Source organism: Hymenobacter sp. BT491 (assembly GCF_014349165.1).
Taxonomy (GTDB): Bacteria; Bacteroidota; Bacteroidia; order Cytophagales; family Hymenobacteraceae; genus Hymenobacter; species Hymenobacter jejuensis.
In genome coordinates, this window is record NZ_JACSJJ010000004.1 from 633,173 (window position 1) to 723,023 (window position 89,851).

The 89,851-nt window shown below is 55.8% G+C and carries 88 protein-coding genes and 1 tRNA gene; 40 read left to right on the plus strand and 49 right to left on the minus strand.

What is annotated here, in order from left to right; translation table 11 throughout:
• The first annotated feature begins 183 nt into the window (after positions 1 to 183).
• Complete coding sequence (locus H9I52_RS19400) at positions 184 to 624, plus strand: hypothetical protein (RefSeq protein WP_187455211.1); 441 nt, start codon at positions 184 to 186, stop codon at positions 622 to 624.
• Positions 625 to 689: 65 nt separating this feature from the next.
• Here H9I52_RS19400 and H9I52_RS19405 read toward each other — a convergent pair whose 3' ends face one another.
• Both H9I52_RS19405 and gpmI read right to left on the minus strand, forming a co-directional pair.
• Entirely contained in the window at positions 690 to 1,259 is a 570-nt protein-coding gene (locus H9I52_RS19405) for a hypothetical protein (RefSeq protein ID WP_187455212.1), read from the minus strand.
• Positions 1,252 to 2,814 carry a 2,3-bisphosphoglycerate-independent phosphoglycerate mutase gene (gene gpmI, locus H9I52_RS19410; RefSeq protein WP_187455213.1) on the minus strand — a complete coding sequence of 521 codons (1,563 nt, stop codon included), beginning with the start codon at positions 2,812 to 2,814 and terminating at the stop codon, positions 1,252 to 1,254. Before gpmI ends, H9I52_RS19405 begins: the two co-directional genes overlap by 8 nt.
• Before the next feature lie 140 nt (positions 2,815 to 2,954).
• Here gpmI and H9I52_RS19415 point away from each other — a divergent pair, with 140 nt between their 5' ends.
• From H9I52_RS19415 to H9I52_RS19440, 6 genes are all read left to right on the plus strand, one after another.
• Positions 2,955 to 3,353, plus strand: a complete 399-nt coding sequence (locus H9I52_RS19415; protein WP_139515361.1) for a DUF4783 domain-containing protein — start codon at positions 2,955 to 2,957, stop codon at positions 3,351 to 3,353.
• A 69-nt stretch (positions 3,354 to 3,422) separates the two neighbouring features.
• Positions 3,423 to 4,283, plus strand: coding sequence for a carboxylating nicotinate-nucleotide diphosphorylase (gene nadC / locus H9I52_RS19420; RefSeq protein ID WP_187455214.1), 861 nt, complete (start codon positions 3,423 to 3,425; stop codon positions 4,281 to 4,283).
• A 99-nt stretch (positions 4,284 to 4,382) separates the two neighbouring features.
• Positions 4,383 to 5,006, plus strand: coding sequence for a hypothetical protein (locus tag H9I52_RS19425; RefSeq protein WP_139515363.1), 624 nt, complete (start codon positions 4,383 to 4,385; stop codon positions 5,004 to 5,006).
• A gap of 57 nt (positions 5,007 to 5,063) precedes the next feature.
• Complete coding sequence (locus tag H9I52_RS19430; protein ID WP_187455215.1) at positions 5,064 to 5,405, plus strand: hypothetical protein; 342 nt, start codon at positions 5,064 to 5,066, stop codon at positions 5,403 to 5,405.
• 18 nt (positions 5,406 to 5,423) lie between these two features.
• On the plus strand, positions 5,424 to 5,702 hold the full coding sequence (locus tag H9I52_RS19435; protein ID WP_187455216.1) for a heavy metal-binding domain-containing protein: 279 nt from the start codon (positions 5,424 to 5,426) through the stop codon (positions 5,700 to 5,702).
• Between the two features lie 160 nt (positions 5,703 to 5,862).
• Positions 5,863 to 6,600 (plus strand): ZIP family metal transporter, encoded by a 738-nt coding sequence (locus H9I52_RS19440; protein WP_139515366.1) that lies wholly within the window; start codon positions 5,863 to 5,865, stop codon positions 6,598 to 6,600.
• 22 nt (positions 6,601 to 6,622) lie between these two features.
• On the opposite strand, the gene H9I52_RS19445 is transcribed toward H9I52_RS19440, so the two are convergent.
• The 3 genes from H9I52_RS19445 to H9I52_RS19455 all read right to left on the minus strand — a co-directional run bounded on the left by H9I52_RS19445 (position 6,623) and on the right by H9I52_RS19455 (position 8,404).
• Positions 6,623 to 6,955, minus strand: a complete 333-nt coding sequence (locus tag H9I52_RS19445; RefSeq protein ID WP_187455217.1) for a chaperone modulator CbpM — start codon at positions 6,953 to 6,955, stop codon at positions 6,623 to 6,625.
• Between the two features lie 52 nt (positions 6,956 to 7,007).
• Complete coding sequence (locus H9I52_RS19450) at positions 7,008 to 7,961, minus strand: DnaJ C-terminal domain-containing protein (RefSeq protein WP_187455218.1); 954 nt, start codon at positions 7,959 to 7,961, stop codon at positions 7,008 to 7,010.
• Positions 7,962 to 8,050: 89 nt separating this feature from the next.
• On the minus strand, positions 8,051 to 8,404 hold the full coding sequence (locus H9I52_RS19455; RefSeq protein ID WP_187455219.1) for a DUF3140 domain-containing protein: 354 nt from the start codon (positions 8,402 to 8,404) through the stop codon (positions 8,051 to 8,053).
• Positions 8,405 to 8,579: 175 nt separating this feature from the next.
• Here H9I52_RS19455 and H9I52_RS19460 point away from each other — a divergent pair, with 175 nt between their 5' ends.
• Entirely contained in the window at positions 8,580 to 8,996 is a 417-nt protein-coding gene (locus H9I52_RS19460; RefSeq protein WP_139515370.1) for a DUF6799 domain-containing protein, read from the plus strand.
• A gap of 107 nt (positions 8,997 to 9,103) precedes the next feature.
• Here the strand turns inward: H9I52_RS19460 and H9I52_RS19465 are convergent, their stop codons facing one another.
• From H9I52_RS19465 to H9I52_RS19475, 3 genes are all read right to left on the minus strand, one after another.
• On the minus strand, positions 9,104 to 9,298 hold the full coding sequence (locus tag H9I52_RS19465; protein ID WP_187455220.1) for a hypothetical protein: 195 nt from the start codon (positions 9,296 to 9,298) through the stop codon (positions 9,104 to 9,106).
• Between the two features lie 41 nt (positions 9,299 to 9,339).
• The gene (locus H9I52_RS19470; RefSeq protein WP_139515372.1) at positions 9,340 to 9,723 is read right to left on the minus strand and encodes a septal ring lytic transglycosylase RlpA family protein; all 384 of its coding nucleotides are present in this window, start codon (positions 9,721 to 9,723) and stop codon (positions 9,340 to 9,342) included.
• A gap of 85 nt (positions 9,724 to 9,808) precedes the next feature.
• Positions 9,809 to 10,654 carry a glycoside hydrolase family 25 protein gene (locus H9I52_RS19475; protein WP_165699347.1) on the minus strand — a complete coding sequence of 282 codons (846 nt, stop codon included), beginning with the start codon at positions 10,652 to 10,654 and terminating at the stop codon, positions 9,809 to 9,811.
• Between the two features lie 145 nt (positions 10,655 to 10,799).
• Between H9I52_RS19475 and H9I52_RS19480 the strand changes: the two genes are divergently transcribed.
• Together H9I52_RS19480 and H9I52_RS19485 are read left to right on the plus strand one after the other, a co-directional pair.
• On the plus strand, positions 10,800 to 11,072 hold the full coding sequence (locus H9I52_RS19480) for a VF530 family DNA-binding protein (RefSeq protein ID WP_139515374.1): 273 nt from the start codon (positions 10,800 to 10,802) through the stop codon (positions 11,070 to 11,072).
• Between the two features lie 86 nt (positions 11,073 to 11,158).
• Positions 11,159 to 11,482 carry a hypothetical protein gene (locus tag H9I52_RS19485; RefSeq protein ID WP_139515375.1) on the plus strand — a complete coding sequence of 108 codons (324 nt, stop codon included), beginning with the start codon at positions 11,159 to 11,161 and terminating at the stop codon, positions 11,480 to 11,482.
• Positions 11,483 to 11,607: 125 nt separating this feature from the next.
• Here H9I52_RS19485 and H9I52_RS19490 read toward each other — a convergent pair whose 3' ends face one another.
• Positions 11,608 to 12,852 carry a S8 family serine peptidase gene (locus H9I52_RS19490; protein ID WP_187455221.1) on the minus strand — a complete coding sequence of 415 codons (1,245 nt, stop codon included), beginning with the start codon at positions 12,850 to 12,852 and terminating at the stop codon, positions 11,608 to 11,610.
• Between the two features lie 443 nt (positions 12,853 to 13,295).
• Positions 13,296 to 13,679 carry an Hsp20/alpha crystallin family protein gene (locus H9I52_RS19495; protein ID WP_139515377.1) on the minus strand — a complete coding sequence of 128 codons (384 nt, stop codon included), beginning with the start codon at positions 13,677 to 13,679 and terminating at the stop codon, positions 13,296 to 13,298.
• A gap of 254 nt (positions 13,680 to 13,933) precedes the next feature.
• On the opposite strand from H9I52_RS19495, the gene H9I52_RS19500 reads away from it, so the two are divergent.
• On the plus strand, positions 13,934 to 14,620 hold the full coding sequence (locus H9I52_RS19500) for an alpha/beta hydrolase (protein WP_187455222.1): 687 nt from the start codon (positions 13,934 to 13,936) through the stop codon (positions 14,618 to 14,620).
• Positions 14,621 to 14,674: 54 nt separating this feature from the next.
• On the opposite strand, the gene H9I52_RS19505 is transcribed toward H9I52_RS19500, so the two are convergent.
• The 3 genes from H9I52_RS19505 to H9I52_RS19515 form a co-directional block, all read right to left on the minus strand.
• The gene (locus tag H9I52_RS19505) at positions 14,675 to 15,322 is read right to left on the minus strand and encodes an Hsp20/alpha crystallin family protein (protein WP_187455223.1); all 648 of its coding nucleotides are present in this window, start codon (positions 15,320 to 15,322) and stop codon (positions 14,675 to 14,677) included.
• Between the two features lie 104 nt (positions 15,323 to 15,426).
• On the minus strand, positions 15,427 to 16,551 hold the full coding sequence (locus tag H9I52_RS19510) for an acyltransferase family protein (protein ID WP_222940563.1): 1,125 nt from the start codon (positions 16,549 to 16,551) through the stop codon (positions 15,427 to 15,429).
• A gap of 72 nt (positions 16,552 to 16,623) precedes the next feature.
• Positions 16,624 to 17,028: an STAS/SEC14 domain-containing protein gene (locus H9I52_RS19515; protein WP_139515381.1), complete on the minus strand. Its 405-nt coding sequence runs from the start codon at positions 17,026 to 17,028 to the stop codon at positions 16,624 to 16,626.
• 395 nt (positions 17,029 to 17,423) lie between these two features.
• Here H9I52_RS19515 and H9I52_RS19520 point away from each other — a divergent pair, with 395 nt between their 5' ends.
• From H9I52_RS19520 to H9I52_RS19560, 9 genes are all read left to right on the plus strand, one after another.
• Positions 17,424 to 19,304, plus strand: a complete 1,881-nt coding sequence (locus H9I52_RS19520) for a chloride channel protein (protein WP_139515382.1) — start codon at positions 17,424 to 17,426, stop codon at positions 19,302 to 19,304.
• A 59-nt stretch (positions 19,305 to 19,363) separates the two neighbouring features.
• Positions 19,364 to 21,832 carry a bifunctional YncE family protein/alkaline phosphatase family protein gene (locus tag H9I52_RS19525; protein ID WP_187455225.1) on the plus strand — a complete coding sequence of 823 codons (2,469 nt, stop codon included), beginning with the start codon at positions 19,364 to 19,366 and terminating at the stop codon, positions 21,830 to 21,832.
• 602 nt (positions 21,833 to 22,434) lie between these two features.
• On the plus strand, positions 22,435 to 25,746 hold the full coding sequence (locus tag H9I52_RS19530; protein WP_187455226.1) for a SusC/RagA family TonB-linked outer membrane protein: 3,312 nt from the start codon (positions 22,435 to 22,437) through the stop codon (positions 25,744 to 25,746).
• A 9-nt stretch (positions 25,747 to 25,755) separates the two neighbouring features.
• A complete protein-coding gene (locus H9I52_RS19535) occupies positions 25,756 to 27,315 on the plus strand; it encodes a RagB/SusD family nutrient uptake outer membrane protein (protein WP_187455227.1) in 1,560 nt (519 codons plus the stop codon).
• 227 nt (positions 27,316 to 27,542) lie between these two features.
• Positions 27,543 to 28,904, plus strand: coding sequence for a glucoamylase family protein (locus H9I52_RS19540; protein ID WP_139515386.1), 1,362 nt, complete (start codon positions 27,543 to 27,545; stop codon positions 28,902 to 28,904).
• 153 nt (positions 28,905 to 29,057) lie between these two features.
• Positions 29,058 to 30,827, plus strand: a complete 1,770-nt coding sequence (locus H9I52_RS19545; RefSeq protein WP_187455228.1) for a family 43 glycosylhydrolase — start codon at positions 29,058 to 29,060, stop codon at positions 30,825 to 30,827.
• A 101-nt stretch (positions 30,828 to 30,928) separates the two neighbouring features.
• A complete protein-coding gene (gene bglX, locus H9I52_RS19550) occupies positions 30,929 to 33,235 on the plus strand; it encodes a beta-glucosidase BglX (RefSeq protein ID WP_187455229.1) in 2,307 nt (768 codons plus the stop codon).
• Between the two features lie 241 nt (positions 33,236 to 33,476).
• Positions 33,477 to 33,791 (plus strand): hypothetical protein, encoded by a 315-nt coding sequence (locus H9I52_RS19555; protein WP_187455230.1) that lies wholly within the window; start codon positions 33,477 to 33,479, stop codon positions 33,789 to 33,791.
• A 16-nt stretch (positions 33,792 to 33,807) separates the two neighbouring features.
• Entirely contained in the window at positions 33,808 to 35,178 is a 1,371-nt protein-coding gene (locus tag H9I52_RS19560) for a DUF389 domain-containing protein (protein ID WP_139515390.1), read from the plus strand.
• A gap of 76 nt (positions 35,179 to 35,254) precedes the next feature.
• Here H9I52_RS19560 and H9I52_RS19565 read toward each other — a convergent pair whose 3' ends face one another.
• Positions 35,255 to 36,661, minus strand: a complete 1,407-nt coding sequence (locus H9I52_RS19565; RefSeq protein WP_187455231.1) for a chloride channel protein — start codon at positions 36,659 to 36,661, stop codon at positions 35,255 to 35,257.
• A 250-nt stretch (positions 36,662 to 36,911) separates the two neighbouring features.
• On the opposite strand from H9I52_RS19565, the gene H9I52_RS19570 reads away from it, so the two are divergent.
• Positions 36,912 to 37,682 carry a PPK2 family polyphosphate kinase gene (locus H9I52_RS19570; protein ID WP_139515392.1) on the plus strand — a complete coding sequence of 257 codons (771 nt, stop codon included), beginning with the start codon at positions 36,912 to 36,914 and terminating at the stop codon, positions 37,680 to 37,682.
• Between the two features lie 49 nt (positions 37,683 to 37,731).
• Here the strand turns inward: H9I52_RS19570 and H9I52_RS19575 are convergent, their stop codons facing one another.
• On the minus strand, positions 37,732 to 38,817 hold the full coding sequence (locus tag H9I52_RS19575; protein ID WP_187455232.1) for a LacI family DNA-binding transcriptional regulator: 1,086 nt from the start codon (positions 38,815 to 38,817) through the stop codon (positions 37,732 to 37,734).
• Between the two features lie 426 nt (positions 38,818 to 39,243).
• Between H9I52_RS19575 and H9I52_RS19580 the strand changes: the two genes are divergently transcribed.
• Both H9I52_RS19580 and H9I52_RS19585 read left to right on the plus strand, forming a co-directional pair.
• Positions 39,244 to 39,753, plus strand: coding sequence for a GNAT family N-acetyltransferase (locus tag H9I52_RS19580; RefSeq protein ID WP_187455233.1), 510 nt, complete (start codon positions 39,244 to 39,246; stop codon positions 39,751 to 39,753).
• 120 nt (positions 39,754 to 39,873) lie between these two features.
• Positions 39,874 to 40,320 (plus strand): hypothetical protein, encoded by a 447-nt coding sequence (locus tag H9I52_RS19585; RefSeq protein WP_187455234.1) that lies wholly within the window; start codon positions 39,874 to 39,876, stop codon positions 40,318 to 40,320.
• A gap of 19 nt (positions 40,321 to 40,339) precedes the next feature.
• On the opposite strand, the gene H9I52_RS19590 is transcribed toward H9I52_RS19585, so the two are convergent.
• The 8 genes from H9I52_RS19590 to H9I52_RS19625 all read right to left on the minus strand — a co-directional run bounded on the left by H9I52_RS19590 (position 40,340) and on the right by H9I52_RS19625 (position 47,505).
• The gene (locus tag H9I52_RS19590) at positions 40,340 to 42,109 is read right to left on the minus strand and encodes a serine hydrolase domain-containing protein (RefSeq protein WP_316248058.1); all 1,770 of its coding nucleotides are present in this window, start codon (positions 42,107 to 42,109) and stop codon (positions 40,340 to 40,342) included.
• 370 nt (positions 42,110 to 42,479) lie between these two features.
• Entirely contained in the window at positions 42,480 to 42,926 is a 447-nt protein-coding gene (locus H9I52_RS19595) for an SUKH-3 domain-containing protein (RefSeq protein WP_187455236.1), read from the minus strand.
• Between the two features lie 331 nt (positions 42,927 to 43,257).
• Complete coding sequence (locus H9I52_RS19600; RefSeq protein ID WP_187455295.1) at positions 43,258 to 44,112, minus strand: pirin family protein; 855 nt, start codon at positions 44,110 to 44,112, stop codon at positions 43,258 to 43,260.
• A 255-nt stretch (positions 44,113 to 44,367) separates the two neighbouring features.
• Positions 44,368 to 44,826, minus strand: a complete 459-nt coding sequence (locus H9I52_RS19605; RefSeq protein ID WP_139515406.1) for a hypothetical protein — start codon at positions 44,824 to 44,826, stop codon at positions 44,368 to 44,370.
• 179 nt (positions 44,827 to 45,005) lie between these two features.
• The gene (locus H9I52_RS19610; protein ID WP_187455237.1) at positions 45,006 to 45,407 is read right to left on the minus strand and encodes an NUDIX hydrolase; all 402 of its coding nucleotides are present in this window, start codon (positions 45,405 to 45,407) and stop codon (positions 45,006 to 45,008) included.
• A gap of 33 nt (positions 45,408 to 45,440) precedes the next feature.
• On the minus strand, positions 45,441 to 46,262 hold the full coding sequence (locus H9I52_RS19615; protein WP_187455238.1) for a TonB family protein: 822 nt from the start codon (positions 46,260 to 46,262) through the stop codon (positions 45,441 to 45,443).
• Positions 46,263 to 46,393: 131 nt separating this feature from the next.
• Positions 46,394 to 46,999: an efflux RND transporter periplasmic adaptor subunit gene (locus H9I52_RS19620; RefSeq protein WP_187455239.1), complete on the minus strand. Its 606-nt coding sequence runs from the start codon at positions 46,997 to 46,999 to the stop codon at positions 46,394 to 46,396.
• A 50-nt stretch (positions 47,000 to 47,049) separates the two neighbouring features.
• Complete coding sequence (locus tag H9I52_RS19625) at positions 47,050 to 47,505, minus strand: Rrf2 family transcriptional regulator (RefSeq protein ID WP_187455240.1); 456 nt, start codon at positions 47,503 to 47,505, stop codon at positions 47,050 to 47,052.
• Between the two features lie 253 nt (positions 47,506 to 47,758).
• Here H9I52_RS19625 and H9I52_RS19630 point away from each other — a divergent pair, with 253 nt between their 5' ends.
• On the plus strand, positions 47,759 to 48,160 hold the full coding sequence (locus H9I52_RS19630; protein ID WP_187455241.1) for a nuclear transport factor 2 family protein: 402 nt from the start codon (positions 47,759 to 47,761) through the stop codon (positions 48,158 to 48,160).
• 54 nt (positions 48,161 to 48,214) lie between these two features.
• On the opposite strand, the gene H9I52_RS19635 is transcribed toward H9I52_RS19630, so the two are convergent.
• Both H9I52_RS19635 and H9I52_RS19640 read right to left on the minus strand, forming a co-directional pair.
• Positions 48,215 to 48,757, minus strand: coding sequence for a DUF4136 domain-containing protein (locus tag H9I52_RS19635; protein ID WP_187455242.1), 543 nt, complete (start codon positions 48,755 to 48,757; stop codon positions 48,215 to 48,217).
• 109 nt (positions 48,758 to 48,866) lie between these two features.
• Positions 48,867 to 49,097, minus strand: a complete 231-nt coding sequence (locus H9I52_RS19640) for a hypothetical protein (protein WP_139515413.1) — start codon at positions 49,095 to 49,097, stop codon at positions 48,867 to 48,869.
• Between the two features lie 279 nt (positions 49,098 to 49,376).
• Between H9I52_RS19640 and H9I52_RS19645 the strand changes: the two genes are divergently transcribed.
• The 3 genes from H9I52_RS19645 (at position 49,377) to H9I52_RS19655 (ending at position 52,224) form a co-directional block, all read left to right on the plus strand.
• Positions 49,377 to 49,667 carry a hypothetical protein gene (locus H9I52_RS19645; RefSeq protein WP_139515414.1) on the plus strand — a complete coding sequence of 97 codons (291 nt, stop codon included), beginning with the start codon at positions 49,377 to 49,379 and terminating at the stop codon, positions 49,665 to 49,667.
• 160 nt (positions 49,668 to 49,827) lie between these two features.
• Positions 49,828 to 51,486, plus strand: a complete 1,659-nt coding sequence (locus H9I52_RS19650; protein WP_187455243.1) for an MFS transporter — start codon at positions 49,828 to 49,830, stop codon at positions 51,484 to 51,486.
• 177 nt (positions 51,487 to 51,663) lie between these two features.
• Positions 51,664 to 52,224: a YhcH/YjgK/YiaL family protein gene (locus H9I52_RS19655; RefSeq protein ID WP_187455244.1), complete on the plus strand. Its 561-nt coding sequence runs from the start codon at positions 51,664 to 51,666 to the stop codon at positions 52,222 to 52,224.
• A gap of 85 nt (positions 52,225 to 52,309) precedes the next feature.
• On the opposite strand, the gene H9I52_RS19660 is transcribed toward H9I52_RS19655, so the two are convergent.
• Positions 52,310 to 53,626, minus strand: coding sequence for a TPM domain-containing protein (locus tag H9I52_RS19660; protein ID WP_187455245.1), 1,317 nt, complete (start codon positions 53,624 to 53,626; stop codon positions 52,310 to 52,312).
• Positions 53,627 to 54,331: 705 nt separating this feature from the next.
• On the opposite strand from H9I52_RS19660, the gene H9I52_RS19665 reads away from it, so the two are divergent.
• Together H9I52_RS19665 and H9I52_RS19670 are read left to right on the plus strand one after the other, a co-directional pair.
• Positions 54,332 to 54,793, plus strand: a complete 462-nt coding sequence (locus H9I52_RS19665; protein ID WP_187455246.1) for a CHRD domain-containing protein — start codon at positions 54,332 to 54,334, stop codon at positions 54,791 to 54,793.
• Positions 54,794 to 54,996: 203 nt separating this feature from the next.
• Positions 54,997 to 55,410, plus strand: a complete 414-nt coding sequence (locus H9I52_RS19670; RefSeq protein WP_222940564.1) for a hypothetical protein — start codon at positions 54,997 to 54,999, stop codon at positions 55,408 to 55,410.
• A gap of 34 nt (positions 55,411 to 55,444) precedes the next feature.
• Here the strand turns inward: H9I52_RS19670 and H9I52_RS19675 are convergent, their stop codons facing one another.
• Positions 55,445 to 56,002, minus strand: a complete 558-nt coding sequence (locus tag H9I52_RS19675; protein WP_187455248.1) for a hypothetical protein — start codon at positions 56,000 to 56,002, stop codon at positions 55,445 to 55,447.
• A gap of 267 nt (positions 56,003 to 56,269) precedes the next feature.
• Here H9I52_RS19675 and H9I52_RS19680 point away from each other — a divergent pair, with 267 nt between their 5' ends.
• A complete protein-coding gene (locus tag H9I52_RS19680) occupies positions 56,270 to 56,671 on the plus strand; it encodes a nuclear transport factor 2 family protein (protein WP_187455249.1) in 402 nt (133 codons plus the stop codon).
• A 74-nt stretch (positions 56,672 to 56,745) separates the two neighbouring features.
• Positions 56,746 to 57,183: a hypothetical protein gene (locus tag H9I52_RS19685; protein ID WP_187455250.1), complete on the plus strand. Its 438-nt coding sequence runs from the start codon at positions 56,746 to 56,748 to the stop codon at positions 57,181 to 57,183.
• Between the two features lie 56 nt (positions 57,184 to 57,239).
• Here the strand turns inward: H9I52_RS19685 and H9I52_RS19690 are convergent, their stop codons facing one another.
• Positions 57,240 to 57,923: a RibD family protein gene (locus H9I52_RS19690; RefSeq protein ID WP_187455251.1), complete on the minus strand. Its 684-nt coding sequence runs from the start codon at positions 57,921 to 57,923 to the stop codon at positions 57,240 to 57,242.
• Positions 57,924 to 58,148: 225 nt separating this feature from the next.
• Here H9I52_RS19690 and H9I52_RS19695 point away from each other — a divergent pair, with 225 nt between their 5' ends.
• A complete protein-coding gene (locus H9I52_RS19695) occupies positions 58,149 to 58,430 on the plus strand; it encodes a hypothetical protein (protein ID WP_187455252.1) in 282 nt (93 codons plus the stop codon).
• Between the two features lie 83 nt (positions 58,431 to 58,513).
• Here H9I52_RS19695 and H9I52_RS19700 read toward each other — a convergent pair whose 3' ends face one another.
• From H9I52_RS19700 to H9I52_RS19720, 5 genes are all read right to left on the minus strand, one after another.
• Positions 58,514 to 59,113, minus strand: a complete 600-nt coding sequence (locus H9I52_RS19700) for a hypothetical protein (protein ID WP_187455253.1) — start codon at positions 59,111 to 59,113, stop codon at positions 58,514 to 58,516.
• 375 nt (positions 59,114 to 59,488) lie between these two features.
• Positions 59,489 to 60,199, minus strand: a complete 711-nt coding sequence (locus H9I52_RS19705) for a hypothetical protein (protein WP_187455254.1) — start codon at positions 60,197 to 60,199, stop codon at positions 59,489 to 59,491.
• A gap of 48 nt (positions 60,200 to 60,247) precedes the next feature.
• Entirely contained in the window at positions 60,248 to 61,537 is a 1,290-nt protein-coding gene (locus tag H9I52_RS19710) for a hypothetical protein (RefSeq protein ID WP_187455255.1), read from the minus strand.
• A 206-nt stretch (positions 61,538 to 61,743) separates the two neighbouring features.
• Positions 61,744 to 64,122, minus strand: coding sequence for a ribonucleoside-diphosphate reductase subunit alpha (locus tag H9I52_RS19715; RefSeq protein ID WP_187455256.1), 2,379 nt, complete (start codon positions 64,120 to 64,122; stop codon positions 61,744 to 61,746).
• Positions 64,123 to 64,597: 475 nt separating this feature from the next.
• Positions 64,598 to 65,557, minus strand: coding sequence for a ribonucleoside-diphosphate reductase small subunit (locus H9I52_RS19720; protein ID WP_139515428.1), 960 nt, complete (start codon positions 65,555 to 65,557; stop codon positions 64,598 to 64,600).
• A gap of 483 nt (positions 65,558 to 66,040) precedes the next feature.
• Between H9I52_RS19720 and rplU the strand changes: the two genes are divergently transcribed.
• Positions 66,041 to 66,346: a 50S ribosomal protein L21 gene (gene rplU, locus H9I52_RS19725; protein ID WP_139515429.1), complete on the plus strand. Its 306-nt coding sequence runs from the start codon at positions 66,041 to 66,043 to the stop codon at positions 66,344 to 66,346.
• Between the two features lie 77 nt (positions 66,347 to 66,423).
• Positions 66,424 to 66,720, plus strand: a complete 297-nt coding sequence (rpmA, locus tag H9I52_RS19730; RefSeq protein ID WP_139515430.1) for a 50S ribosomal protein L27 — start codon at positions 66,424 to 66,426, stop codon at positions 66,718 to 66,720.
• A 102-nt stretch (positions 66,721 to 66,822) separates the two neighbouring features.
• Here rpmA and H9I52_RS19735 read toward each other — a convergent pair whose 3' ends face one another.
• Genes H9I52_RS19735 through hemW form a run of 4 tightly spaced genes read right to left on the minus strand, consistent with a single transcriptional unit; the run spans position 66,823 to position 69,934 of the window.
• Positions 66,823 to 67,593, minus strand: a complete 771-nt coding sequence (locus H9I52_RS19735) for a cyclase family protein (RefSeq protein ID WP_187455257.1) — start codon at positions 67,591 to 67,593, stop codon at positions 66,823 to 66,825.
• A gap of 34 nt (positions 67,594 to 67,627) precedes the next feature.
• Complete coding sequence (locus H9I52_RS19740; RefSeq protein WP_187455258.1) at positions 67,628 to 68,311, minus strand: alpha/beta fold hydrolase; 684 nt, start codon at positions 68,309 to 68,311, stop codon at positions 67,628 to 67,630.
• 15 nt (positions 68,312 to 68,326) lie between these two features.
• Complete coding sequence (locus H9I52_RS19745) at positions 68,327 to 68,746, minus strand: hypothetical protein (RefSeq protein WP_139515433.1); 420 nt, start codon at positions 68,744 to 68,746, stop codon at positions 68,327 to 68,329.
• A gap of 51 nt (positions 68,747 to 68,797) precedes the next feature.
• Positions 68,798 to 69,934 (minus strand): radical SAM family heme chaperone HemW, encoded by a 1,137-nt coding sequence (gene hemW, locus H9I52_RS19750; RefSeq protein ID WP_187455259.1) that lies wholly within the window; start codon positions 69,932 to 69,934, stop codon positions 68,798 to 68,800.
• Between the two features lie 158 nt (positions 69,935 to 70,092).
• Here hemW and H9I52_RS19755 point away from each other — a divergent pair, with 158 nt between their 5' ends.
• Positions 70,093 to 71,955 (plus strand): BamA/TamA family outer membrane protein, encoded by a 1,863-nt coding sequence (locus H9I52_RS19755; protein ID WP_187455260.1) that lies wholly within the window; start codon positions 70,093 to 70,095, stop codon positions 71,953 to 71,955.
• A gap of 55 nt (positions 71,956 to 72,010) precedes the next feature.
• Here H9I52_RS19755 and H9I52_RS19760 read toward each other — a convergent pair whose 3' ends face one another.
• The gene (locus H9I52_RS19760) at positions 72,011 to 73,192 is read right to left on the minus strand and encodes an alpha/beta hydrolase (protein ID WP_187455261.1); all 1,182 of its coding nucleotides are present in this window, start codon (positions 73,190 to 73,192) and stop codon (positions 72,011 to 72,013) included.
• Positions 73,193 to 73,422: 230 nt separating this feature from the next.
• Between H9I52_RS19760 and H9I52_RS19765 the strand changes: the two genes are divergently transcribed.
• Positions 73,423 to 73,495 (plus strand) — tRNA-Met (locus H9I52_RS19765).
• A 131-nt stretch (positions 73,496 to 73,626) separates the two neighbouring features.
• Here H9I52_RS19765 and H9I52_RS23325 read toward each other — a convergent pair.
• The 11 genes from H9I52_RS23325 to galB all read right to left on the minus strand — a co-directional run bounded on the left by H9I52_RS23325 (position 73,627) and on the right by galB (position 86,243).
• The gene (locus H9I52_RS23325; RefSeq protein ID WP_187455262.1) at positions 73,627 to 73,941 is read right to left on the minus strand and encodes a superinfection immunity protein; all 315 of its coding nucleotides are present in this window, start codon (positions 73,939 to 73,941) and stop codon (positions 73,627 to 73,629) included.
• Positions 73,942 to 74,325: 384 nt separating this feature from the next.
• A complete protein-coding gene (locus tag H9I52_RS19775; RefSeq protein ID WP_187455263.1) occupies positions 74,326 to 74,880 on the minus strand; it encodes a hypothetical protein in 555 nt (184 codons plus the stop codon).
• A 71-nt stretch (positions 74,881 to 74,951) separates the two neighbouring features.
• Entirely contained in the window at positions 74,952 to 75,467 is a 516-nt protein-coding gene (locus H9I52_RS19780) for a hypothetical protein (RefSeq protein WP_187455264.1), read from the minus strand.
• A 232-nt stretch (positions 75,468 to 75,699) separates the two neighbouring features.
• Positions 75,700 to 76,050 (minus strand): hypothetical protein, encoded by a 351-nt coding sequence (locus H9I52_RS19785; protein WP_187455265.1) that lies wholly within the window; start codon positions 76,048 to 76,050, stop codon positions 75,700 to 75,702.
• A 50-nt stretch (positions 76,051 to 76,100) separates the two neighbouring features.
• Positions 76,101 to 76,970, minus strand: a complete 870-nt coding sequence (locus H9I52_RS19790; protein WP_187455266.1) for a hypothetical protein — start codon at positions 76,968 to 76,970, stop codon at positions 76,101 to 76,103.
• A 69-nt stretch (positions 76,971 to 77,039) separates the two neighbouring features.
• Positions 77,040 to 78,776 carry a DUF3987 domain-containing protein gene (locus tag H9I52_RS19795; protein WP_187455267.1) on the minus strand — a complete coding sequence of 579 codons (1,737 nt, stop codon included), beginning with the start codon at positions 78,774 to 78,776 and terminating at the stop codon, positions 77,040 to 77,042.
• A gap of 48 nt (positions 78,777 to 78,824) precedes the next feature.
• On the minus strand, positions 78,825 to 79,814 hold the full coding sequence (locus H9I52_RS19800) for a BT4734/BF3469 family protein (protein WP_187455268.1): 990 nt from the start codon (positions 79,812 to 79,814) through the stop codon (positions 78,825 to 78,827).
• 189 nt (positions 79,815 to 80,003) lie between these two features.
• Positions 80,004 to 80,327 carry a helix-turn-helix domain-containing protein gene (locus H9I52_RS19810; RefSeq protein WP_187455270.1) on the minus strand — a complete coding sequence of 108 codons (324 nt, stop codon included), beginning with the start codon at positions 80,325 to 80,327 and terminating at the stop codon, positions 80,004 to 80,006.
• 111 nt (positions 80,328 to 80,438) lie between these two features.
• Positions 80,439 to 82,196, minus strand: a complete 1,758-nt coding sequence (locus tag H9I52_RS19815; protein ID WP_187455271.1) for a hypothetical protein — start codon at positions 82,194 to 82,196, stop codon at positions 80,439 to 80,441.
• A 33-nt stretch (positions 82,197 to 82,229) separates the two neighbouring features.
• A complete protein-coding gene (locus tag H9I52_RS19820; protein ID WP_187455272.1) occupies positions 82,230 to 83,504 on the minus strand; it encodes a tyrosine-type recombinase/integrase in 1,275 nt (424 codons plus the stop codon).
• Between the two features lie 279 nt (positions 83,505 to 83,783).
• Entirely contained in the window at positions 83,784 to 86,243 is a 2,460-nt protein-coding gene (galB, locus tag H9I52_RS19825; protein WP_187455273.1) for a beta-galactosidase GalB, read from the minus strand.
• A 250-nt stretch (positions 86,244 to 86,493) separates the two neighbouring features.
• Between galB and H9I52_RS19830 the strand changes: the two genes are divergently transcribed.
• From H9I52_RS19830 to H9I52_RS19845, 4 genes are read left to right on the plus strand one after another with little or no spacing between them, the layout of a single operon-like run.
• Positions 86,494 to 87,066: an RNA polymerase sigma factor gene (locus tag H9I52_RS19830; RefSeq protein WP_316248059.1), complete on the plus strand. Its 573-nt coding sequence runs from the start codon at positions 86,494 to 86,496 to the stop codon at positions 87,064 to 87,066.
• Complete coding sequence (locus H9I52_RS19835; RefSeq protein WP_187455274.1) at positions 87,056 to 87,976, plus strand: HEAT repeat domain-containing protein; 921 nt, start codon at positions 87,056 to 87,058, stop codon at positions 87,974 to 87,976. The genes H9I52_RS19830 and H9I52_RS19835 overlap by 11 nt, the downstream gene beginning before the upstream one ends.
• Entirely contained in the window at positions 87,924 to 88,799 is an 876-nt protein-coding gene (locus tag H9I52_RS19840) for a hypothetical protein (RefSeq protein ID WP_187455275.1), read from the plus strand. Before H9I52_RS19835 ends, H9I52_RS19840 begins: the two co-directional genes overlap by 53 nt.
• Entirely contained in the window at positions 88,799 to 89,659 is an 861-nt protein-coding gene (locus tag H9I52_RS19845) for a DUF4097 family beta strand repeat-containing protein (protein ID WP_187455276.1), read from the plus strand. Before H9I52_RS19840 ends, H9I52_RS19845 begins: the two co-directional genes overlap by 1 nt.
• Positions 89,660 to 89,851 lie beyond the last annotated feature (192 nt).

An 89,851-nucleotide genomic window follows, 5' to 3' on the forward strand; every position in this document is an offset into this window, starting at 1 on the left:
AATTTACCGTAAGAGGCAGAAAATACTCTCGTTGAGAGTCTCCCTATGTTAGCCTTTGTTCTCTTTTCGTCTTCCAAGTTGACCACGGCGGCTGCATTGTGTGCAGGGTTGATGGCCGCGGTGAGTTCCGACGAAAAGCCGGCTCACAGTACAAAACCAAGCCCGAGGTCAATCCAGCATCACTTGGCACCCGCCGTGACGGTGCCGCTGGCCAACCGAAGCATCTGTGTGATTACCGACGACTCGTTGGCCGGACAGCCTTTCGGCGCCGAGCCGACGATTGACGAGTTGCTGCAAGCGGGCGCTATCATTGTGGTGCGCAAGCCGTTTGCCAACGTGCACGAGCGGGGCCAGGTCGACACCATTATTGTGCTGCGGCACCAAGGCAACCGGTTTGAGTATTACCGGGCCCCCGACAAGGATCTGTTACGCCACGCCTTCATTACCAACTTTCAGCCGACCTACGGCCGGCACTTGCAGAGCGGGATTACAGTAGTATCGCGCAGAAAGTCAACGAGTTGCCAAAACCTGCGCATCGGCGATACCGAACGCACCAACTACATCTCCGTGACCTACAGTGGCAGCAAAATCAGCACGGTAAAGGTGGAGCCTTACGTAGACTAGGCTCTAAAAGGTACTGGTCTATCAGAAATATAAGATCATCAAGTAACTATTTGACAATAAAATAGTTACTTGATGATGTGCATCGCAGCTGAGTAGCGGAGCGTATCGAACATTACCAGCTTTTGTAAGCCTTCGACGCGGTAGTCGCTGAGGACGCCGTTGATGGTGTGCAAATACAGCTTCTTCTCCGAATAGAACAGTGGGTTGTTTTGAACAAGCCGCGCTGTGAGCACGCGTACTTGATCGCCATCGGCGGTAACTGTCAGATTTTCAACGGTATTCTCAATCCCCGGCTTGCGGACGTAAGCGCGTTGGCCAGTCGTGGGGGTTGATTCGATGGCGTACGCACCGCGCAGAGCCGGCTTGTTGATGTCGGCCTGGTAGAAGATTTGCAACTCCTTAGTCCAGTCTACGTGGGGCACGCGAGTGGTTTCCAGCTTCCCATCGCGTAGAGTTACCTTCTTCTCCACAGCCGGATTTTGCCGGTTCAGCAGCTGCGCTTGGGCATCAAGAAAGCCTTTGACGTCGAAATATTGCGCGCTGTGCGCCGCGGTTTGCTGAGGTTGCGCTTGCTCATCGGAACCGCACGCGGTGATTAGCAGCCCCCAGCCTGCTACCAGCCAAAAGCTACGCATTCGCAACGGGACTCGGAACAGCTTGCTCGCTGGGCTGCAACAGCGAATTTCCCGTCATATCGGCCGGTTGCGGAATGCCCATGAGCGCCAACACGGTCGGGGCAATGTCGCCCAGCTTTCCATCCGACAACGTGCCGTGGTAGTTGTTGTCAGCTAAAATGCAGGGAACCAAGTTAGTAGTGTGTGCTGTGTTGGGCGTGCCATCCGGGTTGATCATCATGTCGGCGTTGCCGTGGTCGGCGATGACGATGCAGGCATAATCGCTGGCTAGGGCGGCCTCTACTACATCTTTGGCGCAAGCGTCCACGGTTTCCACAGCCTTCACAACGGCCTCGAATACACCGGTATGGCCTACCATATCCGGGTTGGCAAAGTTGAGCACGACGAAGTCGGCCGACTTGGCTTGCAACTCCGGCACGAGCGCGTCGCGGAGGTCTTTCGCGCTCATTTCGGGCTGCAAATCGTAAGTCGCCACCTTAGGCGAAGGTCGCATGATGCGGGTTTCACCGTCAAACTCCACTTCACGGCCACCGGAGAAGAAGAACGTAACGTGTGGGTACTTCTCGGTTTCGGCGATGCGGATCTGTTTTTTGTGGTTGGCCTCCAGTATCTGCCCCAGCGTGTTGTCGAGGTTATCCTTGTCGAAAATCGGGGTGACGCCCGTAAAGGTGGCGTCGTAATTCGTCATGGTGAGGTAGTGCAGGTTCAGCCGGTGCATGTTGAAGGCGTGAAAATCCTGCTGCGTGAGGGCCTGCGTAATTTCGCGGCCGCGGTCAGTGCGGAAATTGAAGCAGATCACCACGTCGCCCTCCTGAATAGTCGCCAAAGGCTGTCCGTCGGCACCCACTTTCACGATGGGCTTCAGGAATTCGTCCGTTACGCCCTCCTTGTACGAGTCGAGCATCGACTGAATCAGGTTTTGCGAGGGCGTGCCTTTGCCATTCACCAGTAGGTCGTAGGCGATTTTCACCCGTTCCCAGCGGTTGTCGCGGTCCATGGCGTAATAACGGCCCACAATGGAAGCGATTTTGCCCCCAGCGCGCTCCAGGTGCTGCTCCAGGTCGTTGACGTAGTTGACACCGGCCTTGGGATCGGTATCGCGACCGTCGGTGAAGGCATGAATAAACACCTTGTGCACGTCGGCATCGTGCGCCAAGGTGCACAGGGCTTTCAGGTGTTCGATGTGCGAATGCACGCCGCCATCCGACAGTAGCCCTATGAAATGCAGGTTTTTAGCGTTTGTGCGGGCGTATTCGAAGGCATTGGCCAAGGCGGGAATGCCGCCTAGTTTGCGCTCGCGAATGGCTTTGTTGATGCGCACCAAATCCTGGTACACCACGCGGCCGGCCCCAATGTTCATGTGGCCAACCTCAGAATTGCCCATCTGGCCTTCCGGCAACCCCACGGCTTCGCCCGAGGCTTGCAACTTGCTGTGCGGGAAGCGCTGAAACAGCGAGTTAACGAAGGGGGTTTGGGCTTTGTCAATGGCGGAGACCTCTTTGTTCTGCGCCAAGCCCCATCCGTCCAGAATCACTAACAATACCTGTTTATTCATACCACAAAGATAAGGGCAGGGCGCGTAACGTGTCTATTTTCTTATCTTGGTCTGATCAGGGCCAACGCAGGAGATATTTTATACGTAGTGCCCTGTTGGCATAGTTTTAGCGTATTGCATGATGCATTCTTTACTCTAGTATGAAACGCAACTTATATCGGGCCTTGGTCATTACCTGTCTGGCGCTGCTCTCCATCGCTGGCTACGCGCAGGGTGAGGCCTTCGGACCCGTTCGCGACGCTATTCGCACCGGCTCTTCGCATGAGCTGGCCCAATTCTTCAGCGCCACCGTGGAGCTGGGCTTTGATGGTGACAAGCAAAGCTATAGTCCTACGCAGGCCGAGTTCGTGATGAAGGATTTCTTCGCCAAGAACGCTCCCAACGGGTTTGAATACATCCACCAAGGGGCCAGCAACGGGGGCATCCCCTACGCCATCGGAAAGTATAACGGCAAGAGCGGTTCTTACCGCGTGTTCGTCAAGATGAAATCGGAAAGCGGCACCTTCAAGATCGACAACATCGAGTTTACCAAGGAGTGACCCGCCACTTCGTTAGCGAATACTAAAAAGGCCCCGGCGCATGTCGGGGCCTTTTTCTATTTTTGTACCGTGCAAAACGCCCCTTACCTCACTCCGGAAGCTCTTTCAACGTTTATCCGCACGGCGCTGACCGAAGATGTGGGCGACGGCGACCATTCTTCGCTGGCTGCCATCCCGGCCAACGCCCGAAATCGCGCCAAATTATTGGTCAAAGGCGAGGGTATTCTGGCCGGTGTGCAGTTGGCTCGCCTCATCTTTCGGGAAGTGGATCCGGCGTTGCGTATGGAGCTGCTGCTGACCGATGGTGCTCCCGTCAAACACGGCGACGTAGCTTTCACTGTGGAAGGACCTGCCCGCAGCATTCTGACCGCCGAGCGCTTGGTACTCAACTGCATGCAACGGATGAGCGGCATTGCCACTTATACTGCCTATCTGACAACTTTGCTGGCCGGTACCAAAGCCAAACTGCTCGACACCCGCAAAACGACGCCCAATTTTCGATTGTGCGAAAAGTGGGCCGTGGTGATCGGCGGCGGCGTCAACCATCGCTACGGGCTCTTCGACATGATCATGCTCAAAGACAACCATGTGGATTATGCCGGCGGCATTCGGCAGGCCATTGAAGCCACGCATGCGTACCTGAAGCGCACCGGCCGCGATCTGCCCATTGAGGTAGAAACCCGCTCGCTGGCCGAAGTGCAGCAAGTGCTGGAAACCGGCGGCGTGTACCGCATCATGCTCGACAACATGCGGCCCGCTCAAATGCGGGAAGCAGTCAGGCTCATCGGTGGCCGCTACCAAACCGAGGCTTCCGGCGGAATTACGGAGCAGACCATCGCCGAAGTAGCCGCTACCGGCGTAGACTTCATTTCCGTAGGCGCCCTCACGCACTCCGCCACTATTCTGGACATCAGCCTTAAAGCATATTAACTCGTTGAATGCGAATGTAATCGATTGATTATCAAGTATTTGAAAAATATTCTGAGATATTAGCTACTTCGTCATTTGAGCATTTGACACTACCGCAATATGAACCAACCCAACCAACGTGGTTTCCGTCAGGCGCAAGGGGCTTCGCCACTTGCCATCCGGACCAAAAAAAGCCAGCTCGACACCAACACCTACACCAAGTTGGCTATGGCCCAGGTGTGGCGCAAGGAATGGTGGTACGCTCTGATTCCGTTTGCCATCGGGCTGTTGCCCGCCGTAATTTGGCATTCGTGGTGGTGGCTGGCCTTAGCGGCCCTGCTGACGCTGCTTTACGTGCTGTTGCGCTCGGCCCAGATCACGGGCGTGACGCAGATGGAGCAAAGCAAGGCGCTGTTTGAGCGCTTTAGCTATGAGATTGATGCTAAGCAAATTGTGATGCGCCTCAACGAGCGCGAAGGCCGTGCCCTGCCCTGGAACATGATCGGGAAAGCCAAGCGCGACGCCGAAGGCTACCTGCTGTGGCTGCAAGCCCCCGAAATGCCGGCTGAGCTCAAGGGCTGGCGTTTGTGGGTGGCGCGTACCTTTGAGACGCCGATGTTTTTGCAGCTGCCCCTCAAGATCTTCAATTCGCCCAACGACATCAAGCTGTTCGACTCCATGCTGCGGCGCAAAAACCTGCTGCCCGCCGCAACTGGGCTCGGTAACGGCCCCGCTTCGGCGTAACCCTTGGTCGGCCGAACCGGTATTCATTTACTCCTGCTTCTTTTTTCTTCGCTTTATATGAATAAAAATCTTTTGTTCTCTGCGCTGGCGGTAGCCGCCCTTGCGCTGAATGCATGCAGCGCTGAACCTTCGGATTGGCGTCCGGAAAACAAAGTATCCGTAGATCTGGTAGCGCCGGGTACGCGTTCGAGCGACAACTTCGACCAGCACACCGAAGCCGCCCCCAATCAAGCCAAGGGCGGTGCCATTGCCGAGCCCATCAGCTCCCACGCAACCCTCGAAAAGCAGGCCTTACCCACAGCCGATCAGGCCCGTACTGCTAACGAGCAGGAGGCCAGCAAGAACGCTAAGCCAAGCCAGGAGGACACCACCGCCAGCGGCCACGAAGTTCAGCGTTAAGCACCTCGCGCAGCCGTGATGTTGGCAAATTGTAAACCGGCCGTCGCGGGCGTATTGCTGGCGGCGGCTACTGCTTTGGCGGGGTGCAACAACCAACCGCTTGCCGAGAAGACCAGCGTTTCGTCTGCTGCCAAGCAGGAGGCGAGCCAGCCCGTCGCGAAGCCCGTGTTGGCTTATGTGTGCCCCATGGGGTGCGAGGGCAGCGAAAGCAACAAGCCCGGCAAGTGCCCTGTCTGTGAGATGGAACTCGTACGCAACCCTGCTTACAAGCCAAGTACCTCCCCCGACTCGCTCTGAAGGTGGCGAGAAGGTAACCATAAAGTCGCAGGTAACGCTTTGACTATCAAGGTTTAACAGCAAAGGGCGCTCACAGCGCCCTTTGCTGTTGTAGAGGTATGTGGCTTATAATCAATTATTTACAAGTGGGGTATCTGCCTGCTTAATATATACAATTCCTATGTGGCTTTCTGTGCTGATGCTGTTTTCCACGGTGCTGGGTGCGGGCTGGCTGACCCGGCTTGTGCCCACAGCGCGCACTACTTGGATGAAGCCGCTGCTGGCGTTTAGCGGAGCGTATCTTTTCACGCTAACCATCACGCATTTGCTGCCCGAGGCCCTTACCCTTACGCCACACAACACGCACCGGGTGGGCTATTTTGTGTTGGCGGGCTTCTTCGGGCAGCTGCTGCTGGAGGTGTTCTCCCAAGGAGTTGAGCACGGCCACATTCACCACCAAACCCACCACGCTGGCCGCGTGCCCTACCTGCTGCTGTCGGCGCTCGTGATTCACTCTTTTTTTGAGGGCAGCATCTTGGTGCGCAACCCCGAAACGGAAGGCGTTGGGCAGAATTTCTACGCCATCACGGCCGGTATAGCGCTGCACCACATCCCGGCTGCTTTTGCGCTTATGGCCGCGTTGCTGATGCGGCTCAACAGCTTCTGGCGGGCCTTGCCGTATTTGGTGCTGTTTGCGCTGGCGGCGCCCGCTGGCATTATAGTGAGCAACTACGTAGTGCTGGACGAGCTGCTCAGCAACGGTTGGTACGCGGCGTTGCTGGGTTTGGTAGCCGGCAACTTCCTGCACGTTTCCACCACCATTCTCTTCGAAACCAGCCCCGACCATCACCTCAACGTGCGCAAGCTAGTGGCCACTCTCATCGGTGCCCTGCTGGCCCTGGCTGTAGATTGGGTGTAATGTTCAATAAATCAACTAGTTGCTAAAGCCACTCGTCGGCATCGAAGATTGGCCCCATGCCTCGAAGCACACGCTCTAGTTGCAGCGCGCGGGCGCGTTGCCGCATCAATTCTTCCTGCAAGTCCAGTAGGCGCTGGCGCATCGACAGAATCACGTCAATGCCTTCTTTATTGATGCTTAGGTCCTGATGCAAGCGTACCAGCCGGGCTAGGTGTTCGGGCTCAACTTGCAGTGTATCAGGCGCTTCGGCTTGGTGTAGCAATCCGAGCTCTACAAACTCGCGCAAGTCGTGCTCACTCAGGCCGTAGGTGGCGGCACAATCGCGGAAGGAAATGGTGAGGATGTGCGTTTCCATAGCGGTAGAAAAATAACAGCAGACACAAAAGCAGTCAGTTTTATATAACTATTTAAGAATCAAGTGTTTCGCCACGAAGCTTGGCTAGTTGCCGAAACAGCTCTTTCTCCTGGTCGGTGAGGTGTTGCGGCAGCGTCGGAACCAGGCGCAGGTATAGATCGCCGAACTGCCCCGCCTGCCGATACAGCGGAAACCCTTTGCCGCGCAGCCGCAGCCGGGTGCCGTTTTGGGTTTCGGGCTTGATCTTGATTTTGACCGACCCCGACAGCGTTTCCACCACCTGTTCGCCGCCCAAAAGGGCTTTGTAAATGCTGATGGGCACTTCCATAGTCAGGTCGTTGCCGGTGCGGGTGTAGCGCGGATCGGGCAGCACCCGAAACGTAAGGTACAGCGACCCATTAGGGCCGCCGTTGCGGCCCGGGGCACCCTGGTCGCGCAGCCGAATGACCTGCCCGTCTTCTACGCCGGGCTGAATGGTGATGCGCAGACTCTTGCCGTTGACGTTGATTGTGCGCGGCCCGCCGCGGTAGGCGTCTTCCAGCGAAAGCTCCATCTCGGCTTGGTAGTCGTGGCCCGCGCCGGGCCGCGGGCTGCCCCCTTGCCGGCCGCCCATGCCGCCAAAAATAGAGCTGAAAAAGTCGGAGAAATCGGCGCCGCCAAACGGGTCTTCGGGTCCACTGCCGCCTCCAAATCCGCCAAAACCACCGCCTTGCCCTTGGGTATACTGCGACCAATCGAAGCCACCGCCACCGCTGCCACGGCCCGCCCCCGCCTGCTGATAGCGCTGCCAATCGGCACCAAGCTGGTCGTACTTGCGGCGTTTTTCTTCGTCGCTTAGCACTTCGTTGGCCTCGTTCAGCTCCTTGAACTTGCGCTCGGCTTCGGGGTCGTTTGGGTTTACGTCGGGGTGGTGCTGCCGCGCCAGCTTGCGGTATGCCTTCTTTATCTGGTCGGTAGTCGCGTTTTTCTCAACGCCCAGAATCTTATAATAATCTTTGTAGTCCACGGCTAGTCAGGAATGAAGGATTGGGAACGAAAAATGAGAAATAAAGCACGAGAAAAGCAGGTCCTGCTTCTTTCTTCATTCCTCGTCTTTTATTCCTTCTTATTTTTCAGGGGATCGTGGCCCCAGTTCATGAGCGAGTAGCGCCACCGCGAATTCTCGATATCTTCTTGATGGTGAGGGCCTTGCTTGAGGTGGCGGCTGATGTACGAATGTACTTTGTGCATGTGCGCTTTGTCGGCGGCGGTAAGCTCCGCTTTCTTTTTGCGCAAAATCTCGATGATGTGCTCGCCGGACTTATGCCCAATGCTTTCGCCGTCGCCGCTGTCTTGGCCCACCGATTTCGACTCGTCGGTTTTTAGCCATTTCTCAATTTCGCCGGCCGTCATATTGACCTGCTGTTTAAAATCGGTGTAGATGTCTTCGGAATCCTTCGAATCGGGCATGGTGAATGGGTGGTTGGGGTGAAACAAAAGCGTTCGGTTAGGGGGCGTGGCCGCCTTTTCCAAACGCACCGGCTCCGGCGCGGGTTGCCTGCTCGACGCTAAGATTTTGGCCGGTAATTTGTATTTTAGGAGTTCTCTTTACTTCTACATCTTTCACTTACTTCTCATCCCACCCATGAAGATTCGTGTTTTCCTGCCCATTGCTTTGCTGGTGAGCCTGAGTGCTTTAGCAGCGCAAGCCCAAACCAAGTTACCACCCCGCAAGCCCGTAGCACCCCGCGGCCGTGTCGCGCCGACGGGCATTACACTAAAGGACGGCGCCATGATGAAAGAAGGCAAAGTCATGATGACGCAGAACGGCCACACCGACCCGCTGAGCCAAGACGTAACCCTGGTCAACGGTACCAAAATTGCGGTCAACGGGACTGTCACGGCGCCGGATGGCACCACAACCATGCTCAAGGAAGGCGACTACGTTTCGCTGACCGGCCGTGTCACGTCCGCGTCGATGAAAGCCCAACAAGACAGCCTCATGATGGCGGCCAAAGACGGGGGCAAGGACAAAACCAAAATGAAGCGCAAAAATAAGTAGCTTATAGTCAGGTTTTTATCTTGCAATTAAAAGCGAAGCGGGCCGACTGGAAGTACTTCCAGTCGGCCCGCTTCTGTCTGGGTAAAGGCGAGTCGCATTCGCCCGAACTATGCTTGGGTGTAGTCCTGAAAAATAAGGGCTGCTTCGGCTTCGTCTTTCGCGCTCACGATCTCGTCCATCACGTACTGAATTTCCGCCTCGGTCCAGCCTTGGGCTTCTGCCGCCTTCACGAAAGCTCCTAGTGCCACAAACCGATCGGCCCGGCCGGCGATGTCCCATTTGACTTTCTTGCGAATATTCATTCAAAAAATGGTGTAAGTATTTGCTTGATAAGCAGATAGATCTAGCGGGCGGCGTGCACCACTTTGAGCTTCACCGGCGCGACGCCCTGGCCCATGATGCCGATTTTGCGGGCCGCCTTCCGCGACAAGTCGATGATGCGGCCTTTGGCGTGCGGCCCGCGGTCCGTGACGGTCACTTTCACCGAGCGATTGTTGCGCGGGTTGGTCACCCGCACGACCGTGCCGAAGGGCAAGGTGTTGTGTGCGGCCGTCAGGCGGCCGGGGCGGTACACGGTGCCGCTGGCCGTTTCGCGGCCGTTGAACTTATCGGCGTAGTACGACGCCTGGCCGCTTTGGGTGAAGGTACTGCTGCTCGCGCAGGCACCCAAGAACCAGGGCAGCACTAAAAGCAGCAGCGAAGCAAAACGAAGGCGAAAGTCAGGCATTGGCAAAAACAGAAAGTGAAGCCGGCAAGTAAGCGTTACGAAACAGGCGATGCTTGTGTTGAATATGAATATAGTATGTTGATTATCAATCGGTCGACTTTGATAATGAATCGTTGGCTTCTTTAGATGGCGTCGGAATACGCAGCGAAAGCAGGCTGTTGAAGCTGCCTTGGTAAACGTTGAAATCGACGGTGCCCCGGATGCCGGGCACGTACGCTTCGTCGGAATGTTGCCAGATAATCCACTTTTCGCGGGGCAGCGACGGGCTATCGACTTCGTAGTGCGCCAGCCACAGCGGGTACTTGTCGAAGTGGCCGGCAAGGTGGCGTTTGTAGAAGCTGTAGTTGGAATACAGAATGGGACGAACGCCGTAATGGCGCTCTACCAAACGCAACCAAGTATCTATGTTTCTGCGCATTATGGAAACATCGTGAAACTCGGGGGCTTCCACGTCCAGCACCGGCGGTAGGTCGCCGGGCGCGAGCGGCACAGTGCGCACGAAGAGATTGGCCTGCCGGGCGCCGTCGTAGTTGGGCTGGAAAAAATGGTAGGCTCCGCGATAGATGCCGGCCGCCCGGGCGCCCCGCCAGTTACCCGCAAAACGCGGGTCGCGCAGCGTCACGCCCTCCGTGGCTTTGATGAACGCAAACCGCACATCGTGGCTCGCGACCAGCTTCCAATCGATGCGGCCCTGATACGCCGAAACGTCGATGCCATGCACCGAATAGCCTGATAGTAAGGGGGTTCGCTCCAGCCCCGTTAGATTTTTACTGATAAACGTAGCGTAGGTGCGGCGGGCGTAGCGATTGATTGGTCGCCGGTAATGCACGTAAAAAGCCAGCAGCCCGACCAGCAGTGCCAGAGCGGCCCAGCCCAAGTACCGGCGCGACGCAGCGGCGCGGGAAGAAGCAGGTCGTCGGGGTCGATTCATTAGCGTTGCCATCTCAAAGGTAACGTATCAGGATATAGGGCTGGTACCCGGCCCGCGCAAAAATGCCGATACCGCCGTAGATTTGCACACAAGCCAGCGGTGCTGGACCCCTATCGCCTACTTTCGCTAGCAGAAGAACAACGCAATGGCCACTTCCGATTTCTCCGACGCCCGCGACGAAGCCGGTCACCTCATCCGGGAGTTGCACGGCGTGACGCTGGCCCAGATTCTGGAGTATCTGGTGGCGCGTTACGGTTGGCCCGAGCTCGACCGCCGCATTCGCATCAATTGCTTTGCCGTCAATCCGAGCATCAAGTCCAGCCTTACGTTTTTGCGCCGTACGCCTTGGGCCCGGGCTAAGGTCGAGGAGCTCTACATCCGAACCCGCTCAGAAGAAATTCTGAAGTCTAAAGGATAAAAGCCGAACTTATTTGTATAAGTTATTGATTGTCAATAATTTATATTAATATTCGATATTCAGTATCTGAAATTCAACATTCCCTCATGGCCGATGTTTCCCAAAAATCTGGTCCGCTGGCGCTGCTGGGAGGCTTCGTGTGCTTTGTCGGGTTTGAAGCGCTCGCGTATTATGCCTTGCGCTTTGCCACCTCCGGTCTGGGCATGAGCAACCAGATGCAGCCCGAAAACACGATCGTGAGCAATTGGGTGAAAACGGTGGTGTTTCTGCTGCTGCACCTGGCCTTGGTGGTAGTGGCCGTGCTGCTGCTCAGCAACCGGCTGCCGCGCCGCTACCGCGGGCAGGTGATGGGCTGGTTTTACCTGTCGCTGTTCACCGGCTTCCTGCTGCTGATTCCGTTGTTTGCGTAAAAGAATAACTGCTTCGCCGGCATCTTCAGGGTTAAAAATAGGGCTCAGCCGGCCCGCGAGATAAAGCCAAACAGGGCCGCCAACTTTGGCGGCCCTGTTTGCTTAAGTATGCGATATAGAATTGCTTACAAATGCCCAATTGGGTCGGCTTTGCCGTCGGGATCTCCTTTCACGTAGCCGCTGATCGTGAATGACTTGCCCTTCACAAGCAGCACGCCCGCCATGTGCGGCGTGGCCATGGAAGTACCGCTGATTGTGTTGTAGCCGCCGTTCAGCCACGTCGATTTGATGCTCACGCCGGGCATGCAATAGTCCACGGGTGGGTTGCCGAAGTTGGAGAAATACGCCCACGTGTCGGTGTTGTCCATGGCCGAAACCGTGTAGATGTTCGGGCCATTGACGCGGGCCGGCGAGTGGTTGGTTGCGCTGTCGGATTCGTTGCCGGCGGCCAGTGCAAACAGCACGCCGCCCGCAGAGGCGTTCAGCACCGCATTGTCGAGGGTCGTGGATACGCTGCCGCCTAGGCTCATGTTGGCCACATCACCGGCTTTGCCCTTCGAGCCCACATAATCGACTCCTGCTATAACGCCGGAGGTAGAGCCGCTGCCGCGGGCGTCGAGTACCCGGACTGCTACCACCGTCGCCCCCGACGCTACTCCCACCACGCCAATGGAGTTGTCGATAGCTGCGATGGTGCCCGATACGTGGGTGCCGTGGCCGTTGCCATCGTCGGGCGAAGCGTAGTTGGCGCCGCTGGTCAGAAACGACTTGCTGCGTGCGACGTCAACATGCAAATCGGGGTGATCGAGGTCGATGCCGGTATCGATGATCCAAGCCGTTTTGCCGGTTACGGTGGTATGGCCCACACGTGCAATGCCGTAGGGTATCGTTTGAGCCGGTTGGGTGGTACCGCCGCCGGAGGTAGGCTTGCCCAACGTGATCACCCTGTCTTGCTCAATGTAAGCCACGCGGTCGTCTTGTCGGAGTTGCGCCACCTCGCCGGGCGTCAGGCTGGCTGAGAACCCCTTGAGCACGTGGCCATACGCATGACCAACTGCTTCTGCCCGCAGACCTTTGCCTTTCAAAAGTCCTTGCGCTGAGGCTTTTACCTTCGCCACTTTCTCCTCATAAGGGGCCGAAGGGCTTACGTCGACAGAACCGTCTTTGAACACGACGATGTACTGCCCGGGAATGAGGTCGCCTGCATTCTGGCCGTTATTCCCTTGCGCATCGTTGCTGGTGGCGGCCGCAGTTGGGTCGGTAGGCTCCACGCCCCCGTCCGAACACCCCACAAACGTGGCCGTTGCCACAAGTAATGAAGCTCCCAATAACCAAGGTGTAAACCGGATATTTAGTTGTTGTTTCTGCATGCTGTTGGCAAGTGAAGGGTGGAACAAAAAAGGCTTCAGCGGGCCGCTTAGCGCCGTGCTTAGGCAGCGCGGGTACCTATCGCCATGTGCAGAAGCCAAATGTATATTAAGCTCTTAGGCGCTCATTAACAAGTGCTTGAGCTGCTATCTGCTTCGCTAAACTCGTGCTGCAACGGCTAGTGAGGCTAAAAAAGCTGTTTTCAGACTGATGAAGCTGGTTTTGCTCGGAACGCAAAAAAACTATGATATTATAAATAATGAATATTATTTTATTTAGTCCTCTAAAATACCAGACTGTTGTGCGTGTTATTGTTTAAACTATTGATAATCAAATCTTTGTGAAATAATCACAAAATAAAAAAGCCACTGCGGAAGCAGTGGCTCAACAATGGAACAAATGCCGGTCGGTCCCGACGTTATAAAAGGAGCAGCAAGAGCAGATCTTAGCGCTGCTTGATTTCGATTTCGCGCTGGCGGGCTGCCGGGTCCTGGAACGGAATGCGAACGCGCAACTCGTTCTCTTCGTGCACCGCATCAATGCGGCTCAGGTCGAGGTTGGCGGGCAGGTCCAGGGTTTGGGCAAACAGCGGAGCGGCAAGCTTATCGTCGGGCTGGTGGCGGTATTCGCAGTACACCGTAAGCTTGTTGTTGTTGAGTAATACGTGGAAGTTTTCGGGGCTTACCGTAGGGGCCGCCACCCGAATCACCACGCCTTTGTCGCGCTTATCTACGCGCATCACGGCTTGCGCAGTGCCGCCGCCCAACGTATTGAGCAGGTCCAGTTGCGGAGCGATGTTGCGGATAAATTCTTTGCTGATCAGGTTCATGGTTTGGTTTTCCTCTCTTAGTACGGGCTCCTTAAATCAAATCTTGTACCAGCCAAGAAGAATGGTTTTTGTTACGCTTTCTGCGTCATCTTGGCGGGCTGAAAAGGCTCGCTGTTAGCTGTTTGTGGTCATAATGGCAGGATAAGTGACACCGATTTTCTTGCAAAAAGCCAAGGGTAGGGGCTCTTCTCGCCTCTGGGCCCATCTTGCGTATACAGCGGTAAAACGTTCTTACGATACTCAGCCCCTTGCCTATGCAGCCTACTACTTTTGCCACCACGCGCACCGCCCGCTATTATAGCCTCGGCCCGGCCGGCCCCGATGTGCGCCACATTTGGTTTTGCCTGCACGGCGAAGGCCAGCCCGTTGCCGAACTAGCCGCGCAGCTGGAGAAACTCGATACGCCCGAACGCCTGCTGATTTTGCCCGAGGCCCTGTCGCGCTACGCCCTGCCACCCGACGAAGACGGCCAGCGCCGCGTGGGGGCTGCGTGGTTTGCAGCCGGCGATCTGCTCCCCGACTTCACCGACCTCACCACGTACCTCGATGCCTTGGCCGACGAAGTGCTGGCTACGTGTCCGCCCGATACGCCCGTAACGGTGCTTGGCTATGGGCACGGGGCCGCCGCCGCCTGCCGCTGGCTGGCCGGCAATCGCCTCACCTACGAGCGCCTGATTCTGTACGCAGCCGTGTTTCCGCCCGAAATTGATCGGCGTGCGACGCTCGTTGGCCTGCCCGAACGCCCGGTGACGGTGGTAGCCACTACAGCCGATGCGTATACGCCCGAAGCGGCAGGCGAGGGGCTGGTGCAGGATTTGTTGGAAGCGGGCCTCAGCGCGCAGCTCCTCATCGTTGATGAAGGCCCCCTGACGTTGGCTGCGCTGGGCGCGGGCGGCGAAACCGTGGTAGAACCGACTCCCGATCCCAATCCCACCGAATGAAAAAGGCGCCTCCTGCGAGGCGCCTTTTTGGTTTGTGTTAGTACTGTCTGATTATCAAGAGCCTACGCCCCGGCGGTCCAGGTCGTTGTTGGCCCCTTGGCCGTTACCGACTTCTTGGCCTTGTTTGCTGCTTGAGGGACTGCTCTTGTCTTTAGAGGAACGGCCTTTGGACTGGTCGCCCGACTCACTGCTTTGCACCGGAATATCGGTGGCTTGCTGGCCCATGCGCTCCGACATCTGGCCGCTGCCCGAAGCGCTCTGGCCGCCCTTGACTTGGATCTGATGGCGCATGGTTTTCTGTTCGTCTTTGGGCACGTGCACCCGCAGCACGCCGTCTTCAAACGAGGCTTCTATCTGGCCAGGGTTCACGGTATCAGGGAGTTGGAAGGAACGTTGGAACGACCCGTAAGAGCTTTCCACAATGTGGTAGCGGCGGTCGTTCTGCTCGTTCTTAAACTGCCGCTCGCCCGAGATCGTGAGCCGGCCCTGATGAAAGTCGACTTTAATGTCTTCGCGCTTCAGGCCGGGCAGCGAAGCTTCGATTTCGTAGCCCTTCTCGGTTTCAAAAGCGTCTACCTGCGGCGAGAAGTTGGAAACACGTCCGCGCGAGGCCATCGAGTCGTTGAAGAAGCGGTCGAGCATGGACGAAAAGTTCGTCGGCATCATGTCCGAAAATGAGTCTTGATACTTCTGAATAGCCATGGTAGTAAGTCTTTAAAGAGTGAATTACTAGTCTTGACGACGCGTATTTTACGTAGGCTAATTTCGGCTAGGTTTCACCAAATGGCAGAAAATTTTCGCTGTTTTTATCGTGTTGAGGCTGGTTTTTGGTTCTTAGCAGGGTATTGCCACCTACGGCCCAGCTCCCGAATTGGCCGCTCCACAAAGCGCCACGAAAAGGCAGCTACTGCCACCAAAATTGCCAGCATCGGGAGCACCTGCCACCCCGACTTGCCCCAGTCCATGAGGGCTTGATAATAAGCACCACCGGCGAGGCTCATGCCCCCGCGGTGCAACACCCGGTACAGCAGCACAGGCAACATAAGATGATAGAGATACACCCCGTAGCTGATACGCCCCAAAAACACAAAAGCCGGCCATGTAAGCAGCCGGCGTGCCCGCGGGGCCGTGGTGCTGAGTGCGGCCGCCAGTAGCCCCGCCGCTGCCCCGGCTTGCAGTGTTGGCCCCAAGATAAGCCGTCCCGCGCCACCCAATTTTTCCAGAAAAAGATAGGCCACCAGCAACGCCACGCCCACGCCCGTCCACCGCACCGCCGGCCAGCTAACGTGCTCAAGCACAAGGCCCAGCAGCCCGCCTATAGCAAACAAATCGAGGCAGGCCGGAGGCAGAATCAGGGCGAAAGAGGTGCCTGTAGCGTACAGCAACGCCCAGCGTACCAGCGGCCCCAGCACGGCCAACAGCCCCAACAACGTACGAAAATGCGGCACCGGTACCAGCAATACCAGCAAGGGCCAGACAAGGTAGAACTGTTCCTCTACGGCCAGCGACCACAAATGGCCCGTACCTTCACCCCAAGACAACTGCATGAAAAACAGAAAGTTAGCGCCGTGCAGCGCAAACCACGGCAGATGCTCGCGTACGAAGCTCAGCCGCAATACCCACGAAATCCCGACGACTAAGTAATAAGCTGGCAAAATGCGCAACGCCCGGCGCACATAGAAGGGACTTAGCACTTGCCAGCGCCCCGCGCCCGCAGCGGACCGCGCCCGGCGCAGAATTCCGGTAATGAGTAGGCCGCTCAGCACGAAAAAGCCCGTAACCCCCAGCCCACCCGTATCGAAGGGCACCCAACTGCTTGGCAGCCAATGCTCCCAGATGACCAGCAATACTGCCGCCGCCCGAAACGTATCGAGTTCGGGCCGGTGAGTAGCAGTGGAAGTTACAGGGCGCGCAGGCAAAGCCAAGGACATGCAAAGAAGCCCGGCCGACGGCCGGGCAAAAGTTGGGAGCCTGAAGTAAACGGTTTTGCGCCGACCGACGGCTTACGAACTGTGAATCTCTTCGGTATGCACGTCTGGGGCTTTTTCGGCGCCCAAGGCCCAGTCAATTGCTTCCTCCTTGTGCTCCAGCGGAAAATGCCGGATCTCGGCCGAGCTGACCAACGTACCGAGCGCGGCAGCGGCTTTGAGCAGGTTACTGTCGTCGCTGGTGATGGCTACGCGATGAAAGTCGTTCCAGTGCTTGACGTCCTGTTTGATGTCTTCCCAAAGGGCGCTGGCAGTGATATAATCGAAGCTTCGCACGTCCAGGTACAGATTGAGCTTGCCCCACTGTTCTATTTTCTGATCAATCAGGGGCACAAAACTATCGTAGTCTGCTTTGCTGAGTGTGCCCGAAATGGTCAGGGCCAGTAGGTTGCGGTTGGGGTAATCGACGACGTCAAACATAACGGGAGCAGTAGGCAACAGGTAAGAATGTTGCTCCTTAATACGACGCCCAGCCAAGAGGGTTAAGCCGCCCCTCTGAAAAGAAGCCAAGCAACAGCGAAGCAATTTTATTGTTGCATAAAAAATTGACTATCAATATGTTGTACATATTTGCGCTCATCTCCGATCGGTGCTTCATGCACAGCACAGGTCTCCGTGGCAATTTGTGGCGGTCCATGAATATGGCTGTCTTACAGCACCTTACGGGGGCCAGCCGCGTTATTCTTTCTTCCGGCGCGTCCACTTTTCGTCAACGGCGTTTAAGTAGGTAGCCAGCAATACGCAGCAAATGCCATAGCCCTGAGCTATGTGTTTGATAATGAACATTTATAATTTAAATAAGTCGTTCGGCAAAAATGATTGTACCTGATTCCAGAATCCCCATTGCTACTTCCTTAGTGCCTGCTTTGGAAGCCGAAAACATCCATCCCAAACGCGTTCGTGACAAGCAGCGCTTGCTTCGAATATCGGCGTTGGCCGTCGCGATTGCCTTCGTGATCAGCTTTGTCGCCAAGGGATTGGTGTATTTAATCAACTGGGTCTCGAATCTGGCGTTTTACGGCGAGTCGTCGGTGCAATACCATAGCCCGGCCGGCAATCATTTGGGCGCTTTCGTGATTGTGTTGCCCGCTATCGGGGGCATCATTGTGGGCCTGATGGCGCTGTACGGGTCCAAGGCGATTCGGGGGCACGGCATCCCGGAAGCAATGGAGCAAGTCCTGACCAACAAGAGCCGCATCAAGCCTATCGTGATGTTTCTGAAGCCGTTATCAGCGGCCATTTCTATCGGCACGGGTGGCCCGTTTGGTGCCGAAGGACCCATTATTGCCACGGGCGGCGCCTTTGGCTCCTCCATTGGGCAAGCCCTAAAAATTACGCACACCGAACGCAAAATTCTGCTGGCGGCGGGCGCTACGGCGGGCATGTCGGCCATTTTCGGGACGCCCATCGCCGCGATTTTCCTAGCCATTGAGCTGCTGCTGTTTGAGTTTTCGCCCCGGTCTATTTTGCCGGTGGCGCTGGCCTGTATAACCGGCGCGGCGGGCCATCACCTGCTGTTTGAGTCCGGCCCGGCATTCGGGATGCCCTTGCTCGACACCCCGAGTAATATTGCTTTGGCTACTTACAGCTTTATTGGCTTAGTCGTCGGCTTGGCTTCGGTAGCGGTTACCAAGTTGGTGTATTTCATTGAGGATCAGTTCGAACACCTGCCTATCCATTGGATGTGGTGGCCGGCACTGGGCGGCCTGGCCGTGGGAGTGGTCGGCTATTTTGCCCCCCGCACCTTGGGCGTGGGCTACGAAAACATCACCGACCTGCTCTCCGGCAACCTCACGCTGCAAGTGGTGCTGTCGTTGTGTTTCCTGAAGTTTGTGTCGTGGGCCATTTCCTTGGGCAGCGGCACGTCGGGTGGCACGCTGGCGCCGCTGCTGACCATTGGCGGTGCTACCGGTGCCTTGCTGGGCGGCGTGATTCTACGCTTTTTCCCCGGCTCCGAAATTGTGGTGCCGATGGCCGCGCTGGTGGGCATGGCCGCCATGTTTGCGGGGGCCTCGCGGGCTTTGCTTACGTCGATCGTGTTTGCCGTGGAAGCTACTGGCCAGTCGCACGCGCTGCTGCCGCTGCTGGGCGCTTGCACGGGCTCATATTTCGTGTCATTCTTCCTGATGGACAACACCATCATGACTGAAAAAATTGCTCGCCGCGGCGTCAAAACGCCCGATTCGTATGAGCCCGACATGCTCGAAAAAATCCGGGTAGGGCAAGTGTTGCGCGAAGGCAGCCTGACAATTAGCGCCGACAATACAATAGAGGAAGTGTGCCAGTGGCTCGAGCAAGAGCCAACCCGCGCCGACAATTACTTTGTGATCGTCGACAACGAAGGCGAGTTCAAAGGCATTGTCAGTTTCGCCGATCTCTACGGGAAAGTGCAGGACCGGCAAGCACCCATCCACACGCTGATTAGCCACAAGCCGACTTCGGTGCTCGATACCGATTCGCTGCGGACGGCCGTGGCCACCATGGCCCGCGCCAACGTGGATGTGCTGCCGGTGGTAGTGGCCGAAAACCGGAAAAAGGTAGCGGGCGTGCTGTCCTACAAAGACATCATTGCCTCCTACAAATACCGCCTCGACGAAGACGAGTTGGCGCAGGCCGATATTTCTGTTAAGCGCCGCAGTATCAAGATTTTACTGCGCGGCCAGAAATTACTGAAAGTAACGAAAGGGCGCAGCTAACAGGCTGTGGCACAGATGCTTTAGCGACGTATCTTGCCAAAGACTTAAGCCTTCTGCGTATGCGTTTGCATAAAACATTGGTGGTAAGTACGTTAGCTTTGGCTGGGTGCTTATCAGCGTCGCGCCTTGGTACGCCTGCTACTCACGTCGGAAAAGCTGTGCTACCGGGCCCGGTGGCCGGCACTGCGCAAACGCTGCTGCCCAACGGCTGGAAGCTTTCGCCGGCCGGCACCCAAACGCCGCTCGGCGACTTGCCGCTCAACTTGGTTGTGGCGCCCAGTGGCAAGCTGGCGGCCGTCACCAACAACGGCTACGGTCCCAACTCTATTCAGCTGCTGGAAACGCCGTCGGGGAAAGTGCTCGATCAGAAGGTCGTGTCCGCCGCCTGGTTGGGCTTGGCCTTTGGGCCGCAGGAAAAGACCTTATACGCCTCGGGTGGCGAGCAGAACCTGATTCACTGCTTTCGGATTGAAAACAACAGGTTGCTGCCCGACAGCGCCATCGTACTCGGGCCTCCGTGGCGAGACCGGCCGCAGCCCGGCAAGCCCAACATCGGCATTACGGGCCTCGCCGTCGATGCGCGCCGGCAATTGCTCTACGCCGTCACCCGCGAGGATAGTGCCCTCTACACCATCGACTTGCGCACCCGCGCTGTGGCCGGACGCACCAAGCTGGGCAGCGAGGCCTACACGGTAGTGCTCGCGCCGCGCGGCGAAGAACTGTACATCTCGCAATGGGGCGGCAGCAGCGTTACAGTGTATAGTGCTGAACAAAAGCGCATTACAGCTACTATCCCGGTGGAAAGTCACCCCAATGATATGGTGCTGAGCCGTGATGGGCGGCGGCTGTTTGTGGCCAATGCCAACAGCAATTCCGTGTCGGTAATCGATACCCGTACCCAGCGCGTAACCGAAACCCTTTCGGCGGCACTTTTCCCCAATGCCCCCACCGGCAGCACCACCAACAGCGTGGCGCTTTCGGCCGACGAAGAGCGGCTGTTCATTGCCAACGCGGATAACAACTGCGTGGCCGTATTTGACGTGGAAATGCTCGGCGCGAGCCGGTCTCTGGGCTTCATCCCGACAGGCTGGTACCCGACGGCCGTGCGAACCGTCGGCAAAACGCTGCTCGTCACCAACGGCAAAGGCACGGCTTCCCTGCCCAATAATCAAGACGGCCCTGATCCCATGCACCAGATTGGCGAAGGCAAGGCCCCGCAATACATTGGCGGATTGCTAAAAGGCTCATTATCAGTAATACCCATTCCTGATGAAGCAGCTCTGACGCGCTATTCGGCGCAGGTGTACGCCAACACGCCCTACACCAAAGCCCGCGAACAGCAGCCCGATGTACCCGCCGGCAACCCGGTGCCGCGCCGGGTGGGAGAGCCTTCGCCCATCAAATATGTGTTCTACATCATCAAGGAAAACCGCACCTACGACCAAGTGCTCGGCGATATGCCCGAGGGCAACGGCGACAAGCGGCTGTGCCTGTTTGGCGAAGATGTGACGCCCAACCACCACGCGTTGGCCCGCGAGTTTGTGCTGCTCGATAACTTCTACGCCGACGCCGAAGTGAGCGCCGACGGCCACAACTGGAGCATGGCCGCCTATGCCACCGACTACGTGGAAAAAACCTGGCCCAGCAACTACAGCGACCGCGGCGGCAACTACGATTACGAGGGTGGCCGTGGGGCGGTAGCCGAACCCAAAGACGGGTTTTTGTGGAATTACTGCGAGCGGGCCGGCGTGAGCTTCCGTAGCTACGGCGAGTTTGTGTTTGGCGGCAAAGCCAGCAAGTCACTGCGCGGGCGCTATGCACCTGAGTATCCGGGGTTTGATATGAAAATCCGGGATGTGGATCGGGAGAAGGTGTGGGAGCGGGAGTTCGACCAGTTTGTGGCGGCCGGTACGGTGCCGCGCCTCCAGATTCTGCGTCTGCCCAGCGACCATACCGCCGGGGCCAAGCCGGGCGCCTGGACACCCCTTGCTTACGCCGCCGACAATGATTTGGCCTTAGGTCGTATCATCGAGCACTTGGCGAAGAGTCCGATCTGGAAAGAATCGGTGGTGATGGTGCTGGAAGACGACGCCCAAAATGGCCCCGACCACGTCGATGCCCACCGCTCGACTGCTTATCTGGCCGGGCCTTTTGTGAAGCGCAACGCCGTGATTCACACTATGTTCTCGACCTCGGGGATGTTGCGCACGCTAGAGCTGATTTTGGGGCTGCCGCCCATGAGTCAGTATGATGCAGCCGCCACGCCCCTCTGGGAATGCTTTACAACCACTCCCGACGCCCGCCCTTACGTGCTCAAGCCCGCCCGCATCGATCTCGACTCCCGCAACACTGCCTTCAACAAAAGCTCGCGCGAGGCACAGAAATACGACTTCTCCCGGGAAGACGCTGTCCCGGATGTGCCCTTCAACGAAAACATCTGGCACGCCGTGCGCGGCGAGGACAGCCCCATGCCAGTGCCGCGCCACAGCGCTTTCGTGCGCAGCACGCCCGAAAAGGACGATAAGTAGCAAAGCCCGCGCAGCCGTGCAGGGCAATTGCAACTTTTTAAGTCAAAACTGCTCCAAAATCGGTTCGGCACGTATATAACAAACGCCACAGGAAGGTGGAAATACTTCCAAAAAATCTGTCATTTGTTATAGAATACTACCCGCCGCTAATGTCGTTGACATCCGAAGCAAGCTTTACGCCCCGCAAGCTGTACGCGACTTGGGCAAAGGTGCTACAGGCGCTTGAATGCGCTTATGGCGGGGCTAATGTGTACGATGAAGCCGCGTTTGCCAACTGCACCGTAAACCCCGTACTCAACCATGACGTGTTGTACGAGAAGCCGGCCGTGCTCTGCAAAGTGCTGGGGGCTGTTAGCAACGGAACTGATAATCAAATACTTGTGCAGGTGCGCAGGCTAGCAGACGCAATAAGGATTTTGCTTGTCAGCCTGCGCACCTGTCCTACATTCCTTTTGCCTATGAATAGATGAACCTGCAAACGTTTCCGGCCCAACCCCAATTCATGCTTGTCGCTCGGCATAATGCCTCTCTTCCGGTGCAGTTGGCACGCAAACGGAATCTTACCGCTGTAGTGAATGCTCACTAAAAATCCCCTAATCCGTATGACCTCGTTTCTACAACACCCACGTTTCTTGCTGTGCCTCAGACGACTAGCGTTGTTGCAGGTGCTGTGCCTTGCCCTTTTTACGGGCGTGGCCGCCGCGCATCCCTCCCTTCCCGACCAGCGCGTGCTGAAGCTGCCTATTACGCTGCAAGCCAAGGAAGAGAAAGTGAAAGCCGTTCTCGAAAGAATTGAGAGCCAGGCCAATATCCATTTTCAATACAGCCCCCAGCTACTTAGCGCTAGCCGCCGGGTTTCGGTAAATGCCGTGGCTCAACCGCTGGCCGTGGTGCTGCGCGACATGCTCACGCCGCTGCAAATCAACTACGAGCTGTTCAACGACGGCATCATCCTTAAGCCAGCCGATGCAACTGCCGACGCAACGGTGACCGGCCGCGTGGTTGATGAAAAAGGCGCGGGCCTGCCCGGCGTAAACGTGGTGGTGAAAGGCACTTCCAACGGCGCTCAAACCGACCCTGATGGCAAATACACGCTCACGGTGCCCGAAGGCGCCACCCTGGTATTTTCCTTCATTGGGTATACTACCCAGGAGGTGCCCGTGGGCGGTCGCACTACCATAGATGTCGCGCTAGCCCCTGATACTAAGACCCTTAACGAAGTGGTGGTCGTTGGCTACGGTACGCAGGCCAAGCGCGACCTGACCGGCGCCGTGGCACGGGTAGAAGGCTCCGAAATAGTGAACCAGCCCGTGCAGACGCCCACCCAAGCCCTGCAAGGCAAAATCGCGGGCGTGCAGATCACCAACAATGGCACGCCCAACTCGCAGCCCGTGGTGCGGATTCGGGGTACGGGTACGCTGCTGGCCGGCGCTAACCCGCTGTACGTGGTAGATGGGGTGCAAACTACCGACATCCGCAACCTGAGCAACGCCGACATTGCCTCCATTGACGTGCTCAAAGATGCCTCAGCAGCAGCCATTTACGGGGTGCGCGGCGCCAACGGCGTAATCATTATCACCACGAAGCAAGGCAAGCTGGGCAAGCCGGTGCTGAGCTACAGCGGAACCGGCGGCTTCAAGCAGGCGGCCCACCTCGTAGACATGGCCAGCGCCGACCAGTATGCCAGCTACATCAAAGACACCTCGCCTTCGACCGTGCTCCCAACATATAAGGGCACGACCAACTGGTACAAAGAGATCCTGCGCCGCAGCACCTATCAGAACCACAACTTGGCAGTGTCGGGGGCAAGTGAGAACGTAAAGTATTATTTCTCAGGTAATTTGCTCCAAGACGATGGCATTGTCATCAACAATAAGTTCTCGCGGCTGACGGTGCGTTCCAACACGGCCTTTACGCTGTCCGACAAGGTTACCATCAACTCGCAGGCATCCTTTAGCCACGCCGACGCCCGCGAGGTAAACATCGGGTCGGCTTATGGCAATGCTTATCGGGCGGCGCCCATCATCCCCTCGAAGGTGGACGGACGCTATGGCAACACCTCGGCTTTCGGCAACGTGGGCAACCCGATTCTGGATATCGAAAAAAACAATAACAAGCTGCTGGAGAATCGTTTACAGGGCAACGTCGGCATCGACGTAAAGCCGGTAACTTGGCTCACGCTGCGCTCGGCCATTAACGTGGACCTGATCGCGAGCAACCGCCGCGTTTACGATTATCAGTATATCAACGATGAAGCGACGTTCCTGACCGCCGGCGGCAACCAACGCAACCCGCTCAGCAACCTGGCCATTACCAAGACCGATTCGTACCGCTACCTCTGGGAAAACACGGCCACCTTCCAGAAGACCTTCAACGACCAGCACAACCTGACGGTGCTGTTTGGTACGGTGACGGAGGAAGGGCAAACGACGCCGTTTTCGGCTTCCCGCAAGAGCGTGCCCGCCGACCCCAACCAGTGGTACCTGAACACGGGCGACCCGAACACGTCGGTAAACAACTTCGTCGATGCGACCAACCCCGATCCGTATTTGCCTTCCAAAGACCGGCGCATTTCGTTTTTGGGTCGTATCAACTACGCCTTCAAAGATCGTTACCTGTTCACGACCAACCTGCGCCACGACGCCACCTCGAAGTTTGCCAGCAACCGCCGCAACGGCTTCTTCCCTTCGCTGGGCCTGGGCTGGGTAGTGTCGGATGAGGACTTCCTGAAGGACAACAGCATGGTCAACTTCCTGAAGCTGCGCGCCAGCTACGGCCAGCTCGGCAACGACCAGATTCCGGCCAACTCCTACATTCTGACGGCCAATTCCAACATTCCGTACGTCTTTAATGGCACGCCTACGCTGGGTGCCACCATTACCCAGCTCAAAGACAACAGTGTGCGCTGGGAAACTACCACCGAGTACGACGCCGCCGTGGAATTTGGCCTGATGGACAACCGCCTGACCGGTGAAGTGACCTACTACAGCAAGCGCACCACCGACGCCCTGATTCCGATTAATATTCCGGGTATTTTGGGAGATCCTGATAATCAGTTGATTACAAATGCTGCTGATATCACCAACAAAGGCGTAGAGGCGGGCCTGAACTGGCGCGCCAACATCGGCGACGGCAACGACTTCAGCTACAACTTTGGGGTGAACGCCACCTTCAACAAAAACCGCATCGCCAACCTCAACGGTGGGCAGGCGCTGTTTGGGGGCACCAACCTCGTGACGCGTTCCGACAACGGCGTTGCGGCCGGCAGCTTCTACCTGCTCAAGGCCATTGGGGTGTACCAGACGGCCGACGAAATTGCCAGCTCCCCCAAATCTACTTTCGGCACGCCCCAAATCGGTGATCTGAAGTACGCCGACACCAACGGCGACGGCACCATCGACCTGAAGGACCGCTCGTACTTTGGCTCGTACCAGCCGCCGATCTACTACGGAATCAACGGCGGGCTGAACGTGCGGAACGTGGACTTCTCCTTCGTGTTTTCGGGCAACCTGAAAAACAAGGTGTACAACGCCAAAAAGCAGCTTCGCACCACCAACACCGACAACGTAGAAGCCAGCTTCGCCAGCGACCGCTGGACGCCTAGCAACCCCTCAAACTCTCAGCCGCGCGCCCTGATGAGCAGCATGCCCAACTCGACGTACTTCCTGGAGAAAGGCGATTTCCTGCGGCTGACCAACGTGGTGCTCGGCTACACAGTCCCGGGTACGTCGCTGGAGCGCTTGCATCTGGCTTCCGTGCGCGTGTTTGCGGCGGCCCAGAACGTGTTCACGATTACGAAGTATAGCGGCTTTACGCCCGAGCTGTCGGGTGGCCCGCTGGATTCGGGCATCGAAGCCAGCACTTATCCCATTAGCCGCACCCTCACGCTGGGGCTGAACGTCAACTTTAAATAAGCTACGCCGATGTCTCCTATCATCCCCTCTACCTTACTGCGCCGCACCGGCACGGCCGCTCTTGCCCTGACCCTGGCCCTGACCAGCGGTTGCAAAGATTTTCTGGAAGTCGCGCCGCAGGCCCAGCTTAGCGAAGACGCCATTCGCACCGACCCCACGGCCGCCCAAAAGCTCGTCGATGGCGTGTACAACGTCATGTACCTAGGTGGGTTTGGCCCCGATGTGCATGGTCTTCAGTATATTATCCTGACGGACATTGCTTCCGACGACGCCGACAAAGGCAGCACGCCTACCGACTACGCCGACGCCATTGGCGTGGACAACTTCACGCTGACCTCGACCAACGGCACCATCAACAACAGCTGGAACGGCTACTTCCAAGCCATATCGCGTGCCAACCAGGCCCTCGACAAAATCCCGCTGAGCCCGGCCCCGGAGGCAACCAAAAACCGGCTGCTCGGGGAAGTGCGCTTCTTGCGGGGTTACTTCTACTTCAATTTGGTGCGCTTGTTCGGCGGCGTTCCGAAGCTCGACCGGGTACCGGCTACCTCGGAAATCAACAGCCCCGAATTCCAGAAGCGCGCTACCGCCGCTGATATCTATCAGTTCATTGTCAGCGACTTGCAATTTGCTGTTGACAACCTGCCGCTGAAAGGGGCCACTCAAACCGGCCGGGCTACGAAAGCGGCTGCGCAGGGAATGCTGGCCAAGGTGTATCTCTATCAGAAGAACTACCAGAAAGCCTACGAGCTGACCAACGAAATCATTACGGGTAAGTCGGGGGCGTATGCTTTGTACCCAAACTACGCCGACATCTGGCGGACACCGGGGGCCAACAGCTCCGAGTCGGTGTTTGAAGTCCAAACGGGCGTCAATGCTTCTTGCAACAACTCGGCTGTGGAGCTATACGTGGTCTGCCAAGGACCGCGCTCGGGTGGCAAAGGTGGTTGGGCCGACTTAGGGTTTGGCTTCAACACGCCGACTACGGCTCTGGTGAATGCCTACGAGCCCAACGACCTGCGCAAAGCCGGCTCCATCATTTTCATCAACCCAACGGCCCCGGCCGGGCAGCGCTCGACGGGCACGGTGCTTTGGGACGGCTTCCGCGTGCCAAGCCAAGATTCCGTGCAAGGCTCGCGGTACAGCTACAAAGCCTACCACAGCCGCACCAAAGAGCCCAACTGCGGCAATAATGACTTCCTGCCCAAGAACATCCGGGTGTTGCGCTACGCCGAGGTGCTGCTCATCAACGCCGAGGCCGCGCTGCAAATCGGCAACGCCAGCACGGCCGCTACCAACCTGAATCTGGTGCGTGCCCGCGCCGGCTTGGCGCCCATTGCGGCCCCCACGCTCCAGCAAATCTGGCAGGAGCGCCGCGTAGAATTGGCGCTTGAGCACGATCGCTTCTTTGACTTGGTGCGCCAAGAAAGCGTGCAGCCCGGCCGCATCGTCCCGATTTTCGCGGCCCAGGGCAAAACGTTCACAAAGGGTAAGAACGAGCTCTTCCCAATCCCGCAAGCGCAAATTGACCTCAGCGGCGGTCAGCTGACGCAAAACCCTGGTTATTAAGAAGATAGCAAATAGCCAAAACTAGAGTTAGAAAGTTCCCCTCCTTTTTTCAAGGAGGGGTGGCCGGAGGCCGGGGTGGTTAGCTAAAGTTAGAAAGCTAGAATTAGTCTTCGTTCAAAGACTTTACCACCCCGCCCTTCGGGCACCCCTCCTTGAAAAAAAGGAGGGGAATTGCTAGCTCTAGCCTTAGTTTTTAGTCCTGCTCATGCAGTTGCCTGCACTCGTGTATGAAAGCAAAAATCTTAGTCCTTTTGTGTCTGCTGCTGCCGGGGTTTGGGCATAGCCAGCAAAAGCCCGCTTCTTCAAAAGCGCCTGTCGCCGCTAAGTTTGATGCCACCAAGCGGCCCCGTAACCTCACCGACGAGCAGTTGCTGGACCTCGTGCAGCGCCAGACGTTTCGGTATTTCTGGGACTTTGGCCACCCGGTCAGCGGCATGGCCCGCGAGCGCAGCAACGTTGCCTATGATTATGGTAATGAAGTAGTTACCACAGGTGGCACGGGCTTCGGCATCATGGCCATTATCGTGGCGGCTGACCGCAAATGGATCACCCGCGAACAGGCCGCGCAGCGTATCTACAAGATTGTCAGGTTCTTAGAAAAAGCCGATTCGTTTCACGGGGTGTTTCCGCACTGGTATAATGGCGCCACGGGCAAAGTAATCCGCTTTGGGCAGAAAGACGACGGCGCCGACATCGTGGAAACGTCCTTTCTGTTTGAAGGGCTGATCTGTGCCCGTCAGTACTTTACGGGCGAAAGCACACTCGAAAAAGACTTGCGCAACCACATTCTGTGGATGTGGGAAAACGTCGAGTGGAACTGGCACACGCAAGGCGGACAGAACGTGCTGTATTGGCACTGGAGCCCCAACAACGGCTGGAGCATGAACCACCAGATTCACGGGTGGAACGAGTGCCTCATCACCTACGTGCTGGCGGCCTCGTCGCCCAAATACGCCATCGATAAGAAAGTGTATGACCAGGGCTGGGCCACCGGCAACGAGTTTCGCAACGGCAAAGAGTACTACAACATCAAGCTGCCGCTCGGGCCGGACTTTGGCGGGCCGCTGTTTTTTACGCACTACTCGTTTTTGGGCCTGAACCCGCACGGCCTGAAAGACCAGTATGCCGACTACTGGCAGCAGAACCAGAACCACACGCTCATCAACTACACCTACTGCGTCGAGAACCCCAAGAAATACAAGGGCTACGGCAAAAACAGCTGGGGCCTGACCGCCTCCGACAGCTACCAGGGCTACGCCGCCCACAATCCCAAAGAGGACTTAGGCGTGATTTCGCCCACGGCAGCACTTTCGGCCATGCCTTATGCGCCGGAGCAGTCGATGCTGGCCCTCAAGCACTTCTACAACGACTTGGGCGACAAGATCTGGAGTGAATACGGCTTCGTGGACGGCTTTAGCGAGCAGCACAACTGGTACGCCAAATCGCATCTGGCCATCGACCAAGGCCCGATTGTGGGCATGATCGAGAACTACCGGACAGGCCTGCTGTGGAAGCTGTTTATGAGCTCGCCGGATGTGCAGCGCGGCCTGAAAACCCTGGGTTTTGAAAGCCCACAGATCAGTAAGTAGGTTCACATATGGCTGCTAAACTTCACCTCTCACTTACAAATCTGTCATCCTGAGCTTGCGAAGGACCTTATCACGTTTGCAAACCCGCTTTGTTTTAGCGTGATAAGGTCCTTCGCAAGCTCAGGATGACAGGCGATGTGGTAACGCTTGTCTATGAAACGACTTTGTTGTTTTCTGCTGCTTATCATCTGTTTGCAAATAATTGATAATCAATTATTTGCGCAGGGTATGTTGAATAAGAAGCAGTTGACGTATTGCAACCCGCTCAACCTGGACTACGGCTACACGCCCATCCCCAACTTCGCCGAAGCCGGTAAGCACCGCGCCACCGCCGACCCGGTAATTACCTTATACAAAGGCGATTACTACCTATTCTCGACCAATCAATGGGGCTACTGGTGGAGCCACGATCTGTACAACTGGAAGTTCGTGTCGAAGTCGTTTTTGGAGCCGCAGCACAAAGTATACGACGACTTGTGCGCGCCCGCGGTGTTTGTGCTTGGCGATACGCTGCTGGTCTACGGTTCGACGCAGGAGAAGAACTTTCCGATTTGGATGAGCACCAACCCGAAGGCCAACGAGTGGAAGAAAGCCGTCGACCCGTTTCAGATTGGTGCCTGGGACCCGGACTTTTTCCTTGATACCGACGGTAAGCTCTACCTCTACTGGGGAAGCTCCAATGTGTATCCGCTTTACGGTCAGCAGATTAGCCGCAAAACCTTCGCGCCCATCGGCGAGCGCCGCGAGATGTTTAAGCTCAACGACGCGCAGTTTGGCTGGCAGCGCTTCGGCGAATACCTCGACAATACCTTTCTCGACCCGTTTATGGAAGGGGCTTGGATGACCAAGTACAACGGCAAGTATTACCTCCAATACGGCGCGCCCGGCACCGAATTTAGCGGCTACGCCGACGGCGTGCAAGTCAGCGACAAACCGCTGGGGCCGTTCCGGCCGCAGCCTCACAACCCCTTTGCGTACAAGCCGGGTGGTTTTGCCCGCGGGGCAGGCCACGGCAATACGTTTCAGGATGTGTGGGGCAATTGGTGGCACCTGTCCACGATGGTGATTGCGGTGAAGAACAACTTCGAGCGCCGCCTCGGCCTCTGGCCCGCCGGCTTTGATAAAGACGGCACGCTCTACAGCAACACGACCTTCGGCGACTATCCGCACTACCTGCCCACTGGCCCCGAAGACCACTTGAAGAGCCGCTTTACCGGCTGGATGCTGCTCAACTATAACAAGCCGGTGCAGGTCTCGTCGACGCTCGGCGGCTACCTGCCCAATTACGCCGTCGACGAGAGCATCAAAACGTACTGGAGCGCGGCCACCGGCAACAAAGGCGAGTACCTCCAAACCGACCTCGGCAGCGTCAGCACGGTGCACGCCATCCAAATCAATTATGCCGATCAGGATGCCGAATTCCTTGGCAAACAGCAAGGTACGTATCACCAATACAAGCTCTACCACTCTCAGGATGGCAAAAAGTGGACGGTGCTGGTTGATAAAAGCCAGAACAAAACCGACGTGCCACACGACTACATCGAGTTGCCCAAGCCCGTCCGGACGCGCTATTTAAAATTGGAAAACCTGCACATGCCCACCGGCAAGTTTGCCATCAGCGGGTTGCGCGTATTTGGACAAGGTGCTGGTACTAAGCCCGATATGGTAAAAGGCCTGGTAGTGTTGCGCACCGAAAAAGACAAACGCAGCGCATGGCTGAAATGGACGCCCTCCGACAAGGCCTACGCCTACAACATCTACACCGGTATCGCGCCCGACAAGCTTTATACTTGCATTATGGTACACGGTCAGAACGACTACTACTTCAAAGGCATGGACAAAGACTTGCCCTATTATTTTTCCATAGAAGCCGTCAACGAAAATGGGGTGTCGCAACGCACGCCCGTGATGGAATCGAAATGACCGGTCCCAACGGAACCCCGTTCTGTCGGTAGCCTACGCCGTGCTCTGCACGGCCTTACAAGTGCCCCTAGCCCTACTTTTTATAATTCCCACTTTACCCCATGAAACGAATTTTCCGTACTGCCCTGCTGCTGTCGCTGGGGCTGGTGAGCCCGCAGGTGCAGGCGCAGAAACCAGGTGCAAGCGCCACGGCCAGCGATCAGAAAATGAATCAGTTCGTTGCTGATCTGATGAAGAAGATGACGCTGGAAGAGAAGATCGGTCAGCTCAACCTCGTGTCCGTTGGGTTCGACGTCACCGGGCCCGTCGTCAGCAAGGATGTAGACGCAAACATTCGCAAGGGCTTGGTCGGGGCTGTGCTCAACACCTACACGCCCGTAGCGGCGCGCAAGCTCCAGCAAATGGCCGTGAAGGAGTCGCGCCTGCACATTCCGCTGATCTTTGGCTACGACGTCATTCACGGGCACCGTACCATTTTCCCGATTCCCTTGGGGCTTTCGGCTAGCTGGGACCTGCAAGCCATCGAGCGCAGCGCCCGCATTGCGGCAGAGGAAGCCTCGGCCGACGGCCTGAACTGGGTGTATTCGCCCATGGTGGATATTGCCCGCGACCCGCGTTGGGGCCGCATTGCCGAGGGCGGCGGCGAAGACCCGTACCTGGGCTCCCTGATCGCGCGCGCCATGGTGCACGGCTACCAGGGCGACGACTTGAGCAAGAACAACACCGTGATGGCCTGTCTCAAGCACTTTGCCCTCTACGGGGCCGCCGAAGCCGGCCGCGACTACAACACCACCGACATGAGCTTGCAGCGTATGTACAACGAGTACCTGCCGCCCTACAAAGCCGCCATCGATGCGGGCGTAGGCTCGGTGATGAGTTCGTTTAACGACGTCAATGGCATTCCGGCTACGGGCAATAAGTGGCTGCTAAACACCTTGTTACGCGATGAGTGGGGCTTCAAAGGCTTCGTGGCCACCGACTACACGGCCATCAACGAAATGATGGCGCACGGCATGGGCGACGAAAAGCAAGTATCGGCACTGGCCCTGAATGCGGGCGTAGACCAGGACATGGTAGGGGAGGTGTTTCTGAAGAATCTGGCCCAAAACCTAAAGGAAGGCACCGTCAAGCAGGAGCAGATCGACGTGGCCTGTCAGCGCATTCTGGAAGCCAAGTACAAGCTCGGCCTGTTTCAGGATCCGTACCGCTACGCCAACGACAAGCGCGCCGCTAAAACCCTGATGAGCAAAGAGTTCGTTGAGGCATCGCGCGACATTGCGCGCAAGTGCATGGTGCTGCTCAAAAACGACAAGAACGCCTTGCCGCTGAAGAAGTCGGGCACCATTGCCTTGATTGGCCCGTTGGCCAACCGGCAGCGCGACATGATTGGCAACTGGAGCGGCGCCGGCGACTGGAAGCAGGCGGTTTCGGTGGAGCAAGGCATCAAAAACGTAGCCGGCAACGCCGTAAAAGTCGTGTATGCCCAAGGCGCCAACATCGCCGACGACCAGCAGATGATCGACCGCCTGAATGCCCACGGCGGTGAGCTCAACATCGACAAGCGCGCCCCCGAAGCCATGATTCAGGAGGCCGTGCAATTGGCGCAGGGAGCCGATGTGGTCGTGGCCGTGGTAGGCGAGTCGCAAGGCATGACCGGCGAAGCCGCCAGCCGTGCTGACATCGGCTTGCCGGGCCAACAGCTAGAGTTGCTAAAAGCGCTAAAGAAAACCGGTAAGCCGCTGGTAATTGTGCTGATGAGTGGCCGCCCGCTCACGTTGCCCTGGGAAGATAAGAATGCCGACGCCATCCTCGAAACGTGGTTTGCAGGTACCCAGGCCGGCAACGCCATTGCCGACGTGCTGTTTGGCAGCTACAACCCCTCGGGCAAAATCACGGCTACCTTCCCGCAGACGGTCGGGCAGATTCCGTTGTACTACAACCACAAAAACACGGGCCGCCCCTTTGCCGGCATGGCGCTGGATAAGTATAAGTCTCGTTATCTGGACGTTACGAACGATCCCTTGTATCCCTTTGGCTATGGCCTGAGCTACACTACGTTCACTTACTCCAAGCCGGAGCTTAGCAAAGCCACGATAAAGCCTTCGGAAGCCCTGGAAGTCAAAGTCAACCTGAAGAACACCGGCAACTACGACGGCGAGGAAGTGGCCCAGCTCTACATCCGCGACATGGTAGGCTCCAGCAGCCGCCCCGTGAAAGAGCTGAAAGGCTTTCAGAAGGTTTTCCTGAAAAAGGGCGAGAGCAAAACCCTCACCTTTCGCCTAACGGCCGAAGACCTGAAGTTTTACAACAACGATCTGAAGTTTGTCGCCGAACCCGGTGATTTTCAGGTATTTGTAGGTGGCAACTCCCGCGATGTGCAGGAGGCTAGCTTTAAGCTGGAGCAATAAAGAACATCAACTGCATCACGGCTGGCATTGCACGCAGGCTGTGGCGCGGACAGGCAATCAGGGTCGGGAGGCGGCTACGTCTTCCGGCCCTGATGGCTTATTTCAGAGGTATACTTGCCTTTCACTATCATTCATTCCATTGACTTTTACTTCCATTCCCCGTCATTATTTTTCTAACGCTTTAGGGGCAATTGCTTATGTGCCTGATGCTTACGTATGCCTGCGCTGGTATGGGCAACCCTTGAACAGTTCCGAACTTCGTGCCCTTTACATTCACACTCGCAACCTGATGGAGCACCAGCATCTATGCTGCCTGCTGGCGGACCATCGGGCCATGCTAGCTGCCCCGGACTCTGCAGACCAAGAATGGCTGCTGACCCAATGGGTGCCCGAAACGGTGTCGCGCACCTGCTATACTCACTACGCTGTGTTGCCGGCCCTCGAGCCGGCCCATCGGCTGCACACGGATCCGGTGGTGCACGATTTGCGTCGTCGCCTTTCCGTTGCCCTCTTCGAGAATCCTGATCAAGCCGTTCTCTGGCTCCAGACCGCCTAATTATGAAAAGCCGCGCATGAACTTCACGCTCTTGCCTTGGCTGCGTCAGCGCTTCGACCTGGCCCACGACATGGCCGAGCCGGCCGACATTGTTGCGGATGTGGACGAGGGCATGCGTTTCCGGGGTACCAACCTCTGGGTACTAATCTTTGCTATCCTAGTTGCGTCGGTTGGGCTCAACGTCAATTCTACGGCGGTCATTATTGGCGCCATGCTCATCTCGCCGCTTATGGGCCCGATTGTGGGCATTGGCTTTGGGGCGGCTACCCTGGAACTCGGTTTAATTCAGCGCGGACTTAAGAACCTGTTTATTGCGGCTGGCCTGAGTCTGTTGGTATCGGCGCTGTACTTTCGCCTCACGCCCCTCACCGACGCTGGCTCCGAGCTACTAGCCCGCACCACACCTACCACTTGGGACGTCCTCATTGCCCTGTTTGGCGGGGCGGCAGGAGCAGTGGGGCTCACCCGCCGCGAGCGAGGCAACGTCGTGCCGGGGGTGGCCATTGCTACGGCTCTCATGCCGCCGCTGTGCACGGCGGGCTATGGGCTGGCTACGGCACACTGGGCGTTTTTGCTGGGCGCGCTGTATCTTTTCTCCATCAATTGTGTGTTTATCAGCTTGGCTACCTTTCTGGTAACCCGGCTACTGCCTTTGCCACGTCATGCCTTCGTCAGCCGTCAGCGGGCCCGGCGGGTTCAGTTCGGCATATGGGCCGCGGCATTGCTTACAGGGGTGCCGAGTGTGTACTTGGCCTCGGGAATTGTGCAACGAACGGTTTTTTCGCACAACGCGCAGCGATTCGTGGACGAACAGCTTAACCTGCCAGGTACGTACGTGGTCACGCGTCGCATTGCGGCGGATACGCGCTCCATCAACGTACTGTTGGCTGGCAAGCGCCTTTCATCGGACCAACTGCAAACGGCCCGGCTGGCGTTGCGCCGCTACCGCCTCCCGAGTGCCCAGCTCACCGTGCGCCAAGGCTTGGCGAAGCTTGATTCGGCCGATGCGCAGACCATGCGCAATAGCTTGCTCGAAGATCTGCGCAGCCGTAACGAACAAACCTTGGCCGGCTATGAAGCCCGTCTGGCGCAGCTGCAGCAAGTGCTCACCCAAACCGATGCCTCTGCGGTAACGGGGCTTCCTGCGGCGCCGGCGTTGCTACGCGAAGTACAGGTCGAGCATCCTGCCGTACGCCAACTTGGCCTGAGCCGCCTTGTGCAGCCCGCCACCGATTCGCTCCATGCCGATACGACTGTCGTGGTAGCCGTAGGGGTAAAGCGCCCGCTGCCGACTGCCGAGCAACAGCGCCTGCGCCAGTGGCTGACTTTGCGTGCGGGTGGCAAGTACACCGTGGAGGTATTGATAAAAACCGGTGTTGCTAAGTAGCTTTTAGTGAAGCATTTACAAGGTATCCGTACTGTTGTGCTGGCTAGGCGACAATGCTTCTTGATGCGGTCGCGGTTTACTTCTCTGCTGGCTGGGCAGAGGGGCGCAGGGCCGGGGGCGGCGCCGGCTGCGCCAATGTTTCGCGCAGAAAACCGGTTTTCAAGTGTTCATACAGGGAGTGCGGATCGACGAGAGAGGCTACGGCCTGCGCCATCATGCCGCTGAGCAACAACTGAAAAATGGCCGAGTGGCGGTCTGTCATTTCCAATACCAAAATGGCCGCCGTAAACGGAGAGCGCACCACTCCCGTCAAAAAACTCACCATGCTCACCAAGATCAGCAGGTTGCGGTCTTCTAGCGGCACTCCACCTACCCGACTCAATAAGTCGCCCAGCACCGCCCCGGCACTCAGAGAGGTGGCAAAGATGCCGCCCGCTCCGCCCCCGCAATAACTTAGGGCCATGCCGGTAAAGCGCACCAGAAACAGATACCAGGGGGTGTGGCCATCGTTTTCAAACAAGAGCCGGTTGATGATGGGCTTGCCCGTACCCACCCCTTCTGCGCCTACCAAGTACGCCAGCACCGCTAGCAACAGGCCGCAGCCTACTACCCACCCTACCTGCTGAGCAGTGGTTGCGAAGCGACGGCGGTAATTGCCGAGCCATAGCAGGGTTTTGGCAAACAGTGCGCCCGCCAGCCCGCAGAGCACGGCTACCAAGGTTACCGTAATCAAAAACCAACCGGCATGCGCTGTGACTTTTGGAAAACCCAAGTACAGATAAGGGCCCTGCAGGGCTTGTGCCGTGAGGCCAGCCACGATCACTGCCGAAAATACGGCCATGCGGAAGCGGGCCATGTGCATCTGGGTGAGTTCTTCTACTACAAACACAATGCCTCCTAACGGCGTGTTGAATGCCGCCGCCAGTCCCGCTGCCCCGCCTGTTACGAGCGCAATCTGCCGGGAAAGTTGGGGCCAGCCCGCGGGTTGTAGGCGGTTGATGGCCCGGAAAATCGCGGCGGCTATCTGAATAGTGGGGCCTTCACGTCCGATAACGCCGCCGCCCAGCAGCAGCGCCACGCTGCTCAGTATTTTAACGAAGGCCACGCGCAAGCTTAGCAGGTACCCTATGCGGGTGTGGTAGGCCGGCGTTGACAGTTCTATGCCTGCCATAACCTGCGGAATGCCACTGCCCCGGGCCCCCGGAGCCCACCGTTGCACTACCGCCCACGACACGAGAAAGGCGACTGGCGTCAAAATAAAAGCCAATAAAGGTTCGTGGCGTAGCCAAGCGAAGCTCGTTTGCTCAGCCCACACGAATAGCTTCTCATAGCCGACGGCCACTATCCCTGTTACAACGGAGGCAAACCAAAAGGGAAAGCTTTGCAGAATCAACCGGCGCACGCGGTCGGTGTAGAGCCGGCGCAGCAGGTGTTGATCCAACCAAGCCAGCACGCGTGCGTAGCGGGTCAGAGAAGTAGGCATGAGGCGAAAAAAGGGGGTGTCGCCCCTTAATACTCCACAACGGATTATTTCGATATCTAAAGAATAAGTATAATTTTCTTCTTGATTATAAAATGCTGATTGTTAATAGCTTATATAGAATATAAAATGTTTTCTTCAGACCAAACTAAGGATTTGAGCTGTGCTATGATTGTGAACTGGGATGCTATTGCTAAAACCCAAAACGGAGCTTGCCTATTGCGCGTACCTCACCAGAAAACTGCTCCGCCATATGAAAACTCCCGCTGCCTACAACCTGCTCAAGGTTTCGTCCCGTGCCCCGCATAATGTTCACAAAGAAGAAGTTGAGCGGGAGCTCCGGCGCATTCGCCAAGACTTAGTGGAATTGCAGGAGCGGTTATACGCCGAAAACCGCCGTAGTGTGCTCGTGGTGCTGCAAGGCATGGATGCCAGTGGCAAAGACGGTCTGATTAGGCGCGTGTTCAGCGGCATCAACCCGCAGGGTGTGCGCGTAGATGCCTTCAAAGAACCCACGGACGAAGAGCTGTCCCACGATTTTCTGTGGCGCATTCACCGCAAAACGCCCGGCCACGGCATGATTCAGGTGTTCAACCGCTCGCATTACGAAGACGTGCTCGTGACCCGGGTTGATAATATCATCGATGACGAGGAAGCTCAGCGTCGTTTTGAGGCCATCAACGCTTTCGAAACCCTGTTGCAGCAAGCCGGCACGACCATTCTGAAGTTCTACCTGCACGTATCGGAAAAGGAGCAGCGCGAACGTCTCGACGAACGCATCAACGATCCGTCCAAGCAGTGGAAATACGATGCCAGCGACCAGGGCAAAGCTTCGCAATGGCCGCAGTACCGCGCCATGTATGAAGATGTGTTTGCGCACTGCAACCCGCCCACTTGCCCTTGGATTCTGGTTCCTTCCGACCAAAACTGGTACAAAGCCTACGTGGTAGCCAGCACGCTACGCCATGCCCTGCTGGAAATGAATCCGCAGTATCCCAAAGCCAAAACAGAAAGACCTAAATAATTGATCATCAATTATTTAGGTCTTTCTGTTTTGATTCGATGCTCATTTGCTACTCTATGGTGCCGATGCCCTCCGGCGCTGGCTGCACTGGCTGCGCCTGCCGCGGCAAGTGCAACGACGATTCGCGGATCAGCAGTTCGGGCTTCAGAATGATATGCGGCGGCGTGTACTCCGGGCCACGCTTGAGCAACTGGAGCAACAAGCGCACGGCCGTTTCGCCCATCTGCTCGGCCCGCTGATCGACGGCGGTAAGGCGGGGGCGGGTCATGTTGGTGAAAGGGTCGTTGCTGAAGCACGCTATTGCCACATCCTGCGGCACCCGAAGCGACTTTTCTTCCAGTACTTCCAAAGCCCCAATGGTCGGGATGGCGTAGGCCGCAAACACGCCGTCGGGCCGCGTGGGCAGGCGCAGCAGCTGCTCCATGCCTGCGCGTCCCGATTCGTTGTTCAGGGCCGGCAGTGCATACACAAGTTCTTCTTCCACGGGAATTCCGTGCGCCTGCAACGCCTCAGCGTAGCCTCGATATCGGTTACGGCTAGTGTTAAGGTGTTGAGGGCCAGCTAAATGGGCAATGCGCGTGCAGCCTTGCTCGATCAAATGTGTAACGGCGCGGTACGCCCCCTGAAAGTCATCCAGGATGACGGCTGTGCTGTTAGGCCAATCGGGTACGCGGTCGAAGAACACGAGGGGCGTACCGGAGTGACGTGCCTGCTCGAAGTGTTGAAGCTGGCCCTCGGTGGTGGCCGAAAGCGACACCAAAATACCTTCGACCTGCGCGGCCAGCAGTGTCTCGATGTTGCGCTGTTCGCGTTGCAGGTCTTCGTTAGACTGGCACAACACCACGTTGAAGCCCGCTTGGCTAGCTACTTTCTCGATGCCGTTCATCACAGCCGGGAAAAAATAGCCTTTGATGTGCGGTACGATTACGCCCAAGGTCTTGCTATGGCCTTTGCGCAGCGCCGCAGCCATGTGATTAGGCAAATAATTGAGTTCCTGCGCCAATTGCCGAACGCGCACTTTGGTGGCTTCGCTGATGTCTTTGTGGCCAGCCAATGCCCGCGAAACCGTAGACACGGATAAGCCCAACTGCCGGGCAATGTCAACTATGGATACACGCTTCTGTGGATTAGCCATACGGGAAGTCGGTAAGGTAAACGAGGTAAAAGTTAATTGGCCAGAGGGCTTGTTCTGTTGTTAGGCAAAGTAGTGCATAGCTCAACTGCGAAAACCAAAAACAAGGCTAATGCTCAAGTGGCCCTTGGCCAGGTAGGTGTTTTCGGCTACAAAGGTAATTTATTGATAACACCCCTCAATAGTTTAAGGCAATATCGTCTTTATTGGGCATTTTATTGCGCTGTTGCCTTGTAAAGTATTGGCTTGCGGCTGAACCATAGAAATAGTATTATTTACAAAGCGTAAAAATTACAAATTGCTTTGCGAAGTATCGGGGCAGAGCTGCAATGTGAAGCTTATTTTCGCTTGAGCCATTGGCTCGCAGGCAAAGCCTTGTTTTTTGCCTTTGCTTAACCAGCCAACCCCACTTTTTAGCTGTTCATTCCCATGCTTCTTGTTCGTCGCGCTTCCACCTCCGATCTGCCGGCTATCCTCGACATCATTCGAAGGGTAGTGCCGCTGATGCAGGCCGCGGGTAATTTTCAGTGGGAAAGCAGCTATCCTAACGAAACGGTCTTTCGGCAAGATATTGAGCGGCAACAGCTTTGGGTAGCCGAGCTAGATGAAAAAGTCGTGGGCGTCGCGGCCCTTACCACCGACCAAGACGCAGAATACGCGCAAGCCGATTGGGATGCCACGGCGCCCGCGGTCGTCACGCACCGGCTGGCCGTTGCACCCGATGCTCATGGGCGCGGCGTAGCGGCTGCCTTGCTTGCACAGGCCGAAAAGCTGGCCGTGGAGTGGGACTTGCACTTGCTGCGCGTCGATACCAATTCCGAAAACCAGGCTACCCAGCGTTTATTCCCGAAGTTAGGCTATCGTTTTGCGGGTGAAATTTCCCTGGGCTTCCGGCCTGGTTTACGGTTTTTCTGCTACGAAAAACAGCTTGCTAAATAGCTCATCAATAAGCTATTATACTTACATGAGTTGGGGTGCTTCTGTGAGTGGTTTATTTCCTTCTGGAAAACGTTGAGCGGCGTCATAACAGATAGGAGGTAGGCATCGTACCTTTCGGGCTTGACCACTTTTCCTATGAACAAATCGCTGCCCGGATTTCTGCAAATAACCTATCGCAACGATTTGGACATGTTGGTGGTGCGCTGGCTGCGGCAGGCCGAAGTGCCGGAGCTACGCCAAGGCTACCTGGCCATCTTGGAGGCTGCTACTGCGGTCGGCTGTCGGTATTGGCTGCTGGATGCGCGCCGTCGCCGCAACACCGACCAAGTGGCGCAGCGCTGGATGCTAGAGGAGTTTCTGCCGGCCAGCACGGCCCAACTCCATGGTCGCCTCTACATCTGCTACCTACTGGCCCCCGTGTCGTTGCGCGATGCGGAAGCGGACGGCGCCTTTCCGCCCGCTGTCTTTTTCGCCGATAAACCCTACATGGGCGAGCGCTTCATCGACGAAGGCGAAGCCATCGGCTGGCTGCGTCAGTGTCAGCAGCAAGAGCTGTTGGTAAAATAAGTAATTGATTATTAAATACTTATACGCCAGTAAATTTCCGCAGAATTTCGCGTAAGCGAGTCAGGTAGTGCGTAGGGGGTGGGGCAACGCTGGTTTCGAGCACAGGCTCAGCCGGGCGCGGGGCTGCTGGTGCGGGCTTGTGCACCGGGGCTTTGGAGGAGAATCGGGTAGCAACGGTTTTCCGAATGCCGGTGCGGGCTGGTTTGGCGGCTACTACCTTCGGCACGGCGAGGCGCAACGAAAGCGTCGGGTTGCCGTCGAGGCTGTAAACAGGCTGATTATCAGTTGATTCGTTCTGGTAATACTCGATTACGCGGGCGTAGTACGTCTTGCCCGGGGTAAGATGGGTAACGGTAGCCGAAGCGCCAGCAGCATCGGCCACGACAAAATTGCCCCGGCCGAGAGTGTCGCCACTACTAAAGCCGGATTTAGCTGTGTATGCCACGCCGTCGAGCGGGAAAGCATCTACGGGGCTGCCTTCTTTCATCACAACCAAGCGGCGGGTGCCGTTGCCGCTGGCCCAGTTGAGCGTTACTGCCTGTGGCCCTGCGGGCACTGCGGCAAGGCGCGTGGCGTTTAGCTCGGGAGCAAATAAATCGTGCGTCGGCCAGGCGTTGGAGCCGTTGATGCAATCCCAGCCAAGGTCTTCGAGGTCGTTCCAGAAGCGGTTGGAAGGACCGCGGCCGTTCAGCAGAATGGCCCAGGTATAGCCCGCCGACGTGCGCACCACGCAACTAGCTGTGCCGTCGAGGCTGCCGGTGTGCCACCACGTATTGTTTCTGTTGACCATCCAGCCCTTCGCATAATGTCGTTGGGCGGCGGAGGCTTGCGTCATGGTGTCGATGGTGCCCGGGCCCAGCAAATCGGGGCGCGTAGGCGAGCCATCGACGGCCAGTACAAACCGCACCAGATCGCGGGCCGAAAATACCCAGCCGCCGTGCGCATTCATGGCCTCCAGGTTGCAGCCGCCGTAGGGCGTCTGCACGTCTTTGCGGGTACCGTAGCAAGAGCGGCTGCGCGTTTCGCTGAAGTATTCGCTTTCGCGCTCTAGCTTGTCCGCCAGTAAGTTATGGCCCAGGTGGGCTTCCTGCACGCCGCTGGGCGTCAGTAAGTTGCTGCGTACCCAGGCTTCGTAATGCTGGCCCGTCACGGACTCTATAATCTTGCCCAGCACGAGGTAGCCAATGTTGGAGTAAGCAAACCGCGCCCCCGGTGTGAAGTTGAGGCCCTTGGCCAGCAGAAAGCGCACGAGCGTCGAGTCGCCTACGGGGTTCGGGACGTGCAGCACTTTGGCTACGTGCAACGGAAAATCGATGGGGTCGGAGCTGCCGTAGCCGTCGCAGGCCACTTCACGGTTCCAGCCGGCGGAGTGCTCCAACAGATTCCGCACCGTAATATTATAAATGCGCTTGTCGGTGATAACGCCGCTGTAATATGGGCTGTTGAGGTAGCCGTTGGGCCCGAACGCTTTGTGATCGAGGCTGATCTGGCCACTTTCCACCAGCTTCATAATCGCTACCGCTGTGACGGGCTTCGAGATGCTGGCTACCCGCAACAGGTTGTAGGGCTGCATCGGTACGGTGCGCTGGAGGTCGGCATAACCGAAAGATCGGGCATACACCAGCTTGCCTTGCCGGGCAATGGCAACCGATGCACCCGGAATTTTCCAGCGTTGCATGAAGGCTTGAACGGTAGCATCACAATTGGCTAATTGCGGGACGGGTATCCCTGTTTGCGCAACTGCCTTGACAGTTAGCAGGCCCAGGAATAAGGCCAATATCTTCTTCACAATGCTTACCTGGCAAAGAGTTCTAACACAATGCTTTCTGCCCCCGAACAGCTACCGGCGGTTCAGCAAGTTTATTATATTATTTTTATAATTTGGTGATGAAATTGCAACAATAAATATGAATTATTGATGAATTTTTCTCTGTCTAAAAGACGCTTCGCTAACTATCTTCAACATAGTGACTGCTTGAAGATTAGATGTGGATATTTTGGCTGGAAAACGTAGCCGAAGAACTACTGCTAAAAAGAGGACGGCTTTATATTAAATATGATTTATCTGATACAATGCTGCCTTTGGGGCATACGCGTTTACTCACTGCCGTCACGGTAGCAAGAAGCGGTTATGGTTATGTTATACTAAGCGAGGGCTGCTATAACTCTTTGAATTTCAGGTCTAAGCAAATCACTTGGATGGCTTCTGCGCCGGTGGCTGCAATCAGGTATAGGAAGTCCTCGAAACCTCCGTATATAGCGCCGGTTTCGTCCATAAACAACAGGAGCTGGTTGTTATAGGCCTGCCCCACCACGCAAAGCTGGTGCTGAGGAAGCCGGGGCGCATACTTTTCGGGCACCCAAAATGCGTCGTCGGAACCCAGAGCCCGCAGGACATGGAAATGAGCCGAGGTCAGGCTGCCGTCGTGACGCACAAAATGAAGCAGCAGGCCGCCAAACTCACTCAAGAAACTGTGTACGGCCTGATTCCACGGAAGTCCTTCTTTTTCAATTACTTCCTGATACTGAGAAATGTCGGTGCTTCGGCCCTGATACCAACCCGCTTCCTGTAGCGCCTGCTCCACATCTTCAGCAAAAGCAATCATGCTCGTCTCGGTTTGAGGACTTTCGTCTAAAAGGTAAGTCCTTGCTTACAGTGCAAGTGTACAGGGTAATGTAGATAAAGCTCAACTGTTGCCGAAAAAATGCACAATCTGTTTCGGACCTACACCGCGCTGGGTTACGGAGGCATATCGGTAAGATACTTGTGCTGTTTTCAAAAGATATTGGAGATAATGAATTGGTAATGAGATTATTATAGATTAGTGCGTAGCAGGCAGCTAAGGTGTTGAACAACAAAAAAAGAGCGGAATCCGGGCCGCGCTGTGGCCTGAATCCCGCTCTTTTTCGGATGAAAGCACGCTGCCGCCAAGGCCGCTAGCCCTGCCACTGGCCAAATTTCCCGGCTCGGTATTCCTGGTAAGCCTGCTCGATTTCAGCTTCCGTGTTCATTACAAAAGGACCGTAGGCCACGATGGGCTCCCGGAAAGGTTGGGCGTGGCCAAGTAGCAGCACGGCATCTTCTAGCGCCTCGATGTGCAGGTCGTCGCCGTCGTAGTTGAACTCGGTCAGGCGACGCGCTTCGGTTTCCTGGCCGTTGACGCGCAGCTTGCCCCGAATGGTGTAAAAGAAGATCGTATGGTCGGCCGGAATGGTCAGGTCGAGTTTGCCGCTTGCCCGGAAGTTGATGGTTGCCAAGCTCATATCGGTGAGCGGCTGTACGGCACCCGCGGTGCCTTCCCAATTGCCCGATACGGCATGAATGGTTACGCGGCCGTCGTCGAGCGTGGTACTCGGAATCTCTGGCTCCTGCAGCCCGATGTAGCGCGGTGCCACCAGCTTGTCTTTGGCGGGCAGGTTTACCCAGAGCTGCAAAATCTCCAGCGGGCCGCCCGTCTGCTTAAACGCCGGCGACGATATTTCCGCATGAATCAGGCCGCTGCCTGCCGTCATCCACTGAATGCCGCCCGCCCGGATAATGCTTTCGTGCCCGCCCGTATCCTGATGCATGATGTCGCCTTCCAAGATGAAGGTCACGGTCTCGAAACCACGGTGCGGATGCGGTCCAAATGGAAGTCCTTGATTATTAGGGCGGTATGTTTGGGGGCCGTGGTGATTCAGAAACAGAAACGGATCGAGGTGCTCCAGCGACTGTGTGGGCAAAGCACGATAGGTAACCAGATCGGCGATGGGGGCGCTCACGGCGCGGTGTTGTTGTTTGATGGTGCGCATACACTTGGATGTAACGAGTTGGGGCAACTCGGGTAAATACGCTTGCCGCCCCGACAAGTCGCGGCGGACCTGCATTTTTCCGGCGGCGGCGAGCGTGTCCGCTGCTAACAAGCAAAGGAGGCATTGGTTGGCCCTCGCGCTGCCGGTTGAGCGCTTCTGTCTTCTATTAAATAGAAAAGCAAAACGCGCCGCTCGTAAAGCACGAGCGGCGCGTTCGGTTGCCGATGACTTTTTATGGGCGCGGGTCAGCCGAGGCTAGCTGCGGTCGCGACTGCCAAAGTCGCGGTGGTTATCGGTGCGGCGCGAGCCCTGGCCTGGGCGGCTCATTTGGCGCATGCGATCTTGGCGTTTGGCCTCAAACTGAGCGTATTGCTTTTTCGAGAGCACATCCTTGAGCTTTTTGTCGGTGCTTTCGTGGATGCGCTTGGCTTCGGCCATCGTCTGGCTGCGGTCGCGGCCCGAGCGGCTGTGCAAGGCCTGCATCTGCTGGTGTTGGTCCTGGAAGATCTTCTCCAGCTTGCTCTTTTGCTTGTTGCTGAGGTCGAGTTCCTTGGCGAGTTTGTCGGAGCGCTCTTTGCTCCGGTCTTGGTTTTTGTCGTGGTCCCGGTGCTGCTCTTGGCCAGCAAGAGGACGCAGCTCAGCGGCGAATGAGTTGCCAGCAAACGAAGTAGAAAGGCTCAGGAGCAGGGCGAGGCCAAAAAGTTGCTTTTTCATGATAGCGTGTGAAGTTGAGTAAGAAATCAGTGGGTCTCAGAACGTTGTGTTCTGCCGGACTTTATTCAAACCCAGTGCCCAAACGCCCCCTGCCTTCCCCGCATTCTCCCAATTGCCCACAAACGCCGACGAGTTGGCGCTTTTACTCGGCTGAAAGTGCAGGCAGAACCAGCGCCGCATCAGGCCAGCAGCAACTGCCGCTCATGAAGCCAGTCAAAAATCACCTGATCGACGGCCGACACGGCAGGCCGGTCGCGGTAGGTTAGCCATACTACCTCCTCGATTTCGGCGGCGGGCTGCAAAATGCCCTCGTAGCGGGCACTGTAGCAGGTCATCATCACCAAGGTGCCCTCGGCGTGGCCGTGGGCCTGGGCCCGAAAAGTGCCCTCGTAGCAAAGGCTGCCCGTGGTGAGCTCGACCGTTAGCTCCTCCCGAATTTCCCGTCGCAACGTCTGCTCATCCGATTCGCCGGCTTCGCGCTTGCCCCCCGGAATGTAATATCGATCCTTGCCGCGGCTGCGGGTGCTCAGGAGCTTGCCGTCGTGCAGATGCAACCACGCTATTTTATCGATTACCTTCATATGTGTTTGATAATCAATATATTATAAAAACAGCTATTCTAGCCGAAACGTAATGGGCATGGTAAAGGCCACGTTTACGGGAACGTGGTTTTGGTAGCCCGGAATAAAGCGCGGCAACAGATGCAGCACGCGCTCGGTTTCTTCGTCGGTGCCGCTGCCCAGGCCTTTCACAATGCGGATGTCGCGCACCCAGCCCGCCTTATCAACCACAAACGACACAAATACTTTGCCCTGTACGCCCTGGTGCAGCGCCTGGGGTGGGTACTGAATCTGGGCGTTGATGTACTTGAGCAAGCCCCGCGTACCCCCCGGAAAACGGGGCATCACCTCGGCCGCGGTGTAGGTATTGTTGGGCAGGGTAGTATCGGCGGGCAGAGCCGGCTCTAGTTGGTACGAGATGGCCTCGTACGGTTCCTGCATCAGCTGCTCGGTAAGGGGCGTACGCAGGAGCAGGAAGCCTGCCACCAGCAACACAATGCCAAGGGCTATATAACTGATTATCTGAATCTTGTGGCTTTTGGCCAATTGCTTGTTCGCGTGCTGAAGCTTGTGCGTGGTATGCCGCAGTTGCTTTTCCAATTCGCTGAGGCGGGCGCGTAGGGCCTGTTCGGCATTCCGGTCAATAAGCGCCGACGGAATGGCACCGGGGCGCAGGGAAATGTCGTGGCTACGGCGCCGTATCGGGTCGGTGAGCACCTCATAGGCCTCCTGCACTTCCCGAAACCGCTCGGTGAAGAAAGGTGTATTATGATGGCGATCTGGATGTAAGTGCTTGGCATAGAGACGATAAGCTTGCTTTATCTGCTCCGCGCTTGCTGATGTCGGCACGCCAAGTACCTGATAATAATTAGGCATCAATAATTCAGCACTAGTGAATAGAACCGCAAACGTAAATATAAATAAAACAAGGAAGGCGAAAGGCCCGTGCCCCTAATTTTGGAGCACGGCCCTTTCGCCTTCGCGGAAGTAAGGAGTACGATTACCGGCTAATCGGCACTGGAAAACAGCACGTTAGGAACCGTGGCAGGCGCCGAAGCAAGCGTAGCCACCGCGGAGCCGATAACCAGATAATCGCCGGCCACGACCGTTTTGTCGGTGATGAAGCCCTCCTTGGGGGCGGCTACATACACAAAGCCCAACTGCGGCGTAAGTTGCTGGAGGCGCTGCTTCACCTCTTGCAGGCGAAGCTGAACGGAATCAAGACGGGCTCTCGAGGCGGAGCTTGGGTGCTGCAAATGGCTGGCGCTTAGGCTGTTGTATTGCTGTTGGCGTTGCTGATAAAGGGCCTGTAGATGTTGGCGGGCGGGGTTGGGCAAGGGCACGGCCAGCTTCAGCAGTACCTGATCTTTCTGAACGTGGTCGCCGCTGGCAAAGAATACTTCCCACACCCGACCCGCAACTTTCGAGCGCACGGCTTCGTCGGCCGCCAGAAAGGGTGTTTTAGGAGCTTTTGAGGTTGAGACTAGTGTCGGTATGGACGAAGCCACCGGAGCAGCTGCGTTTTCTGTGGGCTTGCCGGTACAGCCGACGAGCAGCGCTCCGCTACTTACCGCGAAAAGCGAGGGCAGGAGCAGGGTAATAAGTTTTTTCATGGAAAATAAGGTAACTGAAACAGTTACATTTAAAGGCAAATAAAAAGCGGTTAACGCACCGCATCGGAGTCGCCACAATCTTTGGGCAGGCGCTCCCGGAGTTGGCCAATGACCTGCTGAAGCGATACGGCGGCCAGTGCGTTGCGCATGGCTTGCTCGGCGCCGCCAAACAGATCTTCGAGGGTTTGCTGCATCACGCGGCCCAAGCTGCAGCGTTCGTTGGGTTTGGTATTGTTGACAGAAAACAAATCGGGCTCGGGTTCCTGCATGGCTTCAAACACATCCAGCAGCGACACGTCCGCCACCGGACGGGCTAGCAGTGCACCGCCGCCCGCGCCTAGCTGCGTACGCACCAAGCCGGCCGCTCGCAACGCCCCAATCAAGCGCCGCACCACCACCGGGTGCGTTCCGACGCTGCCCGCAATCACCTCCGACGACACTGGCTGCCCATCGGCATGGGCCAGATACGCCAAAATGTGGGTGGCAACAGCAAACCGAGTGTTCATGTTGAATTAATGTAACTTATGTGGTTACAAATATACGATCTTATTTTCGAATGCCCACAGGCTTGTCTTTTTACAAACAGTGATCGGGCGAAAATGTGGTGGGAAAAGCAACCTTGCCTCCACCGTGTGGTCTGGCAAAGCCGCTTACAAGAGTATGGGGTGCTTTTCACTACAGATGAGCTCCGGAAAAGTGCTCCTTTTAAGATCGCGCACTTCGCCTATCTTTCGGCAGAGAATCCTAAATGACTCGTTTATGAGCGACCCAATCGCCGTTGTTTCTTCTTACTTCAAACTAATCCAAGACCTCGACAACGACGCATCAGCTTTCGCCGCGGTGTTGCACCCGGAGGTAGAGCAAACGGAATATCCCAATCTGCTTTCCCGAAACCTCGTCCGTCGTTCTTACGAGGAAATTTTGTCTACCCTCCGCAACGGGCGGGAAGTGCTGGTTGATTCACGGTTTGAGATGGATCGCCTCCATAGCTGCACCGATGGCAGTGTGGTTGCAGAAGGCCACTGGCGTGCCCAAGCCATCATCGATCTGGGCCCGGTAGTGCGCGGGCAGCTTTTGGTTGCCCAGCTCTGCATGGTCTTCGAATTCAAGGACGGCAAGATTTACCGCCAGCGCAGCTTTCACAACTTCGAGACGGTGTGATACTTGGATATAAGTATCTAATTTTTAAATACTTATGGTTAATTGCGTTTTCTGTTAACGAGGCTTGACAGGATACTTTGCGAAGAGGGCCTGCATGGCCTCGTCAATTCTTTTTCCCATCCGCTCCTGATCCTTGGTCAGGATGCCGACGGCCGCCCCGGTCCAGACGCGCTCGTTGCGGGCCGCGTCCACCAGCTCGACGGTAGCGGTACCTTGTTTGTAGGTATTCACTACTACTTCCTCGCTCTGCCAGTGGTAGTTACGCTGCCCAATGTAGCGAGGCGCGTCACGGATGTTGGTTTCACGGGTCTGAACCTGGTCTTCGACCACTACGCCAATGTTGACCCACAGATCGGGCCGGTCGGCAGGCTGGTAACCGCGCCGCGCCAGTTCGGCGGCAATAGCGCGCTTCAGTTCCTGCACCCCAATGCCCATACCCAGGGCCTCGGAGCTGGCCTCGTTGCGCGCCGATACGTCCATGAAATTGTAGGTTTTATAAGCCGTAAAGTCTACGCCCGGCTTCTGAGAGGTGGAGGCAATGCGCACGGGTGCGCAGGCTGAAAAAGCCAGGAGGAGCAAAATCAACAGGTTTTTCATAGCAATAGGACGGGTATACGGTAACGCATCACAGCGGATAAACTGCGTAGTCTAACGAATTGGCTGGCGCTTGGGGTGCGGTTGAGGTTGCCCGCAGTTGCGGGAACCGCTACTCTTTTTTGACCTTCACCGTGCCGTCGTCGGCATCCTGCTTCGTGACGTTGCCCTGTGCATCTTTGACTTTGATGTCGCCATCGGCTTGCTTCTTGATCTTGCTGCCGTCAGCGCCTTTCACGGTGGTGCCAGCGGGCAGCTCGTTTGCCTTTTCCATCGACGATTTGTTTTCGGAGCACGAAGCCAGCAAAGCGGCGCAGGACAGAACGAGAGCTATCTTTTTCATTATCAGGGAGTAATTCGCAAATCGATGAGAACAAGCGTTTTACGCACGGAGAAGCTTGTTGTTGTATGATCCGCTTGTCAGCACCCGAAACGACGCCAAGCTGAGGTAAGCAAAGTCCACATACGTAGCAAAGTTTTGTCCATCAAAAGGTTATAATATGATATTTCTAATAATTATTGAATATTTCTGAGATAATAGCGTAGTTTAGCCGGGTGTAGCAAGAGGCGGGCACGAACCTTGTCTGAATATTTGACCGAGCATACTTTCTTTAAACTTCTTATGTACAAATTACTACTGTTGTTCTTCTGTGTCTTCCTGCTGTTGCTGGAGGCCCAACCAGCGCAAGCGGCAGCAAGCGAAGGAGCCAGCATTGAGGCAGAAAGCCTGCTCCGGCCGCGCGTCCCGCGCCCCAACTACAAAAGATATCGCGGCAACAGCCGTAGCAAACACCGCCACCTGGGGCTGTTTCGCCGCTGGCGCGCCCGCCGCAAGGCTCAGCGCAAGGCCAAGGCTCCGAAAGGCGTAATTAAGGTAGACGCTCCAACGGGTACCATGCCGCCCCGGCCCTAAGCGCCCCAAGGTTTAAGCAGGTGAATCAGCCGCATTTTCCGCCCGGAGAATGCGGCTGATTCATTTTCGGGCCATCAGTTTTTGCCGAATTCGCGTACGAAGGGTCTGCCTGTTTTTCGTTTCGGCTGTTAACAGAGCGTAAGATTTTCGGCCTTTTCTCATGATCCCTTCCAGTACCCTCAGCCCGGACGCGAAGCCTACGCTGTGGACTCCATTTACCTTCTCCGTTTTTCGGGCCATCTGGATTGCTTCCGTCGTGTCCAATATCGGCACCTGGATGCAGAATGTGGCGGGTGTGTGGCTGGTTACTACCCTCACTACCAGTGCGTTGCTGGTGGCCTTGATGCAAACGGCCACCAGCCTCCCCGCCTTCCTGCTGAGCATGCCGGCCGGCGCCATGGGCGACCTAATTGATCGGCGGAAGCTGCTGCTGCTCACGCAGGGCTTCATGGCCGTGGTGGCGGTGCTGCTGGGCACCCTGACGCTGCTGGGGGAAGTTTCGGCGCTGGGCGTGCTGGGATTTACTTTCCTGCTGGGCATTGGCGCCGCCCTTAACGCGCCAATCTGGCAAACCGTTACCGTCGAGCTGGTGCCGCGGTCGGTATTGCCGTTTGCCATTACCCTCAACGGCGTTAGCAACAACATTGCGCGGGCAGTGGGGCCAGCCATTGGAGGCGTCATCATTGCGTATTACTCGCCGGGCTGGGTGTTTCTGCTAAACGGGGTTTCTTTCGTGGGCACTTGGTTTGTGGTGTACAATTGGAAGCGTACCGTCGAAGCTGCTACCGGCCCTGCCGAGAACTTTATGGGCGCGTTGCGGGCGGGTATGCGCTACGTGCAATATTCGCCGGCCATTTATGCAGTGCTGGTGCGCACGTTCGCGTTTTCGTTTGGGGCCAGCGCAATGTGGGCCTTGTTGTCAGTGGTGGTGGCGCGGCGCCTGCACCTAAATTCGGGCAGTTACGGCGTGTTGCTTTCGTGGCTAGGGGCGGGTGCCGTCACGGGTGCTTTCCTGATGGGCCGCGCGGGCCAACGGCTCAACTACAACCAGCGCGTGCTGCTGGGAACGCTGGTTTTTGTCGGCACCAACCTGTGCTTGGCGCTGGTGCCGTCGGTATATTGGCTATACCCCGTGATGTTTTTGTCGGGCATCGCCTGGCTCATGACCATGACCAGCTTTAGTACTACCGTGCAGCTGCACGTACCCAAATGGGTGCAGGCGCGCGTCGTGAGCATGTATATGCTGGTGTTTCAGGCGGGCTTGTCGCTGGGCAGCGTGGCGTGGGGTGAGCTGGCCGACCGCGTAAGCCTGGAGCTGGCCTTGATAGCGGCCGCCGGTTGGATGCTGGTGGGCATGGCCTTGGCCTTGCCATTTCCGATGCGCCAGGCCGAAGGGCTGAACCTGGAACCCGCCGAGCATTGGCCCGACCCCATCGTGGAAGGCGGCGACATCGACCCCGACGACGGCCCGGTAGTGGTAATGATTGAGTATCAAGTAGATCCTGCGGACTGGGCGGCTTTCCGTCAAGCCGCTTCGCAACTCACCCGGCTGCGGCTGCGCGACGGCGCGTTGCGGGCCGGCGTGTTTTCGGACGTGGCCAATCCGCAGAAAATCACTGAGTTCTTTTACGTGGCTACCTGGGGCGAGCACGAGCGCCAGCACCACCGGTTTACCAAGGAAGACTTGGCCGTGGAAACCCGCGTACAGCAGTTTCACATGGGGCCGGAGCCACCGCGGGTAACGCATTTTCTTTCGTTCCCACGCACGACCAACGTAGAAGTAGCCGCCCCTTACGAAACCCTGGAGGGCCAGCGGTAGAAGAACATTTGCCTTTGAGGGCAGGGCGCTGCAGGAGACCCAAGTTCGTTTGGCGCAATACCTTACAGCTCTCTACCTTCACGACCACTTCCACCGACATTCCTTATGAAGCATCACGTGCTGACGCCGCTGGTTTTACTGCTAGGGGCTTTACTACTTTTTTCCTGTTCGAAAACCATGACGCCAACTACCGCAACTACCGACTGGACTCCGCAAAGCGCCCAAAAATGGGTGAAAGGCGGCACCTGGAAAAAAGGCCTCAAGCTGGACGTGTACCCCGACGTTGACGCGGTGGAGTTCGCCAAACAATACCACGCCAACCAAGCCATCTGGGACAAGGCCTTTGCCTACATGCGCGACAACGACTTGGCCGCCCTGCCCAACGGCTCGTCGAAACTTGACGGCGACCTGCTGACGCTCTCCGTGACCGAGCCCACCTCGAAAGAGTTCGACAAAACCCAGTGGGAGTCGCACCGCAAGTACATTGACCTCCAATACATTGTGCGCGGTAAGGAGAAAATGGGCGTGCAGCCGTTGTCTAACCTCACCGTAACCGAACCCTACAACGAGGCCAAAGACGTAGCACACTACAGCGGCGACGGTGGCAAATACTACGACGCCGACCCCAGCACCATCTACCTGTTCTTCCCGCAAGATGGGCACCGGCCCTCCATCAAGGTTGAGGGCTACGATGTGGTGAAAAAGGTAGTCTTCAAAATCCGGGTAGCGGGCATGTAGTCAGCTCATTATTACCAAAACAAAAAGGCCGAGCACCCTATGCTCGGACTTTTTGGTGTTTTATAACATCTTGATTAGCAATGTATTACCAAGAGCCGCTGTTGTCGCTATTGTCGTCGAAGCCACCGCCGCCTGTGTCATCCGAAGACAGATCATCGTAGGAAGAGTTGTCGTCTGAGGAGAAATAATCCGCATTGCCGTCGGTGCCGGCGTCATCCGAGGAGAAGTAATCGGGCGGCGTGTTGTCGACTGCGTCGTTGCCTTCGAGGGCCGGAAAGCCGCCCGACGAAGTACCGCCGACGTTGGCCGAATTAGGATCGAGCGAGTGCGGGGTGTCGTTGCCGAGCCCTGCGCCTGCTAGGCCGCTGCCTGAGGTGTCGTGGCCCGAGGCCATGCGGTTGCCGAGGTAAGCACCAGCCGCCGCGGCGGCACCGGTGGCCAACATCCCGCCGATGCCGCTGCCACCGCCTCCGCCCATGCCCGAGCGATTGGAGTAGAAATCAGGCGCTTGCCCTTGCGGGCCTACCGGACCGCGGTTGTAATTCCCATTGCCAGGATTGCCGCCCGCTGGGCCGTTGGGCCGGTTTGAGTAAAAGTCGGGGGCGTTGCCCGGCGCTCCAGCAGCGGGCGTCCGGCGGCGGAACATCCGCACCAAAAACCAGATTACGCCACCCACCGCAAGCGCCCCGATCAAAAGCGTGCCCATGCCGGGCCCGGAAGGTGCGGGCTCGGGCGTAGTCGCAGCGGAAGGCGAAAACGGTGCCGACGCCGGCTCCGTAGCCGCGGCCGAAGTGTTTAAGTCGTTGGTATTCAGGTCGGAAGCCGCTGATCCAGCTGCGGGGCTCGTGGCTGTGGCCGGAGAAGTTGTAGGCTGCGGCTGATTTTTGCGCGGGTCCGAGTCGGGGTTAGCGGCCAGCATCAGGGAGTTCAGCCCCGTGCGCAGGCCAGCAAAATAACGGCCTTGCTTGAAGCTCGGCGTCATGTCTTGGTTGATGACGCGCGCCGTGAGTTCGGGCGTGATCTGCGCCCGCAGCCCCGAGCCGGCCTGAATCGTGACTTTGTGCTCTTGTCCTGCTAGCAACAGCACAATGCCGTTGTTTTTGTCGCGCTGCCCAATGCCCCACGACTCGCCCAAGGCCCGGCCGTAGTCGGCTACGTCGCGGCCGCCCAGCGTGGGCACCGTCACGACTACAATCTGCGTGCCGGTGTTGTCGGCGTAGCGGCGCAGACCGCTTTCCAGCTTCTTGGCATCCGCCGGGCTCAGCAGAGAAGCTTGGTCGTTCACAAAGCGGAAAGGCGAGGGACGCGGCGGCAGCCCTTCGGCGGAGCCCTGCGCTCCTGCGGTCGGCGCACCTAAGCCGGCCGACACCAAAAACAATATAAGAAACAAAAAGCGATGCATGGCGCAGAAAATGAAGTGAGAGGTAAAACCAGTTTCGCCTCCCTTCTACGGGGCTCTCCGTCAAGTGGCTACGCGTTGACGGTCAATGAGCTGCAACAGCCGCGCCTTCGCCTCCGACCGTGGTGAGTGCATGTTAAAATTCGTCCGTGGTTTCTGCTGCTTCACTTCAAACAAGCAGCACCATTTTAAAGAAGGGTCTGTGTAATTTAATTCATTGATATTCAATAAGTTGAAACTAAAGATGCGTCTTGATAAGTCAGGTGGCTAATAGCATTTACAGTGATCTTTATAACTATTCGGGGTATCACTGGAATTTTTTGAATATTTTTTGCAGCTTAATCCATCCGACAGCACTACTCCAAACGTAAGTAGGGCTCCGTGAGCAGAGTCTAGAACGCGGGTGCCGCGGCATTATAGGTAGGCAGCAGATTCCTGCCATATTAGGTAGTAAGAGACTAGGGAACAGAAGATTACAGTGCTTCTGGGGATGGTGGTGAAGCAAGAAAAGTAGTTGATACGGGTTACACGTTGCTTACCAGATGGTTGGCTTTTTACAAGCGATCGCTCGTTGCCACAGCTATCATTCGCGCTCGCCCTGACGCGAACGCTTGCTGCCCTGCTATGCCCGTTGCAAAGCATGGCTCAGCCAGGATAGACCTTATTGGGTCGCTAGTTATTTCATAAAATATTGTAAATAAACCATTTATGTTTAAAAAACTAACTGTTGCAATCCTGCTGACCACTACGGCGCTGGCCTTTACTGCCTGCAACGATCTGCTGGAGCAACTGCACATCAAGCCAACGACGCCGGCGCCCAGCACCAAAGTAGTGCTGACGGCCACCCTCAACGCCTCCCAAGAAGTACCCCCAACGGCTTCCACCGCCACGGGTACCTTTGATGGTGTGTACGACAAAGCTACCCACGTCCTGACGTATACCGTTACGTACCAAGGGCTTACACCCGTGGCGGGCCACTTGCACCGGGGCGCTCCGGGCACCAACGGGCCGGTAGTGTATCCTTTCCCCAGCCTGACTTCGCCCGTTACAGGCACGGCGACCTTCACGCAGGCTGACGAAGATTTGTTGTTGGGCGGCGCGTTCTACGCGAACTTCCACTCGACGCAGTACCCCGGCGGCGAGATCCGCGGCAACATTGTGAAAAAGTAGCGCCACCATTCACCAAAACCGGGTCAGGCTTGGAAAGTGCTCTATACAAAGAGCTGTTTTCTGTGCCCGATCCGGTTTTGATTTCTGTGCTGGCAAACGGAGAAGGTGCAGTGGCGCTTACGTGCCAGCGGCTCGTTGCCAGCAGTGTTTGATCCGATGTGAATATATTTGCCTGATACTATGCCAGTTACTGGCTCCAGCCAATGCTACTTAAGCTATTGTTTACTTCCGCGGTCCTTGAGGCGCATTACGACGAAGACACTGCGTGGCTGTACTTGGATTGGCGAGGCCGTCAGGATTTGGCGCAGGTGCAGGCCGTAGGCCTGCGGATATTGGCTGTTATTGAGCAAACCGGTGCCCGCAAAGTGCTCAACGACAACACCCACATCACGCACACTAGCTGGGAGCTGGTCGAATGGGTTTCCAAGGAGTATTTGCCGCAGGTAGGCCGCGCCGGCATCGAGTACGTGGCGTGGGTGCAAAGTCCTTTGCTGGCCAGCCGCAGCAACATCGACCGCATGGCCCGCTCCGTCGAGCAGAAGCCGCTGGTGGCCATTTTTGGGGATGTGGCTTCGGCCTACACGTGGCTGAGCAGCGTTACCGTACCGGTCGGTTGATCTTGTAGGCGCTTACGGCAGCCCAAACAAGGCGTCAGGAGGCGGGCGCTTTCGGTTCTAGGCGCACCCGGATGTACTGCTGCAGCCACATCGGGTACAGGTTGTAGCCTACATTCAGGAGGGTCAGCAACAGCGCCCACCGCCAATAGCCCTGCGCGACGGCATAAAAGCTGGTCAGCAAGAAAAACACAAACAGCACCAAGTGAAACCGCTCCTGGTGGTAGGTCGTGCGCACCAGCGCAGCCACCGCTGCACGTGCCCGCAGGCGCCGGTACTGCGGGTAGGTGCGCCGAACCAACCAGTTGACTAGGCCGCCGTGCTGGGTAAAGCGGTTGATGGCCGCTACGCCTAACCTGCGGTAAATCCTGGGGTTGCGACTGATCTGGAAGTGCTTAAACCGCGAAGCAGGAAGCACATACCACAACAAGCTGACGAAAAGCAGTCCGTACAGCCACCGGCGCTCCATGTGTTGGTAGCAGAAGATGCTAAGAGGCGTCAGGCTCAGGGCCGACCAGATGACAGTGGGCACGGCATTGTACCAGGCCAGCAAAGCCGGGGAGGGAGCGGCAGGTCGATTTCCGGTTGATGTCATCGGCAAGGGAAGAGAGGCCTGCAACAAACCTCTTTCTCTAAAATACACAAAGCCAAGGGCTTGCGGGAGGTTTACTTACTGTGTGTTTTTATATATGCTTGATTGTGAGGTGGTTATGCATAGGGGTAATAATCAGAGGTGCGAATCTGAACAGAGTAGCACAATTCCGGGTTATAGCCGCGCATTTCCAGACAGCAGCAGTAGCAAATCACCGGCCCCTTGCTGTATCTTGCGGATCTGAACCGACCTGATTACCCTCTTGCAGCTATGGACAAACACCTCGACGTTCTGAATACCTATTACCGTCTTGTTGAAGCCTTTAACAGTGACCCCACTGCCTATCGGGAGGTGTTGCATCCGGAGGTCGAGCAGATCGAATACCCTAACCTGATTCACAAAACCATTCAGCACCGCTCGTTCGATGACATCCTCGACAACCTCCGGGCCGGGCGGGAGCTGTTGCGCGATCCCGAATTCATTGTGCACAGCACACACGTCGTCGCCGATGGTACGATCATCGTGGAGGGGCGTTGGCAGGGGACCGTTACCACCGACATTCACGGGTGGGTTCGGGGGCAGATCATGTCTTCGGAGCTGTGCCTGGTTTTTGAGTTCAAGGACGGCAAGATTTTCCGGCAGCGTCGCTACCCCTGCTACAACCAAGTATAGCAAAGCAGCAGAGGGTGGCGTTGCAGTGCCTTCCTCCTGAATAGGGCCGAATAGAAACAGCATTTAGGTGCTGCATGAAGCAAACAACAGCGCTTACCCTTTATTTTGAAAACTCTGCGGGGCAGCTCTTGGAGCATCCTGCGGGGTTTTTGCGCGCCACGTGGTCGGAGCGGCCGCGCCAACTCGCCGATACGCGGGCGCTGTTCACGCATATGCTCCGGGCCTTGCTCCAGCGCGGCTGGAGCCGCATTCTGATTGATCAGAGGGTAATGCCGCCTTTCTCAAGCGAAGAACAAACCTGGATCGCGCAGGAATGGCTGCCGCGGGCCGTGCGGGAAGGCGGGTATCGCGCCGGGGCCGTGGTCGTGTCCGCCGACGTTATGACGCGCCTCGCCACGGCCTTCGTCACGACGCAAATCCAGAACCGGGCGCTGGTGTATCGCTCCTTCGAAACCGAAGCCGAAGCAACGGAGTGGCTTCTCCAACAGCCCACTTCTCCGCGAGGCGAATAAGATTTTTGTATCTGTTTGATAGTTAAATAGATATGAAGGGATGTGCTTCTGGCTTCTTAGCGGGCTTTCGCTTCGTAGCGCAGCCATAGAATCCCCTCAGAGCGCTGCTCGACGCTGAGTAGCGCAAACGGCTGAGCGGGTCTTGGCGACGAGCCTTGCTCGAAGAGGGTAGGGGAAGTTGCGGCGCCGTCTACTACGGGGTAATGAAGCAGGCTCAGTTCTTCGACTAATCCGGCCCGGAGCAGGGAGCCATTCAGGTGTCCGCCGCCTTCCAGCAGCAGCGTCCGAATGGGGAATAAGTCGCCCAGCTTGTCCAGCACCAAGGCAAAATCCAGCGCTGCAGCTCCGCCGAATACGTAAGACACGCCTTTCTCCCGCAGGTAAGCCAGGTACTCGTCGCTCACCTGCTCGGTAAGCACGGCAATGATGTGGTCCTCATCAATAAAGGCCGACTCCCAGCCCAGCTTGCCGTGGGCATCCACGGCCACGGCAAACGACTTGGCGTGGTGCTCGGCCACAAAATCGGCTCGGTCGAGGGGCGTGCCGACGGGCTTTAGGTCAGGCTCTAGGCCTTTGGTGAAGTCCTGTTCCATGGTCACGCGTCCGCACATCCAGGCTTCGGCTTTGAAGGTTGCGGCCGTGGTTTCGTATTCCTTGGTGTTGGGCGCGTCGCCCCAGCGTTTGGTGATGATGCGCCCGTCTAGGGAGCTCATCATATGGCAGATTACTCGGGGTTTCATAGGAAGAGATTGGGTGAGGTTGGCAGCGCGATATCTGCACCGAGTACCTATATGACTGTAGGGCGTAGCTCGGCCCCCAGATTTTAGGAAGAACGGAAGGGCAGAGCCACAGCAGCTTCTGCAACTAGGATATTTCCTCTATTTTGGCGCCATATTTGCCTCTGACATTGCACTGAAATCGGTTCGCTGGTTTTGATGCCTGCATTTTCTTCTCAACTCTCCCATATGATGCTTAAATCTTTTTTCGCGGCGGCTAGCCTCACGGTGGCTGCTTTAGCGCTGAGCCCCACCTCGGCGCACGCTCAGGTTACCATTAACATTGGCCGGCCCGCGCCACAGTACGTGGTAGTGCGCGAAGCCCACCCCGTGAAGAAATACAAATACAAGGCGCCTAAGCATGTGTACTACCGCCCCGCTGGCCCGGTGATGCTCGTGCCGGCCCGCCCCGTGTACTATGCTCCCTACGGACATGGACATGGCCACGGTAAAGGAAAAGGGCGCCACTAAGTAGCAGCTGTTTCAACCACAAAAAAGGCTTCCACAGGTTGTGGAAGCCTTTTTTTGTGGTTGCGAGTGGCCTGGCGGGCCGGCTATTGTACCGGCCTCACAGGTACATTGGTGAAGGTGCCCGTAACCGTAATGTCGCAGCGGCGCTTGGGGAAGGTGCTGTAGGCCACGTGGGGGTCACTGGCGCCGGTTAGGGTGGCGGTGTAGGTGCCGCTCAGCAGCTGCCGCTTGGCATCGTAGCTACTGATGGCGAAGCTGCCCGTTACGTGCTGCATGCTGCTGGGGTAGATGACGGTGCCGCCGCCCAGGCTTTCGGGCAGGTCGTAGTAGTAGCTCACGTCCGCATCAAGGGTGCGGTCGCGGAGGGTTTTGAGGGTGTAGGTGCCGGTGAGCGTGGCAGAAAGTTTCGTGCGGTCCAGCTCGAAGCCGATGCCCTCGGTGTTGGTGGTCGGCTCTACCCCTACGGCTAAGCTCTCGGCAGTCTGCGTGACAAACCCCTTTAGTTGCGGCGCCTGAAAGGTAGTATCCCGGTGCTGGCCGTTGTCTTGGTACACAATGGTGCGGCTATAGGTAACGGCGGGCTCCGGCAGTGGCTCGGGCGTTTCCCGGTCATCTTTATCACAGCCAGCGGTAAAGGCCAGCGTCAGGCCCAGTAATAGCGAGAGAGTAGTGTTCTGTCTCATAACGGATAGAATAGTGTAAAAAATCTATATAGATAATTGTGCCAAATCCGGCGGGAAGTGGCCTAGCATGGCACAAGCACGGCCAAAGCAGAGACAAAGGGCTTCACTAAGTACCGGTTGTTTAAAGCAAAGAAGGCTTCCACAGTTTGTAGAAGCTTTTTGTATTCGGTACCTGCCCCGCGCCAGCAGTGGAAAATGTCAGCCTCGCGTTGTGAAACATCACTTGTCGCTAACGAGGTAGATGAGGTGCAACCCCATCCAAAAAAAGGCGCGAGCTATAAGCTCGCGCCGGTTTGGGGTACCCCGGTGGCGGCTAGGCTTCGTCGATGACGGGGATTAGTGAAGCTTAATAATTCCGCGCCATCGAAGAGAAGATCAATAATATGAAGCTGCCTCATTCTCAATAGCTAGCAGCCTTTTAAGCTCCTGAATTTCTAGCTCTGCCGAGCTTATCATCTCATTAGATTCTTTGATGGAGACGGGATCGAGAGAAAATTCTTTTTGTAACCTTTCTGTTTCCTTTTTTTCTATTGCGTCTCTTATGCCTGTATAGCTAAACTCTACTTTTAAAAAAATAAAACAAAAGAACCCAATTGCTGCAACTATGAGTGTGCCCATGAATGTAATAGGTTCAAGTTTGTTCCAGCCATATTTCCAAAGAAAATAACCAAATATCAATGGAAAGATTATTGATAATATACCGACTTTAGTGTTGGCTGACCTAGTAGCCTTTCTCTTAATTTTCTCTGCTAAACTTAAGAGTCTAGTTCTTTCCCTTGTCAGATCATTCAATCTAGACTGTGTACTCTTAAGTCTATGATTTAATAAATCCAAGCCATGCTCGGAAGTTAAACGTATGGTGGCATCCTCTAGAGCATTTTGATTCCTTCGTAATAAGTCATGTTTGATCTGTTCTATTCTGTTTTCAGCTTCCTCGCTTTTGTCAACAATTAATGCAGAAGTTAATTCATCTCTGCGTTTTTGTCTGGCTTCTTCTTGTCGAGCAGCAATTTGTATTTCGGCAATAAAATCGTCCCCAATAGCTTTTTCCAGCCGGTTTAAGTTTTTTATTGTCTGGTCAGCCACTGAGTTAGCAAGTAATACTATATCCCTTGGTTGAACCCTGCCTTTTGCTTAACGACTTATTTTTTCGTCTAAATTTCTTAATAGTCTGTTACTTGGTAGTGTATTACTATAAGCAGAGGTAATTAGCCGTGTCAGCCCTACATCGACCATCTCTGTGTTCGAAACATTAGGACTTGTCAACCAAAGTATATTTATCAGGTCTTCTGCTCTAATTATTTCTGGCATTGCGCCATTTCTGTTTTCATTAAAGTCTTCAACTGTACGATGTGTATGCGTTACAAACCAGCATTTTGCTTCGTAAAAGTCTGTAATGGGGCGGCCTCGTTTCTTTTTAACATAGACTAGGGCCGTTGCATCGTGTAAAGCTGCATTAGGTGAATTGCGAACTGCCTTTAGCTTTTCATAGTCTTTGGTATTCTTCGCTTCGTTCTTATAAGCTATAGTATGTGGAATTATATTTATACCTAGATTAATAATTTCATGTGAAAGATTTGCGGCAAACCTTTGTAAATCTGTTTTAGATAGCTTTCTTCTTTCGCATGCAGATTCAATAGTCTCTTTGTCTAACTTCTTTATAAGGATGGCATCTTCAATTTTCGATGCAACAATTTTTAATAAATTACTGGTTTCAGTAATGGTATCATCAAGAACTGTTAATCTATACCCTAGCCTTTTGCATATATCTATAATTTTTTGACATGTATAACACGATTCAGTTGATGTTAAGTCGAGAAGGCTAATTAAAAATTTTGTGTCTAGTAAAAATTCAACGTCATGTTTAACTTGTCCAATATTTATCTCGAGGTAACCTGAAATGATTGAGCCTAAATATATTTTTTTTAATGTATCATAGAGTGGTGTATTTTCTTTAATGCTTTCAATGAATTCAGCGTGAATAGAATCATTTATTTCTGTGGTCTTAATACTTTTATTAGCAAAATAGCTTGATAATGACGCTCTGTTTTGATCTAAAAAATCAAAAATGGAAACGTGATTATTTTCATTCTCCCCTCTTAGGTTAAGAAAATTTATAAAAGCTTGGTGTAATACTTCTACTTCTGTTTCTTGTCTTGAAACCGTATCCTCAAAATCGGCAAAGACGAAATTCTTGATTATGAATGCTCCGTCATCAAAGAGCTTTATATATTCTTTTCCGTCGATATTTACTTCGTCAGCTATTTTTTTCAATAATTTTCTTAGTAATGGAACCGGAATGTCTAATTTATACAAATCGTCTACGAACTTTTTTATCTCCAAAAGAGATTCTCCTTTAGTGACAAACTCCTTATTTATTTTTGCCAAAGAGTTTTTTACTAAAGGAATAAAGATGTCGCTCAAATCCTTTATATCTCCTGACTTGTTATTTATATGAGCTAGGAGGCTATACGTTGTGACTCTTGTTGCAGTTGGCCTTTAAAGTGTCTAAAGTGTTAATAGAGTGCATCTTATGTTAGCTAAGAAATGGTATTTATTTGACATAGAAAAGCCATTCACCAATTCAGTGAATGGCTTTTCAAAATACACCAGTATATTTTTGTTACTTCTTACGAGCCGCAAGCCTCGCAAGCGTCCGGGTTATCCAGCGAACACGCCATGTCCGACTGATTCTGCGACGCTACATTCAGCGGCTCCAGCGTCTCGGCGGCTTGCTTCTGCACCGTGAACTTGATGGCATCGGCGGCGGCTTTGGTGCGCAGGTAGTACATGCCGGTTTTCAGGCCCTTTTTCCACGAGTGGAAGTGCATGCTGGTGAGCTTGCCGAAGTTCACGTTCAGCACGTGCAGGTTCAGGCTCTGGCTCTGGCAGATGTACGCGCCCCGGTCGGCCGACATGTCGATGATGCGGCGCTGCGAGATCTCCCACACCGTCTTATACAAGTCCTTGATATGCTGCGGGATAGCGGCAATGCCCTGCACCGAGCCGTTGGCGGCGATGATTTCGTTTTTCATCTGCTCGTTCCACAGGCCTAGCTTCACCAAGTCTTTGAGCAGGTGCTTGTTTACCACCATAAACTCGCCGCTCAGTACGCGCCGCACGTAGATGTTGGAGGTGTAAGGCTCAAACGACTCGTTGTTACCCAAGATCTGGGCGGTGCTGGCCGTCGGCATGGGTGCTACCAGCAGCGAGTTGCGCACGCCGTGCTCCACTACTTCCGCGCGCAGCGTTTCCCAATCCCAGCGGCCCGACTCTGGCGTTACGCCCCACAGATCGAACTGGAACCGGCCCTTGCTCAGCGGCGAGCCGGGGAAGGTCTCGTAGGCGCCGTCCTTGATGGCGAGGTCCTTAGAGGCCGTCATGGCCGCGAAATAGATGGTCTCGAAGATGTCCTTGTTCAGGCCCGTTGCTTCGTCGCTCTCAAACGGCATGCGCAGCGCAATGAACGTATCGGCCAAACCCTGCACGCCCAACCCGATGGGGCGGTGACGGCGGTTCGACTTCTCGGCTTCCGGTACTGGGTAGTAGTTGATGTCGATCACCTTGTTCAAGTTCAAGGTGGCGTGGTAGGTTACCTCGTACAGCTTCTGGTGGTCGAAGATCAGGCCGTTTGATCCTTCCTTCACGAAGCGCGGCAGCGCAAGCGAAGCCAGGTTGCACACCGCAACTTCGTCACGGTCAGTATATTCCATGATCTCGGTGCACAAGTTCGAAGACTTGATGGTACCGAGGTTTTGCTGGTTGCTCTTGCGGTTGGCCGCGTCTTTGAACAGCATGTAGGGCGTGCCGGTCTCGGTCTGGCTTTCCAGAATGGCAAACCACAGCTCCTGCGCCTTGATGGTTTTGCGGCCGCGACCTTCGCGCTCGTACTTCATGTAGAGGCGCTCAAACTCCTCGCCCCAAGTTTCGCCTAGGCCGGGGCATTCGTTGGGGCACATCAGCGTCCAGTCGCCGTTGGCTTCCACGCGCTTCATGAACAAGTCGGGCGTCCAGAGGGCGTAGAACAAGTCGCGGGCGCGGTTCTCTTCCTTGCCGTGGTTCTTCTTCAGATCCAGGAAGTCGAAGATATCGGCGTGCCAGGGCTCGATGTAAATCGCGAAGGCACCTTTGCGCTTGCCGCCGCCCTGGTCGACGTAGCGAGCCGTGTCGTTGAATACCTTCAGCATCGGGATGATGCCGTTGCTGGTGCCGTTGGTGCCCTTGATGTAAGAGCCCGTAGCGCGCACGTTGTGAATGCTCAAACCAATACCGCCGGCCGACTGCGAAATCTGGGCGCAGCTGCGGAGCGTGTCGTAGATGCCCGTGATGGAGTCATCCTTCATCGTGAGCAGGAAGCACGACGAAAGCTGCGGCTTCGGCGAGCCCGCGTTGAAGAGGGTAGGCGTTGCGTGCGTAAACCACCGCTCCGACATCAGGTTATAAGTCTCGATGGCCGCCTCGATGTCGTGCTTATGAATGCCCACCGCCACGCGCATGATCATGTGCTGGGGCCGCTCCACCACTTTGCCATCCAAGCGCAGCAAGTACGAGCGCTCCAGCGTCTTGAAGCCAAAGTAGTCGTAGGAGTAGTCGCGGTCGTAGATGATGGCCGAGTCCAGCGTATTAGCGTGATTATGAATCACTTCCCATACGTCCTTGGCAAGGAGCGACGCGTTTTCGCCTGTCTTCGGGTCCTCGTAGGTATACAACCGCTTCATCGTCGATGAGAACGACTTGGAAGTCACCTTGTGCAGGTTGCTCACCGCAATCCGGGCCGCCAGGATGGCGTAGTCGGGGTGCTTAGTGGTGAGCGACGCGGCGGTTTCGGCCGCCAGGTTGTCGAGCTCAATGGTCGTCACGCCGTCGTAAATCCCATCAATGACCTTCTTGGCCACCTCAATGGGCGAGACATAAATCATGTTGAGCCCGTAACAGAGCTTTTCGATGCGCGCCGTGACTTTATCAAATTTCACGGATTCGCGCCGGCCGTCGCGTTTAATTACCAACATAAGCGTTGCGGTTGTGTAGTTATGATATGGGTTCACCTGCCCCACACACGGAGCCGATGGTATTAGCAGGGATTTAGGTGAGTTGCTAGCGAAGCCACTCATTGATACCGGAAGATATTCCTATCTGTCGGGTACGACAAAAGATAAGGCAGGAAGTTTTCCACATCCTGCAAAAGCGCAGTGTATGAGCCGCTTTTATATGGTGGCGGGGTATAGGGATCCTGTAATTTTCGCGACCGAAATAAGGTTGCGCCGATGGCCAAAAATTGGTATTCAAGAAGCGTCGAAGGCAGTTGTAGGCTGCTTTACTTGCTACACAGGTTAGCTAAAATCGGGAGCGGAGAGACGGTACAGCTACAGGCTGGTTTCCTGCCTTAGTTGATGCGGGAAATCGGTTGCAAATCGTAAGCCTAAGAAAACAAAAATCCCGGAATATATTCCGGGATTTTTGTATAAAATATTGATTGTCAATAAATTAAAAATCCTCGTCGAGTGAGAATGCATTTTCGGTGCGCTCACTCATGACGCCTGCTTTCTGGTATTCAGCCACGCGCTTCTCGAAGAAGTTGGTTTTGCCTTGAAGCGAGATCATTTCCATGAAGTCAAAAGGGTTGGAGGCGTTGTAGATCTTGTTGTAGCCCAGCGACACCAGCAGGCGGTCGGCCACAAACTCGATGTACTCCGACATCGACTTGGCGTTCATCCCGATTAGGTTCACGGGCAAGGCGTCGGTCACAAATTCCTGTTCGATGGTCACCGCGTCGCGGATGATGCTGTGCACGCGCTCCTCGGTGAGCTTATTTTGGAGGTAGCTGTAGAGCAGGCAAGCGAAGTCGCAATGCAAGCCTTCATCTCTAGATATCAGCTCATTAGAGAAAGTCAGGCCGGGCATCAAGCCGCGCTTCTTCAGCCAGAAGATCGAGCAGAACGAACCCGAGAAGAAAATGCCTTCCACAGCCGCAAAAGCAATAATGCGCTCGGCAAAGTCTTCGGAGTTAATCCACTTCAAAGCCCACTCACCTTTCTTCTTCACGCATGGTACCGTTTCCAAGGCGTTGAAGAGCCGGTCTTTTTCCTGCGGGTTTTTGATGTAGGTGTCGATCAGCAGGGAGTACGTTTCCGAGTGGATGTTCTCCATCATGATCTGGAAACCATAGAAGCACCGAGCCTCAGGCATCTGTACTTCCTGCATAAAGTTGACGGCCAGGTTTTCGTTCACGATGCCATCGGAGGCCGCAAAGAAGGCCAGCACGTGCGAAATGAAATGCTTCTCGTTGTCGTTGAGGTTTTCCCAGTCTTTCTGGTCTTGCGACAGATCGATTTCCTCGGCAGTCCAGAAGGAAGCTTCCGCCTTCTTGTACATCTGCCAGACATCGTTGTTCTGGATGGGGAAAAGGACAAAGCGATTGGGGTTCTCGACAAGCAGAGGTTCCATAGCAGGGCAAATTTGAAGGACTGACTACAAACTGAACACACGAAAGTGTGGTTTCCCAACCCTAGAGTAGCACCGAATGTTTGGGCTATCCGACAGCAGATTTCAGCGGGTAGGTGCACCAAATATAACCCCGACCTCTGGGAACAGCAGGGTCGAAAACCATTTTTTGTGTGTTAATTTTTGCGTATGACCCCCATCCACAGGCAGCAGCAACGGGCTATGATAATGCAATAAAATCTTGTAAAAAGCCCGTTTTCTGCAAGTTTATCCACATTGTTAGTGTGGATAATTGTAGTTATCCACAAAATTTGCTATTCGCGTGCTCTGCGTACGTGCTTTAGAGTGAAATACAGCTGGGCTCGAAGTCATCTATAACTCACGCCTTTACCACCCGACTAGATGATGATTAGTAAGTTAGGTTTGGTTTTGTCGAATGGTACTCGTACTTTTGCCTTCCATTTTTCAGAAACCGCGAGAAGCCCGATGTACGCAATCGTCAACATAGCTGGCAAGCAGACCAAGGTCGAAGCCAATAAATTCGTCTACGCTCACAAACTGGCTGGCAATGTCGGCGACTCAGTAGAACTGGGCAACGCATTGCTGACCGACGACAACGGCACGATTAACATCGGCTCGCCGGCGTTGGACGTGAAGGTAACCGGCACCATCTTGGCTCACGTAAAAGGTGACAAGGTATTGGTGTTCAAGAAGAAGCGTCGGAAGGGCTACAAGAAGCTCAACGGCCACCGTCAGCAGTTTACCAAAGTAATGATCAACAGCATTGGATAGAAGTGTTTAGGCGTTGAACGGGAGCGAGGCTCCCACATTCGACCCTTGACATTTAACCTCCAAAATTTCTAAATAACATGGCACACAAGAAAGGCGTAGGCTCTTCCAACAACGGCCGCGAGTCGCATTCTAAGCGTCTGGGCGTGAAAATCTTCGGTGGTCAAGGCATCATCGCTGGCAACATCATCGTGCGTCAGCGCGGCACCAAGCACCACCCCGGTCAGAACGTAGGTATTGGCAAAGACCACACCCTGTTCGCAATGATCGACGGCACTGTGCAATTCCGTAAAGGCCGTAAAGACCGTTCGTTTGTATCGGTTGTTCCGGTGGGCGTAGAAGCCAGCGAAGTAAGCGCTCCGGCTACCGCCGAGTAAGTTAAGTTTCGGCTCTCACGGGCCGTTGCGCAAGTATAGAGGGACAGCTCGCAAGGGCTGTCCCTTGTTGCATTATGAGCAGGGGTATATGTTTCAGACCAGTCAGACCAGCTTATACAACACCGGCTTGCTTGGACTAGCATCGAGTTCCAGACTAGTTACCTGGAGGTTGAGCAAATATATTCCGTCCTCGATCTCATCGGGTACGAAGATCAGTTCGGTGATGGTAGCCGTCTGGCGTATGTGCTCGGGGTACTGCCAAAAGGCGTGATGAGCCAACAAAGCACCGGCATCTTCCTCTCTATCAACGCTGGGAAGGTCGAGAAGTAAATGTTCTATGTGATTATCCGCCAGATACTTAGCTAGTTCAGGCTCTAGATACGTCGGATTAGTACCCGAGTATTGGCGGGTCCGCTTGGCTTTGTGGTTGGGCAAAGTGCGCAGAACAATAGCTTCCGGTAGCACCCCTGAGTCGGGCCAAAGTGGCCTTAGCTCCCGCTCCATATCCGCTAGCATCACTACTTGATCTCCGTTAGTCTGTTGACGAGGCTCGACGGAGATGAGCTTAGCCACAAACAAAAAGCGACGCAGACATCGGTTGAGGGTGGCTTCGGGATCCGGGGAAATATGGCCGTAGCATTCGGTGTGGGTGCCGTTGCCGTGGGGGGTGACATGCACTCGCTTGTAGTTGGTGCTGCCCCCCTCGGCTACGCTGCCCACGAAGTTGCCGACCCTGATTACGTCAAACTCCACGGGCTCTGCCCAGAAGCAGTTCACCTGGTTTTTGCCGGGGCCCAGTGGCAGCGAAATGTCCAGCGGCGCGGCTGGGTCGAAAGAGAATGTGTGGCCGTGGTACGGGTAAGTTGCGAGCATGCTGAGTCGGATAAGCAAACTGGATCGAAGCCTTTTACTCCCAATGCACATTGGGCGCAGCCTTCGGATCGCGAGCTAATTCATTGATAATCTGGCTGATTTCTTCAGCATGACTTAAAACCATGAAGTGCCCGCCGCCTTGAATGAGGTAATCGACTGGAGCCGGCCCGGGTGGAAAGACGCGGTCTTCGGTGCCCAAAATCTGGAGGCATCGCCCTAGGCCTTCGCTGTCCCAGTGCAACAGCCGATCAATAGCCCAGCGGGTGTACACCGGCTCCATATCCCGAAGGATTTCTTTAAACACCTGATATTCTCTGCCGTTTTTCACTCCGAAATACCACTGCCCGGCTCGCGGAAACAGCTTGAGCAAAGGTGGCGGCACGAGCTTATAGATCTTGGTAGTGCGAATAAGGCGCAAAAGCGGCGGCAATGAGTCGGCGTCGGGGATGCTCGAAATTAGTATGGCTCGCGCTTGCGGGCGCGTCCGACAGATTTCCAAGGCAACGGTGCCGCCAAACGAAACGCCCACTACCCAACATTCCTGCTCTAGCGGAATGCGCGCCGCCATGCGCTGTGCGTAGTGGTCAATTGATTCGTTGCGCTCAGGTGTAAGCCACTGTAAAACAATGGTTTGGCCTGAAAGACGTGGTTGCAGGTTCTGGAAGACGCGCTCATCGGCGCCCAAGCCTGGGATGAGGTAGAAAACAGGGGTAGGCACGGTGGCGAACAAAGGTTAAGGCTCGATACGCAAGTACACTCCTTCGAGATAGAAGATGTTATGCGGCACCGCATCTTCGTCATCTTCATCTGTATCAGCCGGATAGGTGCAGGAGAGCTTTAGCGATACGCCATCGAGCGGCACCGGGGGCTCTTCTTCACTGGTGTATTCGAGCAGGCAGGGCCATTCGGTCACGGTAGCCAGCGCCTCGGCGACCTCCTCTTGCAGCGCCTCTGCCCGCGAGCCGGCTAGGCGCAGCAACAGGTCGAGGTACTGGAACTGCAAGCCGAGGTGAAAAAAATGCAGTTCTTCGTCGAAATAGGTCGTGGCCCATACCGTTACGTCGTTCGTGTTGTCGAACACAATAGCGGTGATCTGGACGTGCTCAACGAAAAAATCGGCATCGTCCGCAAGGGCATCAATTAAGCGTTTCATTGCCTGAACATACGCAAAAGCGCCACGCCAAAGGCAGATTCACGCCAGCCTTTATTGCTCCAAAAACAGTTCCAGCGTAATGTGATCGGCCAAGAGTTTGCCGCGATCGGTGAGGGTGAGGGTTTCGTGCTGCACGGTAGCCCAACCGTTGTTTTGCAGATGCTGCAAATACTCAGCGCGTTGGGTGCGCAAGTCCACCCCGAGGCCTTGATGCAGGTAGGCGAGGTCGCAACCGCGTGCAGTGCGCAGGCTGGTCATCAGGTATTCGTTGGCACGGTCGGTGGGCGTGAGCTGTTCGTAGGTTGCTGGCACTTCGTTGTGCTCAAGTATGGCCGTTACATACTGCGGGTTGTTAGCGACGGTATATTGGCGGCTGGCACCGTCGTAGGAGTGCGCGCTGGGGCCAAGGCCGAGATACGGCACACCGCGCCAGTAATTGGAGTTGTGGCGTGACTCGCGGCCGGGCCGGCAGAAATTCGATATCTCGTATTGCTCGTAGCCGTGCGCCCGCATTTGGGAGAGCAACATTTCAAACTGCGCCGCAACAAAATCATCGGGCGGGGCTTTGAAGGTGCCTTTTTTCAATTGACGCCCGAACACGGTATCCGGCTCAATAGTAAGGGCATAGCAGGATAGGTGCGGCACCTGCAAGGCAAAAGCTTCCTCCATGTCGCGTTCCCAGATGCGGTGGTCAGGAGCTGGCACGCCATAGATTAAATCCACGGAAATGTTCTCAAAACCAGCGGCTTGTGCCATGTGCACGCACTGCCGCGACTCCTGCGCCGAGTGGGCCCGGTTCATCAGGCGCAGGTGCGGTTCGTGAAAGCTTTGCAGGCCGATGCTCAGCCGGTTGACGGGCGAGGCCGCCAGCGAACGCAGTTTGGCCGCCGTTAGGTCGTCGGGGTTGGCCTCGAGCGTGATTTCGGCCTGTGGCGAAACCGTAAAGTGCCGGTGAATAGCTTCAAAGATTATATCTATCTCATTATCAGTAAGTAACGAAGGGGTGCCGCCGCCGAAATAAATGGTTTGCAGCGTGGTATCGTCACCTAGGTAGCGGGCCCGCAACTCCAGTTCGCGCACCAAAGCTTCCACAAAACGACTTTTCAAGGCCATGGACGTGCTGAAGTGAAAATCGCAGTAGTGGCAGGCTTGCTTGCAGAAGGGAATGTGGAGGTAAAGACCGGGCATAAAACAAGGGCGCGCCGGACGCGCCCGACGTAGAAAAGTAAGCGTAGGATGGTTAGTAACAGGCTATTGGGCCGTAATCGTTCAGCGCCGGGCCCAGGCAACGCGCCCCTCCGTACTTTCGGGAAATTAAAAGCACCGTTTCGCGTTTCTGTTCCCAAATGTACGCTCGCGCCTTCTTTCTTCTGGTGATGCTACTGGTGCTGAGCGCTTGGTCCGCGAGCGCATGGGCGCAGATCCCGCCACCGCTGCCCAACCAGCCGTCGTTGCAGTCGCCGCCGATGCCGCCGACCGCGTCGCGCCCCGACTCGACGGCACGGGCGGTGAAGCGCCTAAGCCGACCCAAAGTGTTGCAGCTAGAACTGGAAGACGCCGATCAGGCGGTAGTGCGGCGCTATCGGTACCGGACCCTACTGCCCGATTCGCTGGCAGCTCTGCGTGAAGTGCGCGATTTGGTATTATCCTTACAGACAGATGCTTACCTCACGGCTTCAGCCGATGCCATGAGCTGGAGCCGCGATTCGCTGCACGTGCGCCTGTACGTAGGCGAACAGTTTCGGTGGGCGCATCTGCGCAACGGCAACCTCGGCGACGCCTTGCTGATTCGGGCGGGGTACCGTGAGAAATTTTACGCCAACAAACCCTTTTTACCCGCCGACTGGACGCGCCTACAGCAGCGCATCATTGCCGAAGCCGAAAACCAAGGCTTCCCATTTGCCTCGGTCCGCATGGATTCGGTGCAGCTGCGCGGGGCGGCTATCGAAGGGCGGGTAGTGCTAGACCGTGGCCCTGCCATCGTGTTCGATTCCTTGCAAATTGTAGGCAATACTAAAACTCGTAAGCAGTTCTTAACCAAATACTTACAAATACTTCCTAACCAGCCTTACAGCCAGCAACGGGTGGAGGCAGCGGCTCGTCTGCTGCGGCAGCTTCCTTACTTGCAACTCAAGGCCGAGCCGGAAGTACGCTTTTCAAAAGGGCGGGCGCGGGTGTATCTGCTCCTCGACGACCGCTCGGCCAACCAGTTCGATGCCATCGTGGGCGTGTTGCCCAATCCCAATCCCGGCATCGGGCAGAAGCGAGTGCAACTTACTGGCGACGTGACGCTTAACCTGCGCAACCTGCGCGGTGGCGGCAAGCAGATCGGGTTGCAGTGGCGCAAGGTAGACGTGGCCTCGCAGCAACTCGACGCGCAGTACGTGCACCCCAGTTTCTTCGGCACCCCGCTGGAGGTGGCGGGCACATTCAATCTCTACAAGCAGTCCAGCGCGTTCGTCACGCTGCGGCCGCGGTTGCAGGTGACTTACCCCACGGCCCGGGCCGGGCGCATTACGTTTTTCACCGAGCGGCGCAGCTCCCGCCTGCTCACCGACCTGACTTTCAAGACGCGCACTACCCTGCCCGATACCATCGACTCCGAGTTTAATTCCTACGGCCTCGAGTATAGCTGGAATGCCCTAGACGACGTGTATTTCCCGCGGCGTGGCCTGCTGGCTTCGCTTCAGGCGTCGGTGGGCAATAAGCGTATCTTCAAAAACGCCGATCTGAACGCCGCACTTTACAACAGCGTGCCCTTGCGCTCGACGCAGGAAGCACTGGGCGTGCGGGTTGAGTATTATTATAATGTCGGGCGTAACGGAGTGCTGCTGACGCGCTTACGAGGTGAGGCGCTGATTAATAAGCGGCTGTTTCTGAACGACTTATTCCGTTTGGGCGGGCTAGCTACGCTGCGCGGCTTCAACGAATTTGCCTTCTACGCCAGCCAGTATGCCGTGAGTACCGTCGAGTTTCGGCAGTTTACGGGGGCGGATGCGTACGTATTTCTGTTCGCCGACCAAGGAATTCTGCAGCGCGGTTTGGTCAACGACAAAGCCTGGGATGCGCCTACCGGACTCGGCGCTGGCCTCAGCTTTCGCACGCCCGCTGGCATGTTTCAGTTCGTGTATTCCATCGGTCGCTCTAACAATCAGAAGTTTAGCTTCAATTCCTCCAAAATCCACTTCGGCATTACCAGTCGCTTCTAAACAAAAAGCCCGCTTCCATTTAGGAAGCGGGCTTTTATAAGTAATTAATAATCAATTACTTGTTCAAGGCTGATTTTAGGTCACTGGCAGCCAAATCTTCGGCCTCGCGGGCTTGCGGCACCACTGCCCCCATCCCGAAGAATTCGTGGGTAACGTTGTCGTAGAGCTTGTAGTTGACAGAGACCCCGGCGGCTTGCAACTTGTCGGCGTAAGTTTTGCCTTCGCTCATGAGCGGGTCAATACCGGCACCAATTACCGTAGCGGGGGCCAAGCCTTTCAGATTAGGCGCATGTACTAAGTCAATCAGCGGGTTTTTGCCATCGGCAGGCGTGCGGAGGTAATGCTGGAAGAACCACGCCATAAATGGCTTGCTCAGAGGCTTGGCTTGGGCATTTTTCTGGTAGGAAGGTGTGTTCAGGTCGTAGCCTGCAATGGGATACACCAGCACCTGATGCACGGGTTGCATTATGCCTTTGTCGCGGGCCATCATGCACACGGCCGCCGCCAAGTTGCCGCCCGCGCTTTCTCCGGCCACGGCCACGCGCTTAGGGTCGCCTTTGATGGAAGCGGCGTTTTTGAGCACCCATTGATACGCCGCAAACGAGTCATTATGGGCCGTCGGAAACTTATGCTCCGGAGCCTGCCGATAGGCAACGGAAACGAATATGGCATTAGTTTTCTCGGCCAGTGCCCGTACCGACGGATCGTACGTGTCGAGATTGGCAATGACCCAGCCCCCGCCGTGGTAATACACAACTACGGGCAAAGGGCCTTGGGCACCACGCGGCGTATAAATGCGCGCTTTTACCCCCGGTGCTACTTCTTTGCTCATCGTGTCGAGCGGCGAAGCAGGCGTGGGAATACCAAAGTCCTTCATCACGGCCATCGTAGCATCGGTTGCGGAAGGAGCTTTCCGAACCTGCGCGGGCGTCAGCTTTTCAGGTGGCGTGGGGCCGCTCAAACTGGCTAGCTTTTCGATCACAGTTTGCATTTCCGGGGCCATGTTTGGGGCCCAAGCCGGCGCAGCGCCTGCTGGCTTCACGGGCTTGCTGCCGGTAGAGGCGGCGCTTGTATCGGTAGCAGCGGTAGCAGTCGAATCTTGAGTAGAAGTAGCGGTTTGCTCCGTTGTGGTTTTGTTTTCGCCACAAGAAGACAACAACAAGCTGGTCGTGAGTGCTGGAGCAATAAGCCAGATAGCCCGAGTAAAAACAGTGCGGAAAGGATTTTTTAGGTTCATTTAGGTTGGTTTTGGAGCGGATAAGAACAGACAGGATACGACCCTTTCTTGCATTAAGATGCCCTGAGCAGAGTCTTCAGGCGGCGAAATGCGATATCTTTTAAAAGATTTTGAAGGTTGAATAGAAAAAACTGGTCTGATACTCAGGCCGAAAGCTGATCGACTCGCGTTTTTGCAACCTTTTAGTACTGATATCCGAAAAAGCCTCTTACATTTGCATCACCAAACAGTGCGGGGTGGAGCAGTTGGTAGCTCGTTGGGCTCATAACCCAAAGGTCACAGGTTCGAGTCCTGTCCCCGCTACCTAAAAGGGCGTTTCCATGATGGAAACGCCCTTTTCTTTTGCCTGTAGGACAGTTTATAGGACAAAATTAGACGACCTTACCCGTTTGGGGTATCGTATATGCGCTTTTCTAACAGCCGAAAGTTGTTTATTACAACTTGCCTACCTCCTGTAAGAATTCCTCATGTGTAAGCAAGCCACCATCGCGTAATCGCTTTAGGTTCGCATATCTTTCTACATTGTCTGCGCTAGTAACAGCGGGGGGATAGTGTAAAGTACTTGGTTTGGGATCATCCTTCATCAGTGACCAGATTAGGGCACCCACCCAGCCTAGGAACGTCCAGCCGGCAAGCAGATTGAGCCAAAAGATAGCAGTCGAATTTCGCTTCTTGCTGGCTAACAGAGCAGGAAGGAAGTATAGAACGAGGGCAAAAAAAGCTAGGATAATAATACCAAAAGTTCCCATAGAATAGTCAGTAATGCTTGAACAAGATATAGGCTTTACTGACTATTCCTTGCTGTAACCGATACAATTTTGCCAGCACGAATGTCGACCTCTAAAATTAGCCTTGACATTGGTTGATGTTCTGTTTTGCTGCTGTTACAATGAATAAATACCGTAGTAATGTAGAGGAATCTCTAATCCTATATCTTTGTTGCAGCCCGCAAGGTGTGTAGTTGCCAGCTCTGCCTACGGCAAAGCCCCGCGTTCCTCAGTCGAGGGCGCGGGGCTTTTTGGTAATCTGGTTGTTCTTTCTCGCAGGGACGCACGCTGTTAGCCACTTAGCAACCAGCAATACTTTAAATTCTATACATGACTATTCGAGCATTATGGTTAGTCAAAGTACCATCATCTTTTATTTTTCCCCTCGTGGGGGCTTAAGGATTTTTGTTTGACTTTTGCCCCATCTATATATCTGATGCCGTTAGCAAAAGTCAAATCCGGTATTCTAAAGAAAATAGTATGGCCGTCCCACTTACTCGCCAGATTTTCCAGATTTTTTATTATATCATCATCATTAGATTCTGATAAATACATTTTAATAGTTTGGTTAGGCTGTAAGGCATAAGGCAATTCAAAATTCAAATCATATAAACGTTCAGATAATGGATCATCATTGGCTTGCATTACAATATGACAATTTGCTTTATCTATGATTAGATAAGTGTTGTTCTGAATGGTGATTGCGAACATTGGTTGTGCGGAGTTCGTTGTGCGTATTTCTTTGATACCTTCAACGCCTCTAAAATTCAACCCAGTTACCACTATTGCTTCATCTAATAACTCAGGCATAGTACTATTAGGCATAGTTTGTCCTGAGCTTGGGGCATTAATACTCGCAATAAGTATCACACAAAAAAATAGCGAATAAAATTTGCTGCCTAATTTAAGTGTCATTTCCATTCTAGGGTTATGTGAACTTTAACAGATAAAATTTTTAAATACTGTATTAAGGCGTAGAGGCTGAAACCAAATCACAAATCCGAGCTAGCCCTCTTGGCAGCTGCAGCCTTATCGGCTTGCGCTTGAGTGGTAAGCGGCCTGCTCACAATAAAGACCTGTGGCCTTAGCATCTTTGAAGCATCATAACTCATATTGACTAGGCCCCCATACCAATAGTAAATGTTCACGTATTGATTAGGTTTTATAGGAACTCCATAGGTAGCAACGAGGGCATCAAATAATGCTTGTCCGTTTGCTTTGTCCGGAGCTGTCATACCTACAGTAAGTAAACGACCTTTATAAAATCCATAGTAAATCTGTACTGTGCTACCGCCGATTTTAGGGTCATCAGTCGGCCGTATATAATAACGTACACCGTCTGACGTCATAAAAAACTTTCTGCCTTCCAAGGTGGAAGAATCAGCCCCAAATTTCATATCTCGGAAGCCGTTCTTTTCGTCTAACTTTTGAATGGATGGCTTGGTGTCTTGGGCAAAGGCACCTATTGTGAAGGGCAATAGGGCTAACACTGCTATTACTTTCCTCATAATTCTCAATATGTAGACTGTGAATAAACTTAGTTAAAGGGCTGTTTTTGACGATTGGTTTGTTAAAGTAAATACAACTAGCATTAGCACAATAGATTTTAAGGGCCATGCTTTGTTGATTTGCAATACTATACAAAGTTCATAGGTGCTAGCTCTGCCATGGGCGAAGCCACCCATTTTTCAGTTGAAAGCTTGGGGCTTTTTATTATGCCGACAAAAGTAAATAGACAGTCTAGTTAGCGCTTTTCAGCAATATGTTGGCAGTTTGGCTATTATGTTCCCGGTTGGCCTCTTTTTCGTCAGGCATATGCCCCCCGATGTTGAGGGTGACCTTTATCGGGCCTTTATTCTCCTCCGTAGCCATGGCGGTACGTTGCAGCTTCGGAGTCACGAACTCGGCCAGCTTCACATAGGCATCAATAAAGTCCTTCCCAGTCAAGGTGTTGAGTTCGGTTGCCAGTCTCGTTGCATCAGCCCCGGCTAGTACGGCAGCAATGGTTTCACGGGCGGCGGCTGTGGCTTTGTTAGCGGCTCCTTTGGGGCGGCCAGTGGGGTTGCCGCTGATTCCTGTTTCGTAAGGCATGGGATTGTTTCTTATTGTTGTTTACAGAGGGCGTGACACAAACGACGGGGTTAAAACGGTGGGTAGGCTGCCAGCTTCACGGCCAGCATGTTGTTCAGGCACTCATGCAACACCCGGTAGCTAGTCAGTTCGTCGGGCGGCATGGTGGCATGTAGATTAGCCAAGTGCTGGCAAGCGTTCAGCACGGCGTTGAAGTAGGCGGTCAGCCGTTCGTTGGCTACGTCCTCATTTAATTCTTGCTCTATTTGGTCAATAACCGGGATAAGCACCAACTGGCCGCTTTCGTCTTGCCGGTACATGGGTATTTCAACGCCGCCCACGGCCGCAAACATCTTGCGTGGGGCAAAGTCGGTTTGGTGTTCCACGGCTACTGTGAAGCGGTGAAAGTCAATCGGGCCGCTGGTGCCGATATACTCCCCGTGGCTTTCGGGGTCGGGAAAGAACCGGGCCAGTTCCCGGTGTAGGCTATACTGAGCCAGGCGGGCGGGGTCGGTGGTGTCGGTTACTTCCCAGCCTTCGCCCGCGTCGGGGTCGCCGATGCCGTTCCACTGCCAGTCGGCATCTTCTCCGTCGCCGTATTCCGTCAGCATATAGCGCCGGTTGGCTATAGCGTAGGCGGTCAGGTCGCCGTGTTCGGTGTAGAAGCTGGCCAGTAGCTCAGTTGCTTGCTCTATATGCCCATACAGGCTGCCCAGGGCATTGCTCAGTACCGTTAGCTCGTAGTAGCGTTGGGCCTGCCCGACAATGGATAGGGTAGGAATTTGGCCCCGTGCTTCGGCCGCAAACGCTACCCGACAAGCGCGCATGGATTCGCGGGGGGTGCTAAATATTTCCAGCGTTGAAAGGCCGCCCATATAGGCGTTGAACAGTTGGGCCAGCGGGGTTTCGGCCTTGATTTTTTCTAAAATGGTGAAACGCATACAGGTAAGGATTTAGCGGTGAAAAGTCAGGCAAGGTGTAGCGTAGCAAAAACGCTACGCGCTACACGGCTACCCATCTTCAGAGCGCAACCAGCGTGCTACGGTGGTAAAGTGTACGCCCACCTGCCGGGCAATTTCCCGAACGCCCAGCCCTTGCGCGTGTAGCTCTTGGGCCCGTGTTTCCTGCTCGGCTTTGGCAGCGTAGCGGCTAGGAGTGCCGCCGGGCGTGGGCAGCATGGCCAGCACGGCCAGCGCGTGTGCGCGGGCAGTATCCATAATTGCCAGGGCGGTACCTACGTCGGCCGGGTCGGCTTCGAGGCGGCCAGTGGGAGCCTGCCCGTTTTCAAAGCAGCGGAGCAGCGTCAGCAGCCCGGCTATTCGCCAAGCTACAAGCCCCAGGCGGTAGGCCGAACTACCGCCCGCACCGCCAGCAAGAGCCAGCGCTTCATCGAGGCCAGCTGCGCCAGCGGTGTTCAGGCGTTGCCAGTCGGGGGCAGCCAGCGTTATTTCTACGGGGTAGGTGCCAGCCTCATCGGCTTCAGGTACGGCGGCTATCATGCGGGTTAGCTCCTCGGCCAGCCTGTCAAAATAGGGGTCAAGCGGCGGGCCGGCACTGGGGCTTACGTCCTGCCAGGTGGGCGTTTGCTCAAAGACATAAAATAGGAACCGGCTTACCAAGCCATCTTCGGCAGAAGGCATCAGGCGCGGGAGCTGGCCAGGGGTACCGGTCAGAGCAATGCTCAGGGCAGGGCGGGCTAGGTCGAGGTGTTGTCGATCCGTTTTGCGCAGCAGCGAAATGGGCTCATGCTGAAACGCTTTGCGCAGCACGTCGCTGAAATTGCCGAAGTCCGCCCCCAGCGCCCCGGTCAGGGTGTCGGCTTCGGTTTCGCACATGATGCCGCGCCCGTCGTTTTCAGCCAGCGCCGTTTGCAGAGCGGCGGCCGTGGTGTTGCCAGGCAGATAGAGCAGCTTGTAGGGCGGCGGGGCGGCCGGGGGCGGGGTAAGACTGGCTTTGGCTTTGCCGGCGGTTTTGTAGGCGGCCAGTTCGGCCTCGTAGTCGAGGCGGGCGGCGCGGCTGGCATCGGTCAGGGCCTTGTGATGCGGCCAAGCCAGCCGCCGCGCCCAAGCCAAGGTGCCCTTGCCACTGGCCGCCGGGGCAATGATAAACGTAAACAGATTCAGGCCAAACCGGCGCTTGTTGTAAGTGCCGCCCACGGCCGGAAAGCAGCCCGATAATACGGCCAGCGTGCCCAGCAGCATCACGGCTTTTTCGTGCCCTTCAAAAGGATAACAAGCACGTTGCAGGAAGTTGGGCAGCGCATCGTACACCGCCGCCGCAAAGGTGGGCGGCGGTGGGTTTTCCTTTTGTCTGAAAGAGGCCGGAAAATAGGTTTTATTCCCCGTCGGTTCGGGGGCGGTGTAGGGCCGGCTGCCGTGGGCGGCGCTGTCGCGGCGGTAGATGCCCGCAACGGTGGCCGTAATCTTGGCTTCATCGTGGCCGGCCGGGGCCGTACTCAGGGCCAAGGCCAGCACGTCGTTCTGTTCGGCTCCACTTTCGTTACAGAATTTCGTGAGAGCAGCCAGCCAAATGTTGTGCCCTTCACCAGGCGCGGGGGGTAGGCCGTGGCGCTTTGTATGTTGGGCAAAGCACCAGTCCGCCGCGTTCGGACCTGACCTTACCGGAGAAGTACGCGCGGGCGCGTACGCGCGCGTACTGGGGGCGAAACCCTGAGGCCCTCGCGTTGATGTATCGGGTTTTGTCGGGTTGGTGGGCGGAGTAGCAGCCCGTAGCTTGTGAATATCCATTGCGTTGCCAGCTGGAAAAAAGTACGGTTTTGTATGGTTCTGTAGGGGTCAGGCCGCGTACGCCGGGGCCAGCCAGGCATCGGGGGCGTAGGGCACAAAGCAGGCGCGGGCCAGGTCTTTGCCGGCTTCATCGGCGCGCAACCCCAACGGGGCATAGTGGGCAGCCAAGTAAGCTGCGTAGGCGCGGAAGTTGTCGAGGTGGGCGGCCGTGGGGTCGGTGCGCACCACGGCTTTTAACCCGTCGCCGCTGGGGCTGGTGAACAGCAGCACTAGCTCCGGAGCCAGCAGCTCATCGGCCAGCAGGGCGGCGCGGGCCGTGCCCACGTTGGGCAGGTGGTCAAAGTCCAGCACGAGCAGCCCCGACGGTGCGGCCAGCGCATCGTTGGCACGGCGGGTGAAAGTGCCGGCGGGCGTTACGTAGTCGAGCCGCTTTTTTAGTTCGGCCCGCTCAGGGCTGCCCACGGGGGCCGCGCGTAAGGCTTCGGTTTGGGCGCGGTGCCGGGGCGAAGTCAGCACGGTAAATAGCTGAGCCGGGGTAATGGACGCGTAGGGTACTGTGGCCGCAATGCCGCCCCGGTAGTAGCTGAATAGCGGCGCGGTTTTCCCTGCAATTTCCCTGCTTTCGCCCGTTGCTAGGCTCTCGGAAAATTCGGGTTCTATTACTGCTTTATTTCTGTTATCAGTCTTTTGTAGAGCCTCAGATTTCTCCGGTTCTACGCCTGCTTTGCGCCTGCTATCGGCCAACGCGGGCGCGTTAATGTGTCCTGTTTTGTCCGGTGGGTTGGCGGCCAGACGGGCATCTTGTTCGGCTGGGGTAAGGGGTGGCTGGCGTAGGCCGCGCCCGTCAATGGTGGGCACGAGCCAGCCGGCGGCCAGCAGGTCAGACACGGTAGGGCCGGTACTGTTGGGGTATAGCTCAGCCAGCGCTTCGGCCAGCGCCGACGGGGTGGGCGTAGCCTTGCCAGTCAGCGTAAGGGCACAGGCCAGCGTGTCGGCTCCGAAGGGGCGGGCGGGGGTGGGCAGTACGTCGGCGCTCATCGGTTGCGGCCTTTCCGATAAGCCGCCAGCACAGCGGATAATTCGTCATCCGATAAGCCGAAGCGGCGGGCTACGTTGCTCCGGCCTTTTTCGGAAAAGTCAAGGCTTGGAAGGGTGTCCAGAAAGACGGACAGCCCCCGGCGGGTGATTAGCAGTGCCCGGCCGGTTACTAGGTTTTGGTTGGGCAGCTTAAGCACGGGCGGCCCCCTTTCCTGCTTTTACTGTGCGCTGCTGGGGAGTAAGGGCGGCTAACACTTCAGACCGCTTCAAATAGCTACGGCTGCCAAGCTTATGATATCGAAGCCGGCCCAAGCGTTTGTGCTGATGGACAGTTTGCACCGTTACGCCCAACATCTCGGCTGCTTCGCGGATACTCAGCAGCTCATCAGGTGGGGACGTGGGCTGGCTGGCGGGGCCTGCCGGGGTATAGGCTTGGAGTTCGTGCCGGATAACGGCGCGTAAATCATCAAAAAATTGCGGGTAGTCGATTCCCGCCGTTATCAATGTTGGCATTTGCACTACCTGCCGGGGGTGTGAACCGGTCAAGTAGCACAAAGAGACAGCGCAGGGAAGGCTGCAAACAGCAGATTTGCAGATTGCAGAAAATTTGCAGAATTGCAGAAACTACGGGGCAGGCAGCAAAGCTAAAATACGGCTATAGTAGGGTGCGGAATTCTTGTTTTCTTTGTTATAAGGGCGGGTTATTGTGCTGTATTTTATAATGTCGCTTCCGTAGCGATCAGCAAGCACCCGGTATAATACAGCATTGTTACTCCCGCGTTCTAGGTATCGACGCTCCTTCAAGGCTTCTATTACACCAACCCATACTGAACCTTTCAGTTCATCCATGGGGGTGCGGCTAATGCTATCTTTGAGCAGGCCCGCGCTTGCTAGCAGCTTATCAAGTTGAACAAGTGTAAAAACTACGTTTTTGTGTAGTAAGTGCGACCATTCTTCTTCAGGATCTATAGGCGCCGAAATATCAAGGGCAGGGCTAAACTTAGGGGGCCTTGGCACAGGCTGAACATCCTTTATGGGCAAAATGGCGTTGAGCATCTCAAATGCTGACTGGGCAGCAGTTTGCTTGAATTGCAGCAACACAATTATATCAGTCCAGAAGCTCGGCCCAACCCATTGCCCTGCTTGCAGTCCATCAGGGTTATCTGCTACTTCAAAACGCAACGCCGGATAATCCTCCGGTAAAAAATCCAAACCATAGTCCTGCCGTTCAAACCATTCACGGCGGCGTTTAAAGCCTTCAATATCAATTTCTAATAGCTTGCCAAACTGGCTCCATAAGTGCTTTGTATGTGCAACAGAGAGGGTTGGTATAGTATTCTCAAACCCCTCCCTCAAAGCGCGCACATCGGCATTAAAACTTGTCGAATCCAGCCGGGCCGGGTACACTACATACCGTGGTGAATTGTTTACCCATTCAACGGCCAGTGGTATCCGCTTTAGTGCTTCTAGGTAGGTGTCGGCTGGGGTACGCATCGGCTGCTTAATCTGCCGCTGTTCCTTTATCCAACCTGTCCACCACTTCATGGCGGTGCGTATGGCCTGCCAGCTCTCGGGGCTAAACCAGTTGCCTAACAGCTTCCGAGCTTCTGACTCTGTTGTTAGGCATAGTGTAAGGGCTTCATGTAGCCGCTGACAGGCTTTGAGGAATTTGCTAGTGTCAGATGCAGCATGGTACTGATCCTGCATTTTTCCTAGTAGCGTATAGCGTGGGGCATGGGCAAACTTTTCATTCCTAACATACCAATGCCCTAGCCATAGCGCCAGGTCTGTCAGTGCGCTATCATCGGTAGGGGCGTTGCCAACAATGGCAGCCACTGCTGGGAAGTACCTGAGTATGTCAGCCTGCGGAGTTTTTGCGCTGGATTTGTTTAGCGAGGTGGGCTGTGAAGTAACAGATATAAATGAGCGGTTAGATGTTTCAAGTTTTCCCTTCATCCAGCTTAATGCCTTTTCAAGAGGCGGGCGTCTCCAGAGAGGGTTGTCTATATCATCTAATATAGTGTCAATGCAATACTGTAAGTCTATATCGTCCCAAAACGGGAAATACCGGCATGATTTCTCAAGGTGCAATGCTACATCCGGGGTACTAATGCTGCTTAGCGATTCTAAGAACCCTTCAGAAAAGTATGTATGATAAGGTGTAGACTTCCCTATCTCTTTTTCCGTCTTTTCTATTAGTTGTTGCAAGCGTTTTCCCTCAGGGGAAGATCTGCCTCCGGCCTCTGTAAGTTTTAAGCTAATGAGCTTGTGAATAGCTTTATCATCCTTGAGGTTAGTATAAAATAAGTTTGAACACAGTATTTGCAAAACAATGCTTACAGCAGCATTGCGCCTTTCTTCATAGGTTTTTAAACGACTCATCAGCTTGCCAGCTCTGGATAAATAAAGCCAATATTACTTCGGTTGCTCCGGCATTTCGTGAAATCGAGCAAATTCTTCCGCTACCCGCTGGGGCGTCAGGTTCACGTATCGCTGAAAGGATTTATAGGATGTGTGGCCGGTTAATTTCATTACAAACTCGGCGCTCATACCCTTGCCTAAGTTCAGGGTAACAAACGTGCGGCGGGCTGTGTGTACCGTCAGTCGCTCGTACTTCGGGGCTGTGGCTACGTCGGCAATTCCGCCCCGGTAGCGAATCACTTCTACGGGCGCATCAATGCCAGCGATCTTCCCTAGTTCTTTCAGGAAGCGGTTCAGCACGGGGTTCGTGATAGGTTGGTTTTTCACGCTGGCCAGTTCGCCGGCCAGCAGCCGGTTCACGATACTTAGGGCGGCAGCGCTGAGAGGCACATTCACGACGGCGCGCGTTTTCTTGGCCGTCAGGCGCAAGTGAGCCGGAAGCGTAGCTGTAGCTGGCCGTACGTGTTGCGGCCGGATGCTCACTAGGTCGGAGTATCGAAGCCCCGTGTAGCAGGCCAGCAGAAACCAAGCGCGGGCTTTGTCAAGGCGGCTGCCTACGGGCAAAGGCAGGGCTTCAAGGGCCGTTAGTTCGGCGGCGCTCAGGGCCATGACATCGGGTTCCCGCCGCGCCCAGCTTACCCGGTCGAGGGCTGTGTTTTCGGTGTAGCCTCGTTTTGCCGCCCACTTCATAAAGGATTTGAGGCGGCCTAAGTGTTTGTTGATGGTGTTATCCGTCAGGCCAACTACGTTCAGCAGATACGCGGCCCAACGGTCGCCTACGGTGGTAGTAAGGGTGTCAAAATCAATGGCATAGCCCTGAGCTTCGCTGAACTCCCGTAGGTGCCGGCCGGCGGTGGCGTGGGCTTGCGCCGTGCGCACAGTGCCGGCGGCACGGGTGTAGTTTACCCATTCCTCATACCGTGTCCAGAACAGCCCGCCGGGGGCGGATAAAACTTGTTCCGGTTCGTCGGGTATTTCAAATTCAGCCAGCGCCCGCAACTCCGCAGCCGTGGGCACGGTGCCGGCGGCGGCGTGTGCATCATAGCATGTTGCCAGCCGTTTGGACAGCAGTTCCAGCCAGTCATTGATTGGCCCGTTTCGGGGGTAGCCCCGTGTCAGGGCTTTTTGTTCACCTTTGTCCCATTGGCGGGGGTGAATGGAACGGCCGGCGTAGACTTTCACCCGCTTGCCAGCGAAGCTCAGAAACGCGAAGATAGGGGTAGGCTTATCGGCGGCCGGGGCCGATAGCAGAAATGAGATTTTTGCCACGTTAAAACGGATTGTAGTTGCCGTTTTAAAGATAGCAGGGTTTGTCCTACGTAGGACAGTATCTAGGACAAAAAAGCCGATTCGTATCGTATTTGTCCCATACACAGACCGACTGCAAAATTACAAAAAGCCGTTCCTTGGCTATTGGAAGCTATATTTGCATCAATGTAAGGCCGTTCTAAAAATGCAGGTTGTATTCCTGTCCCCGCTACCTAAAAAAAGGCCGGTTTCCATTATGGAAACCGGCCTTTTTGTTTTGCCTTTAGTGGTGCAACCACTTTATTGTGTCGCGGTCGTTCGTAGCTGTGCCGTTGCACCCTTTAAGCCTTTACCTGTGGCTTTCAATTGTATGGTGCCCGCCTTGTCGGAAGCTTGCACGATGGCTACCAACTTGCCGCTAAACGCCTTCATCTGAGGCAAGTGAAACATCTCTAGGCTGGTAGGGTCACCGTTGCCGACAGCGCGGAACCGGCCCTGTCCGCTCACGGCGAAATGGAGTTCATTGGTGGCCTCAGGGCAAAGGTTACCTTGGGCGTCTTCAACGCGGGCCGTTACGAAGGCTAAGTCGTTGCCGTCGGCGGCGAGGTGGGTGCGATCAGCGGTCAGTGCGATGTGGTGGGGTTTGCCGGCGGTTTTTACTTCTTCTTCCGCAACGGCTTTGCCTTGCTGATCGTAGGCCACGACCTTGATGCTGCCCGGCTCGTACTTCACGTCGTTCCACATCAGACGGTAGCGCGACTGGTTGCTGGCGTTGCTTTTGGTCTGGCGGCCTTGGCTCTTGCCGTTCACAAACAGCTCCGCCGACGGGTAATTGGTGTAGCAGAACACGGGCGTCGTCTGGCCTTCACGGCCGGGCCAAGTCCAGTGCGGCAGCAAATGCAAGGTGGGCTGCGATGGGTTCCAGCGGGCGCGGTAGAGGTAAAAGCGGTCTTTCGGGATGCCCGCCAAGTCCAGAATACCGAACATGGAGCTGTGCGAAGGCCACTTTTCGTCGTAGGGCGTGGGCTCGCCGAGGTAGTCAAAACCCGTCCAGACAAACTCGCCGATCACGTAAGGCAGGTCGTCCTGCTTCGCAAACTCTTCGTCGGGCGTCTGCGACCAGTTGCACACTTCCAGATCATAAGACGACGACTGGTTGTCGGGGTACTTCTGGTCTTTGGCCATTACCACCGGAAACTTGTACACGCCGCGCGAACTGACCGTAGAGGCGGTTTCGGAGCCCAGCAAAAAGCCCTGCGGCAGCCTGCCGTAGGCTTCCGCATAGCGGTGAGGCTTGTAGTTGAACCCCGGAATGTCGAGTATCGAGGCAAAGTTGTTCTGGATGTCGGCGTCGAAGCGGTCCATGCCCGATGCGACGGGGCGGGTAGGGTCTTCGCGGTGGCAGATGTCCTGGAGGCGCTTGGCAATCTTGTTGCCACCGGGCGTACTCTGGTCAGGTACCTCGTTGCCGATGCTCCACATGATCACGGAAGGATTGTTGCGGTCGCGACGCACCATATTGACGATGTCTTTTTCCGACCATTCGTCGAAATACTGGCTGTAGCCGTTCTTCACTTTCGGCGATTTCCATTCGTCGAAGGCCTCCACCATCAGCATAAAGCCCATTTCATCGCAGAGGCTCACCAACTCGGGTGTGGGCATGTTGTGCGAAGTCCGGATTGCGTCGCAGCCCATCTCTTTGAGCAACGTCAGCTGCCGACGCAGAGCCGCTGTGTTAACGGCCGTGCCCAATGGCCCCAAGTCGTGGTGGTTGCACACGCCCTTGAACTTGCGAACCTTGCCGTTGAGCGAGAAGCCTTTGTCGGCTTCAAACGTGAAAGAGCGAATGCCAAACCGCGTGCTGTACTCGTCTTTCAGGACGTCGCCGGCGTAGAGCTTGGAAACGGCGGTATAGAGCGTCGGGCTTTCCGGCGACCACAAGCGCGGTGCTTTTACAATCAGGTTTTGAGTAAATTCTTGATTGTCAGTTGCTTCTAAAGTAGCGGTAGAAGTACTCACGACCTGGCCCGCCGCGTCGCGGATTTCGGTTTGCAGGCGTAGCGGCTGAAAAGCCCCACCGGCCGTCTCGACTTTGGTCCGGAGCTTGACCTTGGCCAGTTCCGGCGTGATCTCGGGGGTGGTGAGGTAAGTGCCCCACACCGGGATGTGCACGTCGTCGGTGACGATGAGGTGGACGTTGCGGTAAAGCCCCGCGCCCGGATACCAGCGCGACGACTCCGGAAAGTTTTGCAGCCGCACGGCCAAGGTATTTTCCCCGTTGGCTTGCAGGAAAGGCGTTACGTCCACTGAAAACGAGTTGTAGCCATAGGGCCAGAACGCGGCTTCCTTGCCGTTGACATACACGCGGGCGTTGCTCATGGCCCCGTCGAAGAGCAGCACGGCGCGCTTGCCCGGCCCAAACTGCGGCACCACCAACCGCCGCCGGTACCAGCCCGTCCCGACAAACGGCAAGCCGCCGGTGCGACCCGCCTTGAGGGTGGCTTTCTGCTCGTTGTTCTGCTCGATTTTTACTTCCTGCAAATCATTGTTGCCGCTGAAAGGCCCGTAAATGGCCCAGTCGTGCGGAATCCGCACGGTCTGCCATTTGGCGTCTTTGAAGTCGGGGCGCGCAGCTTCCGGTACGTCGCCTTTCGTGAATTTCCAGTCGGTTTGCAGCAGGTATTCTTTCCGTGACTGTGCAGTGGCCGGCAGCGTAGCGGCCAGCAGCAACAGCGCAGCAAAGCATCGGGAGAGGCGCATAGCGTAGGTAGTAGGCTGGTTAGGATATTAGGGTAATCAAGGCGAAGTTAAGAGACGAAGCGAGCTTGTCTCCCTGTTTTCTCGCCCCTGGCGGAATTAGGGGCCATTTGGCGGCGGGGTGCGCCTTATTCGCTGGCTGCTCCGCACGTATTCAGAGCGCGAGCGAAAAAATATTTCGGGCCGGCTGTAACCTCGCCCAACTCGCGCAGTTTCCACGCTCACAATCACCATCCAACCTCACTCTAGCTGCTTGAACTCCCTGACGGACAATGCGCTCATGCTCCAGGTAAAGGCTGGTCAGGTAGACAAGATGGGTCTGCTGTTCGAACGGTACCACCGGCCGCTCTACGGGTTTTTCTATCGCCTGCAAGGCCATCCGGCGACCTGCGAAGACTTGGTGCAGAACGTGTTTCTGCGCCTGCTCAAGTACCGCCACACCTTCACCGGTGAGGGCGAATTTCGGACCTGGATGTACCACGTGGCCCGCAACGTGCTGGCCGATGCGGCGAAGAAAAATAAGGCTTCGGCGCACCACTACGACGTGGCAGACTGGTCGGAGAAAATCGGGGGCGGCGTTGCTGCCGACGAAGACTTGCAGAAGGCGCAGGAGGTAGCCCAACTCCATCGGGCCCTGAACAAGCTGAGTGCCGAAAGCCGCGAGGTGCTGGTGCTGAGCCGCTTTCAGGAGTTGAAGTACGAACAGATTGCACAAGTACTCCAGACCACGGAAGGAGCCATAAAGGTGCGCGTGCACCGGGCGCTTAGCCAACTGAAGGAGATTTTTTTAAAAATGGAAAACGGAAACAAAGTACATGGACTGTGAAGGCGCAAAAGATCGATTACTGGACCTGCTCAGCGATGAGCTGCCTGCGGCCGAACGGTCGGCGGTAGAAATGCACCTGGCCCAGTGTCCGGCGTGCCAGCAGGAGTTGGCCGCCACCCGGCAGCTTTGGCAGACTTTGGGCAAGGTATCCGTGCCCGAGTCCAGCGAACACCTGCGGCCCCGCTTCTACGCAGCTTTGGCCGAATACCAAGCTGCCGAGCAGGCTAAGCAACAAGGCGTATGGAGTGGTATCATTCAGTGGTTCAAAGAGTTACAGGGTGCTGCTCTGGGTCTGCGGTTAGCGTATAGCGTAGTATTGGTAGCGCTAGGCTTGGCCGTAGGGTACGGAATAAGCCTAACTGGCCGCAGTACATCGGCCCCCGCCGACCAGCAGCAAGTGGCCGCGCTTTCGTCGCAGGTCGCCGAAATGCGGCAGGCCCTGATGCTCTCGCTACTCGAAAATCCCTCGGCCACCGAGCGGCTGCGGGCCGTGAGCTACACCAAAGACATTCCGCAGGCCAACAACGACCGCGTGGTAGAAGCCTTGCTAAGCACGCTCAACAACGACCCCAACGTGAACGTGCGCCTCGCCACTCTGGAGGCACTGGCGGGGATGGGCACCGACCCAGCCGTGCGGCAGGGCTTGGTACGCTCGCTTCCTAAGCAGGAATCGCCGCTGGTGCAGTCGGCCATGGCCGACGTGATGGTGCAGCTGCAAGTGCGCCGCTCGGTAAAGCCGCTGCGCCAGCTGCTTCAGCAGGACAACCTAAACGAAGCGGTGAAAAACAAAATTGAACACAGCATTGAGTTTTTGTCCAACGGCCGGCCCTCCGGTCATTCCTCCCCCAAACCCTACGATGAAACCCGTCACCAGCCTCTGCCTGATTCTATTGCTTTTGTGGTTGCCTAGCTGCCAGGCCTGGGCTCAGGTACCCGTTTATAAAGAGCAGATTACCAAAGAGTTCGCGTTGACGTCTGATGCTGGCCACAGCACCTTGGTGCTATACAACATCTTCGGCAACGTGACCGTGCAAGGCTATTCGGGCAATAAAGTAGTGGTGGAAGTGACCAAGACCATCACGGCCAAAGACGCCGCTACGCTGGAGCAAGGCAAGAAGGAAGCGCAAGTCGGCTTCGAGCAGCGCAACGATACGGTCGTGGTGTATAACCAAGGCCCGCACGACTCGCGCCCCAACCGCGGCCGCCGCAACAACGACTGGGACAACCGCCGCATCGAGTACGAATACACCTTTGACTTTACGGTGAAAGTGCCCGCCCAAATGAAGGTGCACGTCTCCACCGTCAACAACGGCAAAGTGGTGATTCAGGACGTGACGGGCGCGCTGCAAGCCTACAACGTCAACGGCGCCATTGCCATCAAAAACGCCAAGGGCGCTACCACGGCCCGCACCGTCAACGGCAACGTGGATGCTTCTTACCTGAGCAGCCCCGCGGGCAATTCTTCCTACAACACCATCAACGGCCAGATTACGGTGGTGTGTCCCAAAGATCTCTCCGCTGATTTGCACTTCAAAAGCTTTCACGGTGAGCTCTTTACCGACTTTCCCAAAGCGGAAATCCTGCCGGCGCAGGTTACCCAGAACAAGCAGCAGGAGGGCGCCGGCACCAAATACAAACTCACCAAAGACACGGCGGTCCGGCTGGGCAAAGGCGGCACCAACTTGCGCTTTGAAACCCTCAACGGCGACGTGACCGTCAAACAACAACCGTAATGAAAACCACTTTTTTGTCGACCCTTACTCGCCCGGCCGCTTGCGCCGGCCTCCTATTGCTCGCGCTCGGAACGGCCCAACCGCTCCAAGCCCAAACTCCCGGGAAGGAGCAACTGGTAGTGGCGCTCAGCGCCCCCAACAAGCCCGGCACCCTGCACGTGAAACTGGTCGGCGGCGGCATCCATGTGATTGGCTATGCCGGCAAGGAGGTCCTCATCGACGCCGCGCCGCGCGCTTCCAAAGCCCGGGCCAGCAACTCCTCGGACGGGGCCAGCTCGCAGGGCATGAAACGGATTTCGCGGGCCGAGGGCCTGGACCTCACGGCCCGCGAAGAAAACAACCGCGTGACCATCTCCACCGAATCGTGGCGCACGCCTATCGACCTCACCATCAAGGTGCCACAACAGTTTTCGCTGCAAATTGGCACAGTGCAGAGCGGCGACATCGTGGTGGAAAACGTGACCGGCGAATTGGAAGTCAGCAACGTAAATGGCGGCATTCAGCTTACGCAAGTGGGCGGCTCGGCCGTGGCCAATACGGTCAATGGGCCTGTCACGGCCACCTTCAAATCGGTGACGCCGAACGCGCCCATGGCGTTTTCCAGCGTCAACGGCCGCATCGACGTGACGTTTCCGAGCAACGTGAAAACGAACGTGAAGCTGAAGTCGGACCAAGGCGAAATTTACAGTGACTTCGACCTGGCCGTCGACAAAACCACCCCCAAAGTAAACCGCACCAGCCAAGGCAACATGCAGCGCGTGAGCGTGGATGAATGGACCTTCGGCAAGCTCAACGGCGGCGGCGCCGAGGTGATGATGAAAACCCTGAACGGCAATATTTATATCCGCAAAGCCAAATAGTCCGCGGCTTTGCCAACTCAAGCCTTTAAGTAGAAGCTTGAGTATACAGAAACCTTCTATTCATAAGTAATTGCCAATCAATTGCTTATGAATAGAAGGTTTCTGATTTTACTTGACGGGGATGGTCAGGGTGAGGGTGGTGCCGCGGCCGGGGGCGGTGCACAGGGCCAGCTGGCCGCCCAGGGCCCGGGC

Bases quoted from the DNA above. Each gene is read 5' to 3' on its own strand.
- H9I52_RS19795 (WP_187455267.1), bottom strand. From the start codon at position 78,776: ATGGATATTCACAAGCTACGGGCTGCTACTCCGCCCACCAACCCGACA.
- H9I52_RS19505 (WP_187455223.1), bottom strand. From the start codon at position 15,322: ATGGCTATTCAGAAGTATCAAGACTCATTTTCGGACATGATGCCGACG.
- H9I52_RS19600 (WP_187455295.1), bottom strand. From the start codon at position 44,112: ATGCGCACCATCAAACAACAACACCGCGCCGTGAGCGCCCCCATCGCC.
- H9I52_RS19650 (WP_187455243.1), top strand. From the start codon at position 49,828: ATGATCCCTTCCAGTACCCTCAGCCCGGACGCGAAGCCTACGCTGTGG.
- H9I52_RS19490 (WP_187455221.1), bottom strand. From the start codon at position 12,852: ATGCAGAAACAACAACTAAATATCCGGTTTACACCTTGGTTATTGGGA.
- H9I52_RS19755 (WP_187455260.1), top strand. From the start codon at position 70,093: ATGTACGCTCGCGCCTTCTTTCTTCTGGTGATGCTACTGGTGCTGAGC.
- H9I52_RS19655 (WP_187455244.1), top strand. From the start codon at position 51,664: ATGACGCCAACTACCGCAACTACCGACTGGACTCCGCAAAGCGCCCAA.
- H9I52_RS19720 (WP_139515428.1), bottom strand. From the start codon at position 65,557: ATGGAACCTCTGCTTGTCGAGAACCCCAATCGCTTTGTCCTTTTCCCC.
- H9I52_RS19665 (WP_187455246.1), top strand. From the start codon at position 54,332: ATGTTTAAAAAACTAACTGTTGCAATCCTGCTGACCACTACGGCGCTG.
- H9I52_RS19845 (WP_187455276.1), top strand. From the start codon at position 88,799: ATGAAAACCACTTTTTTGTCGACCCTTACTCGCCCGGCCGCTTGCGCC.
- H9I52_RS19660 (WP_187455245.1), bottom strand. From the start codon at position 53,626: ATGCATCGCTTTTTGTTTCTTATATTGTTTTTGGTGTCGGCCGGCTTA.
- H9I52_RS19800 (WP_187455268.1), bottom strand. From the start codon at position 79,814: ATGAGCGCCGACGTACTGCCCACCCCCGCCCGCCCCTTCGGAGCCGAC.
- H9I52_RS19455 (WP_187455219.1), bottom strand. From the start codon at position 8,404: ATGCCCGATTCGAAGGATTCCGAAGACATCTACACCGATTTTAAACAG.
- H9I52_RS19835 (WP_187455274.1), top strand. From the start codon at position 87,056: ATGGACTGTGAAGGCGCAAAAGATCGATTACTGGACCTGCTCAGCGAT.
- H9I52_RS19840 (WP_187455275.1), top strand. From the start codon at position 87,924: ATGAAACCCGTCACCAGCCTCTGCCTGATTCTATTGCTTTTGTGGTTG.
- H9I52_RS19645 (WP_139515414.1), top strand. From the start codon at position 49,377: ATGTACAAATTACTACTGTTGTTCTTCTGTGTCTTCCTGCTGTTGCTG.
- H9I52_RS19700 (WP_187455253.1), bottom strand. From the start codon at position 59,113: ATGAGACAGAACACTACTCTCTCGCTATTACTGGGCCTGACGCTGGCC.
- H9I52_RS19535 (WP_187455227.1), top strand. From the start codon at position 25,756: ATGTCTCCTATCATCCCCTCTACCTTACTGCGCCGCACCGGCACGGCC.
- hemW (WP_187455259.1), bottom strand. From the start codon at position 69,934: ATGCCCGGTCTTTACCTCCACATTCCCTTCTGCAAGCAAGCCTGCCAC.
- H9I52_RS19415 (WP_139515361.1), top strand. From the start codon at position 2,955: ATGAAACGCAACTTATATCGGGCCTTGGTCATTACCTGTCTGGCGCTG.
- H9I52_RS19605 (WP_139515406.1), bottom strand. From the start codon at position 44,826: ATGAAAAAGCAACTTTTTGGCCTCGCCCTGCTCCTGAGCCTTTCTACT.
- H9I52_RS19695 (WP_187455252.1), top strand. From the start codon at position 58,149: ATGATGCTTAAATCTTTTTTCGCGGCGGCTAGCCTCACGGTGGCTGCT.
- H9I52_RS19475 (WP_165699347.1), bottom strand. From the start codon at position 10,654: ATGAATCGACCCCGACGACCTGCTTCTTCCCGCGCCGCTGCGTCGCGC.
- H9I52_RS19495 (WP_139515377.1), bottom strand. From the start codon at position 13,679: ATGAACCTGATCAGCAAAGAATTTATCCGCAACATCGCTCCGCAACTG.
- H9I52_RS19575 (WP_187455232.1), bottom strand. From the start codon at position 38,817: ATGGCTAATCCACAGAAGCGTGTATCCATAGTTGACATTGCCCGGCAG.
- H9I52_RS19670 (WP_222940564.1), top strand. From the start codon at position 54,997: ATGCTACTTAAGCTATTGTTTACTTCCGCGGTCCTTGAGGCGCATTAC.
- H9I52_RS19635 (WP_187455242.1), bottom strand. From the start codon at position 48,757: ATGAAAAACCTGTTGATTTTGCTCCTCCTGGCTTTTTCAGCCTGCGCA.
- rplU (WP_139515429.1), top strand. From the start codon at position 66,041: ATGTACGCAATCGTCAACATAGCTGGCAAGCAGACCAAGGTCGAAGCC.
- H9I52_RS19685 (WP_187455250.1), top strand. From the start codon at position 56,746: ATGAAGCAAACAACAGCGCTTACCCTTTATTTTGAAAACTCTGCGGGG.
- H9I52_RS19760 (WP_187455261.1), bottom strand. From the start codon at position 73,192: ATGAACCTAAAAAATCCTTTCCGCACTGTTTTTACTCGGGCTATCTGG.
- H9I52_RS19515 (WP_139515381.1), bottom strand. From the start codon at position 17,028: ATGTTTGACGTCGTCGATTACCCCAACCGCAACCTACTGGCCCTGACC.
- H9I52_RS19620 (WP_187455239.1), bottom strand. From the start codon at position 46,999: ATGAAAAAACTTATTACCCTGCTCCTGCCCTCGCTTTTCGCGGTAAGT.
- H9I52_RS19510 (WP_222940563.1), bottom strand. From the start codon at position 16,551: ATGTCCTTGGCTTTGCCTGCGCGCCCTGTAACTTCCACTGCTACTCAC.
- H9I52_RS19405 (WP_187455212.1), bottom strand. From the start codon at position 1,259: ATGCGTAGCTTTTGGCTGGTAGCAGGCTGGGGGCTGCTAATCACCGCG.
- H9I52_RS19425 (WP_139515363.1), top strand. From the start codon at position 4,383: ATGAACCAACCCAACCAACGTGGTTTCCGTCAGGCGCAAGGGGCTTCG.
- galB (WP_187455273.1), bottom strand. From the start codon at position 86,243: ATGCGCCTCTCCCGATGCTTTGCTGCGCTGTTGCTGCTGGCCGCTACG.
- H9I52_RS19735 (WP_187455257.1), bottom strand. From the start codon at position 67,593: ATGCTCGCAACTTACCCGTACCACGGCCACACATTCTCTTTCGACCCA.
- H9I52_RS19630 (WP_187455241.1), top strand. From the start codon at position 47,759: ATGAGCGACCCAATCGCCGTTGTTTCTTCTTACTTCAAACTAATCCAA.
- H9I52_RS19715 (WP_187455256.1), bottom strand. From the start codon at position 64,122: ATGTTGGTAATTAAACGCGACGGCCGGCGCGAATCCGTGAAATTTGAT.
- H9I52_RS19615 (WP_187455238.1), bottom strand. From the start codon at position 46,262: ATGCCTAATTATTATCAGGTACTTGGCGTGCCGACATCAGCAAGCGCG.
- H9I52_RS19610 (WP_187455237.1), bottom strand. From the start codon at position 45,407: ATGAAGGTAATCGATAAAATAGCGTGGTTGCATCTGCACGACGGCAAG.
- H9I52_RS19780 (WP_187455264.1), bottom strand. From the start codon at position 75,467: ATGAGGAAAGTAATAGCAGTGTTAGCCCTATTGCCCTTCACAATAGGT.
- H9I52_RS19815 (WP_187455271.1), bottom strand. From the start codon at position 82,196: ATGAGTCGTTTAAAAACCTATGAAGAAAGGCGCAATGCTGCTGTAAGC.
- bglX (WP_187455229.1), top strand. From the start codon at position 30,929: ATGAAACGAATTTTCCGTACTGCCCTGCTGCTGTCGCTGGGGCTGGTG.
- H9I52_RS19485 (WP_139515375.1), top strand. From the start codon at position 11,159: ATGGCCGATGTTTCCCAAAAATCTGGTCCGCTGGCGCTGCTGGGAGGC.
- H9I52_RS19435 (WP_187455216.1), top strand. From the start codon at position 5,424: ATGTTGGCAAATTGTAAACCGGCCGTCGCGGGCGTATTGCTGGCGGCG.
- H9I52_RS19560 (WP_139515390.1), top strand. From the start codon at position 33,808: ATGAACTTCACGCTCTTGCCTTGGCTGCGTCAGCGCTTCGACCTGGCC.
- H9I52_RS19525 (WP_187455225.1), top strand. From the start codon at position 19,364: ATGCGTTTGCATAAAACATTGGTGGTAAGTACGTTAGCTTTGGCTGGG.
- H9I52_RS19430 (WP_187455215.1), top strand. From the start codon at position 5,064: ATGAATAAAAATCTTTTGTTCTCTGCGCTGGCGGTAGCCGCCCTTGCG.
- H9I52_RS19445 (WP_187455217.1), bottom strand. From the start codon at position 6,955: ATGGAAACGCACATCCTCACCATTTCCTTCCGCGATTGTGCCGCCACC.
- H9I52_RS19470 (WP_139515372.1), bottom strand. From the start codon at position 9,723: ATGCCTGACTTTCGCCTTCGTTTTGCTTCGCTGCTGCTTTTAGTGCTG.
- H9I52_RS19595 (WP_187455236.1), bottom strand. From the start codon at position 42,926: ATGATTGCTTTTGCTGAAGATGTGGAGCAGGCGCTACAGGAAGCGGGT.
- H9I52_RS19785 (WP_187455265.1), bottom strand. From the start codon at position 76,050: ATGCCTTACGAAACAGGAATCAGCGGCAACCCCACTGGCCGCCCCAAA.
- gpmI (WP_187455213.1), bottom strand. From the start codon at position 2,814: ATGAATAAACAGGTATTGTTAGTGATTCTGGACGGATGGGGCTTGGCG.
- H9I52_RS19480 (WP_139515374.1), top strand. From the start codon at position 10,800: ATGGCCACTTCCGATTTCTCCGACGCCCGCGACGAAGCCGGTCACCTC.
- rpmA (WP_139515430.1), top strand. From the start codon at position 66,424: ATGGCACACAAGAAAGGCGTAGGCTCTTCCAACAACGGCCGCGAGTCG.
- H9I52_RS19625 (WP_187455240.1), bottom strand. From the start codon at position 47,505: ATGAACACTCGGTTTGCTGTTGCCACCCACATTTTGGCGTATCTGGCC.
- H9I52_RS19570 (WP_139515392.1), top strand. From the start codon at position 36,912: ATGAAAACTCCCGCTGCCTACAACCTGCTCAAGGTTTCGTCCCGTGCC.
- H9I52_RS19680 (WP_187455249.1), top strand. From the start codon at position 56,270: ATGGACAAACACCTCGACGTTCTGAATACCTATTACCGTCTTGTTGAA.
- H9I52_RS23325 (WP_187455262.1), bottom strand. From the start codon at position 73,941: ATGGGAACTTTTGGTATTATTATCCTAGCTTTTTTTGCCCTCGTTCTA.
- H9I52_RS19460 (WP_139515370.1), top strand. From the start codon at position 8,580: ATGAAGATTCGTGTTTTCCTGCCCATTGCTTTGCTGGTGAGCCTGAGT.
- H9I52_RS19500 (WP_187455222.1), top strand. From the start codon at position 13,934: ATGCAGCCTACTACTTTTGCCACCACGCGCACCGCCCGCTATTATAGC.
- H9I52_RS19675 (WP_187455248.1), bottom strand. From the start codon at position 56,002: ATGACATCAACCGGAAATCGACCTGCCGCTCCCTCCCCGGCTTTGCTG.
- H9I52_RS19565 (WP_187455231.1), bottom strand. From the start codon at position 36,661: ATGCCTACTTCTCTGACCCGCTACGCACGCGTGCTGGCTTGGTTGGAT.
- H9I52_RS19580 (WP_187455233.1), top strand. From the start codon at position 39,244: ATGCTTCTTGTTCGTCGCGCTTCCACCTCCGATCTGCCGGCTATCCTC.
- H9I52_RS19790 (WP_187455266.1), bottom strand. From the start codon at position 76,970: ATGCGTTTCACCATTTTAGAAAAAATCAAGGCCGAAACCCCGCTGGCC.
- H9I52_RS19520 (WP_139515382.1), top strand. From the start codon at position 17,424: ATGATTGTACCTGATTCCAGAATCCCCATTGCTACTTCCTTAGTGCCT.
- H9I52_RS19775 (WP_187455263.1), bottom strand. From the start codon at position 74,880: ATGGAAATGACACTTAAATTAGGCAGCAAATTTTATTCGCTATTTTTT.
- H9I52_RS19745 (WP_139515433.1), bottom strand. From the start codon at position 68,746: ATGAAACGCTTAATTGATGCCCTTGCGGACGATGCCGATTTTTTCGTT.
- H9I52_RS19810 (WP_187455270.1), bottom strand. From the start codon at position 80,327: ATGCCAACATTGATAACGGCGGGAATCGACTACCCGCAATTTTTTGAT.
- H9I52_RS19640 (WP_139515413.1), bottom strand. From the start codon at position 49,097: ATGAAAAAGATAGCTCTCGTTCTGTCCTGCGCCGCTTTGCTGGCTTCG.
- H9I52_RS19545 (WP_187455228.1), top strand. From the start codon at position 29,058: ATGAAACGACTTTGTTGTTTTCTGCTGCTTATCATCTGTTTGCAAATA.
- H9I52_RS19690 (WP_187455251.1), bottom strand. From the start codon at position 57,923: ATGAAACCCCGAGTAATCTGCCATATGATGAGCTCCCTAGACGGGCGC.
- H9I52_RS19440 (WP_139515366.1), top strand. From the start codon at position 5,863: ATGTGGCTTTCTGTGCTGATGCTGTTTTCCACGGTGCTGGGTGCGGGC.
- H9I52_RS19465 (WP_187455220.1), bottom strand. From the start codon at position 9,298: ATGAATATTCGCAAGAAAGTCAAATGGGACATCGCCGGCCGGGCCGAT.
- H9I52_RS19540 (WP_139515386.1), top strand. From the start codon at position 27,543: ATGAAAGCAAAAATCTTAGTCCTTTTGTGTCTGCTGCTGCCGGGGTTT.
- H9I52_RS19530 (WP_187455226.1), top strand. From the start codon at position 22,435: ATGACCTCGTTTCTACAACACCCACGTTTCTTGCTGTGCCTCAGACGA.